The 84,523-nt window shown below is 49.5% G+C and carries 90 protein-coding genes, 1 tRNA gene and 3 pseudogenes; 23 read left to right on the top strand and 71 right to left on the bottom strand.

From position 1 onward, the window contains the following. Positions 1–461: elongation factor P (gene efp / locus ACLQ7H_RS25955; protein WP_411755157.1), on the bottom strand; the 461-nt coding region annotated here is incomplete at its 3' end. A gap of 42 nt (positions 462–503) precedes the next feature. On the opposite strand from efp, the gene epmB reads away from it, so the two are divergent. After that, entirely contained in the window at positions 504–1,535 is a 1,032-nt protein-coding gene (gene epmB / locus ACLQ7H_RS25950; protein ID WP_411755156.1) for an EF-P beta-lysylation protein EpmB, read from the top strand. 100 nt (positions 1,536–1,635) lie between these two features. On the opposite strand, the gene ACLQ7H_RS25945 is transcribed toward epmB, so the two are convergent. From ACLQ7H_RS25945 to ACLQ7H_RS25925, 5 genes are all read right to left on the bottom strand, one after another. Beyond that, on the bottom strand, positions 1,636–1,980 hold the full coding sequence (locus ACLQ7H_RS25945; RefSeq protein ID WP_024484770.1) for a DUF4156 domain-containing protein: 345 nt from the start codon (positions 1,978–1,980) through the stop codon (positions 1,636–1,638). Between the two features lie 457 nt (positions 1,981–2,437). Next, positions 2,438–2,593, bottom strand: coding sequence for a YegP family protein (locus tag ACLQ7H_RS25940; RefSeq protein ID WP_411755155.1), 156 nt, complete (start codon positions 2,591–2,593; stop codon positions 2,438–2,440). A 467-nt stretch (positions 2,594–3,060) separates the two neighbouring features. After that, positions 3,061–4,707 (bottom strand): chaperonin GroEL, encoded by a 1,647-nt coding sequence (gene groL / locus ACLQ7H_RS25935; protein ID WP_411755154.1) that lies wholly within the window; start codon positions 4,705–4,707, stop codon positions 3,061–3,063. 48 nt (positions 4,708–4,755) lie between these two features. Continuing rightward, complete coding sequence (locus ACLQ7H_RS25930) at positions 4,756–5,049, bottom strand: co-chaperone GroES (protein WP_004952634.1); 294 nt, start codon at positions 5,047–5,049, stop codon at positions 4,756–4,758. A 337-nt stretch (positions 5,050–5,386) separates the two neighbouring features. Further along, positions 5,387–5,878, bottom strand: a complete 492-nt coding sequence (locus tag ACLQ7H_RS25925; protein WP_024484768.1) for an FxsA family protein — start codon at positions 5,876–5,878, stop codon at positions 5,387–5,389. A 351-nt stretch (positions 5,879–6,229) separates the two neighbouring features. On the opposite strand from ACLQ7H_RS25925, the gene aspA reads away from it, so the two are divergent. The 6 genes from aspA (at position 6,230) to ACLQ7H_RS25895 (ending at position 12,066) form a co-directional block, all read left to right on the top strand. Further along, on the top strand, positions 6,230–7,666 hold the full coding sequence (gene aspA, locus ACLQ7H_RS25920; RefSeq protein ID WP_411755153.1) for an aspartate ammonia-lyase: 1,437 nt from the start codon (positions 6,230–6,232) through the stop codon (positions 7,664–7,666). Between the two features lie 122 nt (positions 7,667–7,788). Next, positions 7,789–9,090, top strand: a complete 1,302-nt coding sequence (locus ACLQ7H_RS25915; RefSeq protein ID WP_411755152.1) for an anaerobic C4-dicarboxylate transporter — start codon at positions 7,789–7,791, stop codon at positions 9,088–9,090. Positions 9,091–9,216: 126 nt separating this feature from the next. After that, positions 9,217–9,540, top strand: coding sequence for a divalent cation tolerance protein CutA (cutA, locus tag ACLQ7H_RS25910; RefSeq protein ID WP_021807588.1), 324 nt, complete (start codon positions 9,217–9,219; stop codon positions 9,538–9,540). Beyond that, positions 9,516–11,231 carry a protein-disulfide reductase DsbD gene (locus ACLQ7H_RS25905; protein ID WP_411755151.1) on the top strand — a complete coding sequence of 572 codons (1,716 nt, stop codon included), beginning with the start codon at positions 9,516–9,518 and terminating at the stop codon, positions 11,229–11,231. The genes cutA and ACLQ7H_RS25905 overlap by 25 nt, the downstream gene beginning before the upstream one ends. Before the next feature lie 40 nt (positions 11,232–11,271). Beyond that, positions 11,272–11,847 carry a transcriptional regulator gene (locus ACLQ7H_RS25900; protein WP_411755150.1) on the top strand — a complete coding sequence of 192 codons (576 nt, stop codon included), beginning with the start codon at positions 11,272–11,274 and terminating at the stop codon, positions 11,845–11,847. A gap of 143 nt (positions 11,848–11,990) precedes the next feature. Continuing rightward, a tRNA-Phe gene (locus ACLQ7H_RS25895) sits at positions 11,991–12,066 on the top strand. Positions 12,067–12,296: 230 nt separating this feature from the next. Here ACLQ7H_RS25895 and ACLQ7H_RS25890 read toward each other — a convergent pair. Together ACLQ7H_RS25890 and ACLQ7H_RS25885 are read right to left on the bottom strand one after the other, a co-directional pair. Then, entirely contained in the window at positions 12,297–13,277 is a 981-nt protein-coding gene (locus tag ACLQ7H_RS25890) for a tyrosine-type recombinase/integrase (protein WP_411755149.1), read from the bottom strand. 23 nt (positions 13,278–13,300) lie between these two features. Continuing rightward, positions 13,301–14,695, bottom strand: a complete 1,395-nt coding sequence (locus ACLQ7H_RS25885; protein ID WP_411755148.1) for a TraI domain-containing protein — start codon at positions 14,693–14,695, stop codon at positions 13,301–13,303. A gap of 937 nt (positions 14,696–15,632) precedes the next feature. Here ACLQ7H_RS25885 and ACLQ7H_RS25880 point away from each other — a divergent pair. The 8 genes from ACLQ7H_RS25880 (at position 15,633) to arsA (ACLQ7H_RS25845) (ending at position 22,005) form a co-directional block, all read left to right on the top strand. Next, positions 15,633–16,712: a methyltransferase domain-containing protein gene (locus tag ACLQ7H_RS25880; protein ID WP_411755147.1), complete on the top strand. Its 1,080-nt coding sequence runs from the start codon at positions 15,633–15,635 to the stop codon at positions 16,710–16,712. A gap of 153 nt (positions 16,713–16,865) precedes the next feature. Next, positions 16,866–17,249: a PadR family transcriptional regulator gene (locus ACLQ7H_RS25875; protein ID WP_411755146.1), complete on the top strand. Its 384-nt coding sequence runs from the start codon at positions 16,866–16,868 to the stop codon at positions 17,247–17,249. 59 nt (positions 17,250–17,308) lie between these two features. Continuing rightward, positions 17,309–17,950, top strand: a complete 642-nt coding sequence (locus ACLQ7H_RS25870; protein WP_411755145.1) for an MIP/aquaporin family protein — start codon at positions 17,309–17,311, stop codon at positions 17,948–17,950. Between the two features lie 182 nt (positions 17,951–18,132). Next, the gene (locus ACLQ7H_RS25865) at positions 18,133–18,426 is read left to right on the top strand and encodes an ArsR/SmtB family transcription factor (RefSeq protein WP_050135222.1); all 294 of its coding nucleotides are present in this window, start codon (positions 18,133–18,135) and stop codon (positions 18,424–18,426) included. Positions 18,427–18,490: 64 nt separating this feature from the next. Then, a complete protein-coding gene (gene arsH / locus ACLQ7H_RS25860; RefSeq protein WP_411755144.1) occupies positions 18,491–19,213 on the top strand; it encodes an arsenical resistance protein ArsH in 723 nt (240 codons plus the stop codon). 7 nt (positions 19,214–19,220) lie between these two features. Then, positions 19,221–19,766, top strand: coding sequence for a sigma-70 family RNA polymerase sigma factor (locus tag ACLQ7H_RS25855; RefSeq protein WP_231118604.1), 546 nt, complete (start codon positions 19,221–19,223; stop codon positions 19,764–19,766). Between the two features lie 75 nt (positions 19,767–19,841). Beyond that, the gene (locus ACLQ7H_RS25850) at positions 19,842–20,201 is read left to right on the top strand and encodes an arsenic metallochaperone ArsD family protein (RefSeq protein WP_411755143.1); all 360 of its coding nucleotides are present in this window, start codon (positions 19,842–19,844) and stop codon (positions 20,199–20,201) included. Positions 20,202–20,238: 37 nt separating this feature from the next. Beyond that, the gene (arsA, locus tag ACLQ7H_RS25845; RefSeq protein WP_411755142.1) at positions 20,239–22,005 is read left to right on the top strand and encodes an arsenical pump-driving ATPase; all 1,767 of its coding nucleotides are present in this window, start codon (positions 20,239–20,241) and stop codon (positions 22,003–22,005) included. 53 nt (positions 22,006–22,058) lie between these two features. On the opposite strand, the gene ACLQ7H_RS25840 is transcribed toward arsA (ACLQ7H_RS25845), so the two are convergent. The 6 genes from ACLQ7H_RS25840 to ACLQ7H_RS25815 form a co-directional block, all read right to left on the bottom strand. Next, positions 22,059–22,562: an N-acetyltransferase family protein gene (locus ACLQ7H_RS25840; RefSeq protein ID WP_411755141.1), complete on the bottom strand. Its 504-nt coding sequence runs from the start codon at positions 22,560–22,562 to the stop codon at positions 22,059–22,061. A gap of 85 nt (positions 22,563–22,647) precedes the next feature. Further along, complete coding sequence (arsC, locus tag ACLQ7H_RS25835; protein ID WP_411755140.1) at positions 22,648–23,076, bottom strand: glutaredoxin-dependent arsenate reductase; 429 nt, start codon at positions 23,074–23,076, stop codon at positions 22,648–22,650. A gap of 78 nt (positions 23,077–23,154) precedes the next feature. Further along, positions 23,155–24,444, bottom strand: a complete 1,290-nt coding sequence (locus tag ACLQ7H_RS25830) for an arsenic transporter (RefSeq protein ID WP_411755139.1) — start codon at positions 24,442–24,444, stop codon at positions 23,155–23,157. Between the two features lie 52 nt (positions 24,445–24,496). After that, positions 24,497–26,257 carry an arsenical pump-driving ATPase gene (gene arsA / locus ACLQ7H_RS25825; protein ID WP_411755138.1) on the bottom strand — a complete coding sequence of 587 codons (1,761 nt, stop codon included), beginning with the start codon at positions 26,255–26,257 and terminating at the stop codon, positions 24,497–24,499. Positions 26,258–26,277: 20 nt separating this feature from the next. Next, positions 26,278–26,640 (bottom strand): arsenite efflux transporter metallochaperone ArsD, encoded by a 363-nt coding sequence (arsD, locus tag ACLQ7H_RS25820; protein WP_411755137.1) that lies wholly within the window; start codon positions 26,638–26,640, stop codon positions 26,278–26,280. A 90-nt stretch (positions 26,641–26,730) separates the two neighbouring features. Further along, on the bottom strand, positions 26,731–27,072 hold the full coding sequence (locus ACLQ7H_RS25815) for a metalloregulator ArsR/SmtB family transcription factor (protein ID WP_411755136.1): 342 nt from the start codon (positions 27,070–27,072) through the stop codon (positions 26,731–26,733). A gap of 326 nt (positions 27,073–27,398) precedes the next feature. On the opposite strand from ACLQ7H_RS25815, the gene ACLQ7H_RS25810 reads away from it, so the two are divergent. Next, a complete protein-coding gene (locus ACLQ7H_RS25810; protein WP_411755135.1) occupies positions 27,399–28,124 on the top strand; it encodes an SOS response-associated peptidase family protein in 726 nt (241 codons plus the stop codon). On the opposite strand, the pseudogene ACLQ7H_RS25805 reads toward ACLQ7H_RS25810, so the two are convergent. The 11 genes and pseudogenes from ACLQ7H_RS25805 to ACLQ7H_RS25755 form a co-directional block, all read right to left on the bottom strand. After that, positions 28,107–29,368, bottom strand: a pseudogene (locus tag ACLQ7H_RS25805) (Y-family DNA polymerase). The gene ACLQ7H_RS25810 and the pseudogene ACLQ7H_RS25805 sit on opposite strands and share 18 nt — an antisense overlap. Beyond that, the gene (gene umuD, locus ACLQ7H_RS25800) at positions 29,352–29,789 is read right to left on the bottom strand and encodes a translesion error-prone DNA polymerase V autoproteolytic subunit (RefSeq protein WP_411755160.1); all 438 of its coding nucleotides are present in this window, start codon (positions 29,787–29,789) and stop codon (positions 29,352–29,354) included. Before umuD ends, ACLQ7H_RS25805 begins: the two are co-directional and overlap by 17 nt. Before the next feature lie 271 nt (positions 29,790–30,060). Beyond that, positions 30,061–30,381, bottom strand: coding sequence for a TA system toxin CbtA family protein (locus ACLQ7H_RS25795; RefSeq protein WP_411755134.1), 321 nt, complete (start codon positions 30,379–30,381; stop codon positions 30,061–30,063). A gap of 22 nt (positions 30,382–30,403) precedes the next feature. After that, positions 30,404–31,402 (bottom strand): ArdC family protein, encoded by a 999-nt coding sequence (locus ACLQ7H_RS25790; RefSeq protein ID WP_411755133.1) that lies wholly within the window; start codon positions 31,400–31,402, stop codon positions 30,404–30,406. 82 nt (positions 31,403–31,484) lie between these two features. Further along, positions 31,485–31,979, bottom strand: coding sequence for a hypothetical protein (locus ACLQ7H_RS25785; RefSeq protein WP_411755132.1), 495 nt, complete (start codon positions 31,977–31,979; stop codon positions 31,485–31,487). Then, positions 31,979–32,326 (bottom strand): hypothetical protein, encoded by a 348-nt coding sequence (locus ACLQ7H_RS25780; protein ID WP_411755131.1) that lies wholly within the window; start codon positions 32,324–32,326, stop codon positions 31,979–31,981. The genes ACLQ7H_RS25785 and ACLQ7H_RS25780 overlap by 1 nt, the downstream gene beginning before the upstream one ends. A gap of 86 nt (positions 32,327–32,412) precedes the next feature. After that, positions 32,413–32,655, bottom strand: a complete 243-nt coding sequence (locus tag ACLQ7H_RS25775; protein WP_411755130.1) for a hypothetical protein — start codon at positions 32,653–32,655, stop codon at positions 32,413–32,415. After that, positions 32,655–33,110, bottom strand: coding sequence for an antirestriction protein (locus ACLQ7H_RS25770; protein WP_411755129.1), 456 nt, complete (start codon positions 33,108–33,110; stop codon positions 32,655–32,657). Before ACLQ7H_RS25770 ends, ACLQ7H_RS25775 begins: the two co-directional genes overlap by 1 nt. Before the next feature lie 86 nt (positions 33,111–33,196). Further along, on the bottom strand, positions 33,197–33,481 hold the full coding sequence (locus tag ACLQ7H_RS25765) for a hypothetical protein (RefSeq protein WP_411755128.1): 285 nt from the start codon (positions 33,479–33,481) through the stop codon (positions 33,197–33,199). 116 nt (positions 33,482–33,597) lie between these two features. After that, the gene (locus tag ACLQ7H_RS25760) at positions 33,598–33,885 is read right to left on the bottom strand and encodes a hypothetical protein (protein WP_411755127.1); all 288 of its coding nucleotides are present in this window, start codon (positions 33,883–33,885) and stop codon (positions 33,598–33,600) included. Positions 33,886–34,233: 348 nt separating this feature from the next. Further along, positions 34,234–35,139 carry an integrase domain-containing protein gene (locus ACLQ7H_RS25755; RefSeq protein ID WP_411755126.1) on the bottom strand — a complete coding sequence of 302 codons (906 nt, stop codon included), beginning with the start codon at positions 35,137–35,139 and terminating at the stop codon, positions 34,234–34,236. A 1,681-nt stretch (positions 35,140–36,820) separates the two neighbouring features. Here ACLQ7H_RS25755 and ACLQ7H_RS25750 point away from each other — a divergent pair. Further along, positions 36,821–36,967 (top strand): annotated as a pseudogene (locus ACLQ7H_RS25750) (Tn3 family transposase); the annotation flags it as partial. A 179-nt stretch (positions 36,968–37,146) separates the two neighbouring features. On the opposite strand, the gene ACLQ7H_RS25745 reads toward ACLQ7H_RS25750, so the two are convergent. From ACLQ7H_RS25745 to ACLQ7H_RS25720, 6 genes and pseudogenes are all read right to left on the bottom strand, one after another. After that, complete coding sequence (locus ACLQ7H_RS25745) at positions 37,147–38,373, bottom strand: S8 family serine peptidase (protein WP_411755125.1); 1,227 nt, start codon at positions 38,371–38,373, stop codon at positions 37,147–37,149. Positions 38,374–38,386: 13 nt separating this feature from the next. Continuing rightward, on the bottom strand, positions 38,387–40,210 hold the full coding sequence (locus ACLQ7H_RS25740; protein ID WP_411755124.1) for an ABC transporter ATP-binding protein: 1,824 nt from the start codon (positions 40,208–40,210) through the stop codon (positions 38,387–38,389). A 79-nt stretch (positions 40,211–40,289) separates the two neighbouring features. Further along, positions 40,290–40,466, bottom strand: coding sequence for a hypothetical protein (locus ACLQ7H_RS25735; RefSeq protein ID WP_411755123.1), 177 nt, complete (start codon positions 40,464–40,466; stop codon positions 40,290–40,292). A 49-nt stretch (positions 40,467–40,515) separates the two neighbouring features. After that, the gene (locus ACLQ7H_RS25730) at positions 40,516–41,826 is read right to left on the bottom strand and encodes a radical SAM protein (RefSeq protein ID WP_411755122.1); all 1,311 of its coding nucleotides are present in this window, start codon (positions 41,824–41,826) and stop codon (positions 40,516–40,518) included. A 1-nt stretch (position 41,827) separates the two neighbouring features. Continuing rightward, positions 41,828–42,574 (bottom strand): hypothetical protein, encoded by a 747-nt coding sequence (locus ACLQ7H_RS25725; RefSeq protein WP_411755121.1) that lies wholly within the window; start codon positions 42,572–42,574, stop codon positions 41,828–41,830. A gap of 532 nt (positions 42,575–43,106) precedes the next feature. After that, a pseudogene (locus ACLQ7H_RS25720) lies at positions 43,107–43,500 on the bottom strand (IS5/IS1182 family transposase); the annotation flags it as partial. A gap of 75 nt (positions 43,501–43,575) precedes the next feature. On the opposite strand from ACLQ7H_RS25720, the gene ACLQ7H_RS25715 reads away from it, so the two are divergent. Continuing rightward, positions 43,576–43,800, top strand: coding sequence for a DUF3742 family protein (locus tag ACLQ7H_RS25715; RefSeq protein ID WP_411755120.1), 225 nt, complete (start codon positions 43,576–43,578; stop codon positions 43,798–43,800). A 43-nt stretch (positions 43,801–43,843) separates the two neighbouring features. Here the strand turns inward: ACLQ7H_RS25715 and ACLQ7H_RS25710 are convergent, their stop codons facing one another. The 16 genes from ACLQ7H_RS25710 to ACLQ7H_RS25635 all read right to left on the bottom strand — a co-directional run bounded on the left by ACLQ7H_RS25710 (position 43,844) and on the right by ACLQ7H_RS25635 (position 59,109). Then, a complete protein-coding gene (locus tag ACLQ7H_RS25710) occupies positions 43,844–45,361 on the bottom strand; it encodes a conjugal transfer protein TraG N-terminal domain-containing protein (protein ID WP_411755119.1) in 1,518 nt (505 codons plus the stop codon). Next, complete coding sequence (locus ACLQ7H_RS25705; protein WP_411755118.1) at positions 45,361–45,729, bottom strand: hypothetical protein; 369 nt, start codon at positions 45,727–45,729, stop codon at positions 45,361–45,363. The genes ACLQ7H_RS25710 and ACLQ7H_RS25705 overlap by 1 nt, the downstream gene beginning before the upstream one ends. A gap of 2 nt (positions 45,730–45,731) precedes the next feature. Then, a complete protein-coding gene (locus ACLQ7H_RS25700; protein ID WP_411755117.1) occupies positions 45,732–47,156 on the bottom strand; it encodes an integrating conjugative element protein in 1,425 nt (474 codons plus the stop codon). Positions 47,157–47,174: 18 nt separating this feature from the next. Then, positions 47,175–48,122 (bottom strand): TIGR03756 family integrating conjugative element protein, encoded by a 948-nt coding sequence (locus ACLQ7H_RS25695; protein ID WP_411755116.1) that lies wholly within the window; start codon positions 48,120–48,122, stop codon positions 47,175–47,177. Continuing rightward, on the bottom strand, positions 48,119–48,526 hold the full coding sequence (locus ACLQ7H_RS25690) for a TIGR03757 family integrating conjugative element protein (RefSeq protein WP_411755115.1): 408 nt from the start codon (positions 48,524–48,526) through the stop codon (positions 48,119–48,121). Before ACLQ7H_RS25690 ends, ACLQ7H_RS25695 begins: the two co-directional genes overlap by 4 nt. Before the next feature lie 312 nt (positions 48,527–48,838). Continuing rightward, entirely contained in the window at positions 48,839–50,788 is a 1,950-nt protein-coding gene (locus ACLQ7H_RS25685; protein WP_411755114.1) for a tetratricopeptide repeat protein, read from the bottom strand. Positions 50,789–51,101: 313 nt separating this feature from the next. Continuing rightward, positions 51,102–51,500 carry a hypothetical protein gene (locus ACLQ7H_RS25680; protein ID WP_411755113.1) on the bottom strand — a complete coding sequence of 133 codons (399 nt, stop codon included), beginning with the start codon at positions 51,498–51,500 and terminating at the stop codon, positions 51,102–51,104. Beyond that, positions 51,497–54,295: a conjugative transfer ATPase gene (locus tag ACLQ7H_RS25675; protein WP_411755112.1), complete on the bottom strand. Its 2,799-nt coding sequence runs from the start codon at positions 54,293–54,295 to the stop codon at positions 51,497–51,499. Before ACLQ7H_RS25675 ends, ACLQ7H_RS25680 begins: the two co-directional genes overlap by 4 nt. Beyond that, positions 54,295–54,699, bottom strand: a complete 405-nt coding sequence (locus ACLQ7H_RS25670; protein WP_411755111.1) for a TIGR03751 family conjugal transfer lipoprotein — start codon at positions 54,697–54,699, stop codon at positions 54,295–54,297. The genes ACLQ7H_RS25675 and ACLQ7H_RS25670 overlap by 1 nt, the downstream gene beginning before the upstream one ends. 10 nt (positions 54,700–54,709) lie before the next feature. Then, complete coding sequence (locus ACLQ7H_RS25665; protein ID WP_411755110.1) at positions 54,710–56,206, bottom strand: TIGR03752 family integrating conjugative element protein; 1,497 nt, start codon at positions 56,204–56,206, stop codon at positions 54,710–54,712. After that, the gene (locus ACLQ7H_RS25660) at positions 56,196–57,107 is read right to left on the bottom strand and encodes a TIGR03749 family integrating conjugative element protein (protein WP_411755159.1); all 912 of its coding nucleotides are present in this window, start codon (positions 57,105–57,107) and stop codon (positions 56,196–56,198) included. Before ACLQ7H_RS25660 ends, ACLQ7H_RS25665 begins: the two co-directional genes overlap by 11 nt. A gap of 2 nt (positions 57,108–57,109) precedes the next feature. Continuing rightward, on the bottom strand, positions 57,110–57,763 hold the full coding sequence (locus ACLQ7H_RS25655; RefSeq protein ID WP_411755109.1) for a PFL_4703 family integrating conjugative element protein: 654 nt from the start codon (positions 57,761–57,763) through the stop codon (positions 57,110–57,112). Next, positions 57,756–58,139, bottom strand: coding sequence for a TIGR03750 family conjugal transfer protein (locus ACLQ7H_RS25650; protein ID WP_411755108.1), 384 nt, complete (start codon positions 58,137–58,139; stop codon positions 57,756–57,758). Before ACLQ7H_RS25650 ends, ACLQ7H_RS25655 begins: the two co-directional genes overlap by 8 nt. 12 nt (positions 58,140–58,151) lie before the next feature. After that, entirely contained in the window at positions 58,152–58,529 is a 378-nt protein-coding gene (locus tag ACLQ7H_RS25645; RefSeq protein ID WP_411755107.1) for a TIGR03745 family integrating conjugative element membrane protein, read from the bottom strand. Between the two features lie 35 nt (positions 58,530–58,564). Next, positions 58,565–58,801: a TIGR03758 family integrating conjugative element protein gene (locus ACLQ7H_RS25640; RefSeq protein WP_411755106.1), complete on the bottom strand. Its 237-nt coding sequence runs from the start codon at positions 58,799–58,801 to the stop codon at positions 58,565–58,567. After that, positions 58,801–59,109, bottom strand: a complete 309-nt coding sequence (locus ACLQ7H_RS25635; RefSeq protein WP_411755105.1) for an RAQPRD family integrative conjugative element protein — start codon at positions 59,107–59,109, stop codon at positions 58,801–58,803. Before ACLQ7H_RS25635 ends, ACLQ7H_RS25640 begins: the two co-directional genes overlap by 1 nt. Positions 59,110–59,331: 222 nt before the next feature. On the opposite strand from ACLQ7H_RS25635, the gene ACLQ7H_RS25630 reads away from it, so the two are divergent. The 3 genes from ACLQ7H_RS25630 to ACLQ7H_RS25620 all read left to right on the top strand — a co-directional run bounded on the left by ACLQ7H_RS25630 (position 59,332) and on the right by ACLQ7H_RS25620 (position 60,767). Next, positions 59,332–59,532 (top strand): stability determinant, encoded by a 201-nt coding sequence (locus ACLQ7H_RS25630; protein ID WP_411755104.1) that lies wholly within the window; start codon positions 59,332–59,334, stop codon positions 59,530–59,532. Next, on the top strand, positions 59,519–59,794 hold the full coding sequence (locus ACLQ7H_RS25625; protein ID WP_411755103.1) for a type II toxin-antitoxin system RelE/ParE family toxin: 276 nt from the start codon (positions 59,519–59,521) through the stop codon (positions 59,792–59,794). The genes ACLQ7H_RS25630 and ACLQ7H_RS25625 overlap by 14 nt, the downstream gene beginning before the upstream one ends. Positions 59,795–60,035: 241 nt before the next feature. Next, positions 60,036–60,767 carry a hypothetical protein gene (locus tag ACLQ7H_RS25620; protein WP_411755102.1) on the top strand — a complete coding sequence of 244 codons (732 nt, stop codon included), beginning with the start codon at positions 60,036–60,038 and terminating at the stop codon, positions 60,765–60,767. A 42-nt stretch (positions 60,768–60,809) separates the two neighbouring features. Here ACLQ7H_RS25620 and ACLQ7H_RS25615 read toward each other — a convergent pair whose 3' ends face one another. From ACLQ7H_RS25615 to ACLQ7H_RS25505, 23 genes are all read right to left on the bottom strand, one after another. Further along, on the bottom strand, positions 60,810–61,214 hold the full coding sequence (locus ACLQ7H_RS25615; RefSeq protein WP_411755101.1) for a hypothetical protein: 405 nt from the start codon (positions 61,212–61,214) through the stop codon (positions 60,810–60,812). 44 nt (positions 61,215–61,258) lie between these two features. Beyond that, a complete protein-coding gene (locus ACLQ7H_RS25610; RefSeq protein ID WP_411755100.1) occupies positions 61,259–62,254 on the bottom strand; it encodes a hypothetical protein in 996 nt (331 codons plus the stop codon). A gap of 85 nt (positions 62,255–62,339) precedes the next feature. Next, entirely contained in the window at positions 62,340–63,098 is a 759-nt protein-coding gene (locus ACLQ7H_RS25605; protein WP_411755099.1) for a TIGR03747 family integrating conjugative element membrane protein, read from the bottom strand. Positions 63,099–63,108: 10 nt separating this feature from the next. Continuing rightward, entirely contained in the window at positions 63,109–63,375 is a 267-nt protein-coding gene (locus ACLQ7H_RS25600; protein WP_411755098.1) for a hypothetical protein, read from the bottom strand. A 13-nt stretch (positions 63,376–63,388) separates the two neighbouring features. Then, complete coding sequence (traD, locus tag ACLQ7H_RS25595) at positions 63,389–65,485, bottom strand: type IV conjugative transfer system coupling protein TraD (RefSeq protein ID WP_411755097.1); 2,097 nt, start codon at positions 65,483–65,485, stop codon at positions 63,389–63,391. A gap of 3 nt (positions 65,486–65,488) precedes the next feature. Further along, the gene (locus ACLQ7H_RS25590) at positions 65,489–66,046 is read right to left on the bottom strand and encodes a restriction endonuclease (RefSeq protein ID WP_411755096.1); all 558 of its coding nucleotides are present in this window, start codon (positions 66,044–66,046) and stop codon (positions 65,489–65,491) included. Next, a complete protein-coding gene (locus ACLQ7H_RS25585) occupies positions 66,043–66,528 on the bottom strand; it encodes an integrating conjugative element protein (protein ID WP_411755158.1) in 486 nt (161 codons plus the stop codon). Before ACLQ7H_RS25585 ends, ACLQ7H_RS25590 begins: the two co-directional genes overlap by 4 nt. Positions 66,529–66,554: 26 nt before the next feature. Then, complete coding sequence (locus ACLQ7H_RS25580; RefSeq protein ID WP_411755095.1) at positions 66,555–67,151, bottom strand: transglycosylase SLT domain-containing protein; 597 nt, start codon at positions 67,149–67,151, stop codon at positions 66,555–66,557. Continuing rightward, the gene (locus tag ACLQ7H_RS25575; protein WP_411755094.1) at positions 67,130–67,855 is read right to left on the bottom strand and encodes a TIGR03759 family integrating conjugative element protein; all 726 of its coding nucleotides are present in this window, start codon (positions 67,853–67,855) and stop codon (positions 67,130–67,132) included. Before ACLQ7H_RS25575 ends, ACLQ7H_RS25580 begins: the two co-directional genes overlap by 22 nt. Positions 67,856–67,868: 13 nt before the next feature. Continuing rightward, positions 67,869–68,609, bottom strand: coding sequence for a hypothetical protein (locus tag ACLQ7H_RS25570; protein WP_411755093.1), 741 nt, complete (start codon positions 68,607–68,609; stop codon positions 67,869–67,871). Further along, positions 68,606–69,250, bottom strand: a complete 645-nt coding sequence (locus ACLQ7H_RS25565; RefSeq protein ID WP_411755092.1) for a PilL N-terminal domain-containing protein — start codon at positions 69,248–69,250, stop codon at positions 68,606–68,608. The genes ACLQ7H_RS25570 and ACLQ7H_RS25565 overlap by 4 nt, the downstream gene beginning before the upstream one ends. Positions 69,251–69,385: 135 nt before the next feature. Then, the gene (locus ACLQ7H_RS25560; protein ID WP_411755091.1) at positions 69,386–69,862 is read right to left on the bottom strand and encodes an STY4534 family ICE replication protein; all 477 of its coding nucleotides are present in this window, start codon (positions 69,860–69,862) and stop codon (positions 69,386–69,388) included. Between the two features lie 332 nt (positions 69,863–70,194). Further along, a complete protein-coding gene (locus tag ACLQ7H_RS25555; protein WP_411755090.1) occupies positions 70,195–70,962 on the bottom strand; it encodes a hypothetical protein in 768 nt (255 codons plus the stop codon). Between the two features lie 46 nt (positions 70,963–71,008). Continuing rightward, positions 71,009–73,015 (bottom strand): DNA topoisomerase III, encoded by a 2,007-nt coding sequence (locus ACLQ7H_RS25550; protein WP_411755089.1) that lies wholly within the window; start codon positions 73,013–73,015, stop codon positions 71,009–71,011. A gap of 134 nt (positions 73,016–73,149) precedes the next feature. Further along, a complete protein-coding gene (locus tag ACLQ7H_RS25545) occupies positions 73,150–73,731 on the bottom strand; it encodes a hypothetical protein (protein WP_411755088.1) in 582 nt (193 codons plus the stop codon). Continuing rightward, positions 73,718–74,503 carry a PFL_4669 family integrating conjugative element protein gene (locus ACLQ7H_RS25540; protein ID WP_372557736.1) on the bottom strand — a complete coding sequence of 262 codons (786 nt, stop codon included), beginning with the start codon at positions 74,501–74,503 and terminating at the stop codon, positions 73,718–73,720. The genes ACLQ7H_RS25545 and ACLQ7H_RS25540 overlap by 14 nt, the downstream gene beginning before the upstream one ends. 208 nt (positions 74,504–74,711) lie before the next feature. Next, a complete protein-coding gene (locus ACLQ7H_RS25535) occupies positions 74,712–75,959 on the bottom strand; it encodes an STY4528 family pathogenicity island replication protein (protein ID WP_411755087.1) in 1,248 nt (415 codons plus the stop codon). Further along, the gene (locus ACLQ7H_RS25530; RefSeq protein WP_262033584.1) at positions 75,959–76,528 is read right to left on the bottom strand and encodes a DUF2857 domain-containing protein; all 570 of its coding nucleotides are present in this window, start codon (positions 76,526–76,528) and stop codon (positions 75,959–75,961) included. The genes ACLQ7H_RS25535 and ACLQ7H_RS25530 overlap by 1 nt, the downstream gene beginning before the upstream one ends. Beyond that, complete coding sequence (locus ACLQ7H_RS25525) at positions 76,525–77,352, bottom strand: DUF2786 domain-containing protein (RefSeq protein ID WP_411755086.1); 828 nt, start codon at positions 77,350–77,352, stop codon at positions 76,525–76,527. Before ACLQ7H_RS25525 ends, ACLQ7H_RS25530 begins: the two co-directional genes overlap by 4 nt. A gap of 2 nt (positions 77,353–77,354) precedes the next feature. Continuing rightward, on the bottom strand, positions 77,355–79,064 hold the full coding sequence (locus ACLQ7H_RS25520) for a ParB family protein (protein WP_411755085.1): 1,710 nt from the start codon (positions 79,062–79,064) through the stop codon (positions 77,355–77,357). Continuing rightward, the gene (gene dnaB-PI, locus ACLQ7H_RS25515) at positions 79,054–80,406 is read right to left on the bottom strand and encodes an SPI-7-type island replicative DNA helicase (protein WP_262033581.1); all 1,353 of its coding nucleotides are present in this window, start codon (positions 80,404–80,406) and stop codon (positions 79,054–79,056) included. The genes ACLQ7H_RS25520 and dnaB-PI overlap by 11 nt, the downstream gene beginning before the upstream one ends. Beyond that, on the bottom strand, positions 80,399–80,758 hold the full coding sequence (locus tag ACLQ7H_RS25510; RefSeq protein WP_411755084.1) for a hypothetical protein: 360 nt from the start codon (positions 80,756–80,758) through the stop codon (positions 80,399–80,401). The genes dnaB-PI and ACLQ7H_RS25510 overlap by 8 nt, the downstream gene beginning before the upstream one ends. Continuing rightward, entirely contained in the window at positions 80,755–81,621 is an 867-nt protein-coding gene (locus ACLQ7H_RS25505) for a ParA family protein (protein ID WP_262033579.1), read from the bottom strand. The genes ACLQ7H_RS25510 and ACLQ7H_RS25505 overlap by 4 nt, the downstream gene beginning before the upstream one ends. Positions 81,622–82,169: 548 nt before the next feature. On the opposite strand from ACLQ7H_RS25505, the gene ACLQ7H_RS25500 reads away from it, so the two are divergent. Continuing rightward, a complete protein-coding gene (locus ACLQ7H_RS25500) occupies positions 82,170–83,273 on the top strand; it encodes a hypothetical protein (protein WP_411755083.1) in 1,104 nt (367 codons plus the stop codon). 136 nt (positions 83,274–83,409) lie between these two features. On the opposite strand, the gene ACLQ7H_RS25495 is transcribed toward ACLQ7H_RS25500, so the two are convergent. Beyond that, positions 83,410–84,003, bottom strand: a complete 594-nt coding sequence (locus ACLQ7H_RS25495) for an NAD(P)H-dependent oxidoreductase (protein ID WP_411755082.1) — start codon at positions 84,001–84,003, stop codon at positions 83,410–83,412. A 108-nt stretch (positions 84,004–84,111) separates the two neighbouring features. Here ACLQ7H_RS25495 and ACLQ7H_RS25490 point away from each other — a divergent pair. Further along, positions 84,112–84,523 (top strand): TetR/AcrR family transcriptional regulator (locus tag ACLQ7H_RS25490; protein ID WP_411755081.1); only part of this gene is annotated, 412 nt, incomplete at its 3' end.

The raw sequence follows: 84,523 nt of genomic DNA, 5'->3' as shown, positions 1-84,523 counted from the left end.
GCTGGCTTGCCGCCGGTACCTGCGGTGTCGCCTTTCAGGCCTGGATCGGTATCAGTGATTTCTGCTTCGATAAAGTTCGGTGGCAGCACAGCGATAGGACGGCCATCCCACAGGGTGACGATACATTCTGCGTTGTCCTGTAGCCATTTCGCCACGTCAGAAACGGTTTTCTCATCAACCTGATGCTGTTCAAAGGTTTCAGGGTGCATGAAGTGGTAGAACTCACCGTCGTTGTACAGGTAGTTCATGTTGGTATCTACCACGTCCGCGCCTTCGCAGGAATCAGTAGACTTAAAGGTTTTCTCAACGCGGGTGCCGGTCAGCAGGCGACGCATTTTTACACGTGCAAAAGCCTGGCCTTTGCCGGGTTTGACGAACTCGCTGGATTCGACAGCGTAAGGTTCGCCTTCGAACATGATTTTAAGACCCGGACGGAAATCGTTGCTAGAATAAGTCGCCATGATGGCCCTCTGAAAATTTAAACTGGTAGCTTAGCCAAAAAAATGGCACACATTATAACCCAAAACACGGCGCATAGAGAAGATTGGTTGCATCAACTCGCCGATGTTATTACCGACCCAGATGAATTACTGCAGCTTCTGTCACTAAATACGCACCCGGAACTGCCACAGGGGCGCGATGCACGCCGCCTGTTTGCGCTACGCGTGCCGCGTGCCTTTGCCGCGCGTATGCAACCCGGTGATGCCAATGACCCGCTGCTGCGCCAGGTACTCACCGCCAGCGCAGAATTCATCGATGCCCCAGGCTTCACGACCGATCCGCTGGATGAACAGCGCAGCGTGGTGCCGGGGTTGCTGCACAAGTATCGCAACCGTGCCCTGCTGTTGGTAAAAGGCGGCTGTGCGGTTAACTGCCGCTACTGTTTCCGCCGTCATTTCCCCTATCAGGAGAACCAAGGCAACAAGGCAAACTGGCTTCAAGCGTTGGAGTATATCCGCCAACACCCGGAACTGGATGAAATTATTTTCTCCGGGGGCGATCCGCTGATGGCCAAAGACCATGAACTGGATTGGCTGATCGGGGAACTAGAGGCCATCCCACACCTCAAACGCCTGCGTATTCATACCCGTTTGCCGGTGGTGATCCCCGCCCGCATCACCGCCACGCTGTGCCAACGCTTCTCGGCATCGCGCCTGCAGGTATTGATGGTCACCCATATCAACCATGCCAACGAGATTGACCCACCGCTGCGCGCCAGTATGGCACAGTTGCGTAGCGCCGGAGTCACGCTGCTGAACCAGAGCGTGCTGCTACGGGGGATCAATGATAACGCAGATACGCTGGCGGCGCTGAGTAACGCCCTGTTTAATGCGGGGATCCTGCCCTACTACCTCCACGTGTTGGATAAGGTGCAGGGCGCGGCCCACTTTATGGTCAGCGACGACGAGGCTCGTGCGATCGTAAAAAGTTTGCTGAGCAAGGTCTCTGGTTATCTGGTACCACGCCTGACCCGTGAAGTCGGCGGCGAACCCAGTAAAACGCCGTTGGATCTGCGCCTGACGCAAGGCCACTAGCGGACGCAGCATGCGCCGCCCCTACAACAACCTGCATGAATGCAAAAAGAGGAATGCCTGGGCATTCCTCTTTTATTTTATACGGGTGCTTATGCCAGCGTTATGGGCACTTATACACCTGGCCGATCATTTTGCTGTCCAGCGGTGCAAAGCTTGAAAGCAGGTTCTGGCTTGGGCTAGTAGCACCGTAAATCACGTTACCGCCCATTGCCGCTGCCTTGTTGCGCAGATCGTTGGCCGCACCGCGCATGGAGCTGCCTTCACCACCGCTCCCCGACAGCCAGTTGCTTTGGGTGCCAGTGACTTCGCCTACCAACTGGCATTCTGCTGCGGGCTTGGTGTCGGTAAATTTGACCTGTTGACCTGCGGCGGTCAGTTCATTGGTGCTGCTGCACCCTGCCAGCAGCAGCGCTGCCGATAGACCCAGTAAGGCTTTAATCCGCATCTTGTTCCCCATATGATGTTGAGAATTACGCAAAAGCTTATCAGAAAGCGTTGCCATCTCTTAAGCATCCGTTGCCACCGGCCACTGGTGCCTGGTCAACGTCTTGAGCGACAGCCGATGAGTTATCAGTTTACACGCTTAACCGGCAAGGTCTGCAAAAATATCTTCAAATTCAGCACCGACACATCGATAGCCTCTGACGACGAAAAAACGGGCGCAGCATCCGGCCCCCCTTCGGTCGAACCTGTTCACTTTGCAGCAATCTGGCCACCTACACAGGAGGGGTATAAAAAAACCCGGCCGAAGCCAGGTTTACTAGCTCACCAAGGTGAAGGGAATGTCGGGTTACGGCAGCACATTACTGTATCGCATCTCCCAAGAACCACACATGCAAGTTTCCTTGCATCGGGTTTTCCCCCTTATATAACCTACGCGGCTGCATGGGTCAGCAATGTTATTAACCGTTATAACCATTGCGACGAGCGTTAGCTACGCAGTCAGCTTTGTTAGCATAGCCTTGGGTGGCAGCCCCTGTAATGTTTCCATTTGGGGCAGTACGACGCCAGCGCCATTTATCATGGTTATCTTTATAGAACTCCCACTTATCATTCATAGTAATCTCCTTATATAAAATAATCTTACGTAACAGATGAGTTAAAACTCAACCCATCCGCACCAAATTATAAATTTATAGACTAATAAACAATGATCTAAGCCAAATTACGCTTTAATTATAAAAAATACCCACTGACATTTAGGATCCAATATCATTAGAACTAAGATCCATTCAGCTCATGAATTCACCAAAAAACTGATAAGAAAAGCTCACACAGTCAGGAAATCATCAGCATGAATTGACTTTGGTAAGGACGCGAACGAATAAATTCGATAAAGACGAAATCGAGATCCTTATCTATCTATTAGCCTCTTTACCTACGATGTTCCTCAAGATGTGGAATCGGCTTAGGTGCCCAAATGAGAGGGTAGTGTGGAGCACTTTCCGGGAGAGGACGTTAATTCAATGATAAAAAAACCCGGCCGAAGCCGGGTTTTGTGGTTAGCTCACAGAGGTGAGGGGAATTACATCATTCCGCCCATACCACCCATGCCGCCCATACCACCAGCACCACCCATGTCTAACTTGTCTTCTTTCGGCAAGTCAGTGATCATGCACTCGGTGGTGATCATCAGGCCAGCTATAGAGGCCGCGAACTGCAGAGCAGAACGGGTCACTTTAGTTGGATCCAGGATACCCATCGCGATCATGTCGCCGTATTCTTCGGTGTAAGCGTTGTAGCCGAAGCTGCCTTCACCTGCTTTCACCTTGTTGGCAATCACAGAGGCTTCTTCACCGGCGTTGATCACGATCTGACGCAATGGAGATTCCATGGCGCGCATAGCAACCTTGATACCCACGTTCTGGTCTTCGTTATCGCCTTTCAGGCCAGCAATTTTGCCTGCTACGCGGATCAGCGCTACGCCACCGCCAGCAACCACGCCTTCTTCTACCGCAGCACGAGTCGCGTGCAGGGCATCTTCGACGCGGGCTTTCTTCTCTTTCATTTCAACTTCAGTTGCGGCGCCCACTTTGATAACGGCAACGCCGCCAGCCAGTTTAGCAACACGCTCTTGCAGTTTTTCACGATCGTAGTCAGAGGTCGCTTCTTCGATCTGCTGACGGATCTGGGAAACGCGGCCCTGAATGGTGGCTTCGTCGCCCACGCCATCGATGATGATGGTGGTGTCTTTGTTGATGACGATGCGTTTTGCCTGACCCAGATCTTCCAGGGTAGCTTTCTCCAGCTCCAGACCGATCTCTTCAGAGATCACGGTACCAGCAGTCAGGGTAGCGATATCTTGCAGCATGGCTTTACGACGGTCGCCGAAGCCAGGTGCTTTAACCGCAGCCACTTTCACGATGCCACGCATGTTGTTAACCACCAGGGTCGCCAACGCTTCACCTTCAACATCTTCAGCAATGATCAGCAATGGTTTGCCTGCTTTCGCAACGGCTTCCAGCACTGGCAGCATTTCACGGATGTTGGAGATTTTCTTGTCAGCCAGCAGGATGAACGGGCTTTCCAGCTCGATAGAACCGGTTTCTGGCTTGTTGATGAAGTACGGAGACAGGTAGCCGCGATCGAACTGCATACCTTCAACCACGTCCAGCTCGTCTTGCAGGCCGGTGCCTTCTTCAACGGTGATAACGCCTTCTTTGCCCACTTTCTCCATCGCTTCTGCAATCAGTTTACCCACGGTTTCGTCGGAGTTTGCAGAGATGGTGCCTACCTGAGCGATAGCTTTAGAGTCAGAGCAAGGTACGGATAATTTTTTAAGCTCTTCAACCGCAGCGATAACCGCTTTGTCGATACCGCGCTTCAGGTCCATCGGGTTCATGCCAGCAGCCACAGCTTTCAGGCCTTCGGTGATGATGGACTGAGCCAGTACGGTTGCAGTGGTGGTACCGTCGCCCGCAGCGTCGTTCGCTTTAGAGGCAACTTCTTTCACCATTTGTGCACCCATGTTCTCGAACTTGTCTTCCAGTTCGATTTCACGAGCAACAGAGACGCCATCTTTGGTGATGGTAGGAGCGCCGAAGGATTTATCCAGCACTACGTTGCGGCCTTTCGGGCCCAGAGTCACTTTTACTGCATCAGCGAGAACATTCACACCGCGGAGCATCTTCACGCGAGCGTCATTGCCGAATTTTACATCTTTAGCTGCCATTGGTATTTCCCTTCAACTCGTTCAGTTCAGAAGATTTATAAAGCGTTATTACGCTTCAACAATTGCCAGAATGTCGCTTTCGGACATGATCAACACTTCTTCATTGTCGATCTTCTCTGCTTTCACGCCGTAACCGTCGTTGAAAATCACGATGTCGCCTACTTTCACATCCAGCGGCTGGATGTTGCCGCTTTCCAGAACACGTCCTTTACCAACGGCTACCACTTCACCACGAGTAGATTTACCCGCTGCAGAGCCAGTCAGAACGATGCCGCCAGCAGATTTTGATTCAACTTCTTTGCGCTTGACGATAACGCGGTCATGCAATGGACGAATACTCATTGAACGCTCTCCTGTAAGAAGGTTTCTATCAGATTTAGGGTTGTGCGCCAGATTATTGATACCGGCTCCGTGGGATTTGAAATGGGGGCGTTCCATTCCCCTTCAAGGGGCAGCAGCAAAAAAATTTTCGATTTGATGGCCTGCCGTGAACGCCATTAGCAAAAACGCGGCCAATCTCCCCTCACCCCGACCCTCTCCCACTATCACGGACCGGATAACATATGAGCACTTGTTTAGGGAGAGGGAGCTAGTCCAGAGTCGCGGTCAGGTACTGGGGGCAAATGTAGCACGTTCAGTCCCCTCTCCCTTTGGGAGAGGGTTAGGGTGAGGGGAAATATCAGCGATCGTCACGCTTGTCGCGATCGTCGGGTTGATGATCCAAAGTGTAGCGGTCGTCTTGCTTGCGCTGGAATTCACCGTCGAAGGTATTGCCATTGGCGGCTCCGCCGTTCTGGCCCCAACCGCCTGGGCGATAAACGGCAAGATGCGGCATCAACTTCAGCGTCAGCGATTTCTGCACCGGCGGCAAAAGCAGCAACAGGCCAAGGAAATCGGTGAAAAAGCCCGGTATCACCAGCAGGAACCCGGCCAGCACCAGCGAAACGCTTTTCACCATTTCCGCCGCTGGGCTTTCCCCCGCAGCCAGCTTCTGTTGCATCTGCACAAAGGTCTTCATGCCCTGATTACGCACCAGGGAAACGCCGACGCAGGAGGTAAACACCACCAGCAGCAGCGTCATTGCCACACCGAACACGGCAGCAACTTTGATAAACAAGGATATCTCTATGTAAGCCAGTAGAAATATCAGCAGTAACGGTAACCAGCGCACCTGGTTCTCTCCTCTAGGTAGAGTCGGCGTACCCGCCCGATGGCGCATACGTGATAAATGGGGCCGCTAATCGGCCAACCTTTCTACAATGGGGGCTTCCCGCCGCCATTTCAACCGGGCGATCTTTTTTATTCTCTATGCCGCAAACGTGAAGCCCTTCACAGAAACCAAAAGCTGTCATTTGCTGAAGCACCAGATAGTGATCTACGTTCATTCATTTATTACTAACCAGCATATGATCTGGGTAGCGACAATAGCTGCGGTCAATACTTCCGCAGTAGACGCGCTCGGCAACATTATTTTGTTATCCTGCATATAATTATATTCGGCAGCAACATAGAGAAGGTTCTCATGTCAAACAACATTCGTATCGAAGAAGACCTATTAGGAACACGTGAAGTCCCTGCAGAAGCCTACTACGGTGTTCATACTCTGCGTGCGATTGAAAACTTCTATATCAGCAACAGTAAAATCAGCGACGTTCCTGAGTTTGTGCGCGGTATGGTGATGGTAAAAAAAGCCGCCGCCATGGCCAACAAAGAGCTGCAAACCATCCCACGTAAAATTGCCGACGTCATCATCCAGGCATGTGATGAAGTGCTGGATAAAGGCAAATGCATGGATCAATTCCCAGTGGATGTGTTCCAGGGCGGTGCTGGCACCTCACTGAACATGAACACCAACGAAGTGCTGGCAAACATCGGCCTGGAGCTGATGGGTCACCAGAAGGGTGAATACCAATACCTGAACCCTAACGATCACCTCAACAAGTGTCAGTCTACCAACGACGCTTACCCAACCGGGTTCCGCATCGCGGTTTACGCCTCCAACCAGAAGCTGATCGATGCTATCAACCAACTGCGTGAAGGGTTTGACCGTAAATCTAAAGAGTTTGAAACCGTCCTGAAAATGGGCCGTACCCAGTTGCAAGACGCGGTGCCTATGACCCTGGGCCAGGAATTCCACGCCTTCAGCGTGTTGCTGAATGAAGAAACCCGTAACCTGCACCGTACCGCAGAGTTGCTGCTGGAAGTGAACCTGGGCGCGACGGCGATCGGTACCGCGCTGAACACTCCGGAAGGTTACCAACACCTGGCCGTCAAGAAACTGGCGGAAGTCAGTGGACTGCCGGTGGTGCCTGCCGAAGACCTGATCGAAGCCACCTCCGACTGTGGTGCCTACGTGATGATGCACAGCGCGCACAAGCGCCTGGCGGTCAAACTGTCCAAGATCTGTAACGACCTGCGCCTGCTGTCTTCCGGCCCACGCGCTGGCCTGAACGAAATCAACCTGCCAGAGTTGCAGGCGGGTTCTTCAATCATGCCAGCCAAAGTGAACCCGGTGATCCCGGAAGTGGTTAACCAGGTTTGCTTTAAGGTGATCGGCAACGACACTTGCGTTACCATGGCCGCCGAAGCGGGCCAGCTGCAGTTGAACGTGATGGAACTGGTGATTGGCCAGGCGATGTTTGAATCGATTCACATCCTGACTAATGCCTGCTATAACCTGCTGGAAAAATGCATTAATGGTATTACCGCCAACAAAGAAGTGTGCGAGTACTACGTATTTAACTCTATCGGTATCGTCACCTATCTGAACCCGTTCATTGGCCACCACAACGGTGACATTGTCGGCAAGATCTGTGCTGAAACCGGCAAGAGCGTACGTGAAGTCGTGCTGGAACGCGGTTTACTGACCGAAGCTGAGCTGGATGACATCTTCTCCGTAGAGAACCTGATGCACCCGGCATATAAGGCGAAACGCTATACAGATGAAAATGAACAATAATAGACTCATCCGGTAGCCTGAAAGGCACGCTAATCCTCTGGATAGCGTGCCTTTTTTCTTTCCGAAAACACAAAGCTGTAACGTTTGGTTTTCATAAAAATCCATTTTAAGGGGTAAACACTATGCTAGTAGTAGAATTGGTGATCGTTCTACTGGCCATTTTTTTGGGGGCCAGGCTGGGCGGTATCGGAATAGGCTTTGCAGGCGGTCTTGGGGTATTGGTGCTGGCGATGATCGGCGTTAAGCCAGGCAGCATTCCCTTCGACGTTATTTCAATCATTATGGCGGTTATCGCCGCTATCGCCGCCATGCAGGTCGCTGGCGGGATGGACTACCTGGTACAGCAAACCGAAAAACTGCTGCGCAAGAATCCAAAATACATCACTATTCTGGCCCCTATCGTCACCTATTTCCTGACCATTTTCGCCGGTACCGGCAATATCTCCCTCTCGGCCCTGCCGGTGATTGCAGAAGTGGCTAAAGAGCAAGGCATCAAACCTTGCCGTCCGCTGTCTACCGCCGTAGTTTCCGCGCAGATTGCCATTACCGCTTCGCCTATCTCGGCAGCGGTGGTGTATATGTCTTCCGTTATGGAAGGCCACGGCGTGAGTTACCTACATTTGCTGATGGTAGTGATCCCTTCCACCTTCCTGGCCGTGATACTGATGTCGCTGCTGGTCACTTGGTTGTTTGACTCCAAGCTGTCTGACGATCCGGTGTATCAAAAACGCTTCGAAGAAGGTCTGGTTGCCCTGCGTGGTGAGAACGTAATCGTGATCAAACCGCGTGCGAAAACCTCCGTGCTATTATTCCTGGCTGGCGTACTGAGCGTAGTGGCTTATGCCATCGTCAACAGCCCAAGCATGGGCCTGGTGACGACGCCGCTGATGAACACCACCAATGCCATTCTGATCATCATGTTGAGCGTGGCCACCCTGACCACTATCCTGTGCCGTGTCGAAACCGACCTGATTTTGAACTCCAGCACCTTTAAGGCCGGGATGAGCGCCTGTATCTGTATTCTGGGCGTGGCCTGGTTGGGTGACACCTTTGTACAAGCCAACCTTGACTGGATTAAAGAGACTGCGGGTACCGTGATCCAATCCCATCCTTGGTTGCTGGCCGTGATCTTCTTCTTCTGTTCGGCGCTGCTGTACTCTCAGGCTGCCACTGCCAAGGCATTGATGCCGATGGCGCTGGCCCTGAACGTCACCCCGCTCACGGCGATCGCTTCCTTTGCCGCCGTTTCTGGCCTGTTCATTCTGCCAACCTACCCTACTCTGGTGGCGGCGGTACAGATGGACGATACCGGGACAACGCGTATCGGGCGTTTCGTGTTTAACCACCCGTTCCTGATCCCTGGCACCCTGGGCGTAGCGTTTGCCGTCATCTTCGGCTTCCTGATTGGCAGCGTTATTCTGTGATCCTCAAGCGGGGTTTCGGCCCCGCTTTCCCCTCTTCATTCCCCCGCTGCCGATAATCTAACCTTCTAGCCAACTCCGCTTCAGGGTATAGTGCCCTGTTACTAAACCTGGTTGAGAGGGCCGAAGATGTCTGATTGCGAAGCTATCGTCATACTCTGTACCGCACCCGATGAAGCCACAGCGCAAGAGCTGGCGGCCCGCGTCCTGGGGGAGAAACTGGCGGCCTGCGCCACGCTGCTGCCTGGGGCAACATCGTTGTATTACTGGGAAGGGAAACTGCAACAGGAATACGAAGTGCAGATGCTGTTTAAAAGCGATCGCCAGCATCAACAAGCGCTACTCACCTACCTGAAACAACATCACCCGTACCAGACACCCGAACTGTTGGTGCTGCCGGTGATGGCCGGAGATAAAGATTACCTGTCATGGATCAACGCCTCATTAAACTGATATTGCTGCTGTGCAGCCTGTTCTTCCTGCCCACTGCGGCTCAGGCTTCACTGTTCGGCCAAAACGCGGGTAACCAGTTCGTCCCCGTCGATCAGGCATTTGCCTTTGATTTTAAACAACAGGGCCCTCAGCTGACGCTAAGCTGGCAAATCCGCCCTGGATACTACCTGTACCGCCAGCAAATCAAACTGGTACCGCAGCAGGCAACGCTAGGCCAGTTCGAGCTGCCCGCCGGGCTGAAGCATAAAGACGAATTCTTTGGTGAAGTGGCCATTTTCAAGGAGCCATTGACCCTGAGCATTCCCCTGTTGCAGGCGGCTGACAATGCCAGCCTGAGCGTCACCTACCAAGGGTGCGCTGAGGCCGGTTTCTGCTATCCACCGGAAACCCGCGTGATCCCGCTGAGCGCAGTGGCGCTTGCCGCAGAGCCTGCAACACCGGTCGCCGTGGCCCCCACGGAAACGGCCCCCGCCAATCTGCCCTTCTCGCCCCTGTGGGCCTTGCTGATTGGTATCGGTATTGCATTTACCCCTTGCGTATTGCCGATGTACCCGCTGATTTCCGGCATTATTCTGGGCCGTGAGCGGCCACACAGCAGCGGGCGCATTCTGGTGCTGGCCGTGGTGTATGTGCAAGGCATGGCGCTGACCTATACCCTGCTCGGCCTGGTGGTTGCCGCCGCGGGGATGCAGTTCCAGGCCGCGCTGCAACATCCTTACGTGCTGATCGGTCTGTCGGTGCTATTTGTTGCCCTGGCTCTGTCCATGTTCGGCTGCTACTCCTTGCAGCTTCCCTCTTCGCTGCAAACGCGGCTGGCCAACTGGAGCAACACCCAGCAGGGTGGCTCGCTGGTGGGCGTGTTTGTGATGGGTGCTCTGGCAGGCTTGATCTGCTCACCATGCACCACCGCCCCGCTCAGCGCCATCCTGCTGTACATCGCCCAAAGCGGCAATATGTGGGCCGGCGGCGGCACGCTGTATCTGTATGCGCTGGGGATGGGCATCCCGCTGGTGATCGTGACGCTGTTCGGCAACCGCCTGCTGCCACGCAGCGGCCCGTGGATGCAGTACGTCAAGGAAGCCTTTGGCTTTGTGATCCTGGCGCTGCCGGTGTTCCTGCTTGAGCGGGTGATTGGCGATGTCTGGGGATTGCGCCTGTGGAGCCTGCTCGGCCTGGCATTCTTCGGCTGGGCATTCGTCCTGAGCCTGAAATCATCCCGTGGCTGGACGCGAGCTATCCAGGTGCTGCTGCTGGCGGCGCTGGTGATTTCAGCGCGCCCATTGCAAGACTGGGCATTCGGTAACACCGCCTCTGAGCAGGCGACCCTGCCGCATCTGAGTTTCACCCGTATCAATAACGTTGAGCAGCTTAACCAAGCGCTTCAACAGGCACAGGGCAAGCCGGTGATGCTGGATCTGTACGCAGACTGGTGTGTCGCCTGCAAAGAATTTGAGAAGTACACCTTCAGTGATCCGGCGGTGCAGGCCCAATTGGCCGATACGGTATTGTTACAGGCCGACGTGACGGCCAACAATGCCGAGCAGTCAGCCTTGCTCAAGCACTTGCAGGTGCTTGGCTTGCCGACCATTTTGTTCTTTGACCGAGATGGCAAAGAGTTACCCGCAGCACGCGTGACGGGCTTTATGAAAGCGGAAGCCTTCGACGCACATTTGCAGAAAACCACTCGGTAAACGACACTGAGTTTCAGAACATTTTTTGGAGGGAGCACTAGTGCAACGTGAACAGGTTTTAAATACAGCCCTGGAGCTGTTGGAAAAACAGGGCCTGGCGACCACCACCTTGGAAATGCTGGCAGAAAAACTGGGTGTGCCATACAGCGATTTCAAACCGTTCTGGCCGGACCGTGAGGCACTGCTGTATGACTGCCTGCGCTACCACGGCCAGCAGATTGATACCTGGCGCCGCCAGTTGCAGCTTGATGAGACGTTGAGCCCGCAGCAAAAGCTGCTGGCGCGTTATGACGTGCTGGCTGAGCACGTGCAGAATGAACGCTACCCTGGCTGCCTGTTTATTGCCGCCTGTAGCTTCTTCCCAGAGAGCGACCACCCGATCCATCAACTGGCCGAGCAGCAGAAGCTTACCTCGCTGGACTTCACCCGCGATCTGTTGCGTGAGATGGATGCCGACGATGCCGACTCGGTAGCGCAGCAGATGGAACTGGTGCAGGAAGGTTGCCTGAGCAAGCTGCTGATAAAACGCCAGTTGCAGGATGTTGCCGTCGCCAAGCGGCTGGCCGAGGATATCTTGCAGATTGCCCAGTGTCGTCAGTTCGGTGCGTTAAGCTAAAGCGTGCAACGCCGTGACCTGGTGGCAACAGAAGCAGAATTACGCGCCCTTTGCCTGAAAAGCCAGCAATCGGCGCTGTTTTCACGTTTTTCGTCACAAATCCGTTGACGCCGCACGGCCAATACGGTTTAATGCGCCCCGTTGCCCGGATAGCTCAGTCGGTAGAGCAGGGGATTGAAAATCCCCGTGTCCTTGGTTCGATTCCGAGTCCGGGCACCATATTCAGAAGCGCTTGTCAAGATTTCAGGATGAAAAACTGACGGGCACGAAACGAGTCCTTGTTAACACGGTGTAGATCTTTTAGCTCTACTACTTAGGTTGTGATTGTTGAACATAGGCTCTTGAAAAGCTCGCCTGCTGATAACAGGCGGGCTGTTTCGCTTACAATTTTTACCGTTTTCGTATGCAAATGTCAAACTGTGTCAAGAAGATACTCTCATCCTGGCGCGCTATCGCTTGAATTCCTCCTCTAGAATATCCCGTAAGCTTTCCACATCCTCATCGATGTACTCCAGCGTAGAACGTAAACTGGAATGCCCTAGCAGGCGTTTTACGGCTTGAATATTACGATCCGGGGATTTCATCAGGTTAGTTGCTACCGTATGCCGAAAACGGTGGGGGCTGACGATAAACCGGCACTCTTTAGATATACGCCGAAAGAAAGCGCGAATAGGGTAAATGCCCATGACCTCTCCATTTTCTTCTCGCTTCGCTTTGCGTCCCATATCAAAACGATTCACATTGAATAGTTGCTCTTCCGGCTCAGCCCCTATCTCCAACGACCGGCTAACCAACTCTTCTAAACTGGGGAGTAATTCAGTGATGATGGGTATACGCAGTTCCCGGTGATTCTTTGCTCCTGCAATGATCAAATCAATCCACCGTTCCTCCAGATTCACGTCGCAGATGCGTACATGTCGAAGCTGGTTTTGTCGTATTGCGGTATAGCTGAGGGTATCGAGTACCGCCAACCAAAACCAGGCGGGTTTGCAGGCGTGGACTCGGTTATTCACTGACAGGCTCTTAGCATGTAACACTTCATGTTCACGATACTGAGACATAAGGCGATAAACAGCATCCGTCTGCCCCTTGGTTAAGGTTTTTTTCTTTTTCTTTCCCGCCCGAACAGCAGCTTTATTGAAGGGATTGACTTCATGTGCCAGTAGTCCATGTTTCATCCCGAAATTGAAAAGCGCTCTCATATGAGTCACTTTATTATTCCACGTTGTCGCTTCCAGTTTCTGCTCCTTCAAGACATGTCTGCGCCATCCAAGTACCAACGCATTGTCAACTTCATTCGGTGTTTTACTGGTGTATCGCAAAAAGGTTCTAACCACTTTACGGTAGCTCCATTCAGTATCATCCCTCACGGAGTTGATGAAAAAATAATGGTCTAACAGCTCTTCAAACGTTAGCAGCTTATCGCTCATTACCAAGAGTTCCCCATAACCTGTCATTTTACAATCATTAAGGAGCTATCTGCCGGAGGTGAAGCGTCACCATAAATTTTTGCGGCGGGTATCAGGTAACCATTGAAGGATTTATGACCTTCCTTATCCTGGCAACGATACACATTCGTCCCATCCGTTTGGCGTTTATGGAGCTTCTGCTTTTCAAACTGCTTTTGGACAGTTTTCCAATCACAGGGCTGTTCAGCCAAAGCAAATTTGTTATCTGATATGAACAGATAAAATATTGATGGCGTCCTCACAAACACATAACCCGCAATAATGTATACCTGAGAATCGCTTTCGTTAACTACAATTAATTGTTCTAAAAGATTTTTTTTCAACCAATCGCTAAAAGCAGATCCCAGATTAAGAACCGTTTCCTGTACCTCAGAGACAATGTTCGATTTTGTTTCAGTATCGTCATACCCCATGACAACCAACAACTCACTAGTCACATCTGTCGATATAACATCTATTTCACAGGGTAAATCACCATCTAATGCTGAGACTAGTTTGATATTTTCATTACCTTCCGCCCCTTCAGCAGATGTTATACCTGCAGAGAATGTCGTTAAAGAAGGTGTGTGACTCATTGGGAGTAACGAAGATGGGGTTATACTTCTCAAATCTGAAATGGGTTGAACAATCTGTTCTGCAGGTAATGCAGGTTCGCCCACCGAAGTGCGAATGGCATCTAAGACAATGGCATTGATTATTCCTGACTCACTTCGAAATCCCGTCAAATACAGCGACAACGTTTTCAGCACTTCAGGCCAGGTACTCAACCAGATCAATACCTCATCAGGGATGACTTTCCAGGCCAGCATCGCACCCAGACACTGCACCTGCATTGCATCAACACCAGGCTTGAAACGAAAACGGTAAGCTGCACCCGGCATGGCATTAAGCGGCATCCAGCACTGCCCACTCTCCAGTTCGACCTCAATATGGCATAACCTTTCAAGCGACTGCAGCATAGCTGCATAGACAATCACTGCATTCCAGGCGGCACTCTGTGAGGCCTGCTCTTCAGGTTGTGCGCCTACTGGTAACAGATGGTTTTTTGACAACCTGGCGGCGTAGGCAACCGTCTCAAGTAGGTGATCCACCATCCCCCCAAGATACGCATGATGCCCACTCTCCGTGGCAGGGAACTGCTGCATCAGAGTGACGCAGTGCTCAAGTGGTTGCAGGTAATACTGCTGGTACAGGTCTTTTGGTAGTGACGAGTAATCCCACAACGTTTGCAACCATTGACGGCGCTGTGGTGTAGCCAAAAGTTTGGCTGGTTGTTCAGGTGCATGATAGCCATCAGGAACACTAGCACCAGAGATCGCAACTCTCGCCTCCCCCTTTCCGATCGTCGTAGGTAGAAGTTTAAGGAGTGATTTCAACATGGCTCATCGACCAATAAGGTGTGTTTAGCAACAACCACAACTAACGCTTTTGAGATGAGGTAACTCGCTAAAAAACTCTCTTTTATCAACATAGTCAAAGCCTTACCATAAGTAAATCCTACCATTTTATGGATATGCTTTTTCTCAGCAACAAAGAACCATAACTCACGTTTAAAAAGTTATTTACCTTCATTTTGTCATAGCTATATTCAATCGATCTGCCCTTTTGGCGCTGCCGTTCTAATGAGCCAATCTTATAAAACTCAGTTTTTAAGGAACAAAAGTGTGTATTTAAGGAAAAAATCCAGAGATTTAGCATGGATTTTGTGCGTAAACCGCAAGAATCCCGAACACGATATTAGTGATAATAACCATTTCGCATAAAATTCACATGCTAAGTAAATTATTTAAATAAAAACAAAATAAATCATTTAAAATCAGTTAATTAGCATGAGTATAATTACAGCTTTTGCAAAAATCATTTGTCTTTATAACTGTAATTTCACGCTTGCAAGAATTAGAAAATACAATTCAACTCAGTTATGATGTTAAGTATTTAACACCAGAAAACACAAGTAATATAGTATATATATTTGTTTAATAACATTAAATTGGAGTTAAATTTTTTTCTAAAAATGATTATCACAATAATAATATTAAATTGAATTATATTCAGACCTTATAAAATGACATGAAATCGAGGATGCCAACCATAAATATAAGCCACTGTAATTTCAATTATTACACAATCAGTACAATCATCATAAATCGTTGGCAATATTATTTAATATCAATTAGTTAATTTCAATGGTAAATATTTTTAATGATTTTGAAATTCATGCCATTGACTATTAATACATCGTAGGGTTATACATTGTTGGGCAATGTAATGGTGGTTATTCTGAGTGCCGGTTATCATAATTTTAGGAGTAGACAAATGCTCACGACAGAAAACGAAGTCATAAAGCGTGTCAAAGAAGTACAGAACTACTACGGTAAAACTTTAGAGGATAAAAATGATCTTGTCACAAACGTTTGCACTGTAGATTCAGAACCAACTGGCGAAATAAAAGAAATTCTCTCTCTTATACACAATGATGTTCAAACTAGGTTCTATGGTTGTGGAACGCCATTTCCTCCTCAACTAAATGGTGCGACTGTATTAGATTTGGGATGTGGAGGCGGTCGCGACTGCTTTATTCTATCAAAATTAGTTGGCGAAAAAGGCAAGGTCATTGGCATTGATGCAACAAAAGAACAGATAGATTTTGCTAAAAGTCATATTGAATATCATCGTGATAAATTTAATTACAATGAATCTAACGTTCAATTTCATCATGGACGAATAGAAGAACTAGACTTGCTTGATATTCCTGAGGGTTCAGTTGATATCATAGTATCCAATTGTGTAATAAATCTATCAGTTGCTAAAGAAGAAGTTCTCGCTGGTATGCTTAAGCTATTAAAGCCAGGTGGCGAAATTTACTTTGCCGATATCTATTCTGATCGCCGACTACCACAATCACTTAAAGATGACGCCCAAATAGTGGGAGAGTGCATTGGCGATGTTTTATATTATGAAGATTTCTTCAGACTTGCCAGAAATGTGGGGTTTAATGACGTCAGAATAGCGGCAAGCTCATTAAAATCAATCCAAAACAAAGTAATAGAAGATAAACTAGCAGGAGCTAAACTTTACTCGATGACTTTCCGTCTATTTAAGCTCGACCTCGAAGACAAATGTGAAGATTATGGACAGGTCGCAATTTATAACGGTACTTTGCCAGATTCAGCACATCGATACTCTTTTGACCTTGAACATATTTTTGATGCGGGAAAAGCAACGCCAGTCTGCAGGAATACCGCTCTCATGCTATCAAAAACACGTTATGCTCCCCATTTCACCATTGTTGGGCAGGGGGAAACCCACTACGGCCCCTTCGACTGCGGAAATACTATAACTACCAAAGTAGCTTCTGAATCCCTCGGTACAGCTCCGGGCGGTTGTGGTTGCTAGTGTATATTCAATAAGCAATGACGTGACGGCCATCCCTGTGAATGTTACTCTAGGGGCATGAAGAGTATAGCTTTTGTTCTTCTAGACTGTACTCAAGCTAAATGGCCGTCAGAGAAGTAATTTTCGGCTGGACAATCAGTAGAAAGAGGCGCTATGTCTAGCAAAACATCAGGCTGTAAGCCTGCGCAAGATTACTTAAGTCAAGATTATTGGAAAGGGACCATTAAAATGTCTTTATCCAAGTTTTTTATTTTGTGTGTCCTACATGAAGCGCCCATGCACGGATATGACATTGCACGCGCTGTAGATCGTAAAACCCAAGGTTGCTGTTCGCCCAGTGAGGGGGCTTTATATCCCGCCCTTCGTGAATTCGAAAATGGGGGTTACCTGACTTCCAATAATGAGACTGTTAATGGAAGAGGCCGCAAAGTCTATTGCCTGACAGATAAGGGACGTGAAGCATTTCGCGTTGCAGTTAGCGCCTGGATGGAAGTGACTCAGTGGATTAATGATACAGAGCGCTTTATTTCAGAGTGAGTCATACATTTTTATTTAACTTATTAATTCTCATGGTAAATAACCTGGAAGGTATTTTCATGTCTAAATTAATCGGCAAAGGATTTATATCTGAAGCGATAGGCGTATTCACCTTAGTGTTCATTGGCGTCGGTGCAATTATTGTTAATCAAAGAACACATGAAATCGGAAATTTTGGCATCGCATTAGCTTTTGGACTAAGTGTCACTTTAATTATCAGTTCAATATCTAAAGCGAGTGGCGCACATTTAAATCCTATTGTAACTCTTTCATTATGTGCTACTGGAAAATGTTCCTCAAAATGTGCATTCTATTATATGATTGCACAAGTCATTGGTGCATCAATAGCCTCCGCCACACTCTATTTTCTTTTTGGTGATTTATTACAATTTGGTGTTACTGTAGTTTCTAAAGATTTAAAGCTGATCGATGGCTTTGTCATAGAGCTTATTATGTCATTCTTCTTAGTATTAACCGTTTTACATACTTCTAATGCTTTTATTATTGGCATTGTTGTTTTTTTAAATGCTTTTATAGGCGGTAGTTTAACGGGAGCAAGCATGAACCCGGCTAGGAGTTTTGGCCCTGCAATGATTAGTAATCATTGGGACTACCAATGGCTTTATTGGTTAGCCCCTTTAACAGGAGCATTACTTGCAATAATTGTATATTATTTTAATATACGGAAACCATCTCAGTGAAAGTCATTTCGTCGTTATTCTTTGACAGAGTTTATGGCAATCAGTTTATACCTTCTTCTCATACAGAGGCTTAACTACATCAACTGATTTTTAGTCAGTTAAAAAATGTCTGTGAAGGGCTTTATGATAACAAATATTTCTGTTATTCTCGAAATATGGAAATGAACAAAGCGAGAGTCATGATGGAACTAGATGCCGTCGCAAGCGCCCTGAAAGAGTTGGGCCACCCTACCCGGTTGAGCGTTTACAAAGCGCTTGTCCGGTCTGGAGAGTGCGGGCTTCCCGTTGGTGAACTGCAAAAACGGTTAGACATTCCAGGCTCCACATTGAGTCATCACATTTCTGCACTAGTGTCGGTCGGTTTGCTGCAACAACGTCGTGAAGGCCGTACGCTGCATTGCCTTCCGCAATACGAAGTCCTCAACCAAATCGTCTCTTTCCTGGTTGAAGAGTGCTGTGCCGATCAAGACAAGTAATCACAATACACTGAATTTATTCTGTTTAATTCGAAGTAAAAAATGCTGGGAGAAGCAATACACGATGAGCGACCTACTTTCTACATTGGATAACGTGGATAAGCCCCTCTTTGATTTGAGTATTTCTGAAGATCGATTTTTCGGTAAAAAAATCAATCATGCACCACGTATCTTGATGCTCTACGGCTCAGTGCGGGAGCGTTCTTACAGCAGGCTCGCGACGGAAGAAGCAGCACGTTTGTTGACAGCTATGGGTGCGGACGTGCGTATTTTTAATCCATCCGGATTACCGCTACCTGACGATGCCCCCGATACTCATCCTAAAGTGATGGAGTTGCGTGAGTTGGTGATGTGGTCCGAAGGCATGGTGTGGTGCTCACCAGAGCGTCACGGTGCGATGACGGGGATCATGAAGGCTCAAATAGATTGGATACCTCTTTCGACCGGTGCCGTTCGTCCCTCACAGGGAAAAACGCTGGCAGTGATGCAAGTCAGTGGAGGTTCCCAATCATTTAACGCTGTGAATCAAATGCGTATCCTCGGGCGTTGGATGAGGATGATCACTATCCCAAATCAATCTTCTGTAGCAAAAGCCTGGCAGGAATTTGATGATGAAGGCCGAATGAAACCTTCGTCCTATTATGATCGTATCGTCGATGTGATGGAGGAACTCATGAAATTCACCCTACTCACTCGCAGTAATTCTGACTATCTTGTCAATCGCTACAGCGAGCGTAAAGAAAGTGCTGAGGCGCTGTCTGCCCGCGTCAATCAAGGGAGCATCTAGCCAGACAATGGAGGCACTTCAACAGTTTAATCACTGCATGACCACCTTTTGGACTCAGCATCAGGCTGAGTTCCACCAGTTTTTGAGAGCAAGAACTGGCGATAACGAATTAGCGTCCGACTTATTACAGGAGCTTTTTCTCAAAGCCAGATCGGTTTCTGATAACTTTTGCCAAATGCAGAACCCCAGAGCCTGGTTGTATACCTGTGCCCGCAATTTATTAATTGATACGCATAGAACTGCCAAGCCATTTCAGGAACTGCAAGAGTCATTTCTGTATCAAGAAGAACATTCACCGGCCATTACGTCATTGACAGAATGTTTGCCTGAGGTGCTTCAAACACTCAATGAGGAAGAGCGTGAACTCATTGAACTTTGCGATATCTATCAGTACAGCCAGAAAGAAGTAGCAACATACAAAAATCTGTCACTTCCCGCGGTTAAATCGCGGTTACTCCGCGCCAGGCAACACCTTAAGCAGCAAATGATGGAAACCTGTACCATTGAGCTGGATGAGTTGGCCCAAATCTGTTGCCATAAAAAAATTTCCTGAAAAAACGCATCCTTTTCTATCCCCATTCGTTTACCTCAATGTAAGGCTACCCACTACTACATTGAGGATCAGAAAATGCCAAAAATTGAAATCTTTGAACCGGCTGGCTGCTGTGCAACCAGTAGTGTTGTTGTCAATCAGGACGCCATCACTTTCAGCACGGATATGGAATGGTGCAAGCAGAATGGGCTGGATGTTACTCGGCATAATCTGTCAAAAAATCCGCAAAGCTTTCTGCAAAACACCGTCGTCAAATCTTTCCTAAATTCTTCGGGGGCAGACTCCCTTCCATTAACCCTGCTTGATGGAAATGTAGTTATGGCAGGGCGTCTTCCTACCCGAGTTGATTTTGCCCGCTGGACAGATACCCCGTTGACTGCGGACTCAGCGGACACTAAGCAACCATCCTGTTGCTCTATCCCCCGTATGCCATAACGTTCCGAAAAATTTAAAAAGTTAGAAGAGGTTCATCATGAAAATTAATTTTTTAGAAGGGATTACCCCCTTTATTTTCTTTACCGGGAAAGGTGGCGTTGGGAAAACATCGCTGGCTTGCGCCACCGCAGTTACACTGGCTGACAGCGGGAAAAAGGTTCTACTTGTCAGTACCGACCCTGCGTCAAACGTCGGACAGGTATTTGACCAGAAAATTGGGCACCAGATTGTTGCTATCGCAAAAGTTGCCAACCTGTCAGCGATGGAAGTCGATCCAATGGCTGCGGCACAAGCCTACCGAGACCGTGTGTTAGATCCGGTCCGTGATGTGATGCCCAAAGAAATTGTGCAAAGTATTGAAGAACAACTGTCAGGCTCTTGCACCACGGAGATCGCCGCCTTTGATGAGTTTACTGGCTTGCTCACCAACACTTCTCTTCGCAGCGATTTTGACCATATTGTTTTCGACACGGCACCAACAGGCCATACAATCCGTATGTTGGAACTGCCTGGAGCCTGGTCAGGCTATCTTGAAGCCAACCCCGACGCAGCAGCAAACCTGGGGCCACTCATCGGTCTTGAAAAACAGAGAAATCAATATGCTGATGCCGTTGCCGCACTGTCAGACCCTGAACTGACTCGATTGGTACTAGTTGCCAGAGCCCAGGCATCGACACTGAAAGAGGTCTCTCACACCTATGAGGAGCTCTACAATATTGGTCTGAAGCAGCAATACCTGGCTATCAACGGTATCCTGCCTGCAGAAGCGGCCAAGAATGACATTCTGGCCGAAAGCATCATTGCCCGAGAAAAAAAGGCACTGAATGAAATGCCGAAGAATCTTTCCGCATTACCCTTAAGCCAACTGCCGTTGAAACCGTTCAACCTGGTAGGCTTGGATGCACTGCGCAAATTGTTCACCGATAGCAACACTGACGAACTGGAAACGATCCGGGCTGACCAGCAGGATCTGACCTTCCCTAGATTGTCTCAACTCGTCGATGAATTAAGTGCGTCAGGCAAAGGCCTAGTGATGACAATGGGTAAAGGTGGCGTAGGTAAAACTACCATTGCCGCCTCTATTGCAGTTTCACTCGCACAAAAAGGGCATAAAGTTCATTTAACAACCTCAGATCCTGCAGCCCATTTATCTTATACCCTTGATGGTAGCCTGGATAACCTGACGGTCAGCAGGATAGACCCGAAGGTTGAGACAGAAAAGTATCGCCAGTTTGTTCTGAGTAATCAGGGTAAGGGACTTGATGCTGAAGGGTTAGCGGTTTTAGAGGAGGATTTACGCTCCCCGTGTACTGAAGAGATTGCAGTCTTTCAGGCATTCTCCCGCGTCATTAAAGAAGCAGAAGACCATTTCGTCATTATGGACACCGCACCGACCGGCCATACGTTGCTGTTGCTGGACGCCACCGGCGCTTACCACCGCGAAATGGTACGTCAGATGGGACAAAGTGGTGAACAAGCATTGACCCCCATGATGCAACTGCAAGATCCTGATCAAACGAAGGTGGTGATTGTCACCCTCGCTGAAACTACACCGGTATTGGAAGCGGCCAACCTGCAGGAAGATCTGCGCCGGGCAGACATTGAGCCTTGGGCATGGGTTATCAATAATAGCCTGGCGGCTGCATCACCCAGCTCTCCATTCCTCATTACCCGCTCAAATCGCGAACTGCCCCTCATTTCTGAGGTTGAAAAGAAATACGGCCACCGGATTGCGGTTGTCCCTCAACAATCGGCTGATCCTGTTGGATTAGTCCAGCTACAAAAATTAGCAGATAGCGAATAAAATCCACAAATACACAAGGCACGCAGCGCAAAGCGTGCCTTGTTCAAAGGGTTTTAGCTTTGATAATTCACTACCTTGCTTCTTCTTTCCATCAAAACAACATCCCGCCACACGCCACTCATCTCACCGACTTTTTCCCTGATACCTATCACGCGAAAACCCGACTTTTCATGTAGCCCGACACTGCCTTTGTTTTCAGGAAAAATGCCCACAATCAGCGTCCAGATCCCGGCCTCTTCAGACACATTAATCATATGGGACATCAATTTGTAACCAATACCCTGCCCACTGCTTTGAGGATTCACGTAAACGCTCACTTCAGCGACGCCGCGATAGGCGTGACGTTTAGAAAAAGCAGATAATGCAATCCAACCTTCAATTTTACCATCCATGAGCGCGACATAGCGACACTGCTCCATATGACCATCGTTCCAATCATGCCAGCTCGGCGATTCTGTTTGAAAGGTTGCATGACCCGTATTGATCCCCTCTTGATAGATAGCACTGACTGCAGACCAATCTTTTTCTGTCATTTCTCGAACATGCACTTCTTTCATCGGCTGTATCCTTAGAGGGTTATTTATTGTCCTAAGTGTCAAACACAAAAAGGGAGCATTCAATGCTCCCTTTGGTGCTATCTATTTATTTCTCTATACGTTTACCCTGTTCATCTACCACCCGTTCACCATCTTCCTTGGTGAACGAGCCTCGTTGCGCATCGGGCAAAATCTCCAACACCACCTCAGAAGGTCGACACAGCCGGGTACCCAGCGGAGTGACAACTATCGGACGGTTGATCAGGATGGGATGCTGCAGCATAAAATCGACCAGTTGGTCATCGCTGAAGGTCTCTTCTGCCAGACCTAATTGCTCATAAGGCTCGACGTTTTTACGTAACAACGCCCGAACCGTAATCCCCATATCCGCGATCAATTTTACCAGCACCTCACGACTTGGCGGTGTTTCCAGATACAGAATAACTGTGGGCTCAGTGCCACTGTTGCGAATTAACTCCAACGTGTTACGCGATGTTCCACAGGCCGGATTATGATAAATAGTCACATTGCTCATCTGGATGATCTCTCATTGAAATACCCGAAGGCTATGCCTTCGGGTGTTGTTGATTAAACCCTGTTTTTTAACCAATATTTACAGAGATACTGATAACCTCAGTGCTAATGCTGCCAGTGTGACAAACAGCACCGGGATCGTCATGACAATGCCCACCCGGAAATAATAGCCCCAGGTAATGGTCATATTTTTTTGTGACAGCACATGCAGCCACAATAAGGTCGCCAGGCTACCTATCGGGGTGATTTTCGGCCCCAGATCGCTGCCGATGACGTTGGCATAAATCATCGCCTCCTTGATCACGCCGGTGGCAGAACTGCCATCAATCGACAGAGCCCCAACCAAAACTGTGGGCATATTGTTCATGATGGATGACAGGAACGCCGTCAGGAATCCGGTTCCGAGCGTCGCCACCCATAATCCCTGCTCCCCCAGTTGATTCAGCAAGGCGGATAGGTAGTGAGTCAGCCCCGCATTGCGCAGGCCATAAACTACTAGGTACATACCCAGTGAGAAGATAACGATTTGCCAAGGTGCGCCGCGCAGCACTTTACCAGTGTTGATGGCATGTCCTTTCTTCGCTACGGCAAACAAAATCAGTGCCCCGACGGCGGCGACCAAACTGACAGGCACACCGAGCGGTTCCAGGCCAAAGAAACCCACCAACAGCAGCACCAGAACCAACCAGCCAGTTTTAAAGGTGTTGATATCGCGGATAGCCTCTTTTGGTGCCTTCAACAGAGACAGATCGTAAACGGCGGGAATATCTTTGCGGAAAAACAAATGCAGCATGACCAGCGTCGCCGCAATGGCAGCCAGGTTAACAGGCACCATCACTGCCGCGTATTCAGTGAATCCAAGATTAAAGAAATCAGCCGAAACAATATTCACCAGATTCGAGACGATAAGCGGTAAGCTGGCCGTATCGGCAATGAATCCCGCCGCCATTACAAAAGCCAACGTAGCCCCACGACTAAAGCCCAGCGCCAGAAGCATCGCAATCACAATAGGCGTCAGGATGAGCGCGGCACCATCGTTAGCGAACAGTGCCGCCACCGCAGCCCCGAGTAATATAATATAGGTAAACAGCAAACGGCCACGGCCATTGCCCCAGCGAGCCACATGCAGTGCGGCCCATTCAAAGAAACCGGATTCATCCAACAGCAGACTGATGATGATCACGGCAATAAAAGTCGCGGTCGCATTCCAGACGATCTGCCAGACCACCGGAATATCACCCATGTGAACGACACCGGTCAGTAACGCCAGACCCGCGCCTAGCATTGCACTCCAACCAATTCCCAACCCTCTGGGTTGCCAGATAACCAGCACAATGGTCAGGACAAAAATAGCACCTGCCAATAACATAACGCCCCCGAAAGGGCAAAAGTATCCCCTTTGCCCTGTAAATGTTTATACGTTAAACGTCACCGGCCAGATGGCTCAGACGTGCAATACCAATGGGTTCTTCTTCCTGCAACGGGATCAATGCCAACCGTGTAGACAATGCGTCTCTGACTTTTATTATCTGCTCAACCTCATGCGATGCACGTAACTGCAACAGCGATGACGAGGTAGACGTTCCGAGCAGACTGTTGTTGATAAGCCATGCCCAGGGTTCAATACCTGCCCGACGCAAATCTTCCTGCAGGTTGGCCGCCTCCAACACTGGCGTTGTCTCAGGCAACGTCACCAATAACACCTTAGTGCGTTTTTCATCCTGCAACTGCATCATTGGCGTCAGGTAATGCCCATGTTCACCCATACGTTTTTCCACCTCACGGTGATAAGCGCCGGTGGCATCCAGCAACAGCAACGTATGGCCGGTCGGTGCCGTATCCATCACCACAAATCGTTTACCGGCCTCACGGATCACACGGGAAAAAGCCTGAAAGACCGCAATCTCTTCAGTACATGGGGAGCGGAGATCCTCTTCCAATAACGCCTTGCCCTGTGCATCTAGGCTTTTGCCTTTAGTAGACAAGACATGCTGACGATAGCGTTCCGTCTCAGCCAGGGGATCTATCCTGCTGACCGTCAGATTTTCGCGTTGCCCATTCAAGGTATTCTCAAGATGGGCTGCGGGATCAGAAGTGGTCAGGTGAACATCCAGCCCTTTCTCAGCCAGTTTTACTGCAATCGACGCAGCTAAGGTGGTTTTACCTACGCCACCTTTACCCATCAGCATCACCAAACCGTGTTTATCAACGGCAATCTCCGCAACCAGAGAGGACAGTGTGGGTAATTTCGGCAAAGTGTCTGTCATGTGTTGTTTAGAGGTTGAATGGCGTGTTTCGTTTTTTACCAGAAGCTGGCGCAACGCATCGATACCTACTATATTCACCGGTTGCAGCATCAAATCATCTCGGGGTAATCCCGTGAGAACCTCGGGTAATTCACTCAGAGCCTGCTTTTCACGCAAATACAATGCGCGAGCCAGCTTGTCTGCCTGAGCTTCGGCTTCAGGCAATATGCCGTTAACCACCAGATACTGATTACGTAACCCGACCTGAGCCAGTTCGTGGTGGGTTCTGCCGACCTCAGATAATGTTGATTTTTGCGCTCTGGCAACCAATATCAGGCGGGTTCTTTCTGCATCTGATAAGGCCTGCAATGCATGGGCATAGCGGTCACGCTGCTTTTCCAAACCCGCCAAAGGGCCCAGACACGATGAACCTTCTGGATTACTGTCGATAAAACTGCTCCATGCACCGGGGAGCTGTAACAAACGGATGGTATGTCCGGTAGGTGCAGTGTCGAAAATCACATGGTCAAAATCATCAAGTAGCGAAGCATCGGTCAACAAGCCCGTAAACTCATCAAATGCCGCAATCTCCGTGGTGCAAGCCCCTGACAATTGCTCTTCAATACTGCGAACCACCGCCTCTGGCAAAAGTCCTTTTACTGGATCAACAATACGGGAGCGGTAAAGCTGAGCCGCCTCCTGAGGGTCAATTTCCAGCGCGGATAATCCCGGTACATCAGCGATTGCGGTGATGGTATTACCGATATGCTGATTAAACACCTGACCGACGTTTGAGGCAGGATCGGTGCTAACCAAGAGTACACGCTTGCCTGCATCCGCTAACGCGATCGCACTGGCACATGAAATGGATGTTTTACCGACGCCGCCTTTCCCGGTAAAAAAGAGAAAAACCGGTGGATATCTTAAGAAGTTCATCACTCACTTCCCCTCATGGATTAACAGCAAGACGTGTTGCCACTACAGCAACCTTTAGATGCAATGCCTGTGATTTCCAGTGGAATCTTGCACCAGCGAGCCAGGTCAGCACGCGTAGGGTAACGCCCTGCCATCACAAATTCCCCATCGAGCAGAATTAGCGGCAAGCCTTCAGCACCTGAGTTTTCAAGAAAATTTTTGACCAAGATATTGTCAATAAAGGCCATTGGTTGTTGAGAGAGGTTGTAACGTGTAACGGTGATCCCTCGCTTTTTGAGCCAGTCTACATCAGCCGAGAATGTCACCAAGGCCTGGTCAACATCGGTACCGCATACGCCGGTACTACAACATAATGCAGGGTCATAAACTGAGAGAGTTTTCATCGATTCCTTCCTTCCCGTGGTTTGGTTGATCTGTTCTCCCTTCAATCAAATATGAAAAAACAGATATGATAGGGTAAATTTTTTAATGTATCAGAGACAAACAGCCTTACCGCCCGTGGTCACATTGCCTCTCGCCAGTAAAATAATTTCATCTCGTTGACTGAGATAGGCCTGCTCAATCACGGTGGCAGCCCAGGCAGGAATATGCGGTGACAAGCGATAGTGGATCCACTTTCCTGCCCGGCGATCCAACAAAAGTCCAGACTCTCTCAACATTGCCAAGTGTCTTGAAATCTTGGGCTGAGACTCATTCAGCGTATTACAAAGCTCACAAACACACAGCTCGCCGGACTCTCGCAACAGCAGAATGATACTCAGACGGGTTTCGTCTGATAGATTTTTGAAAAGTTGCAAAGGTGTGAGTGCGATCATGGGAGCTCCAGAACTGAATACTGAAGTTATCATAGGACTACTAAAACCAAAGTCAATTATATATTCGTTTTTCCATATTCATTGATTAAATTTTATTGAAAAAAGCACATCTCAACATATAGAGGTCATCTTCAATTGTATGGTGGCACCAGCAGCTATACTTAGGAACTACTGTGAAGCCTGGGTGCTTCACGTTCTGATGTTCCTTGGGGATTTTCCTGTCCGGGGATCATCCCCAAGGATACGGATGAATAGGGTACAAACTCAGAAAACTATCATCCTTACCAAGACTATAATTTACCCAAGCTATTATCTGAGGTAATGCCATGTGTGGTCGTTTCACTCAAATCAGAACCCGAGCTGATTACCTTGAATTTCTTGCGTCTGAATTAGAGTTCAACGGTGCTCTCGAACCTGTTCCTATTGGCAGATACAACGTTGCACCAGGTACCCGTGTTCTTCTTCTCAATCAGCGAGAAGATACGCTGAACCTCGATCCGTTGATGTGGGGATATAGTCCGGAGTGGTGGCAAAAAATGGGCCGTGCTCCTGTCATTAATGCACGGATTGAGACAGCGGCGGAAAGCCGTATGTTTAAACCTTTATGGCAACAAGGTCGCGCACTTGTAATGGCTGACGGTTGGTACGAATGGAAGAAGTCGCCTGAGGATCCTAAAATTAAACAGCCGTGGTTTATTTACCATGAAGACCAGACACCTATTTTCTTTGCTGCAATAAGTCGGTTTCATCCTGATGAGAAAGAGCCTTCAAACAATGATGGCTTTGTGATTGTGACAGCAGCGAGTGATTCGGGGTTATTAGACATTCACGATCGTCGGCCTGTAGTCTTACCGCCAGCAGTAGCACGTGAATGGATGGATCCAGCGACATCCTCGAAGAGAGCCAAAGAAATTGCTTTAGAAGCCGTGACACCTGCAGAAGAGTTTGACTGGCACCCAGTAACAAAAAAAGTGGGCAACATCCGCAATAATTGCCCGGAACTCATCGAGCCATTAGACGCTCTGTTTAATCACTCACCTAACAACGGGTAACTCAGACCAGCGGGTTGTGTACGCTGGCGATAACATCTCTCGTTTCATCTGCCATGCCTTTTGTATGCCTTGCCCGGCAAACCAAACTTTACCCTTGCCGGATTTATTAATATCATCCAGCACGGCCATCAGTGCTGCACTGTTAGCCTTTGGCTGATTATCATCAAACAATCCCAATTGAGCTACACCCTGACTGTAAAAATCACCCAGCATCACCCCGCCTTTTTGATAGCGATGTCCGTCTTTCCATATCGCACCAAGACACCCTACTGCCGCCGCAATGATGTCACGCGAATCTTGTGTAGGGATGTGAAGCTTAGTGCTAACGATGTTTCCATAGTACGGTTCGTTCAGCGCAAATGGGCTGGTTTTGATGAAGGTTGAAATGTGTCGGCAATATTGATGTTCTGCACGTAGTTTTTCAGCAGCGCGAACAGCATATCCGCAGATGGCCTCATGCATATCCTGATAGTCCGTGATCCGCTCACCAAAGGAACGACTACAAACTATCTGCTGTTTTGTCGGGGCAAACTCTTCCAGTTCGAGGCATTGTTCACCGTTGAGCTCTCTGACTGTTCGCTCTAACACCACATTGAAGTTTTTACGCACAAATTGCGAATTGGTTTCAGCAAGCTGTAATGCCGTAGTAATGCCAAGTTGGTTCAGCTTCTTACCAGTACGGTGGCCAATACCCCATATGTCCTGTACTGGCGTTATTGCGAGTAGTTTACGCTGTCTGATGGGCTCAGATAAATCTAGCACACCACCAGTTTTACTCCACTGCTTAGCCGCATGGTTTGCCAGTTTAGCCAGGGTTTTAGTTTGAGCTATCCCTACGCCAACAGTGAGACCAGTCCACCGCAATACCCGCTGGCGTACATCACGGCCAAACTGATCAAGGCTCATACAATTCTTGACCCCGGACACGTTCAAGAATGCCTCATCAATGGAGTATAATTCTGTGGCCGGTGACATTGCTTCAAGTACCGTCATGACCCGATTAGACATGTCAGCGTAAAGCTCATAGTTACTACTGAATGTAATCACACCATGCTGTTGGATAAGATTGCGCATTTTAAAATAGGGTTCGCCCATTTTAATTCCGAGCAATTTGGCTTCGCGGCTACGGGCTATCACACAGCCATCATTGTTCGAAAGTACAACTATCGGCTTCCCCTGCAAATCCGGCCGGAAAACAGACTCACAGGATGCGTAAAAGAATTAACGTCAGCGAGGGCAAACATTTGAAGCCTCATTAATGACGTATCTCACCACACCGAACGTTTCCAAATCATCGCCACCATCATTCAAAATGATAGGTGTGTAGTCTGGGTTCATGGCTTCAAGCTGTACAACAGGATGTAAGCACAGTTTTTTCACTGTGAACTCCCCGCCTACAGCCGCAATGATAATGTCGCCATGCTGTGGTGTGACACTGCGATCAACAACCAGCAGTGAGCCGTCATAGATACCGGCTCCAATCATAGAATTACCCGATACTCGCACAAAATAACTCGCTGCAGGATGAGCAATACATAGTTCATTCAGATCCAGTGGCCGTTCTACATAATCTGCTGCAGGGCTAGGAAAACCTGCCGGGATTGTCTCGTTAAACAACGGGATAAGAACGATTTCACGAAGCGGAGAAAGTTGGTAAAAAATCATCATTCACATCCATAATTAACTGTATATACATACAGGATAATTTATAGGAACATTCCTGTGAAGTCAGCTAACGAACGTTTTTCGCAAGCCTCTGGATCTTCGAAGAAGATAATTTTTACTGGGTGTTTAACCACTAAATTAACCGATTGCGGATTGACCATGAATTCAAGGATGAGTTTAGTGGCATAGGGAATCGGGGGACATTCCAAACATCTCCCCAGGGAAATGTTTCCCTGGGGAGTGAGGTTACTGGGTAACCTTGGGTAAAAAGTCAGTGCTGCGTTGGTTTGTCGCCTGCCTCATCGATACAGACGAGTTGGACTTTCTCTGGCACAATTTCCAATATGGCAACCAAGAAGTTGCTCGGAGTCAGTAAGGGACTTCGAGGAGACCAGACGTTCTGGTCAATCCTGTCCAGGTGGTATTTTTCGACCAGTTGGTTTATCGCTTCAAACACCGGCACGTTAAGTTCAACCAACTCTTGTACAACAGTATCGTCATGCAGGTTGGTATCGTTCAACGTCAGCCCGAAATGCTTCTTCAGCAGATACGCCGCTATCGTCTGGTATTCACGAACTTCATGGGTATCCATCGTTAATTCCTCCGATATTGGCTCAGGCTGCAGCCAGGGCCTGTTCACGTAAGATAAGGTACTCAAAGGCTTCTCGGGCAAAACGGCTTGCCTGAAAAATAACCTTCTTGTCTTCTTTCAGTGCCTTCAGCCATGACGCGATATAGCTCTCATGCTGAACATCACCCTGGATACCCACTTCGGCGCACAGGAATGCCGAACCGATTTCCGCCACAAGCTCTTCGAACGCATACACCGGGTCCCCAAACCGACGTGAAGAAGACGTTATGCCTTCTCGCGCCAATCGGGAGACATGACCGGTAGAATGCACCAGCTCATGCAACAGCGTACTGTAGTAATCTGCCGGGCGATGGAACTGCACCGCTTCCGGCATCGTGATACGATCTGCTCCAGCGCTGTAGAACGCCCGGTCTTGATGCCTATGTACCACCGGTACGCTACTGCAGGCAACCACCTGTTCTGCTCGCTGGATACGCTCAATATCGTGTTGCTCTGGCGATTCTACTGCATCACCGGCCACCCTCACCGGCGTCAACAGTTTCTCGGGTAAATTCTCACATTGCTCAACGTTGAACAGGTGAAAACTGGTCATAAAATTCCGCTGAGAAACCACGGCGTTCCCCTGTTCGTCAAAAAGCGGCCTGCCCTGTTCGTCAGCCTCTTTTTTCTCAAACGGCTTGAACAGGGTCACCAGTGTGGATTTCTCGCCTTTGCGTACGTTACCGCCCACATCCAGTGCCTGTTTGAACGTCAGCCAGCGGTGTGAAGTAAACCCCTTCTCCGCTGCATCAATCCACAGCAGCAACACATTGATACCGCTGTAGGCTCGTCCAGTAATGGCGTTGGCCGGTAATCCGCTCATGCTGACAGAACGGCCACCGGCAACACTACGCCACGGTTTACGCCACGGAGACGTGCCCTTTTCCAGTGCCGCGACGATTTTATCCGTCACGACCTGGAACAGGTCCACTTTATCCTGGTGACGTGATACTGCCTTTTTCCTGGTTTGTTTCGTTGTCATGGTAAGTCCTCGCCATAAAAAACGGGGACTTACCCCCTTGCGGGAATAAATCCCCGCAAGGGTTGTCAGTGCTAGAATCGCATTAACCGATAATAGCGTCAGTGTGTTGAAGCCCTGGTGGTAACATCACCGCCAAATGGAGGTAGGTGTTTAACCAGTCAGAAACTTGCTGCCACTCGGTACGTCCGACCGTCGAGTGAAGGGCGTAACATGTAGGGCAATAGTGGTTAACCAGCAGCAGTACCGCCATCACCAGAAAATCGTAAGGATGATGGTCGGTATCACACTGACTTTGCCGCCGTTCGGAGGAAAACAACCGAACCAGGCAAAGAGGGTCACCTGATAGGCCTGCGCTAAAATCACCGTTAAAGGAGATAACGCCCAAACCGACCATACTGTCGTCATACCTCAGCGGTTTTGTTCCACTGTGGTCATAGACAGTCAAAGGCTTACCCAACCAACAAAAATCAGGCTCATTACGGATCCGATGATGCACCTGAGTTACTGCACGACACAGTTCCTTCCAGGCCTCATGGGGAACAGTCTGAAGATGAGTGAAAGAATGGTTCCGCTTCATCACCATCCTTCCTCCATCTCGATCTCGATCGCTCTAGCCATGCCACATTTGAAAAAGTAATCCCAGGCACCTTCAGTAATACTTCGCGCCAGGGTAACCACCTCTTCAACCAGTGCTCGGCAAGACGGATGCGTGAAACGGGGTGAGTTGCCGCCACATTTCAACGCAAAATCTTCGGCAAGAAAACCTATCGCCCAAACGTTATCTGTAAAGCCATCCTCATCCGGTTGCGTGCCAATTCCCAATTGCTCATGGGCAGCAATCACCAGCAAATCACCTTCAAGGTTTGCCAGTTCACACAAGTCATCGAGAGAAAAGGAGCCGTTGGCCTGGTTTGTCGTCATCATGGTAAGTTCCTTTATAATTAAAAAAGGGACTTACCCCCCCGATAGGGAAGTCAGTCCCTATGGGTGAGTGAAATCAAAACATCGGTTTAGCTGCCCTGAGTTCGAACAACCTCTAATGCAGCCTCCAGCGTTAACCAGCAGATCCCATTGTTGGCATCGAAATCATGAACAGCCTGTTCAAGTGCTGCTATGGCTTCGTCATGGGTCGCCGTCTCGTCTTGAGACTGAACATCTTCGGCGTACCACAGATCCAGCAGGATCATTTCTTTCTGATCCTCATGCTGCTGAAGTTTTTGAATGGCTTCAGCCACGGTTAAGATAGCGGCCATTAGTCAATCGCCCCACCAATAGCGGCCCATTCAGGATGCCGCACTGCAAAATCACGCAGTCGGTGGTAGCTCTCGATAAGAAAGTCATGACCAGATTCCGCCAGGACGCATAGGGCATACAGTGACACCGTCATTCCCAACGCTTGGGCACTCATCTCACCCTGGTAATAGTTTGAGTGCACCTCAACACGATAGGTTTTTTCTGTCTGCGGACAGACAAAGAACCCGCCATCGGATTGGGTGTACCAATGCCAAAAATCCCCGCCATAGTCCTCGCCATAGTCCTGACTAAACTTACGGGCATAGGCGTAGCACATCTGAGTAAAGCTAACCACATGGAGAGTGGCACTGTCCTGGGAAAAACCCTGTTGGACGAGTACCGAAACCAGGTTGTAGAAACCGGTCATCCAGTCAGTGTTTTCCGCCGTTACGACGGGTGTTTCTGTTTTTGTCATCTGTGTCATTCCAGGTTTTCTCCAAAAAAAGAGCGGAACCTTCCCTTTGGGGGACACGTCCCGCAAAGGATTGAGTAACAATAAGGTTATGCGACGTTCACCACAGACGTGGGTAGCAGCATCTCGCCGTGTTCGTTCACCATCGCTATACGTTCACGCAATAAACGACTGGCATGGCTGAAACATCGCCGGTCACGCTCACTCGCTCGCTTACAGCTCAGATTTTCCAGTTCTGCAAGGTGACGTTGCGCACTACCCCGCCATGAACGTCGCTCATCATTCCCAACGCAGGCGCAGAAATGGGCATTCGCCAGGGTAAACATACGGTCCGTTGCATTGCGGTATTCCGCGACAAGAACAAAGGTTGTCATAAGTCACTCCGTATCAAATATGACAGGGAGTCATCCCTTTACGGGGATCGGCTCCCGTAAAGGTGAGAATGAAAATCTCTACCAGGGGAAAAGCATCCCGGCAGAGACAAGAGCCATTAGCTCGCTGAAGTAATTATCAGTTTGTAATCGTCATATTTCACCAGGAAGCTCTCTGTCAGCTCGACAGATTCCTCCCCCAGACGAACAAACAGGGTTAATGAAAATGTCACTTCCGTATCGGATGGAACGAGCCGCTTACTCCAGGCATCCTGCGCTGCTTTTATCAGCGCAAGTTGCCGACGTTCCCACTCAGCGATGCTGAAGCGGTCTACGGCGCGATCCCAGGCCGATAACGTGATAGATACCGGTAAAAAAGCCAGTTCTTTGTCTTTGTGTGAGTCCATAGATGTTTCCTTACGCAAAAAATAAGGGAACACCTATCCCTGGAGGGAAGCGTGTTCCCTTTAGGGTGAGTCAATCAGATAGGATGCCAATCAAGGCAAGTGGGATAAACGTACCTTCATCGCAGTAAACTGCGATCCCCGCTTTCAAAGATTCAGGGGGGTTACCGCTCTAAAAGCGTTGCATTTCAGGTCTAGGCAACTGGGGTTTGACCACCTTACAGCGCTACCTTACAGGTCATGGCAGCATTGGGTGTTGTCGAAGACAACGGTTCAACGACTAAAATCGTACACAATTCAAACGTACTCGACAAGCCCCCTTTTTTGCATAAATACTCACCGTTGGCACTGTCAAGACTCATCATCACTCACTCTGTTATAAACCCTGGCAACATAATGTCCGCGCCCATCCCCATGCCCCAAATCCATCGAAACCATTGCCTCCGCTTCTTTCCGGCTTAACCCCTTATTCATATGATAGTCAGTAGCCTCTTTGGAATAGGCATATCGTAGACTGTGCGGAGACTCCTTCCCCGTTAACCCAGCCTCTTTGAGCGTATTTCTATATCTATCAATAGCAGAGTGCAAATTAGGCTTATCTATTAATCGCCCATTGTGTTTATCAGCATATTTTATCGCCTCATTGACTGCGCGAATAACTGTATCGCGATCCACAACCGTGGTATCCCTCGGGCGTCCACCTTTGGTTCCGAATACAATCCGTATGCGTTCATCCCCTTTATTCAATGCCTGTCTCCAGGTCTTTAATGATTTTGCTGATTGAACAGTTTCTTCCGTTCTTAATCCTAAACAACGAGCCAATTGCATTGCGGCGGCAACACCTTCGTCTTTATCACGGACCTGGGCGAGCGCTGCGTGATAGCGCTCGCCTGAAATAGCAATTTTAGAACCGTCACGACTGGCCCCAGATAAGCCGAGAGCTGAATTACTTAATCGTTCATGACTCGGATCGGCGAGTTTCGTCCTACCTGCAGTAGTAAATATCGCCCGAATAGCCGCCATTTCATTTTGCATAGTACGTTTTGATATATTTTCAGACTGCCGACTTTTTATATATAGCTCAACATGATTGGTTTTTATATTACTGACATCGCGGATCTGGATATTTAATTTCAACATACCTTCTGCGAAACGAGACGCTATTCTGGCGCGATCTGAAACGGTTTTAAAACTTCCGCCAGATTTTCGGGCCAATGTGATCAATTGCTTACTTAACTGCTTATTGGCTCTCGACATCCCCCACTCCTTTCGTCCTGAAAAACGCACGACATTACCGCCTTCGTCCCGAAGGAAGAAGGTCGTACCGAACTGCATTTTTGATGTACGCCAAAAACGTCTGAACAACGTTCAGCACGACGGTGATACATCCTGGCCCCGACGACACGGTTTGATTTGCGCTTCCTGCGGCTCGACTGATAACTGTGCATCGGGGTGGCAAAATGTTGAGTTCTTGTGAGGTATCCACAGCTCGCTGAGCTGCTTGCGGCTTGCGCCGGTACCTGACTATTGCCAGGTCACCTCCATCCATCAGCTTTCGCTAATGTTGCCATCGTTACCGAATCGATTGTTCTCCTTCATTTCATAGATAAGCGTCTTCATGGGGTTACCCCGTTTTTACGACGCGATGGTTTAAAAAATATCTTTTTACTGCTCTGGACGTTCCATAGCCCGTGGTTCGGCCAGGGTACTACGTGTCGGTCAGAGCGTAGAAGACGTTGGTAAAGCCCGTATTACGTGGGTTCGTCCGTTATGCGCTTTGCGCGTCACTTGGTATATGCTTCGCAATTACACAAGTGACGCGCTGCGCAACTCCCGCGCCAAATGCTGCTTCTGCAGATGCCAAATGTTCCAATTGGCATAGCAGAACGCCGCAAATGTTGCCGGGATGGCTGGACGTAGGTCCAAAGAGATAAGGGCATAGACATGGTGTTTCTCTTGGTAATAGAGAAACTAGCCCGCTGGGGTGCAAGTTGTCGTGATGAAACTGACTGTCCGTGAGTGGATAAACGTACCTTCATCGCAGTGGTTCTGCGATCCCCGCTTTCAAAGATTCAGGGGGGTTACCGCTCTAAAAGCGTTGCATTTCAGGTCTAGGCAACTGGGGTTTGACCGCCTAACAGCGCTACCTTACAGGTCATGGAAGCATTGGGTGTTGTCGAAGACAACGATGGGACAGAGGGCATCATAAATGAGAGTTCAAAAACCTTCAACAGAAACGGGGCGGAGATATATGCAGCAGAAGAGACGGAGTTTTGCACATACCCACCCCCAGAGTCTGTTCGCTTGTCCCGCTCACAGACCGCTCCCGTTTGCCGGGGTGCTGGGTGGCCCCCGGCTTCACTGGCTTTTCTGACCGTGGATATGTGCATAACTCAATTTGTTTTTTCAACATTTTCAGGTTTTCAATGGCTTTTTTCTACCTATTTTACTTCCGTTTTTATAACGTACTCAAACTTTCGCACTCCTCTGAAATAACTCATTTAATCGTTAAAGGTGGTATTCCCTGTTTACTTAACATTTCATACATTGCGTAAAAAATCACAACAAGGTCAATTACCTTGCATTAACTAACCGTGAAATTTTTATGCAAATAACATTAAATTGAAATGGGTTTATCATTATCGGCCGAGGATTGAAGATTGAGGAGCAATGATGTAAAAGCACGCTAAGTAGATAATTTATTGTTTGCATTAAAATTTAATGATCTAGGCTGTGTCCCTCAATTCAGTTTTCATACAAATCAATACGATAGAAACAGAAGATTAGAGTAATTTTGAGCAAAAATGCCAGAATTAATTACTAAATAGCGCTCAGGTTATGAGCAGTATTCCCTTCCTAACAATTGAGGGACACATCCTAGCATGTTTACTCAAACACTGCGCAAGCTCGGCAACCACTAGTGGCAGAACGGTCTGGCCGTTACGTTTATGCTGGGCTAAACAAGGGCGAGGTATGGAACGCGCAGGCCTGAGCGGTGTTTTTTTATTGATGGGATGAAATTCGTGAACGCAGCTTTGTGCAACAACGCTATAGGGCCTGCGGTCTCAACCTGGGGACGGCGGCAACCTGCGTTGACTGCCCGATGAAGTCCTTATAGTGATTTTCCTTTCCACTAAGAGTGCCCCTTATTTTATCTATATCCGATTTATTCAACAATGTAATCCCGCACTTTCTCTCGTTACCGACAGAAAAATGAAAAATAAGTTTACTAACTCATTATATATACATTCCCCCCGTTGCAACTCAAAGCATAATTGCACGCTCTACGGCTTTGGCTGCATTAACCAGACCATAACCAAACCATGGACTCCATCCACTCGTATCAAAATAGCCTCGCTCAAAAGGTGATATTGGAGTATCTAAAACATAACCCGACGGAGTATCATTGCAATTGAAAGAGAGTTCAGGGTAGCAAGAAAAATCCATATCCTTTGTAGCAGTTTTCTTTATTAAAGATACTATATCTCTTGCATTCAAGTTAGCATTCGCACTAACCACTAAACCTGCTACGGCCGCAACTAAGGCAGCCGAGGCAGAAGTACCTTTAAAATTATGTGTGAATTTTTTACTATCCGCTGATCGCGTAGTTAATCCTGGTTCGTTGAATAAGTATGCATCAAAGCAATGACTATTATTAGAAGGCGCACAAATTGAAATACCGGGGCCATAACAAGAGTAGTGCGCTTTTTGCCCGTAACAATTGACCGCTGAAACTAGTAAGACATTATCTAGTTCGGCTAAAGAATGGGTAAAACAGGTAGAAAAACGCGCATCGCTTAATTGACCATGAGAATTTACGTAGCCATAGTAGGGAATCTCATTATCTGTTTTAAAATTTATCGGACAGTTCGAATTGCCCGCCGCCCAGACAAATACAATGCCTTTACCTCGGCGCCCACCTGTACTGGATAACTCTCGAATTAGCTCTACATTCTCTTCTGAAAATTTCATATGAGGTAGTCTGGCCCATGTGTTAACAAAAACATCAACCTTATCCGAAAGAAATTTAAGTATCTGATGGAATCCCTTTTGAGTGATTTGAAAACCATCATCATACTCCCATCGAACAGGCAGAAGACGACAACCAGGTGCCACACCTATAGGCAGGACTTTTGATAAGGGTGCTGCCATTAAACCAGCAAGAGCGCTACCATGTCGATAACCAGGAATATACATTTTATCTTGCATTACTTTGGGCTGACCGGCATATACGATCCCATTTTTCAAATAAGCAGCCGCAATAAATTTTGAAGAAATATTTTCATCTATGCAACTTAGGAAGCAACCATCGTCCGCAAATCCAATCACAACATCTTCACTACCAAACCCCTGTAAACTCTCCCAAGCACTTTCGGCATTGACTGAAAAATACTGTAGATTATTTTTATCAGTTTTTCTTCCATGCAAATGCCACTGAGCCATATATTTTTCAGAACGCAATAGTACCGCTCTTTTAATTAATGATACCATTTCCCCTCCAAGATTAGAGATTTGCCTGTTGTTTCCAGAGCATATAATATGCCCCTCTGCGTTGTACTAAATCATCATGCGTCCCTTCCTCTACAATTACCCCATCATTTAATACGATGATTCGATCCATAGTAATAATAGTTGACAATCGATGGGCAATAGCGATAACTGTTTTATCAGTCATTATTTCATTGAATGAATCCTGAATATCTGACTCTGTAACTGAATCAAGTGCTGAGGTAGCTTCATCAAGAATTAGTATGGGAGAATCACGCAAGATCGCGCGACATATACTTAGCCTCTGTCTCTGACCACCTGATAACTTTACACCTCGATCTCCAACCATTGTCGAGAAACCTTTATTTACTCCATCAGTAGCATTAATGATAAAGTCCAAGGCTCTCGCCTTCCGAGCGGCTTCGATCACATTCTCTTCGTTTACATTCTCACACCCAAAAGTTATATTCTCAAAAATAGTTCTATTTAATAGCATATTATCTTGCGTTACAATGCTAAAATTTCTTCTGAGATCATTCTGTGTAACATCTCTAATATCTATATTATCAATTCTAATCTCACCCGACGAAGGATCATAAAATCTCAGTAGTAAGTTAATCAAGGTTGACTTTCCGGAGCCAGATTCACCTACAATTGCAACCTTTTCTCCTGAATGGATGTGTAGACTTAGACCATTTATGACGTTATTACCACTATCATAATCAAAAAATACATTATCTATAAAAACGTCACCCTTAACTTTGGGGAAAAATACAGGCTCACTGTTATCGGAAATTTTATTATCAAAATGCAAAGTGTCTAATGCTGCATTGAATAGACCAATGGACCTCATTGCGCCAGTAAGTTGACTCATTAAAGTTGACAATTGAGACTCCAGCCTGAAAACAAGGCCGAAAACAATGGATATCTCCCCAACTGAAAGACGACCCGCCTGCCAAGATTCAATGGAAATATATCCAATAGCTACCATCGCTGCAGAACTGGTAATAATAAGTAAAGTTTCAGCAACAGTGATTGCTCTAAGAAAGCTTTTTGATTTATTTGTAAAATCTCTTAAATGAAGCTCAAAGAATGCCTTTTCATCTCCTTCAGGAGAAAATGATTTAACATTCATAATGTTGGAAAATATATCAACAAGATGCCCATTAATAATATTCGATGCATCCGCTGATTTTCTTGATCGCCTTTTTATCTCGGGAGCAAATTTATATGATAAAAAGGCATATAGAATAAGCCAAAGTATAATTACGACAGAGAATGAAAAGTTAAGAACACTCATAAACCCAATGACAAGAATAATATAAGCAACGTTTGACCATATGATCTGCAATGAATTTAGCAAAAACTCCGTTACAGCCTGCCCGGCTTGCCACACAGCAGAAGAAATTTTCCCTGTATGTGTTTTGTTAAAGTAAGCAATGTCATTATTCATGACTCTAAGATAAAGTACCCATCTGACAAGAGGACTAAATTTTGCTCTAATGCATTGGTCACAAAGAAGTCCCATAAACAACGAAGTAAGAGGACGAATAATAAAAAATAATAAGGCTGCAAGTATGAGCAACTGATTCTGCGTCAATATGTCTACTACACTTTGAGATAATGTTTTGTTAAGCGAGTCAATTATAAGACCGACAATATAGATAACTCCAACATCGACACATGCCTTTATTATGCCCGCAATCGCAATCATAATAACAACGAATTTTATTTTCCCAATAAAAAAAGAAAGCGTAGGTTTCTGATTAAAAAAAGACGAGTCTTTAGGAGGGAAAGAGTTTATTATATTCTCAAAATAACGAAATATGTAATCTAACATTTACCGTTCCTTCACTTTAATCAATAATGATGGCAACACAGTTGCCATCATTTTGGTATGTCAATATTTATTTAAAGAATTACCAGCGCCCCCCACCTACACCGCCCATGCCTGTTGTACTACCACCGCGGCAGCAGAGAAATTCAAAATTACCTTCTTTTTCATCCTCTTCTGAGGAAATAAACTTCGCAGTATCAACAGGTGCGACTTTGTTAGTTGATACATTTTTTACATCATCAAAATCTTCTTTGTTCATATGTATACCTTAGCTAATTAAGACTACATGTTACGCATCATAACAGATATTATCTATTTAATGCGTCCTTGATGCTAAACTTCAGCAACTCTCTGGTCAGATGACAAAGTGGTCCACGCGGACTTATCTCACCTTCGTTCAGCCGGGCGGATAAACATCCAGAAGCACAGCTCCACCTGGCAAAACACTTTTTGCAATCAGAAAAATAACTAGCATCAATTTTTCTTAGATTGTTAATCTTCGTTAAATCAAAAATAAAGCGGTTATCAATGAATTTTCCAACATGATAATAATCGTATCCTGAATTATTTTTTCTACTATATCTATGACAACCAGCTACATTTCCTTCTGATGTGATCGCGAATTCTACATTACAAAAACGAGATGATCGGCGGACTATATTCGTCATCATTTTACAGGTAACATATATACCGTATTGTTTTCCTAGCTCATAGGCATCAATAAATGCATCAACGAACGCCTGCTGTTCAGGTTTGCTCATTTCTGTTTCACTAGCCCTCCCAATTTCAGCCATAGGTTCAAAACGTATAGCTTTGACATCTGTATTTCTATATGTGTACTCAACCATCTCTTTTAGAAGATCAGAAGATGCGAATGATATTGTTGTTCTAAAATGACAAGGCACACCATATTTAGTCAATATATTCGCAGTTCGCATGACTGCTTTGTGTGAGTTCTTACCATTTGGAAATGATCTATTTGCTTGTAACTCAGGAAGAATATCACAAGACAGAGTAACGTAATGAATATTCTTTGAAATCCACTTGGCTTTATCTTCAGTAATTAAAACACCATTTGTAATAAGTCTAATCCAATATTTAACACCCTCTTCATCGGCACGGTAATGTATATAATTTGTGATCCAGACGATCAAATCCCATTCTATAGTAGGTTCCCCTCCGCCTAGATAACGAAATTCAGCAGTTTTATGCTTATGATTCTTTGCATTATTTATTACGAGATCCACTGCCGCTTTTGCAATTTCCTTTGACATCGGTGTAAACTTTTCATTTGAAGCCTTTGCATAGCAGTAACTGCAGGCTAAGTTACAACTTTCCGTCAGCAAAAGAGTTGCTTCAATAGGTTTAAACTGATCGATCTCTTTTATATCAGGTAAAGGATTAGTAGAAAATCCAAAGAGATCTTTACCTTCCATTTCTTTAATGAGATGGCTATTGAGTTCGACGGGACTAAGAACCTCATTTTTCTGTAACTTGATGAGTAATTTTTCATTTTCAACAGAGGTTTTTATAGCATAGCCTCTGATCGGAAAGTGAATATAAACGTAACCATCATTACCATTGAAAAAGTGCATTTCTGTATTAACTATCCCAGTCATGTTAAGTCCTTATCTGTGATAAATTAAAAGCCTGTAGATTTCTTTCCAGAAATTCTTTCACAGAAACAGGCGGTTCAATATTAACTATTGGGTATTCAAAGATTTTTTTGCTGTGCCGTTTATTTAGCAATGCATGTAAATGAAAGTGCCACGGTCTATCGGTAAAGCCAAACATAGTAGTTTCAGGGAAAACCACACCACAATGGCGACTATGATTGACAAAATACCCCTCGACACCCTTTGACTTTTCATATCTTAGATTAAGAGATTTCTTCCATATTCGAGTATGGGGATCATGAAAAATCGAGCCATTAAAAGCCAATTCTTTGCGTTGTGGTACACACAATGTATTTATATCCCTGAAGGTAAAACAGGAACAGGTCACTGCATCGTTGTAGGAATGGGTTTCGAGAATAAAATCGTAAAAATCAGGATCATAAATATCATCAGCGTCATGCATCATTACCCAGTCGATATCTTCTGTATCAAGAAAATCTAGCGTATAATTCCTTGCTGACACTTGATCGTAACCACCCTCTTCTATGCTTGTATCGTATCCTTTTCCAAAGTTACGCATACATAGTGTTATTTTATTAGAAAGCTGATATGTCGATTCAAATAAAGAATCAGTCAAAAGGATAATAATTTTACTGACCGAGGACGAGCGTGATGCTTCTCCCAGGGTGGCCAATGATATAGCTAATTCGTTACTGCATACAGTACAGTAAATACCGATCCCTTTTTTCATATACTTTCACTTTCCGCATGTATTTATGCTTTAAAGATAAGGCCGTAATGTTCATATAAATATGATTAAAATCAATTTTTTCTTACTAACCTCTCTATCTCTCAGAAAAAGACAATTATTTTTACGCTTAGGGTTTTTATTAGTTTGTTTAATATAAAAAAAAGTAACAATTAGATTATTAATCTATCTTATTATATGGTGTAGACTATAAAAACGGATCTTGCAATAGCTCAAATTCAATTATTTAAATGAATAATAAATAATATTAAATGAAATAATTAGCAATTAACCACAATAATTTAATCTAAAAGGAAGGTAGATAAATATTAAATTTATCAAAAGGTTACCATATAATCCTTTAGAGAGAGACTGACAGTTAGCTTATTATCCCCATTGCGTAGACTATAATTTAAATATAGCAAGAACTATCTTCAATATTACACACGCAATAATTACAATTGGAAATTATTAGATAATGATATTATGCCTATCCTTTTTTTAAAGATGTTGCTTTTCTTACCCTATAAATCGTCTATCTGGTAGTCTCGACCTGCGCCCCGTAGTGCCGCAGCGTAAGATGCACCGAACAGTTGCTTGAGCTTGGACATCGCTATTTCTAGCATCGAACATCGGTTGTAAGCCGTGTCCTATTTCCAGTAGGTACTCCACGTAAGATGTTGTCTGGCCACTACCTGATTTCGGTTGGCGTACTCCGTTGACCAGTAATCTGCACAGGTTCGCGGTGGGATCAACGATTTGATTTTTTACTTCACAACTCGTCATTGTACAGCTTCGTATCTGAAGCCCCATCGACTGAAGCAATCTTGATTGATTTCCCGATGAGTCTGTAGGAAAAGCACCGGGAACTCATCCGCGTCAGTGACATTGTTCAAGAGCAGGTCAGCACAAATCACCTCGTGGGTATCACGTTGTAAATAGGTTGTCGCTGATTCGCATCTACCGTAATGTATTAGTGAAAAAATTCTTTGGGGTTAAGGACTATGACCAACAAGGCATCAAATCAGCAGGATGATATCTGGGGTGTTATCGCCAAGGGGCTAGTAGAAGCAGTAAAAATGATGTTTTCAGTTTTTGCATTCTTTTTAACCACAAATAAAACTCAAGATATTGATGTGAAAGAAGAGGATGGTTGGCGTGAAGGCCATAGTGGTACAGGTTGCTATATGGGAAACACTCGTATAGATGATGAAAATATGGATAAATGATTTGTAAAAAAACCATCTATCCATTAGTCAATATATTCAATTATTACTTTTTAATCGCACTACGCCCTTTCGTCGCAACTGCCTTAGCGGCTTCCATTGCAGAAGCGCCCCCTTTAGCGCCCGCATCCATACTTCCTTTGCTTGCATTACTTATAGCAGATGACATTGCGGCACCGAGCTGTACCCCACTCCAGCCTACAGCCCCAAACCAGAATGCGGGCAGCACCACAAACATCGACCCCAACACCAGATTCATGATCCAGCCTTCAGCCCCAACGCTGCTGAACCAGTTGTAATACCCGCGAGCGCCGGTGTAGACAATCTCGATTAGTCGATCGTCAAGCCAACTGCCCAACTCCCACCAGAACGTCACGAAAGTCATCGCAAACATGACAAACGTCAGCGTTACCACCACTTTGGGGTCATAGGCACCAAACAACATCACCAGGGGGATGCAAATGACCAGTGCCATCATCAGGATGCCATGCACCATAGGCAACGCCTGGCGTAAGGCATCAAACGCCGGTAACTGGGTCGCTTGTGCCGAGAATGCGCCCAGGCCACTGACCATCTGCTTGAAACTGCTATCAAGTGCTATCCCGGTCCCCCGCTGGCTTCCAGCCAGATAGGTTTCATGCCCCCCGGACATCAGGGTATTTTGCGGGCTGACCAGCCAACGCAACAGGTTTTCCTCCCAGTTCTCACTGTCAACGAGCTTCATTCTGTTGGCAACTTTCGTGTTATAGGCTCCCGCCAACCGACTTTTCAGCCCTGTACCGGATGCACTCCACCACTCTTTGCACGTTGGATACCCGCCCCGTCCCACATCGGGATAACCGCTATCCCGGCTGTCGCTGTACGGCCACTGCGAACGGGGTGAGGTAGACGTGTAGTAGTCATAATATCCGCCCGTATTCAGGAAATAGCTTGAGCCTATCCAGCCCACCGAATTAATGGTGGCATCACTGAGTTGGCTATTGGTGGATTTCAGCTTGAAATAGGCCTTGGAATAGCACTGATTAGCGAATTCCTGTACCTCCTGTCGGGTCACCGGATCAATAAGTTGGGTATGCTGTACCTCAAAGCGCAACTGGCGCAGTTCCATACCGCAGGGGATAGACGCAATGGCCGCATGCGTCACCCCTTTTGACAGGTTGTGAACCAGGTACCACCACATCGGCACCTTGGCAACCTGGCCGTTGAAGTCGGTCAACAACCCACCATAGCCTGATTCATCCGGCTTGGGCACATTGGTGCCGCATTGCCTGGAGCGGGTTTGGTCAAACTTCATCACCGTCAGATCCACCTCTTGAAAAGGCATCGCGCAGAACATAATAACGATAAACGCCACGTACAATACCTGCTCGATGCGAGGGAGCGCCAGCGCCCCCTTGTTTCCCTCGTCATCCCCTTCGGTACGCACCTTCAGCCAGACTCCGGCCACCTTCAGTACCAACGGCAACGCGAACAATCCCGTGGCGGTAATGATGGTCCACAGGGCGTTGTTAATCAGCCAGCCCAGGAACACCAGGAAAAACTCCAGATAACTGTCCGTCGTCATCACATCCCCCAACGGTAACTTGTGAACTCAATCAGCAAGGCCAGGCACACCATCATCACTTCGAGCCGGTAGACCGCCCCCGGTGATGGGGCCTGACGCAACAACGTCGCACGGACACGGTGAAACCACATGGCGGCCACAATGCCGTACAGTGTTAACCGCCAGATAAACAGCGGAACTCGCGCCTGCTGCAGCCAATCTGTCAGTGCGGTTTCATGTCCGGCAAGATACAGCCCCACTGCCGTCGCACATCCCCCCAGTAACAAAATCCCTGCCATACCGAAAATAAAACCGGCAGCTTTACGCCACCGGCGCGGCACCTTTTCCCCTGATTGGCTTTTGTCCTTCGATACTTTTATGGTCATCATGATTATTCCTCCGTGGACTTGCTGAGCCCCTGGACAGCACTGTCATTTTGTTGACGGTCCTGACGCAGGCTGTTGTCCACTTCACGCGCTTCCTGACGGGTGATCGCCACCAGAATGGAGTTGTTGCTGATGGCCTTGCGTATATCCATCTCATTTTTCAGCGCCTGGATCTCCCGATCCAGAAACTCCAGGCGGCGATCAGATTCCGCCACGATGGGCTCTTGGGCTGCTACGCTCGGCTCTGATTGCCCCACCATCAACATACGACGCATCGCCAATGCCGTCGTAATGGTGTCTGCCATCGCCAGTTCCCCGGCCAGACGCTGTACCAACGCCCCATTGTCCGGGTCATCTTTCAGCGCCTGGATAACCCCGCGCGTTACGGCCAAATCACCGGTTTTCAACGTTGCCAGATTAGTTGCATTGGGAGCCAGGTTACCGTTCACCAGTTTGATCAGGATCTCCTGATTCTCTTTGGTGGTCTTTTCCAGCGTGGGAGAAAAACCTTCGCCTGGTGTAGAGGTGCCCGGCTCATTTTCCAACCCACCGCTATTACATTCGCTGCCACTCACACAAGTGCGTAGCGCTCGATCCCCCAGAACTTTCGATACCGCATCTGCTGCTTCAGCACTAGTTTTATACTTCTGACACAACGAGCCATTACACGCTGTAGTGCTCACCGCAGCATCACTGGTAGCAGACTGTTTATTCAGGATGTTGTAACCCGCTTTGGCAATGTCATACGTGGGTTTGATAGCCTTCTGACCCGTCCCCCCTCGCTGTTGCCCCCCCACCCATTTCACCCCTTCTTTGCCCGTCGATTTCTTCAAGCTGTTGTCTGCGCGGATCGCATCAGAAGTACTGGAAATGACGTTTTGAAACTCTTCCCCGATAGCGGTTTGCGTCAACTTGCCTGACAAGGAGTAATCAGCCAGTTTCTTCGACATTGTCTGGCAGTTGAGCTGAGCCTTGTCGAACGCCACATTGGCCTGCAGAACACCGTTGGTCAGCAGTTCATACAATCCGGGGTTCGCACGCTGGATTATCATCGCTGGCAGGCTGGCAACCGCACCGGTAGCCCCATTAATCACATCCCCCATCATGTTTTTGAAGCCGTCCGTCGCCCCATTGAGCTGGTTCTTGACTGTGGTACTCAAATCGAAGTTGCCGCACATCAAGTCATTGTTCCAACTGATACCGAGCCCCATTTTCTCCATATTATTTGAACTCGGGGGCTGGGATATCACGGTTCCCCCACCGATGGAGTAAAATAGGTTGTCGTTTACCGCCCCTTTCATTCCCTTGCCATAACCGGCGTTCGCCTCTTCGCCCGTGATGTCGAACACCACCGCGAATGCCGGTTGATTCAGAACCAGCAGGACAGCACCCGCTAGCGCCCCTGCCTTTAAAAATGCGTTGAATGTCATGGTGTACACTCCCTTGAGTTAAAAATCAGTGCTGTAGAGGAACGTTTGCCCGCGCCGTTGGCAGCAGGAATAGGGTTGCCAGAGCGCCCAGGCATACGCGCCATCTGTCGCGATGGGGTTACTGTTGTCCGGGAACACGGCACAGGAGGAAGAAACCGAGGGTACCAGTGGTTGCCATTTGTGGTTTTTGGTGCCGGTATTTTCGGTCACCGGCTCCGGCGGCCAATACCCGTCACTGCGACTGGCGGTCATCGGGTTATAGACATGCACCTGGCCGGTGCGCGTGATGATGTCTGCAGTACGTTGTGCAACAACTGCAGCCGCTTTGTAGTCATCCACCTGGGTGACAAACCCACCACGGGGGTACACATTGCCCCACATATTCCCGGTTGACCCCACTTCACGCCTTCTCGGTGTCAGGGCTTCCGGGTAGAGGTTTTCCGGGAGACCGGTGCGCCACATCAGGGCATCCAGGGTACTGAGGAAATACGGCACAAACGCCGTGGCCGAACCGGCGCAGGTGTAGCCCATCGACCCCATGAAGTTGTTAAACAACGGGGCGGCTAATGCAGGGTGACCAATCGCATCGGCGTTCTTGAAGCGCAGGTTGTCCTTGCGCAACCCACGCTTCTGCTCATTATTGCTACCGCCTTCAGCCACACCCGGAATCCCGGTCCCCAGTATCGCCACTTCCGACCACGGGTTATCCCCGGTCTGGGCATAGCTGGACACCACGGCATTGGGAATGTAGTGCTTCACCTTGACGGAGGTCCGAACCGTACATCCCCACGCGGTACAGAACAGCCAGTAACACACCCCGACAACCCGGTATTCCAGGCAGGACGGAGAAAGGGCACTGGTGACTATCGCTACCGAGTTGATGGCACTGGCCGTGAACGGCTGTACCGCGCTGCACAGCAATAACGCCGTCGCCAACTTATGACGACGCAAGGAGAGTCGTTTCATTGAGCCCCCTTGTGCTCAGCCAGCTTCGCTTCGGCCAGGGCAACGTCAGCCGTGCCGTACACAACATAACGGTCGTCAAATACCACGGCAGGATATTTCTTCAGTTCGAGACCGTAGGCCTGGAGAACGCCCTGGTAGGCCTGCACTATCTGTTGTTCTTTCTGTTGCCAGTCAGGGGACTGCAGCACCGCTTTGGCTTGCTGCTCTGCTTGGCGAGGGTCAGCAGACAGCGCACCGAATACTTCACGCTGGACAACCTCCGGTGCATCCAGGTAAACCACCTGATGCCCGGCACCTAAACCAGCAGGGGGATACTGACTGTCGGTATACACCACGGTTGTCGCCTGTGCCGATACGGCAGCGCACCCGATAGCCAGTAAGAACACAGCGTTACGTTTCTTCATCACATCTCACTCCTGTGGGACAAAACCGCAGGGTGACGTGCATTGATGACAAAAACAGCAAACAACTCTAAATGCGTTGGGGGAAATTAGGGGAGTAACCACCGTGACCGCTATTGATGATCTATCAAGATAGTGATACTGGTAGTAGGTGTTACTAAATCTGATCGTCGGCTAAGAGCGAGAAGCGGAAATTAACATATCTTTTAAAATGGCCTAATTTAGCTATCCACTATAATATTGTTCTATAGCAACGAGCTTATGCCCTATATCCATGATTCTTTGAATGAATTAGGACTCTAAGCTCGTTGCTAATTAAGAAGAACAATTTAAAATAAATGGAATATCCTTTCGAAGCTTATGCGAAAGCTCATGATCAGGATAATACTTTACTGCCAGTTTCCAGACACGGCTTGCCTCATCATAATTTCTCGAATTCCAGTAAAGGCCTCCAAGATTGAACAATGCTAGTTCGTTTTTATCATTTATTGATAAGCATTTCTCATAAGAATCGATCGCTTCTTGAATGTATCCTTGAAATTCATAGGCAACAGCGACTTGGAACCAGCTAAAATCATCAGGTTGGATTTTTTCAGCTTGCTCAACCAAAATAGGCAAGCTTTCTTTGAAACGACCAAGATGATTCAGAGCTACTCCGAGACAATATCCATATTCACCACCCGCCATTTCATAAGCTTTACGGAAATGCTTCTCTGCATCGTCCCACTCGTCTTCATCCTGTGCCCAATGACCTATACGATCCCACAGGAAAGCACTATCTTCATTACTAACATTATTTATTCGCAGTTCAAATTCTTTCTTAAAATCATGGTACGAATGTTTAGTTAAATTATCATTTACTCTTAAGTAATTTTTCGCCAATAGAATTTCTCTCGATGCTTCAGGGTGATTCGGATACATTTCTAAAAAACGAGCCCAAAAAGGCAAACTTAGCTTAGCAGAAGCAGTCGAAGTTCGACAGAACGTTGCAACTAGCATTAAGCACCATTTCCATAAGTCCTCTTTATTATCATTTCGAGTTAATAGATTGTTAATCTCCCTATATGCCGAACGATAATCCCCCATATTGAAAAGAGTGTTTATTCTCCACTTTTCAGCATAAATGATTTTATGTTGATGATTTCCTGGGAAAAGCACCATATCTAAATATTCTAATGCCAGTTCATAATTACCCCTGTGATTATGAATTACTCCAACAGCTAAATTAGCCTCGCTTAAGTTAGGTTCTAATTCAAGTGCCTTCTTATAGCATTCAAATGCTTCATTTTCATTCCCGAGATTTGAGTAACTACTACCCATATTTTTGTAACATTGCGCAGCTAATTTCTCTGCTTCAATCATATGTTCAAGAGCGGTCTTATATTCTTGAATAGCTTCTTCATCCCTATCAAGAGCTGCAAGTCCATTACCTATTGAATAGCATAAACTTCCCTTGGTTATATTACCCTCATCCATTCTATGTCTAAGATATTGTATACCATCCAAAACCCTTTCTTCATTGCCATTAACTCTGTCCATAGCTTTATTTATTTCCGACATATATGGAAAGATCATAGCCGGATGGTCAGAGCCGAAAATAGCTAAAAACTCATCAAAATTAGCACTTATTACATCATCATGATTATTTTCATATAATGAATTAAGCAATTCACGAGCTAATTTTTTATCTTCTGGTATATGTATCTTCGGTATGGCTTTATTAATAACCGCACTAAAATTTGAAATAGGCTTTGTTATAAAATCGATTCTTGCATTACGGTTATCTATAGCATTAAATCTAGCTACCTCTGCAATTTCGTGCAAACGAGACTCGGAAATATTCTCAATGAATTTTACAGTTAGAGTTTCTTGCTCAATCCATTGCTTTTCAGATTGTTCATAACTTCGAATCACGCTTTCAGCGAATGTTATTTTTAGATTATTACTTGGAGCATGAAAACACACATAGAACGAATAAGGGTGCATTAATAGATAATTGAGATTGGCTCTGTTAACAGATATGCTAACCGAACCATCATTATTTAATTCTTGCTCAGTACCTTTTAGTTGAACAAACAATCTAATGTTAGTTGCTTGACCATTTGTTGTTATTTCGAGTTGATAGTCTACGCCGTAATCATTTATATCCTTACTTTGAATAAAAAAATCGTTTGAATCTCTGAGGAAATTTTCAAAAGCTGATATTGCAAGTCTTTCAATCCTATGATTTCTATCTCTTTTGGGGAAATCATTTAAATGTTGCATTTTCTGTCCCTGTATACTGTTTGCTGAGATATCAACCCTACTATTAAACTCGATTTCAGTATTTTGGCAACTGTTTAAAGCAACTGTAACAGTCAAGAATCCCCGCTAGCGGTGATGGCGGGCGACAACTTTTGACAACTTCCTCCCATTACCAACTTACTGACCTGTTCCCGGTTGATTAACACATTGTGAGGTCAGGAATGTCCGCTCCTGGCACTGAGCTGCCTGTCAAACCTGATTGGTCCAAGAGTTGTGTAAGATTAGGTACAAGATAGTACAGATAGCCGGTCATTTGACCGGCTTGCAAGAAAGGTTACTGTGATTGAATACCCAGGCGCTCTTCCAACTGCGTCACCAGATACACTGCATCGACCGCATCCGGCAGATTGATGTACCAGCGCGGAGCCTGAACATAATCCTGTGCGGTCGGCCAGCGTAACGTCCCGGTGATCGTCAACAGCAGATTGACACTGCCATCGGCACCGGCGAACTTCACCGCGACGCAACTGTGATGCCCTACCCGGTGCGGCGAACAGGTGATCGAGACCACAAACCGGGTACGCCCCCGGATCTGCTCACACAATTCTGCCAACTGCCCGGCATGTGCCTCACTGATACGCGGGTTACCCTGTGGCGGGGCCTCAAACAACACGCCACCTTCACCACCGTCACCGGCCACAATCTCCAACATGGCCTTCTTCAACTGCATCATGCCGCCGCCTTAGCGATACCGCGAGCCACATCCAGTTGATGTGCAATCTGTTTTGCTGCCGCCAACTCTGACACCCCCCGCGCCTGCATAATCGCCCGTCGTGCCGCCTTCTCCTCTTTCTCGGTCATGCCCAAAGCTAAATATAAGCTCGGCGGTACCGCCCGGAACAGCGCCTCGATGCGGCTCGCCAGTACCACCCCTTCGGTATAACAACGGGGGGTTTTGGTCGCCGACAGCAACATGGCTTTCTGCTCCGCCGTCAATTTCTTGAAGCGGGCGATCTCCTCCACCTCTTCCGGTGGCATCACCAGGCACAGCCACCATTCAATCATGTTGAGCATCTTCTTCGACGTATTCGGGAAATCCTCCAGGTTCTGCGTTGCCAGCCACAGCCAGGCTCCCAGCTTACGCCACATCTTCACAATTTTGACCACGAACGGTGCCAACAGTGGGTTGGTCGTTATCATGTGCGCTTCATCGGTGGCAAAGACGATTTCCCTGTCCAGGAACTGATCGCGCTCGGCAATGTTGTTGATGGTGTTCACCAGCGAGGTGTACGCCACCGCCAGTGCCGCCTCATACCCTTCCCGCGCCAGCGTCCCGAGGTCAATCAACGTCACATCCGCCTCGGGCCAGTTCTCACCAGGGCGGTCAAACAGTTCGCCCAGGAACCCCTGCATAAACACGCCCAGCGATTCCCCCATGTTCTGCGCTCGGGTTCGGCGAACTTCAGGACGCGCTGGATCAGCAGCAAACTGGTACAACGCCGCCTGCAGGTCGCCGGTGACCATCTGCCGCCCCGCGTTATAGGCCGCTCGCGCGGCCACCAGGATGGCCTCACGCATCATGCCCCGGTCAGCCCGCTCCAGCTTGGCCTCTTCCTTCGCTTCCCCTCCGGTGATCATCAGCCTCGCCACAATCTCCAATTCACCCAGGATGTCACGCTCCTCATCGTCATCCTCCTCGTCACTGTCCTCGGTCTCGATACGTTCACTCAGTTCTTCCTCACTCACCAGCACGGCAGGCGTCTCGATCAGACGGTGTGCATCAGCAAACGGAGCCAGGGAAATGCCGCAACCAGGCTTGATGCTGACCTTGTTCACCGTCAGTTCCAGCTCTTCGCAGTAATCCGCAAACAGACCAAAGGAGTTACCGGCTTCGGCAATAAACAGCCGGGGACGGTGGATAGCCATCAACTGCGCAAACAGGCTGTTCAATGTGGCCGATTTCCCCGAACCGGTGGGACCAAACAGCACCAGATGGGCATTCTTGGCGCGATCCTGACTGTTGAGTGGATCAAAGGTCAGCGGTGCGCCCCCCCGATTGAAGAAGGTAAAACCGGGATGCCCGGTGCCGGTATCCCGGCCAAACACTGGCAACAGGTTAGCCATGTGCTGCACAAAGGTCAGGCGGGTATACCAGTGTTTTTTGTCGTGCATCGGGTTAAAGCACATCGGCAATGCCCGCAGGTAGCCGTTGAGCGGGGCAACATCAAACTCCGGTTTCACCGGCTGCAACCCTGCGTTCAACAAGACCGCCGTCAAGTCACGCTGGCGGGTATTCAGCACCTTGACTGTCGGGGCCTTCAGATAGAAGGTCATGCTGCCCCGATACAGCTTGTGCTTTTCCCCCAGATAACGCTTGGCGGTTTCCGAGTCTTCACGCACCCGCTCCGACTCGGTATTCTCGCCAATGGCATTCTTCGCCAGGTGATTAAAGCGCTCTTCCAGCACGTCCTGGGGCTGCACCACCAGGGTCAGCGAGACTACCGTCCCTTCCGGCAGCAAATCCATCAGCGCATTGATATTTTCCCCTTTGCGCGTCTCCCCCGTCAGATGCCCCACGGTGGGCGCCCGGCGCAGGCGGTCAACCGTGACCGCCTTGTGCGGCAGTCCGTCAAACCACCACACACCGCGCTCCACATCCGAACGCGGCGGTGAAAACAGCACCGTCTCACTGAAATCATTTTCCACCGGTAACACACCCGACTCATCATCCTGGTGCGCTGCCGTGCGATACAAGGTCTCTTTATCGACCCAGTCAGGCTCGGGGTTAAACCAGCGCAGCAACCAGGCATGGATCTGCTCCCCATTCTGGCGTGCCGCCACGACTCCGGCACCGGCCAGCGCTGACGAGAGACGTTCACAGACCTGGTTCAACGCCTCTTCGGGCGCATGGGGCTCACGCAGTGCCGGATTGACATAGCGGTAGACCACCATCCGGGTACGGCGTTGCTGGCCGCGCCAGGGTGCGCCGGTGATCGCCTTGTCGATAAACAGCCCCTTGGGTACCGCAATGCCGCGCATATGCCGTTCCATCTCGGTGAGATAGGCTTCAGTAAACGCCGACCCCTGCGCCCAGGGCTTGACGTAAGCACGCAGTTGATCCAGGTATTCGGTGGCGTCGGTTTCATCCTGACAGAAGAACTGGATAACCCACGGGTGCGAATCCCGCTCCTCAAAACTGTCCTGCAGGGCATCTTCCACCACATCGCGGATCTCCTCCAGCCGCTCCGGCGTCCGCCCTTCGGTACCCACCGGCACAATCTCAAATACCGCCCCGACCGACACCCCATCATCGAGCAACAGGCACTGGCTGCGCGGCAGGTACTCGGCCCACGGCAGGTAATCCACAAACGTCGGGTTGTTCGGGTAAAGTGCCTTTTCCTCGGCCACCGTCAGCTTGCCGGTTTTCACCTGCGGCTCACGCGTCAAGACCGCCGTATCCAGGCCATCGTCTTCTGCAGCTGCGGGAGCCTGCTTGCCGATTTTCTTCTTGCTAAACAATGAGAACATTACAGCGCCTCCGTACGTTCACCCGGTAGCGCATACTGCACCCGGCTGTAAAACGGGAATACCGAGCTGTAACCCGGCACTGGCGCGGGCGCATTTCCCGCCATGTGCGGGTAGATATAAATCACCATATCGGGGTTCGGCAGGCGCGGGAACACCTGCTGGATCTCGTTTTCCGCCGTCCGGGTATAGCTCTCCTCGATGGCCTGACGGGCAGCGCTGTCGTCATCGGTCAATCCCCGGCGTAATGTGCTGCGGACCTCGGTGGCCGTCCGTGCCGACGAGCCTTTGTTTTGCCACAACTCCAGCATGGTAGAGTCACCCGGTGGCAGCATTTCATCTTTGGTGGTACTGCAGCCGGTCAACAAGACAGCCAGGCACAGTAAAGGTAAAACTCGCTGTTTCATCAAAACCTCCTCAATCCAGCGTATGCTGCTGGCTGATATTAAAGTCGTACCGAACCTTGCGGCCCTGTACCTCAAAATCAATCGGGATCTGGCGGGTAATATGGACGGCCACCTGGGCACCCGGTGGCACATACACGGCGTCAAACATCTGGCCGTAACGTGCCTTGACCCAGTCGGCCAGTTCATTGGTGCCCCCTGACAAGGCCTTGCCGAGCGCAGCCTGCCCGGCACTGCCGGTCAGCGTACTGGTCACCGTGGTGCCGTCCACCGAGGTGGTGTTCTGGCCGTTCGCCATCGCATCCGCCGCCGCACCGGCACCGGACAACGCGAACAGGGTCGGCAGGTAGGTCGAGGCGTTGGATTTGCGCTCCCCGGACAGGCACGGCACCCCGTTCTCATCGGACAACCAGCCAATGCTGCCGCCGTTCGATTTGCCGTTGCTGCCGTCACTGGATTTGGCCGGAGACGGCACGGTTCGCACGGTGCCATCGGTAAAGACAAAGGTAATGGAATGCACTTCGCCCCGGACACAGGACAACACCCAATCGCCGGTGGCAGTGCCGGAGACAATCGCTCCTTCAACGTCCGGCAGCTCGATACCGTTGGCCGTCAGGTTCTCCTTGCCGATAAGCACTTTAAACGGGTACGGATCGGTGACTTTCCCATCAATCGGCACCCGGCCCAGCAGCGCCGTCATGCCCCGACTGCCAATCAGCGTCGAGTTTTCAGGCAGCGTATACACCGGGGTCGCTTCCTCGATGGCCTGCTGATTTTTCGCCGCCCGATCCAGCTCGGCTTTCTGGCGGGAAATTTCGTTGTCATCCAGGCTGGCAAAAGAACTCGGGAACTGGAAACTGCCGGTGCCTGCCGCCGTGCCCACGGCAGCGGCCCCGATGACCGGTTTACCGTTGCGGTCAAGCTGCACGGCGTCCTGTGGCTCAATCCACATCACGCCGCCACTCACGGTGCCCGTTGCCCCGTCACTGCCCTCCAGGCCCAGCCCAATCGGCAAATCACCCTGCTGTCCCTGCCCTGATGCGGATGAACCGGCAGACGGCGGCTGACCTGACTGACCGCCCATCCCCTTCAGATTTTCAATCAGCGTTGCCAGGCGCTGCTGCTCTGCCTGAAGTTTCTGCCGGGCCTGCACCTCTTCCTGCTTCGCCACATTGACCGCATCACGTATGCGGTTATCGACATTCACCCCGCCTTCTTTGAGGGTGGCGTTCTCTTCCGACAGCGTGACGTTCTGCCGCTCCAGACTGGCCTGCTTGTCCTGGATAACCTTCAGACGCGCCACCAGGGTTCGCAGGGTATCTTCCGGGGTATCCCCCTCGATACCGAGGATCTGCAGCTCCTCATCGGTCAGGTCAGCCACCGTATTCGTTTTGACGGTCGATGAGGCCGGTGGGGTACCTGAACCACAGGATTTCACCCCAATGGCGATGGCAATAAACAACACCACCGGCACCAGGACTTTCAACAGGGTATTGGATTTAATTTGCATGAGTCTGCCCTCCTGACGAGGTTCGCGCCTTGCCCTTCACGGTAGGGGCCACCGGCTCTGGCAGAAATGCCGCGTCAGGGCGTCCCTGCATCACCAGGTACAGCAGGGTAGTGTCTTCCGGTGTACCGGCAGCACCCAGCCAGCGATGTTGGAAGGTCGCCGAATGGAAGGTGCCCTGCAAACGACGTGGGTCGAGTACCACTTTCCCTGACCGCTGATTGGTCAGCTTCAGGGCGACCACGTTGTACCCCTGAACACCCCATGCCGCCAGCGGGCGCACCGTGACCGGCTCGGAGGGCAGCAGTGAGGTAATGTTCGATGACAGGCCATGCGAAATGGCATGTACCCCCGGCAACGCTTCAATCGTACGCAGAGGGGCATAGAGGTTTTGTGCCGCGTAGCGGGTCAGGGCAATCGGCAACGGCGTCGTGATACGTGGGGTCGTGTCTTTGGCGGAGGTCTGGCCCTTACCCTGGGTGGTGGCCGTCTCCTCTGCACTGACCGAGGTGTTATCGCTGCCGGTCGCACTGGAGACCTCGCCCTGATAGACCAGGCTCACAGGCTCACGCACCTGCTTGCCCTCCAGGCCGGTGATATCCAGCAGGATAAGCTCACCATTCTCCACGTCCTGCAGTTGCAACCGCGTGGTGGCAAAGGCGCTGCTCGCCTGCAGGTACACGGCACCGCCGGTGCTCTGCACCCGCAATTTGCCATTCAACTCGGGAGGGAAACCCACCCGGACGTTCTTGTTCACAAACACGATGCGCTCCTGACCCACGGTCAGCGGCACCTGCAGCGGGATACGCTCCCACTTCATCAGTTCCACCGCCTCAACCGGCAGGCTCACGGCGCACACGGGGCCCAACAGGGCCAGATATAAAGGAAGATAACGGGTAGACATCATCAGAACAGTCCTTTCTTCTCGACCGGCGCGACCGGAGCCGCCTCCAGGCGTTGCGGGATATCGGCGTAGCAATCGAGTGCCAGACCGAAGGGATTGGCTTCCGGGTTCTGATCCCAGCGCACAATCTTCAGCGGGTAACGCACCAGGGCACGTTTCACCGGTTCGGTGTGGTAATACTCATCGGCCACCAGATCCAGGCGCACGATCCAGCTATCGCGGCTCACCACCGTGACACTGTCGTCCTTGTAACCTCGCCCAGGGACTTCAGAGATCCCCCTGACGCGTTCACGCAGTTCCCCGGCAGATTTGCGCTGTTTCGCATCCTTGTTGAGCCACTCTTCACACGTCGGCGTCAGATAAGCAGACAGGGTGCCGATACGGTACTCATAGTCGGTATTGCCGTCTTTCGGCCAGGAGTTCAGTTGCTGGAAGATGTAAAATGCAAAGCTGTACACCGTGGGAGGCGGGATTTCCCACCAGGCGCGGGTCGAACCCGAGCGCAGATCGGGCGGGTTATGAACGGTCAGATTACGCGGTGACAACATCCAGCCTGCGAGAGCCACCATCAGCAGAACCATCAACACCCCGCAGGCTCCACGCAGGGTTGAAATATGGCGGTCACGCGCATTGACCGCACTTCTGTACTTACTCATCAAACTCCTCCTGGAACTGGCGAATGACCGGCGTTGAACGGCGCAATGCCCAGGTCTGGCTACGGTGTATCAAGTGGGGATTACCCATCCGCTGACGGCTCAGCCACAGCTCAACACGCCGGTACAGATAGTTCTCCGGTTTACCGCGCTTGAAGCGAGCCATCAGTTTGCCGCCGAAGAACACCGTAAACAGCGGCATCAATAAGCTGACGGTAGGAAAAGCCAACCAGCCGATGAACGGCGCAAAGGGTATGGCGACCACCAGGCCGCCCAGTACGCTCAACCCCGCTGTCATAAACAGCTCCGGCGTAGTAAAGCCTTTGAACACGATAGGCTCGGCATTGAGCCTGTCAGGCAAAAACGAGATGGTCGCCATACCGTACCTGCCTTAGCCTACGATGACCGTGGCCGCTTTGGTTGCCAGCCAGATTACCGCGACCACAAGCACGATACCGACCACGACCAACATACCGAATTTGGCCCACGTGGATTTCCCCTGCTGCACTTCAGCAAAGGTGGCAATAATGGCGTTCGCCACAACCAGCAGCGCCACAGCCGCCAGAATTAAGCCACCCAGCACGATGCCGTCATTCACATAGCCAGAAATCTGGCCGTAGAATGAACTATCGGTGCTGGATTTGGGGCCTTCCACGGTCGGTAAAGCTGCCTGGGCGGACGTGACTGCCGTTAACGCCAGCAGCAGGGTGGACTGACGGACACGCTGTGCGACATGGCGGGCGGAAGAGAAAAGAGACGGCAAATTCATGGTAGTTTCCTTACAAATGAAGAAGAGATAAATGATTAACTGGCGAATAAATACAGACTGACCAACAGCAAGATGACGACACGCACCACGAAGCGTTGAACGGCAGGCCCTTTGATGTTGCCTGCCGCATAGCCCCGATAGACGTGAACAAATCCCCACCCTGCCCACAACGTCAATACCGCTATCAATGAACCGATAAACAGCAGGTTCAGGACGGCGGGCTCAACGTTGCCAGCAGCGGCTTTAAACGCGGCGGTCTGTGTTTCATTCATTACCGACGCTCCTGGCGGTATTGCCCGGAGACTGACGATGTGGTGGGTTGAGCGCGGGAAGGTTCGAGGTAAAACGCAATCCCCCGGCGCATCGTGTTGACGTCCTGCGTGGCCCGCAGATAGTCAAAATGAAAACGCCCGGACTGGCCGTCCTGAACCGCCACCACACGGGCTCGCTCCAGGCTGGCCTGCACCTGATCCAACTGCTTCATGACCAGGGCCAACTCGTCTTTCTCGCTGGACTGGACGGACAGCGCGGTGAACAAACTGCCTGCGAGACACAACGCCCGCAGCGGTGCTATGTGCATGGGAACCTCCTTTTCGAGTAATGGATGCAAGGCAGAGCTTGGCGAAAAAGCGGGGGAGGGTCAGCAAACAACTAGAATGGGATTTTGAAAATTTACGAAGGGCCAAACAGCGTGGCGGGAAGATCTGCAGGCTTGCTATTCCGCCTGTTGCTCACGGCTTGGTCTGAACAATGGAACAGGCTATACTGGTTAAAAGGTCAACAAGATAAGGAATGAGCCGCCATGACAACCAAACTGTCCCCCATCGTGTCCGAGTTTGAAACGCAAGAACAGGCAGACAGCTATGACCGCTGGTTCCGCGCCAAAGTACAGGCGGCATTGGACGATCCGCGTCCTGGTATTCCCCATGATGAAGCGATGGCAACGTTAGATCGGCTTCTGGAAGAAAAACGGGCATTGAGGGCGAAACGTGCAGTTGGTTAAATGGAAAGAATCAGCACTGAATGACTTGGCAGAGATCATTGATTATATTGAGCAATACAACCCTGTTGCGAGCAGTAAGTTGCACCGCCAGATCGTACACGTAACAGAGAATCTCCCTCAACATCCCTACCTTTACCGTCCAGGCAGAGTTTCGGGTACACGGGAAATCGTCGCTCATCCTAATTATCTGGTTATTTACCATATTGACGAACTGCAAATAGAAATTTTGCGGGTACTACATGCTCGTCAGGAGTATCCCTGAAGTCTGAAAGGAAAATAGTTCCGTGAAGAGTAAAAAATACAATGCTGAATATAACTCGTTTTGAAACGTAAGTAATTTAAACTCTGAACATAAAGACAGATTTTCGCATTAAAATCCAGTTCTGGCCGATCCTTGCTTGTTCCGAGCAAGTGCTAAGCGCTAAAATCTGCATTTGGTAAGTAGACGGGTAAATACCGGAACATAATGTTGTTATTTACATATAATAAATAAGGATGCAATAATGTTGACTATAAATGAAAACTGGAATCCTCTTCAGCGTGCACTTAAAAATGCCTTAACACAGGGCGTCATTGATGAAGTTAAAGATATAGCATGTCAGCTACATGGGCTTGTGCATACGGCATCCGTCTGTGGAGGAAGACAAAAAACGTTTCAGGATGAAATTTTGGATAATGTCAATGAAAGCACCTTTCGTCATGTAACTAGTCCAAAATATCAGGGATATCGAACACTTGCATTTTATGTGTTCCATATGACCCGGATAGAAGACATTTGCGCAAACGTGCTTATCGCAAATGAACAACAGGTGATTTTCGAACATCTGTGGCTAGAGAAAATGAATATATCCTTCCAGGATACTGGCAATGCTATGACAGAAAATGAAATGAATTTGTTTTCAGCATCAATCAACAGGGAAGCTCTTCTGGCTTATCGCCTCTCTGTAGGTCAGAAAACTCAGAGAATAATAAAACAACTTTCAAAAGCTCAGCTCAAAATGCATCCAGAAAAACATCAAATAGAACGCATTCTTAGCGAGAGAAGCGTACTTGAGCATCCTGATTCCATTTGGTTACTTGACTACTGGCAGCAAAAAAATATCGGAGGGTTATTGATGATGCCCCTGACCAAACATCAAATACTTCATCTTAATGATTGCCTTGGCATTATAAAAAAAGAACGAAAAACTTCTCAATTAACTAAAAGTGCCACTTCTATTTGGCAGAAAGAGTGACACTTTAAAACTGCATTGACAAAAATAAGCGCTGATGCCTTGTTATGTATTAAGCTCCACCTTAATTCTTAAATGCACACCTGAAAGCCTTGCTTTTGAACGGACATCTAATCTGTTGTAACCAGCCTCATGTTTTTGCTGAACCGCAAAATCTTGATACCACGAGTTTATAGGTCCCATATAAACAGGGACTGAAACTTCATCAAATTGATCAGCAGTGATATCTATAACAAGACCATCTTGCTCTAGCCAAGCATGACTATATCCATTATCGCGCTGACCAGCAACATATAGAAAACAGCCATAACCTAGTTCTTTGAGAAGCTCCGCTAACACTTCACAAGTGTCCCCACATGATCCTCGCGAGAAATTTCTGAACGTAACCGGTAAATTTGACTTATCCATTCGTTCGAATCCCGCTCTAATTTTTTCTAAATCTTTCTTCATAGGTAACGCGGGTTCATAACACTGAGTATCGTGGCTATACATGATTACATGTCCGCAAATTTTACTGATTTTAAAAAAGCCTGCATGTTTGAGTTTGGTGCTTCTACTTCAAAGCTCCCATACTTTTCCTTTAGAGCTGGCCAGAGTCTCTTCAAATAACCTTGGCGACGATAAAAAGGGTGTATCCAAACGGTAGACAAATATGGCTTTTCAACTTCTGAAGTGTTCATCGTAACTAGCCCTACTAAACACTCCCTAAACCCACTACCATCCAAAGTTAGAAATTCTTCCAAAAAAGGATACGCAATTACACTGCTCCAACCTTCATTAGATGTATTCCAACTCATACCATCATGGAATTCTCTCGACTGATAACGACGAATAGCTACACAAGCAAGCTTTTGCCAGTCAGGCGAGGAGATGGTGATTTCTTCATCGTAGCGAGCCCCTGTTGGAGCCGGAATAGGCCTGATTAAACCAGAATTACATTCGTCGTAAAATTTATTTTCAGCAACATTAATATCTGTCGTTTCATCAAGACCGGTGTGAGCAACATTTACAAACAGTTCAGGCAGAAGAGAGTCATTTGTGTACTCTCTTCTTACTATTTCAGGTCGTTGTTGTTGTTTATTTAACCCTCGAAAAACCTCGCCATGATCAATACTAACGACATGGAATAAACCTTCAGGGAGGCTAGAAAACCAAGATGGGCTATCAGCCCAGTATAACATTGTTGAATTACACCTTAACTCTTTGATTAAGTTAACACACGCTTCTTCGCTTGTATGGCCAGCAATCAATAAAATACGAGGTATGAAAAAGCTATTTAAATGAGGATACATAGCTGCACAAAATTCCTGTAAGGCTTTGAGCACATTTTGACGACAAGTGTCGTCGTAGCTAGTAATAACCAGCGGAACATCATCTTTTTTTGATTCATTTTCAATCAGGCAGTCTATTGCCAGACCGACTGCTCTGCGTTGTATGTCAGACAAGCTTAATGAGTCCAAAAATCGAGTCTTACATGTACGTATATCCATATGCTGCCTCTATTGACATTAGATAAAGCCACTTAGTGGGAACTATGTAGCCATAGAGAAATTAGGTCAATCAATACGCATTTAATCACAAATATTTCTTAAATGATCCCATCGTCACCGATATCGCCAGCCCCATCAGCAGCGCAGCAGGCAGCAACAGCAGGTTCGGATACACCGAGAACGGTGCAGACAGATAGAGGATGCAGGGAATATAGACAGCCGGTTTCACAAATCGCTTGGCATGGTGATACAGAAAGCTCGATTCATACCCCGCGCCGTAACGCCGCAGATCACGCCTTACCATCCCGTCAACAATCCCCACCAGGGCCACCAAAACAAACAGCGGCACCGACAACACCAGGATGGTGACTCGCATCAGGAAAACCAGCGTGACATACATCGAGGCCATCAGATATTCACGCGCCGCCTGTATCAACCAGGCTCCACTGACATTCAGGCCATCCGTCAGGGCATTACCGCTGTTACTTGACTGCGCTGACTGGAGCCACCCCAGAAAACCACTGTTCACAAACAGCCTCTGGTAGCCAACGGTTATCCAGGTACTCACCGTGGTCACCGGCGCAGACAGCAACAAACTACGGGTAAACCCTTCAGAGAAATAACTACTTTCCGTCACCATCACCGCACGGCTGTGCTCGGCTCCCAGTTCCGGCCAAAAGAAGGCAATCCCGATGTACTCGACTATCAAGCTAAACAACAGGGAGACCAGTAACATGCCGACTACCCGCCAGGGCATGTCCCACAATACCGTCATCAACACACCATGCGGTTTAGGTGGCTGGGCCTGCTGAACCGATTGCGGGGAAGAAGATGCTTGTGCCATTACCCTCTCCTTAATGCAACGCCAGGACTTCCAGCTCACACTGCAGCAGCATGGACTGGGCATTGATTGTCACCCAAATGCCCACCTGGTTAGCCGGGCTCGGCTCCTGCTCACGTCGGGCGACATACCCTAATCCGCTTAACGCTGCCACTATCTCTGGAGCAAACGGTGTTGAACAGTGCTGGTTTTTCAGCACCGCCATGATATCGCGAGGCACCTCTGCAGACTGCCCCAGACTGGATGCCAGCACAACACTGACACGATACTGTTGTTTCATTGAATTTCCCTTATCAGACCACGTTATTGTCACTATCCGGTGCCCGATCTCCCGGCAAGGCCGTTCCCGACCACCAGGTATCGCCCGTGCGGTAATTTTTCTTCATGTACTCAGCAATCTTCCCCAGACTTTCCGGCATCAAGGCATCATTCCCCGCCGCTGGCAACGGCATACGGATCTTCCACAGTTTGCCCCCTTCCAGCAAGGCAAAGGCCTGGCCTTTAGGCAGGTTTATCACATTGGCTGGAGTGATCAGTGGGGTACGCACCGAGCTGACCCTGTCTTGAGTATTAGACGTAAAGTCACTACCCATTTCCGGGTTAGAAATATCGGTGACGCCAGACACCAGGGTTTTGGTATATACCTCTACTTCAGGCAGTTGTTTCGTCATCAGTTCTGCCGTTTCAGTATGCCGAACGCGCAGCATCACCAGGCTGTTGAAGTTACCGACCACCTGAGCGGCTTTGGCTGCACTGCCCAACCGCGCCTCGATGTCCGGGAGAGTCTGCGTATAGGCTGTCACCTCGATACCCGCACCGCCCCCTTTGTTGATAAGCGGGATAAACTCATCACCCATCAGTTCGTTAAACTCGTCACAATGGAGGCTAATGGGGGTTTTCTTCTCATCCTCCACAGGCAAACCATCATTGATACCAAACTTATAGATATGACCGGCTACGCTCACCAGGTCGGCAAACATGCTGTTGCCCACCGCCGCCGCCACCTCAGGGTCTGACAACGCATCCAGGCCGATATAGACAATGCCCTTCTTACGGATCACCTGCTGCCAGTCAAAAATGGGACGCGGATCGGTCAGGTCGGTATAGTCCGGTGAGATGAGTTGCGCCGTCTTGCCGGAGGTCAGTTTCTCCAGCAACGGCAACAGGCTGGCGACAATCTTGTCATAGTATTTCTGGTCATAGCGAACAGACGAGCGCAGGCCATCCAGGATAGGGTCATACACCCGTTTTCCCTCATCACTCCCCAAAACATTCTCAATCGCCACGATACGCATTGAGCGCCCCTCCATATGCCGGGGAATATCACGCTCATCGAGAACGGGCACCAGACTCTCAATCTGCAGCCACAACGCCGGGGCATGTTGCGACAGGTAAAACTCGGCGTAGTTTTCATAGAGGTCACTGATGTTATTGACGTAACGCATAATCAGACCAAAGTCAGGCCGTTGTCCCAGGGCAACCAGGCCACGGGCGATAATGTTGACAAACCGCCAGGCAAACTCCCGAAACACCGCATTGTTACCACCGCCTTCCAATTGTCCAGCCACACGGGTAGCAACCTCAGAAATACGGTTGAAACGGCCCACGGCGTTATAGCGGGCACTGATGTCGGGCCACCCCAGGTGAAACACCTGCAGTTCGCTGGCGCGACCGGCGCGGTGGGCTTCGGCGTAAATACGCTTGAGCAGATCCGCATCCCCTTTCGGGTCAAAGACAATGGTGACATTGCCACGCCGGATATCCTGGGTGATCAGCAGCTCTGCCAGGCGGGTCTTCCCGACGCGGGTAGTGCCCAGAACCAGCATATGTCCCACCCGCTCCAGCAGGCTCAGCGACACATTGACCTCATCAGGTTCAATACCGTGCAATGCGGGCTTACCGCCGACGTCCGGCAGTGGACGTACCGGATTGAACGCCGACTGGCTGGAAAGCCATTTGCACAAGGTGGGGTAACGGTATTCGTAACGTTGTTCAAAGCGACGCGCCGCCTGGTACAGCGCCGGGGGATTCACATAGCGTTCCACTTCGGGGCGCAATGTCGCCAGCAGGCGCTGGGTATGTTTCTGTTCCCATAAAAATCCGCGCCCCAGGAACAAACGTTGGTGACTCACTGGCACCTCAGCGCTGGTCATCACATAACGCGGTAAACGGCGGATATTGCGCCGATAGCGCAGCACCCTGAACCCTTCACGGGTCCGTTTCAGCGCAAACACGGCAAACCCACCGGCAGTGACATAGCTGACAACAGGAGCCAACGCCACCGCCCAGGGCGCTGTCACACAGATATAGCTGGCACAGGCGGCAACAACTGCGGTATTTAGCTCGACAGCCGGTCGCAACATCGCCTCAATCACATAACGATCACTCATTGTTCATTCCTCATTCAGTAGCCAGGGTCGTTGCCCGTCGATAAGGTCAAGTAACCGCTGACCACTGATAAACTCGATATTGGGGAAACCTTTCCGCGCCTCGCGGGATTTCAAACCCGTTCGCCCGGTATGCACAAACAGCCCCCGGCAACGTTCGCGGCAGACCAACGCCCCAAATGCCGCCACATGGGCCGGTGTGATGGTGCGGGCATAGCGTTTGGCCTGGATAAGGTAACGTTTGCCATGAATCCACACCTGCCCATCTAATCCGCCATCACCGCTATAATGCCGGTTGCGTTTGATGCGATATCCCCGGCGTTCGAATGCAGTCAGTAGCAATTCTTCAAACACATAGGGGTTCACTTTACGCAGATAATTCAGACGTTGGCCGTCACCGGCCAACTGAGGAAGACGCGCCAGAACACGTTGAGCCTGACGCTGATAACGTCGGTGGCGACTGACTTTCGCGCCAATCAGTAACGCTATCCAGCACAGCACGCTAAGTAAAAGCAGCCACCAAACCAAAGGTCCCAGACTCTCCAGCATCAGGCCCGATCTCATTGTTCCAATCCCTTTTCCGTCAACAACACCGGGTAATGGGTCAGCCCCAGCCGCTTCGCCAGATCACTGCCCGAGACCGGTAACAACTCCAGCCCATCCGCGTGTTTCTTCAGGTCATTGAGCGCTCCCTCGCTGGCAACGTTAACAACCAGGCCCACCGCGTTTAACTGCACCAGAGCATCCCGACGCAGTGACAGCCAACGACGCGACGGGTCATCATCACCAATCAAAAACATCGGGCGCATCCCCGGCAGAGTCAGTGCCCTGGCCTCCACCTTGCCGGGTGTCAGCTCAGGGGTACTGATGGGCAAAACGGTAAGCGGAATAACAGACAACGGCTCTGTCTGGGATGCCGTGGCTTTGCCTTGATTATTGATGCCCTCAAAATACGTTGCTGTAGGCTGGCCGCCCAAATCGGCTACGACAGTGAGTTCAGCCTGGACGATAAAACTGGCGACACCCAATACCAGCACACAGATCAGGCGGGGCAATAAACGTGGACTCAGATTCATGGCGTCGCTCCTGCAGCAGGTTCAATGACAACATTCGATGCCAGTACGCCGGTTGTCGGCTGCAGGCAATTCAAATGCCGTTTCACGATGGCTTGATAGGTCCGTGCAGGCTGACCGCCTGCCGGATGGTGATAGCACCCGGCTGCTGTTATCCAGCTCCCCGGCTTGTTGTCGTAGCAGGCCCGCAGAATACGGGCTGCCACATGCAGATTAATATACGGATCAAAGGTATCCCAGGTGGAGCGGAAGTGATGCCCGTTCCAGCCCAGGTTCACCTGCGCAATCCCGACATCGATACGTTTCAGCGAATGGCTGCGCATAAACCCCAATAACGCCTGATAAGCCTCTTGGCGGGTCGCATAACGATAGCCTTTTCCGGCTACGTTAATGGTCCACGGCCAGGGGCGAATACCGTGGGGAAGTTTCTTTGACGATTCCGTCAGCGCCAGGCTGTACAAGGCTTCGGCAGGCACCCGCTCTTGTACCGCCACCTGGTAATAACCTGACGGGATCTGCTGAGAGGATACGGTTGCCAGACTGCCCGCGCTGCACAAGAGAAGCGCCAGCGCACTCAATACGCGGTAACTTGCCATCCGTTTGCCCCCTGTTGCAGTACCACCGGCATACGCCCCTGACCGAACTTGATCCACTGCCCCCGGTCGTGATTGAGCGTCAGCGTTTTCGCTTTCACCCGTTCGACGGGGATAGCCAGCTTCTTCGCCCATACCCGAACGGCTTCATCCTTCCCTTCACTGCCGACCAGGTAGATATCCAACAGGCGTTGGCTTGCCAGCAGAGACGCCACTTTGGTCTCACACGGCGTCCCACAGTCAGCCCGGACAAACAACGCCAGCCGCCCGTTACCCTGCCCAGCATCCCCGGCAGATTGCACCGGCAGGATACCGGGGTAGACACGAACCCAGGCGGCATTCACTTCGCGCTGGAAGGCCAACTCAGCCTCAACCCGCTGAAAGTCCTGCTTGACAGACAGGTCAGCGTAGTGACGCCGCTCCTCCTCGCTCCGCGCTTCGATACCCAGTGTGGTGATCGGATCTAACCCCGGCGATAAAATCCCCCGACGCCCTTTGCTCAACTGCTGATAACGCTGCCATTCCTCGGGGGTCAGCCCCCATTCCTGCGCACTTTTTTTCGACTGCGCTTCTTCCAGCGCCTGCAGGGTGGTACTGGCACTGGCGGTGTTTCCCTGCTGAGATTGCTCGATTTGCAGTGCGGCTGTTGCCGGGAAAAGCGGGGCCATACCCAGACCCAATACCAGCGCGATTGATGTCAATTTCATCCTGAACCTCCTTCTATTGAACGGTCAGCGTCTGCGTCCGACCTGCGACGCTGAACTGGGCCTGATTGCCCCCGGCTGACAACAGTGTCCAACCCTGGACGGTTTCGCCGGTTTCAACCAGTCGGATATCCACCAGATTGAACGCCTGCAGCGGTGCCACGGCGACAAACACCGTGCCTCCCCGTCGTTCAATGCTGGTCAGACGGAAAGGAGCAGCGACAGACCGGGCGCTCCGGGTGGAGGGGTTCTTGACGTAGGGAGTGGTCGCCTCTGGATTGACGGCAGAGGTTGCTGGCTTGGTTTGTGCTGCACCGGCCCGTTGTTCCAGGGTGTCAATACGGGCCTGCAGAAGTGCCATTGTGGCATGAACGCCCTGCAGCGCCTGCGCATCTGACGACACCGGCAGGCTGACCTTCGTCTCAAGCGTACGCACCTGCTGCGCCAGATGGTCAAACGCGGTTTTATCCACGACGGGCGCAACCAAGGCTTCCTCCAGGGAGGCTGACAACGTTTTCAACGTCTCGCTATTGCTGATGACCTGCCCGTTCAGCTTGTCCAGCTCTTGCTGGACCGCATCCCGACCGGGGACTTGCCCCAGGGCCGTTTGCAGCGAGGCAATATGGGCAGACTGGCTCACCACTTTTGCCCCAATACCCGCCACCGAAAGTACCAGGAGCGTAAAGACGCTATAACGCAGCAACCGCATCCCCTTGCCCGGACGCGCGGGCAGGGTCTCCTCCATTATTTCGCTCATTTCAGCATCCTTTGCCGGGCTGGAGCCGGGGTGGGTTGCGGTTGTACGGTGGGAGCCACTGACTTGATGGCAGGCGGCTGTAGAAAGTGACTACTGGCGATCGGCGCAGGTGTCGGCTCTGGCGGTAAACGGAATCCATCACGCAGCGAGTGACAAACCACACGCTGCACCGAGTCCACCTCTAGCTGCCAGGCCGGTCCGGCCAGGATTTGCAACGCGTCACTCAGGCGGATCGGGCCGAGCTGATGATGCACTGCCGGTAAGGCCTGGCTGTAGAGCACACGATTGGCTGACGTGATACTGCACAAGCTGAACCCAGACTGGCGCAGCGCATAGCGTATCGCATCCGCCACGGTGGGCGACAAGGAGGCTGGAATGCGAATATCGATCACCTGCTCCAGCGGGGCGCGTTGTGCCTGGGAAGGGGAGGTACTGACCAGCAGATAGCGGTCATAGCGAACCACCTCCAGCGGCGCGGCAAACGCATCGGGACGAGCCGACTGTACGTTACTCGAGAGCTGGACACCGGCAATTGGGGAGGGGGGATCGCGTTGCAGGTTTTTTTGCGGTTGGACACACCCGGTCAGCACCGCAGCGGCCAGTAAACAAGCAGGGAAAGCGTAATATGATTTCATGAACATCCTCAGTAAGCAGTCAAAAAGACGTGCTCACTGTGCGAATCTTCACGGTTACCCTCAACGAACAACTCATTTCCCGAAAATAAAAAAAACGCCAGAGAAAAACCCTGGCGTAAAGTGGGGTGCTACATCGACAATCTAGAACGCATTGTCTGGGTATTGTTGTTGTGCGGTACTGGCCGAAGCCCCTGGTGTTGGCGTTGATTTTTCCGCTTTGTAAACCATTTCTTGCCCTACCTTGATCCAACTGATTTTTATCAGTCGCGCTTTCAGCGTAGGCCGGGATTCACCTGCGTGATCGCCTTTGGTTAAGGTAAACACATCAGCCGTCAGATTGCTGAGTTTAAAGCCTAACAGCACTTTTTTCTCTTCATCGACAGACTTCTGGCAGCGCCGGATGAGACTACTGGCTTCTTTGCCAGATATGGTCACATCGAAACGCGTGTAGTCAGGTTTCTCAGTCGAACCGTGCAAAGCATTAATCACGCCAGTCAGGAATGAACCGTTGGCCGTAGTGATCTCACGGATATTGCTGAGATATCCCAGACCATCAACATGCAGATTGAAATAGCTGGTCTGATTTTGGGTAGCAGTAGATTGAGATGCTTGAGACATGGTGTTTCTCCTTGGGAATAAACCGGTATGCGGAGAAACGTCCCCAACGGGAATTTTCCCGCAGGGTATCAACGTGAAGACGCTGACTGTCTGTTAAGTTGGATAAACGTACCTTCATCGCAGTGAACTGCGATCCCCGCTTTCAAAGATTCAGGGGGGTTACCGCTCTAAAAGCGTTGCATTTCAGGTCTGGGCAACTGGGGTTTGACCACTTTACAGCGCTACCTTGCAGGTCATGGCAGCATCGGGTGTTGTCAGGGACAACGAGTAAGCCTGGTCATTATTCAAACGGGCTAAAAAGAAGTCAACACGTAAGTGAATATTGATTTTGCTTAGGGACCCCAACTAAAACTAGTAAAGCTATCTGAGTCTACAATTTTAATAATTTGTTGTTGTGTATACTTTTTCCCAAACCATCCCTCATATTTTATAGTGATCGGAATTTCTCCCTTATATTTCCAAAATCCTTGATCCCCTCCTTGTGTATAGCCAAACGAACACGACACGTGGTCATTGTTATGCAGAATATCAATTCTATTCTCTGATAAAAAGCAGGCAAGCCAACTTCGCTGATTTTCGTCCGTGGCATCTTCACCTAACGCTTCGAGAAGGCGCGATGAATCTGGCATTATTTTAATATTTCTTGCAGGTATTACTCCTGAGTTCAAGACCACTAAGTTATAACAAATACCAACATTTCCAGCTTTTACTGTTTTTATCGCAGCAGTGACAATGGGACGAAATTGTCTTTTCCATATGTATATAGATATTCCAAGAGCAATCAGTGAGACACACAGAGATGCACCGGCAATGATTATCTCGAAAGTGACCTTCTGAGTGATGTCGTTCAAGGTAACACTCCTAAATTGATGAGCCCTGATAAATAAAAAAACGGGAACAGTATCTTCCCGATACGTTCCCGCCATGCCTGCACCACAGACTATTGTATGACCGCATTCCATCAACTCAGAGGCCGAGCCTTCGAACCCGACGCGTTTTTCACTGAGACTTTGCGTCTTATACATCATTCCCCAAGTAAAAAAATGATGCACGTTACTGGTGACCGCAGTAATCACGGGGTGCTTCAGAAGCCACGGCAAAATAGCAAACTCCCCGCACCGAGCGCAATGGATTATTCATTTTACCTCAACGCGCTTTCTTTTTGGGGAAGCCCCGACGCTTATTCTGCTGAGGGGGATTCACTATCCCGGTACAATCGGGATAACGCAGGCACCCCCAAAAACTCCCTGATTTCCCCGACCGCTGCAAGGTCACACCACCACACATCGGACACGGCGGTGAGGGCGGAACCGTGATATTTATCGCCTGCTGACGCCCTTTCTCGACCAACTGCGCTGTCCAGGCTGACTGCTTTGCCATAAAGTCATCCAGGGACATTTTTCCTTCGGCGATATCATCCAGCGCCTGCTCCCACAAGGCGGTCATGCCGGGATCTTTCAACGGCATCGGCAACACATCCATCAGTTCACCGGCCACCACGGCAGCACGCAGAGATTTCCCCTTTTTTACGATAAAACCGCGAGCCAGCAGGGTTTCAATGACCCCGGCCCGCGTCGCCTCCGTCCCCAATCCTGCGTTCTCTTTCAGGATTTTTTTCAGGCGTGGATCGGTCACAAACTGCGCGGCGTTTTTCATCGCCGCAATCAGGGTGCCTTCCGTATAATGCTCTGGCGGCTTGGTCTGCTGGGGCTTCATGGCAGCGCCGGTCACCTGACACTGCGCCCCCTGCTGCAGGGCCGGAAGCTGCGCGTTGTCGGTATCGCCTTGCGCCTCATCGCCCTCATGCTCCTGCTCTTTCTCAAACAAGACTTTCCAGCCGGGCACCACCACCACATTACCACGGGTTTTAAACAGTTGACCGCCACAGAGCAATGACACTCGAGTGGCATCCTGTTCATAAACCGGCAGAAACTGCGCCAGATAGTGCTGCCGGATCACTTGGTAGACCTGACGCTCTACCTCACTCATTTTACCGAGTTCGCAAGGTTGTTTTGTGGGGATAATACCGTGGTGGGCGGTGATATTCTTATCGTTCCAGGCTCGGGAGACAGACCCTGGCTGTAACCGTGCCAGAACCGTCGAGAGCGCCGGGTCACTTTTTACCAGAGCAGAAAAAACGGCAGGCACTTCCGACAACATCGAGGTCGGCAGAAACCCGCAGTCTGTACGTGGGTAGGTCGTCGCTTTATGTGTTTCGTACAACGCCTGGGCAATATCCAGTACCTGCTGAGCACCCAATCCCCAACGCTTTGAACACTGCTGCTGCAGCGTACCCAAATCAAACGGTAATGGGGCTGAGACTGTTTCGCGTTTGGTCTCAATCTCTGTGACCGAGGCAACACCCGTTTGCTGGCAGAGCTGGACAACCTGCTGTGCAACCCCTTGCTGGATACAGCGTTTTTCATCATCACAGTAGGTTGCTGCGGGCACCCACTGCGCCTGAAAAGATTGACCACTGGACGTCAGCGCAAGCGTGACCACAAAAAAGGGCTTTGGCACAAAACCCACGATATGCCGATCGCGCTCAACAATCAGATTGAGCGTCGGCGTCTGTACCCGCCCGACTGAAAGCACATTGCCGTAGCCGCTATCACGGGCTTTGACCGTATAAAGACGGGTCAAATTCATGCCGATTTGCCAATCTGCGCGAGAGCGGCCAAGACCCGCCAGGTAATAAGGATACGTTTCATGCCCCGGTTTTATCGCGGCCAGTGCGGCCCGAACACTGGCTTCATCGAGCGCCGAGAGCCACAACCGTTCGACGTTGCCCTGATAACCGCAATAATCAAGGATTTCACGGGCAATCACTTCACCTTCTCGGTCGGCATCCGTCGCAATCACCACACAATCAGCCTTGAGTAACAACTTTCGGATCACCTCAAACTGCACTTTGGATTCGGGTTTGATCTGCATTTGCCACTGGGTCGGTAACACCGGCAGCACCTCTGCACGCCACGGTTTGCCAAACTGCTCGCCGTACACATCAGGGCTGGCTTGCTCCAACAGATGCCCAAACCCCCAGGTCACCGTCACCCCCGCACCTGACAAATAACCGCTCTTCTTCTCCGTTGCACCCAGCACAGCGGCAATATCCCGTCCCTGACTGGGTTTTTCACACAGAAATAGTTTCATTCCATTATCCATGAAAGTGAGCCCGTCAGATTCAGAATGCACAACACCCTACCCACAGGGGCATAGCACTAAAATGACAGGTGAATAAAAATTCGAAGATGGCCCAGCCGGACCATCACATGATGCAGACGCCGTTAGCGCACTTTACCTTCAGCGACCTGTTTGACTTCGGCAAACAACTTGCCTGTATAAGCCTCGGTGACATGTGAGGCCTCACTGGAACGGAACGTAATGTACATACGACTCCCCGCACCATTTTTCTCAAGCTCGATAAGGATATTGTCTTCAATCCCCTCATCAGCCCCCCAATTCCTGCCCATCTTGTAGTAGGCACCCGGTTGCGCGTCCCAGGCATATCCCCCCTGAGTAATCGCAGCCGCCTTCATGCCACCTTCTAACCCCTGTCCCTTAAGTGTGTTCACAACATCACTGGAGGTAAAATTGTAATACCGTTTTACCCTTGCAGCAGCGGTATCCACATCAACCGGAACATCAAGTTCGCGGGCGGTTTTCTTATCAATTACCGGTGAATTCTTTGACATTGCAGGCAATCCGCCACTCTCATTGCTGTCCGCTTTTTTACCCAGCGAGAGCAAACCATAGCTCATATCGCTGACTTTTTTGTTCAACCCGGCAACATCGCTCCCTGCACATCCCCCTAACAAAACGGCGGATAACACCACACCTACCGCATTACAAAAATTACTCTGCCCCATGCTTCTCATCCTTATCTCCTTGTTTATCAACCTCCTCCACTGCCTTATTATCTCTGGATTTATGCCGCAATCGCTTATTTAACAAACGAAGGCTCTCTGCATTGACCGGTGGCGAAAAACGAGAACGTTTTTTTCCGAACAACACCAGTTCATCTAACTCGCCAAAATACTGCTGTGCTTGATGAATTTCTTCACTCTGTGTAACAAACACCTTACGACTGACAGGGAATGAACGATAATCCATTGCTACAGTGAATATTCTACGAATTTGATACCCGCCCTCTTGCAGTAATTTATTCCGCCGTTTGAGTGACATAAATCCATAATGGTGAGCTTGAAATAATCGTAAGGCGAGTTGATCAAATCCGACCAGAAGATAGACACAGCGATACCCCACAGGCGTATGACTATGTACACCAATATTAAGAGGAGAGCTGGAAACAACACTGGATAACGAGATACCGCTTGGAAGATCGGCTATCAGACTATTTGCCTCATCTAACAAACGCTGAATGTTCTTATGTGCTTCATCAATCAGCGTTTCAAGTTGATGCATCACGGCATCCGCATAAGGATTATCAGCCAATGAATCCATGTTAATACTGGAAACTAACCGGAAAAATTGCGGCATTCCGATGATTTTACCTTTCCTCGCACTCTTCCCTCTTCCTTCCCAGGTACTGATCGCATAGAAGGTATGCAAATCAATCCGCAATTCTGAATGTAGTGCACCGACTTTTTTACCATCCTTTTTCTCTGCATTGTCAGTCATAACAGCCTCTATTCGATAGTTGACGCAGAGTTAGATAGTCTGAGATCAACTGACCTCCGAACAACGGGAAACTGTTTTCCCAACCGTTACAATTCTTTTTGCACCTACTTTGCCTATAGATCTGTGTGATTTTTAATCACTGTTGCGCCCCGCAACACTGTGTAATTTTCAACCACTGTTGCGCCCCGCAACACTGTATAATTTTCAATCAGCGCCTGTAAGCAGCGCGAATTTCAGCCATCACCTGTGTAATTTTCTCCGTCGATGCTCTATGACTTTTTCCTTGCGTTTGGACTGGAACAAGCTCGATAGCCCCAACGGGCTGTAGTGGCTGTATTTTTGGCTGCTGCACTCGTTTGGCCGCGCCAACTGTTGAATTGAATTGTCCATTTCTCGCCCGCTTCAGCGTGGCGAGCAGGTAGGCAATCACATTTTTTATCTCACCTGTGCCGATACGCTCCGCCACTTCATCCAGAACCTGTTGCCCCAATGGCGCTGGCAATGCCTGCAGTTGCGGCTCTACGTTATCCCGATCAACCGTGGTCAGATTTTCAATCAGCACTGACGGCCAGCGAAGCCGATTGTCGTTTTTCCCTGATGCCCCTACGTACGTATCTTTTACACCCTGTGTAAAACTACGTACGTAACAGTTCGGATTCCGAACTCTGTCATAACCCCTTGTTTCTAGACTGAGTTCGGAAACCGAACTCGGTAAAACAGCCCCCTCATTTATACTGAGTTCGGTTTCCGAACTTGGTGATCTTTGGGTGACAGAAGGTATTTTTTGACTGAGTTCGGTTTCCGAACCCGGCAAAGAAGCCTGCTGTCGCAATGCCAACTCTTGGGGAGACTGAGGGGAGGACAACCGAGCTTCGATCAACGCAACGCGCGAATGACGGTGACGCATGGACGTATCCTGCTTGATCTCACTCAGTACAGACAGTGCCGTTAACCTGATAGTCTTGTTACCGTGCTGACACGCTTGTGCCACCGCATCCAGCCAGCCGGGGTCAAAATGCTCGGCATCACGTAACCCCAACGGTTCATCATGCTGTGCATAGATGTTGCCACGGACTCGGCCACCGTCATCCCTGACTCGCTTACACAAACTCAACCAGCCCGTGAGCCGTAACATCAGCAAGGCGCGACTGACCGTTTCTCGTGAGGCTTTACCTGAATGGGGGGAGGCAAGCTGAAGCTGAAGCTCTTCATAGGTGGGGAACACCGCTCCATCGTTCTGTTGAGCATAGAGACGGATCATTACCCAGGCGGTTTTATCCAGCGGCGATAACCGGTTATCCATATAAAGTTGCCGGGGAATGGCATCATGCACATTCCCCAGATAGAGCAGACCACTCTGCTCATTTGTCACAGCACCGGATTGTGCCTTTTGCACAATCCGGGCCGTCATTTTGCTTAACGTATGTTGTATGACGCTGTCTACAGCCAAGGCCATCAACCCGCTCTCCGCTGTTGCTGCTGCTCGACCCAGCCTTTTACCAACGTCCACACGGACGTTAAGGCGATATCTTGCTGTTCAGCAATCAGCATCATGACCTCCAGCGCTTCCAACGAGTCCAGATTGTCTATCTTGGCAGTTCGCCACTGCTCCCAGATCGAGATTTCTTCTGCTTCAGCGGGCATCTGATTACGCCCTTGCCGGGTAGGAATTCCGGCAAGGCGACGACGGGTACTCACTTCCGCCGCCGTTAGTCCAAAATAGCACTGCATCATTTCTATCGATCCGCCCAACGCCAATGCACGATCGATACGCTGTATGCGAACCTGCTCTTGTCGGGCCTGCGCCAACATCATATTGAGATTGGTGTGATTGATATGGAACGTCAGTATCGAGACCGAGGAGTTCACCAGGTAGTGTAAATCCTCTACCGTAAGTTGATTCAGTTCCTGGATCTCCTCCAGCGTCAGTCCCATTGCCTCACAACGCCGAATGTTGCCGGATTTCAGTTCCATCAAGACCTGCGTCAACAAGGCATTTGTCGTCATACCGGTTTGCGGATTCATATGTAGTTCCCTCCTAAAAGTATCCCTAAATCAATCGCCCACGCCACAACACAAAGCACAACCAGCGTGATACCTGACCTGTCCTTACGGATTTTATTCATTGCCCCCCCTCTCCTACCGGTCAGTTTGCCTTGCTCTGCACCATCGACACCGTGATACAGCCGGGCATTTTTCCCAGCGACAAAGCCGGTTCCACGGGCAATATCAGCCCCGCGACATTCCCTGGCTTCCCGAAGTTTGGTCTGAGATAACGCCAAGGCTTCAAGGTAATGCGCCATACTCTGGCTCTCCCGCTGAGAGGGGCCAAAATCAACGACGACACGGCGAACACCCTCAACCCACCCTTCACGAAATTGGTCGGCACGGGCACGGCGAGTTGACAGTTTAAGACGCTTGTTTTGCGTCTTAAGGTAGGCGGTTGTTGCCTCTTTCAGTTGGCGAGATAGAACATCAAAGGAATACGCAGCCACGGCAGGACGTTCGCCAAAGCCGCAGAACATCACGACGCGGTGACTGTTGCCAGCACTTCCCTGCTGCCAGCTATAGTAAGCCCGACAACCAAATGCACGGTTAACGACCCAGACCAGCCTATCCATCCACTGAGGGATTTTCACGGCATCTGACGGGGCTTTCTGTGTCTGATCTTCCCGTACAGAAGAGGACTCGGCATCCAGTTCGCTGATACCGTATTTTTGCATCAACGCCTGAGCGCGGGATAAGGCCATCCCGGCCTCATGCGCATTGCTGTTATTTTTAGCCAATTCCAGCAGTTTACGAATTAACTTCACCAGACGAACCTGACGCTGTGAATGTGAGTGACTCATCCCTACTCCTCCCCACCCTGATACTGCTGTGACTGGCGTTGGATCTCACGCAAACGCCGTATCACGCGTATTAACCGTAAAAACTTCACTACCTGAATATCATCCAGCAACGGCCAGTCTGCCGGTTGCTCAGTACCGATGACGATATTGGTCAGCTCAGTCGCAGACAGTGAAACTGCAGCATCACCTGATAACCCTGCCAGCAATCGCGTTATCGGGGATGCACTATGAGCATTCACCTGCAGGCGATATCCCGCCGAACCAGGCGCATTGTCTTCACAGAGTTCCTGCTCGGCCTCAAGCACTTCAGCCAACTCAAACGCCAGACGAAAAGCGGCATCCTGCAAATGCTCAATGTCGTCCTGCAGGGCGGAAATATGCCAAATATCCGTCACCGGCTCTAAACCGGTATTGGCGAATGAAACCGAAGAATCTAAGGTTGCGTTTTCTAGCACAGGGAGCAGGTCATCATTTTGCTGCTCTTGCAGCACAGCGCCATCAGAGGCTGAGTGTGAGAACGTCACCGGTAACATTGACTCCCGAGACTCATTTGGCAGGCCATACAAATCAAGCTGTTCCTCTTCCTTGTGCTGATCGCCGGGATCGGCCTCAACAGGCATTGACGGCCTCACATCCTGCAAAGAGATAACTGCATCCTGCTGGCGATGTACGACCGGGGAGGGTTCTTGAATCTGATTATCATCACAGGAAGGAACACCCAGCGAAGACGCAGGTGCAACAGTGGGGGTTACACCCGCCTTTTCGGTGCCTTTATCTGCATTGATAATATGTTGTGGTAGAGGCGCGGGTTCACCGAAAAGTTTCCGGCGATTCTGCTCCTTCGGGTCGAGTTCGATTAACCAGCGGTCATACGTAATCTCCGAGTTGGGCATTGCCTGGAGTAAGGCGGCGATCAACTCATCTTTGAACGTTTCCAGGGTGTAATGGTCTGGATCATCGAAAGAATGACAAACCTCACCAAATACCTCATTAAACGGTTTAACCACATCGGTATGTACACTGAATTCCCCCCAAGACTTTTCTGCCGACATGCGAAGATTTATAAGAGGAACCGTTTGAGCGCGACTCAATCCCGACTCCAGAAGCCTAGGAAGATAGGGGTACAGTTGCTTAATGACATACTCCATTCGGCTTATACTGGAATAATGTATCGGGTAACCTTCTGTTTTTAAGAGCTCTGCAAGCTCTCTCTGACTGACCTCACGTCCTAACTGCTCTTCCTGAATGCTTCTGGCTTTGGCTACGCCAAATGATTTTTCAATAAAAGACAGATCCCCTCGAACATCATTTTCAGCCAAATGCCCGATGACACACTTCAACCGCCCCGGCCACGGCTTGAAAATGCACTGAATACGACGAAAACGCTCATCTTGGGTCTCTTCCCATAGCTCCACCAGGATCGTATAACGTGTATTTCCTCCATCACTGAAGATATACACATCTTCGGCGCTGTCGGGGTTCTTCGTGACTTTTGGTACCGAGTCCAGCCCACGCGCCAGGATCGACGCCTTGATATCGTCATACTTGGGGTTACGGGTGGTACGCGGGTTATCGGGGTTGGGCCGCAGTTGATCAAGTGTCAGAACCATCGGCATTTCACTGACCGGCAAGACGGCCACTGCGCCGGACGCTGGCGAACGTCCCCGTTGCAACAATTGTTCCTCCAACGTCTGCACCTCTTTAGAAGTCATAGCGACCTCCCGAGAAATCTTCAAATCGGGTGATTTCAGGCTGGAACTTCACTTTTACCGTGCCAATGGGGCCATTGCGCTGCTTACCTATAATCAGCTCGGCAATGCCTTTATCCGGGCTGTGTTCGTCGTAAACTTCATCGCGGTAGATAAACATGATCACGTCGGCATCCTGCTCTAATGCCCCGGAATCTCTAAGATCACCATTATTGGGACGTTTATCTGGCCGGTTTTCAAGAGCCCGATTAAGCTGTGAAAGGGCGACGAGAGGGCAACCGATCTCTTTCGCCAGCGCCTTCAGCGAACGCGAAATTTCAGCAATTTCCTGTGTGCGGTTCTCCTGACCAGGGCAACGCATCAACTGCAGGTAATCCAACAGGATTAAAGACGGCTTTCCGTATTTACGCACATTTTTACGTACCCGAGAGCGCAGCATTGACGGTGTCATTAAGCTGTCGTCATCAATAACCAGACGATCTTTCCATTCAAGGAGAATTTTGTTCGCCTCCCCCACCCTGGCCCACTCTTCATCGCCCATATTGCCATTGCGGAGATTCTGCAAAGGGACGCGTCCCAGCATGGCAATAAACCGTGATAAAAGCTGGTCGATGGGCATTTCCAGACTGTAGACCTGCACCGATTTGTCTTTCCTGGTCCCCAAAGCACCTTCACATAAACTCAGAGCCAGCGCGGTTTTGCCCATTGAGGGACGTGCCGCTAACAGGATCAGGTCACTGTCTTGCAATCCACTGGTCATCCCGTTGAGTTGCTCAAAGGGTGTTGGAGTGCCGGTGATCAGGTCTTCACTGCTGCAACGCAGCTCCAGACGGTCAAGATAGGTCTCCAGCGAGGAAATGAGATCAAACGGCTTACCGGACGCCTGTAGACCAGCGATATCAAAGAGACGTTGCTCTGCCTCTTCCAAGAGGGAAGCCACATCCGTACGGGCATCTTCGGCCTGTCCGGCCAGATCATGCCCCAACGCCAGTAGCTGGCGTTTCTGCTTACCGGTCGAGACATATTCTGCATAGGCCACAATATTGGCGGCGCTTGGGGTGTTCTTGGACAGTTCAGCCAGATAGGCAAAACCCCCGACAGTATCAAGCTGCCCAACACGCTCAAGCTCTTCGGATAAGGTGATGAGATCGATGGGCATATTGCGGCCAAGCAACGCCTGCATGGCTGCAAATATCGTCTGATGAGGCCGTGAGTAAAAGCTGTCTGCCGTCAGGATCGGTGCAATCTCATCCCAACGGTCATTCTCAAGCATTAGGCCACCCAGGACAGACTGCTCGGCTTCCAATGAGTGCGGCAGAACCCGTTGTTGTTCAGTGCTACGCATGGCGAGTCTCCTCAATCTGAACCTCGCGCAATGCACACGCCAGAACCTCACGGAGTCGGGAAGAAGCGACCAGGATCAAGGGTTCCCGATCGTAACTCGCACCAGACTCCAGCAACGGAAGTCCTATTGGTGCTTGCGGGCCTACGGCCATATCACGAAGTTCCGATTCACTCCACAGGTTGGAAAACTCTATGAAACCTCTCGCCAGTTCCCATTCATCAGCCAAACGCTCATAAATCCGTTTTTTTGCTGTTTCATAATCAGGAGCATCGACGAACACATGAACCTCATCGTGTCCCTTATAGGTATCAACCGAATAAGCGACAGCCCGCCAAATTTGATTTCGATTCATGAGCGGATCTCCCGAGCAAGAACATCATCAAACAGGGGTTTCCACTCAGGGAAAAGCTCACAAGCCAGATCACATATAGACTGTGCTGCAGGCGGGGTTTTACGGTCAGTTTCATACTCCAGTCTGTGGGCTGGCTGAGACAAACTGTGTCCCAGTTTATAAACGTCCAAATCGTAGATTTGGGTTGCCAGCATACTGACCGGGATACCTGTGGAACTGTATGTACCTTCATCAATAATCTGCGTTATCGCTGCCAGCGCTTTTTTTGCCAGAACGGTGTAATCCATGCAATTCACCAGAATTTTCACCGGGGGCAACGCGATACCAAAGTCTTTATAAGGCAATAATCCTTCCATCAGCGGGATAGTGCCGCGTAAAAACTCGCGCACATCAGGTACCACCGGCTTTATCATGGCGAGCGCCGTATGGTTCGTTGCCAGCATGACCAGCTCAAGCATGATGGATCGGGCACCCTGTGAATCAATAATAATCACGTCATAGTCGGTAAACAGAGGGTGCTGCAGTAGATTGCGCAGCCGAAAACGACCATCGGGCGCGTGCATCATGGCTGTTTTAAGTTGTTCGTGGGGATCGTTAGAGATAATCAGATCAAGGTTGGCAATACTGGTGCGGGAAATAAGCTGTTTGGGTTGATTGAGATCAGCCGTCTGCATTAACAATTCATACAGGCCGTAGGGGGCTTCATACTGCAGGTGATAATAACTGGAGGCTGTCGGTTGAGCGTAGTCACCGTCGATCAAGAGAGTCTTGAGACCAGCATCTGCACAGAAGCCACTGAGATTAGCTGCGTGGGTCGATTTACCTTCGCCGCCTTTGGTGGAAATGATTGAAATTACATGCATATTTATTACCTGGGTAAACACCCCAAGTAATAGCGCTAGTAATAGATCCTACGTTGTTATTTCAACACGGGGATTGAAAATCCCCGTGTCCTTGGTTCGATTCCGAGTCCGGGCACCACTATTTAGAAGAACCCGCCTATGGCGGGTTTTTTGCTTTGTTTCCCAGCCAGACTCCACCAGACCTACTCGGCATCAAGCCCGTTGTGCGGCTACAATCAAAGGATAAAGTCTGATTCGATAATATTGATCCCCCTTTCACTATCAGGATGCCTGTCTAAGGCTCTCACTAACGCAAAAATCCGTGCAGCCAAACCGCAAATACGCCCTGTAAGCTCGCAAACAACGCTAACCTATCTTTGCTCGTTCCCCCCAACGGCCTTGCTGAAAACAGCATAAAAAATCGCCTGATTGTTCCCCGGTCATCAAGGAAGCAACTATTGTTAAAGTACGGGCTGTTTGTCTGCTTAAGGCTCTCACCAACGATGTTAGCGGAAAGACCCCAAGGAAGCCGTACCACCTAACTAATATTGTCATTTTGCGAGGTGCACATGCTTTATGTTGATATCCCTAGCCGTGAAGAATATGCCTATTTAGCTGATATTCATGCGGATGCTTGTATCTCGATTTATCTTGAAACCTCGCCTCTACGTCAGCACTTAGAGGCCAGTAAAATTCAACTTGGTAACTTCATCAAGGAGGCGCTGCTGCAGGTTGCAGACAGCGGCCTGGATAAACGCCGTGTTGCCTTGTTGGAAGAACAGCTTTGTTCTGTGTTGGAAGATGAGTCATTTTGGGACCTGCATGCACGCAGCCTGGCGGTGCTTGCAACACCAGACAGTATCCGAACTTACCGGCTGGCAAATGAGCTATCCAATCGACTTGAGGTGGGCAAACGTTTCTACCTTAAACCACTACTGCGTGCGTTAACCTTCCCCCATTCGGCCTACATCCTCGCACTCTCTGAAAACCAGACGCGCCTGATCGAGTTTTTTGCTGATGCTCCCGCAGAAGAGATGACAGTGCCAGAAATGCCCACCTCCATGAAGGATGCTATGGGGGATGCAGCATTGAATGACCACCATCATGGAGCGACACATCATAAAGTGCGACTGGCACAATATACTCGCAAAATTGACCAAGCGTTACGTCCACTGTTTGCCAGACATGATTCTCCGCTTCTCCTTGTCAGTACCGAGCCGCTGGCCTCTATCTACCGTTCAACAAACTCATTGGCTAACCTGACAGATGAAACACTTTTCAAGAATGCAGAACACCTTGGTACTTCTGAACTGGTAACGTTGGTGCGGCCGTTAATGGATAACTATTATCAGGAGCAATTGAACGCGTTAGCCTTGCGCTTTGAAACACGTTTAGGGGAACGCCGGGTCACTCAGGATCTTTCAGATGCGGCAAGAGCAGCCACGTTCGGCGCCATTGATTTATTACTGATTAACCTCGACTGCAAGCTGAAAGGCACCATTGATGAGCAGGGATTAATCACTTTCAGTGACAACGATGAGGATGACGCCTACGATTTAATTGATGAGATAGCCAAAAGATCGATAGCTACCGGCGCAAGAGTTTTAGCAGTACGCAGCGACGATTTACCTTCCGGTGCCGATCTTAACGCCATATTACGTTTCCCTCTATAAAACTCTGTCGGGTTACTGGGCCACGATGACCCAACAGTCTGGACAGTGGCAACCTGCACCGGCTGGCAAAACGGCTGGGAATTAAATGATCGCAGCCAAGTTTGGCCCTCAATGGTTTGAGGGCCAGCTAGTTCCTTTATGCTGGCCGGAAGATGCCGTTACCAATGTTATGCGCTGCGTGCAGGTAAGCCTTTGGCTCCCCCAGTTCTGGCAGCAGTAGCATTTCAGATGTCTTAACCGGAGCACCACAATAATCAAAAATACCGTGCGTTATCTGCGCGTTAAAGGCATCGGTAAAGCCATGCCGATCATAGACGCCTTTGCTTGCCGCCCCTAGGGCAACCAGGTGCACCGGTAAATGCCCCAGTTTTTTGACCACCGCCCCATCGGCCGTCTCTTCATAAGCCCAACCATTGGAAAATACGCGGTCTACCCACCCCTTAAGCAAGGCAGGCATGCTCCACCAGTAGATTGGGAACACCAGAATCAGGGCATCCGCGCCATCGATACGTTTCTGTTCTGCCAGAATATCTGCTGGAACGGTAGCCGTTTTTAAAAACGCGGCGATATCTGCTGCACCGTACACCGGATCGAAACCTTCCTGGGTGAGATCGGCAATTTCAAACGTATGGGCGGGATCGGCGGCCGTTATCCCTTCGGCAATGGCTGCTGCAACACCGTGGGTTAATGACGTATCGAGAGGATGAGACACAACGATTAGCGCGTGCATAGGGGCGGGTCCTATTGTCAGGGCGAGGTATAAAACGTACTCTATATACCAACAGTAAGTTACCGCCGGTAAGTTACCTTTAGTATATAACGCTGTCAACGGGTAAATATGGCTATGATCTCCAAACCCCATTCACGAGTTCGGCTATCGAGAGAAGAGCGTTATCAGCAGTTGCTGACAACCGCATGGGAAATCATTAATGAAGAAGGTACCGAAGCGCTGACGCTCGGCCATCTGGCAGAACGCTCGGGCGTCACCAAGCCGGTAGTGTATGATCACTTCACCAACCGTTCGGGCCTGTTTGCCGCGCTGTATCAAGAGTTTGATAGTCGTCAAACCGCGCGGATGGATGAAGCTATCCAGAATACCAAGCCGGAGCTAGAAGCCTTATCCTCGGTCATTGCCACTTCCTACATTGAGTGCGTGTTGCTGCAAGGCCGTGAGATGCCTAGCGTCATGGCTGCACTAGCCGGTACTCCCGAGCTTGAGAAAATCAGGAATGATTACGCCGTGGTGTTCA

This window comes from Serratia sp. (in: enterobacteria), assembly GCF_046715635.1.
Classification (GTDB): Bacteria; Pseudomonadota; Gammaproteobacteria; order Enterobacterales; family Enterobacteriaceae; genus Chania.
The sequence above is the reverse complement of the archived record's forward strand: the minus strand, read 5'-3'. Positions and strand labels throughout refer to the sequence as shown.

Coding starts and splice junctions, on each gene's coding strand:
- epmB (WP_411755156.1), top strand. CDS start 504: ATGGCACACATTATAACCCAAAACACGGCGCATAGAGAAGATTGGTTG.
- ACLQ7H_RS25945 (WP_024484770.1), bottom strand. CDS start 1,980: ATGCGGATTAAAGCCTTACTGGGTCTATCGGCAGCGCTGCTGCTGGCA.
- ACLQ7H_RS25940 (WP_411755155.1), bottom strand. CDS start 2,593: ATGAATGATAAGTGGGAGTTCTATAAAGATAACCATGATAAATGGCGC.
- groL (WP_411755154.1), bottom strand. CDS start 4,707: ATGGCAGCTAAAGATGTAAAATTCGGCAATGACGCTCGCGTGAAGATG.
- ACLQ7H_RS25930 (WP_004952634.1), bottom strand. CDS start 5,049: ATGAGTATTCGTCCATTGCATGACCGCGTTATCGTCAAGCGCAAAGAA.
- aspA (WP_411755153.1), top strand. CDS start 6,230: ATGTCAAACAACATTCGTATCGAAGAAGACCTATTAGGAACACGTGAA.
- ACLQ7H_RS25915 (WP_411755152.1), top strand. CDS start 7,789: ATGCTAGTAGTAGAATTGGTGATCGTTCTACTGGCCATTTTTTTGGGG.
- cutA (WP_021807588.1), top strand. CDS start 9,217: ATGTCTGATTGCGAAGCTATCGTCATACTCTGTACCGCACCCGATGAA.
- ACLQ7H_RS25905 (WP_411755151.1), top strand. CDS start 9,516: ATGGATCAACGCCTCATTAAACTGATATTGCTGCTGTGCAGCCTGTTC.
- ACLQ7H_RS25890 (WP_411755149.1), bottom strand. CDS start 13,277: ATGAGCGATAAGCTGCTAACGTTTGAAGAGCTGTTAGACCATTATTTT.
- ACLQ7H_RS25885 (WP_411755148.1), bottom strand. CDS start 14,695: ATGTTGAAATCACTCCTTAAACTTCTACCTACGACGATCGGAAAGGGG.
- ACLQ7H_RS25880 (WP_411755147.1), top strand. CDS start 15,633: ATGCTCACGACAGAAAACGAAGTCATAAAGCGTGTCAAAGAAGTACAG.
- ACLQ7H_RS25875 (WP_411755146.1), top strand. CDS start 16,866: ATGTCTAGCAAAACATCAGGCTGTAAGCCTGCGCAAGATTACTTAAGT.
- ACLQ7H_RS25870 (WP_411755145.1), top strand. CDS start 17,309: ATGTCTAAATTAATCGGCAAAGGATTTATATCTGAAGCGATAGGCGTA.
- ACLQ7H_RS25865 (WP_050135222.1), top strand. CDS start 18,133: ATGGAACTAGATGCCGTCGCAAGCGCCCTGAAAGAGTTGGGCCACCCT.
- arsH (WP_411755144.1), top strand. CDS start 18,491: ATGAGCGACCTACTTTCTACATTGGATAACGTGGATAAGCCCCTCTTT.
- ACLQ7H_RS25855 (WP_231118604.1), top strand. CDS start 19,221: ATGGAGGCACTTCAACAGTTTAATCACTGCATGACCACCTTTTGGACT.
- ACLQ7H_RS25850 (WP_411755143.1), top strand. CDS start 19,842: ATGCCAAAAATTGAAATCTTTGAACCGGCTGGCTGCTGTGCAACCAGT.
- arsA (WP_411755142.1), top strand. CDS start 20,239: ATGAAAATTAATTTTTTAGAAGGGATTACCCCCTTTATTTTCTTTACC.
- ACLQ7H_RS25840 (WP_411755141.1), bottom strand. CDS start 22,562: ATGAAAGAAGTGCATGTTCGAGAAATGACAGAAAAAGATTGGTCTGCA.
- arsC (WP_411755140.1), bottom strand. CDS start 23,076: ATGAGCAATGTGACTATTTATCATAATCCGGCCTGTGGAACATCGCGT.
- ACLQ7H_RS25830 (WP_411755139.1), bottom strand. CDS start 24,444: ATGTTATTGGCAGGTGCTATTTTTGTCCTGACCATTGTGCTGGTTATC.
- arsA (WP_411755138.1), bottom strand. CDS start 26,257: ATGAACTTCTTAAGATATCCACCGGTTTTTCTCTTTTTTACCGGGAAA.
- arsD (WP_411755137.1), bottom strand. CDS start 26,640: ATGAAAACTCTCTCAGTTTATGACCCTGCATTATGTTGTAGTACCGGC.
- ACLQ7H_RS25815 (WP_411755136.1), bottom strand. CDS start 27,072: ATGATCGCACTCACACCTTTGCAACTTTTCAAAAATCTATCAGACGAA.
- ACLQ7H_RS25810 (WP_411755135.1), top strand. CDS start 27,399: ATGTGTGGTCGTTTCACTCAAATCAGAACCCGAGCTGATTACCTTGAA.
- umuD (WP_411755160.1), bottom strand. CDS start 29,789: ATGATTTTTTACCAACTTTCTCCGCTTCGTGAAATCGTTCTTATCCCG.
- ACLQ7H_RS25795 (WP_411755134.1), bottom strand. CDS start 30,381: ATGGATACCCATGAAGTTCGTGAATACCAGACGATAGCGGCGTATCTG.
- ACLQ7H_RS25790 (WP_411755133.1), bottom strand. CDS start 31,402: ATGACAACGAAACAAACCAGGAAAAAGGCAGTATCACGTCACCAGGAT.
- ACLQ7H_RS25785 (WP_411755132.1), bottom strand. CDS start 31,979: ATGAAGCGGAACCATTCTTTCACTCATCTTCAGACTGTTCCCCATGAG.
- ACLQ7H_RS25780 (WP_411755131.1), bottom strand. CDS start 32,326: ATGATGACGACAAACCAGGCCAACGGCTCCTTTTCTCTCGATGACTTG.
- ACLQ7H_RS25775 (WP_411755130.1), bottom strand. CDS start 32,655: ATGGCCGCTATCTTAACCGTGGCTGAAGCCATTCAAAAACTTCAGCAG.
- ACLQ7H_RS25770 (WP_411755129.1), bottom strand. CDS start 33,110: ATGACAAAAACAGAAACACCCGTCGTAACGGCGGAAAACACTGACTGG.
- ACLQ7H_RS25765 (WP_411755128.1), bottom strand. CDS start 33,481: ATGACAACCTTTGTTCTTGTCGCGGAATACCGCAATGCAACGGACCGT.
- ACLQ7H_RS25760 (WP_411755127.1), bottom strand. CDS start 33,885: ATGGACTCACACAAAGACAAAGAACTGGCTTTTTTACCGGTATCTATC.
- ACLQ7H_RS25755 (WP_411755126.1), bottom strand. CDS start 35,139: ATGTCGAGAGCCAATAAGCAGTTAAGTAAGCAATTGATCACATTGGCC.
- ACLQ7H_RS25745 (WP_411755125.1), bottom strand. CDS start 38,373: ATGGTATCATTAATTAAAAGAGCGGTACTATTGCGTTCTGAAAAATAT.
- ACLQ7H_RS25740 (WP_411755124.1), bottom strand. CDS start 40,210: ATGTTAGATTACATATTTCGTTATTTTGAGAATATAATAAACTCTTTC.
- ACLQ7H_RS25735 (WP_411755123.1), bottom strand. CDS start 40,466: ATGAACAAAGAAGATTTTGATGATGTAAAAAATGTATCAACTAACAAA.
- ACLQ7H_RS25730 (WP_411755122.1), bottom strand. CDS start 41,826: ATGACTGGGATAGTTAATACAGAAATGCACTTTTTCAATGGTAATGAT.
- ACLQ7H_RS25725 (WP_411755121.1), bottom strand. CDS start 42,574: ATGAAAAAAGGGATCGGTATTTACTGTACTGTATGCAGTAACGAATTA.
- ACLQ7H_RS25715 (WP_411755120.1), top strand. CDS start 43,576: ATGACCAACAAGGCATCAAATCAGCAGGATGATATCTGGGGTGTTATC.
- ACLQ7H_RS25710 (WP_411755119.1), bottom strand. CDS start 45,361: ATGACGACGGACAGTTATCTGGAGTTTTTCCTGGTGTTCCTGGGCTGG.
- ACLQ7H_RS25705 (WP_411755118.1), bottom strand. CDS start 45,729: ATGATGACCATAAAAGTATCGAAGGACAAAAGCCAATCAGGGGAAAAG.
- ACLQ7H_RS25700 (WP_411755117.1), bottom strand. CDS start 47,156: ATGACATTCAACGCATTTTTAAAGGCAGGGGCGCTAGCGGGTGCTGTC.
- ACLQ7H_RS25695 (WP_411755116.1), bottom strand. CDS start 48,122: ATGAAACGACTCTCCTTGCGTCGTCATAAGTTGGCGACGGCGTTATTG.
- ACLQ7H_RS25690 (WP_411755115.1), bottom strand. CDS start 48,526: ATGAAGAAACGTAACGCTGTGTTCTTACTGGCTATCGGGTGCGCTGCC.
- ACLQ7H_RS25685 (WP_411755114.1), bottom strand. CDS start 50,788: ATGCAACATTTAAATGATTTCCCCAAAAGAGATAGAAATCATAGGATT.
- ACLQ7H_RS25680 (WP_411755113.1), bottom strand. CDS start 51,500: ATGATGCAGTTGAAGAAGGCCATGTTGGAGATTGTGGCCGGTGACGGT.
- ACLQ7H_RS25675 (WP_411755112.1), bottom strand. CDS start 54,295: ATGTTCTCATTGTTTAGCAAGAAGAAAATCGGCAAGCAGGCTCCCGCA.
- ACLQ7H_RS25670 (WP_411755111.1), bottom strand. CDS start 54,699: ATGAAACAGCGAGTTTTACCTTTACTGTGCCTGGCTGTCTTGTTGACC.
- ACLQ7H_RS25665 (WP_411755110.1), bottom strand. CDS start 56,206: ATGCAAATTAAATCCAATACCCTGTTGAAAGTCCTGGTGCCGGTGGTG.
- ACLQ7H_RS25660 (WP_411755159.1), bottom strand. CDS start 57,107: ATGTCTACCCGTTATCTTCCTTTATATCTGGCCCTGTTGGGCCCCGTG.
- ACLQ7H_RS25655 (WP_411755109.1), bottom strand. CDS start 57,763: ATGAGTAAGTACAGAAGTGCGGTCAATGCGCGTGACCGCCATATTTCA.
- ACLQ7H_RS25650 (WP_411755108.1), bottom strand. CDS start 58,139: ATGGCGACCATCTCGTTTTTGCCTGACAGGCTCAATGCCGAGCCTATC.
- ACLQ7H_RS25645 (WP_411755107.1), bottom strand. CDS start 58,529: ATGAATTTGCCGTCTCTTTTCTCTTCCGCCCGCCATGTCGCACAGCGT.
- ACLQ7H_RS25640 (WP_411755106.1), bottom strand. CDS start 58,801: ATGAATGAAACACAGACCGCCGCGTTTAAAGCCGCTGCTGGCAACGTT.
- ACLQ7H_RS25635 (WP_411755105.1), bottom strand. CDS start 59,109: ATGCACATAGCACCGCTGCGGGCGTTGTGTCTCGCAGGCAGTTTGTTC.
- ACLQ7H_RS25630 (WP_411755104.1), top strand. CDS start 59,332: ATGACAACCAAACTGTCCCCCATCGTGTCCGAGTTTGAAACGCAAGAA.
- ACLQ7H_RS25620 (WP_411755102.1), top strand. CDS start 60,036: ATGTTGACTATAAATGAAAACTGGAATCCTCTTCAGCGTGCACTTAAA.
- ACLQ7H_RS25615 (WP_411755101.1), bottom strand. CDS start 61,214: ATGAAGAAAGATTTAGAAAAAATTAGAGCGGGATTCGAACGAATGGAT.
- ACLQ7H_RS25610 (WP_411755100.1), bottom strand. CDS start 62,254: ATGGATATACGTACATGTAAGACTCGATTTTTGGACTCATTAAGCTTG.
- ACLQ7H_RS25605 (WP_411755099.1), bottom strand. CDS start 63,098: ATGGCACAAGCATCTTCTTCCCCGCAATCGGTTCAGCAGGCCCAGCCA.
- ACLQ7H_RS25600 (WP_411755098.1), bottom strand. CDS start 63,375: ATGAAACAACAGTATCGTGTCAGTGTTGTGCTGGCATCCAGTCTGGGG.
- traD (WP_411755097.1), bottom strand. CDS start 65,485: ATGAGTGATCGTTATGTGATTGAGGCGATGTTGCGACCGGCTGTCGAG.
- ACLQ7H_RS25590 (WP_411755096.1), bottom strand. CDS start 66,046: ATGAGATCGGGCCTGATGCTGGAGAGTCTGGGACCTTTGGTTTGGTGG.
- ACLQ7H_RS25580 (WP_411755095.1), bottom strand. CDS start 67,151: ATGGCAAGTTACCGCGTATTGAGTGCGCTGGCGCTTCTCTTGTGCAGC.
- ACLQ7H_RS25575 (WP_411755094.1), bottom strand. CDS start 67,855: ATGAAATTGACATCAATCGCGCTGGTATTGGGTCTGGGTATGGCCCCG.
- ACLQ7H_RS25570 (WP_411755093.1), bottom strand. CDS start 68,609: ATGAGCGAAATAATGGAGGAGACCCTGCCCGCGCGTCCGGGCAAGGGG.
- ACLQ7H_RS25565 (WP_411755092.1), bottom strand. CDS start 69,250: ATGTTCATGAAATCATATTACGCTTTCCCTGCTTGTTTACTGGCCGCT.
- ACLQ7H_RS25560 (WP_411755091.1), bottom strand. CDS start 69,862: ATGTCTCAAGCATCTCAATCTACTGCTACCCAAAATCAGACCAGCTAT.
- ACLQ7H_RS25550 (WP_411755089.1), bottom strand. CDS start 73,015: ATGAAACTATTTCTGTGTGAAAAACCCAGTCAGGGACGGGATATTGCC.
- ACLQ7H_RS25545 (WP_411755088.1), bottom strand. CDS start 73,731: ATGGGGCAGAGTAATTTTTGTAATGCGGTAGGTGTGGTGTTATCCGCC.
- ACLQ7H_RS25540 (WP_372557736.1), bottom strand. CDS start 74,503: ATGACTGACAATGCAGAGAAAAAGGATGGTAAAAAAGTCGGTGCACTA.
- ACLQ7H_RS25535 (WP_411755087.1), bottom strand. CDS start 75,959: ATGGCCTTGGCTGTAGACAGCGTCATACAACATACGTTAAGCAAAATG.
- ACLQ7H_RS25530 (WP_262033584.1), bottom strand. CDS start 76,528: ATGAATCCGCAAACCGGTATGACGACAAATGCCTTGTTGACGCAGGTC.
- ACLQ7H_RS25525 (WP_411755086.1), bottom strand. CDS start 77,352: ATGAGTCACTCACATTCACAGCGTCAGGTTCGTCTGGTGAAGTTAATT.
- ACLQ7H_RS25520 (WP_411755085.1), bottom strand. CDS start 79,064: ATGACTTCTAAAGAGGTGCAGACGTTGGAGGAACAATTGTTGCAACGG.
- dnaB-PI (WP_262033581.1), bottom strand. CDS start 80,406: ATGCGTAGCACTGAACAACAACGGGTTCTGCCGCACTCATTGGAAGCC.
- ACLQ7H_RS25510 (WP_411755084.1), bottom strand. CDS start 80,758: ATGAATCGAAATCAAATTTGGCGGGCTGTCGCTTATTCGGTTGATACC.
- ACLQ7H_RS25505 (WP_262033579.1), bottom strand. CDS start 81,621: ATGCATGTAATTTCAATCATTTCCACCAAAGGCGGCGAAGGTAAATCG.
- ACLQ7H_RS25500 (WP_411755083.1), top strand. CDS start 82,170: ATGCTTTATGTTGATATCCCTAGCCGTGAAGAATATGCCTATTTAGCT.
- ACLQ7H_RS25495 (WP_411755082.1), bottom strand. CDS start 84,003: ATGCACGCGCTAATCGTTGTGTCTCATCCTCTCGATACGTCATTAACC.